Consider the following 115,343-nt stretch of genomic DNA (forward strand, 5'->3'; position numbering starts at 1 on the left):
ATGACCCAGAAATTCGACGTGGTAGTCATCGGTGCCGGCCCTGGTGGCTATGTAGCGGCCATCAAAGCAGCGCAGCTCGGTTTGAAGACTGCCTGCATCGAGAAGTACCAGGATAAAGAGGGCAAGGTTGCACTCGGTGGTACGTGCCTGAACGTCGGTTGCATCCCGTCCAAAGCGCTGCTGGACAGCTCCTGGAAATACTATGAGGCGAAGGATCACTTCGCAATTCACGGTATTGAAGCCAAGGGCGTGACCATCGATGTGCCTGCGATGATCGGTCGTAAGGCCAATATCGTGAAAAACCTCACTGGCGGCGTTGCCACGCTGTTCAAAGCCAATGGCGTGACCCTGCTCGAAGGTCACGGCAAGCTGCTGGCGAACAAGCAGGTTGAAGTCACTGGCTCCGACGGCAAGACGCAGATAGTCGAAGCCGAGAACGTGATTCTGGCCTCCGGTTCCAAACCTATCGACATTCCGCCAGCTCCGGTTGATCAGGATGTGATCGTTGATTCCACTGGCGCTTTGGAATTCCAGAGCGTACCGAAGAAGCTGGGCGTTATCGGCGCTGGCGTAATCGGTCTGGAACTGGGTTCGGTGTGGGCGCGTCTGGGTGCTGAAGTGACCGTGCTGGAAGCACTGGACAAGTTCCTCCCGGCTGCCGATGAGCAGATCGCCAAGGAAGCGCTGAAAACCTTCACCAAACAGGGCCTGAGCATCCGTCTGGGCGCTCGCGTTACTGGGTCGGAAGTGAAGAAGAAGCAGGTCACTGTCAACTTCACCGACGCCGAAGGCGAGCAGAAGATCGTATTCGACAAGCTGATTGTTGCAGTTGGTCGTCGTCCGGTGACCACCGACCTGTTGGCGGCCGACAGCGGCGTCGACATGGACGAGCGTGGTTTCATCTTCGTTGACGACCAGTGCGCCACCAGCGTACCGGGCGTTTACGCCATTGGTGACGTGGTGCGCGGCGCGATGCTGGCCCACAAAGCCTCGGAAGAGGGCATCATGGTTGCCGAGCGCATCGCCGGCCACAAAGCCCAGATGAACTACGACCTGATCCCGTCAGTTATCTACACCCACCCGGAAATCGCATGGGTTGGTAAAACCGAGCAGCAGCTGAAGACCGAAGGCGTTGCCGTTAACGTCGGCACCTTCCCGTTCGCTGCCAGCGGTCGCGCCATGGCGGCCAACGACACCGGCGGTATGGTCAAGGTGATCGCCGATGCCAACACCGACCGCGTTCTGGGCGTACACGTGATTGGCCCAAGCGCTGCCGAACTGGTTCAGCAGGGTGCAATTGGTATGGAATTCGGCACCAGCGCCGAGGATCTGGGGATGATGGTGTTCTCCCACCCGACGCTGTCCGAAGCGCTGCATGAAGCTGCTCTGGCAGTGAATGGCCACGCCATCCACATCGCCAACCGCAAGAAGCGTTAAGTCGTTGTTTGTTTGAGCGGATGCCTTCACCGGCGTTGTGTACCGGTGAAGGTGCAGCTCAACAGGAAGAACCACGGCCGACTGCCCGCGTACAACTCAGGTTCTGCGCGGAACGTTAGCCGGATTGCTCCAGAAGCAGTCACAGGTGGTGCGGCATCACAAGTGCAGCACCGTATGCGCAATACCTAAACGAAGACGGTAGACAAGCATGAATCTCCACGAGTATCAGGGTAAGCAGCTGTTCGCTGAATACGGCCTGCCCGTATCCAAGGGCTTCGCGGTAGACACCCCGGAAGAAGCCGCAGCAGCCTGCGAAAAAATCGGTGGCACCGAGTGGGTCGTCAAGGCTCAAGTCCACGCTGGTGGCCGCGGTAAAGCGGGCGGCGTGAAGCTGGTTAAGAACAAAGAAGACGCCAAAGCCTTCGCCGCCAACTGGCTGGGCAAGCGTCTGGTGACTTACCAGACAGATGCCAACGGTCAGCCAGTGACCAAGATCCTGGTCGAGTCCTGCACCGACATCGCCAAGGAACTCTACCTGGGCGCGGTCGTTGACCGTTCCAGCCGTCGCATCGTGTTCATGGCTTCCACCGAAGGTGGCGTGGACATCGAGAAAGTAGCCCACGATACACCTGAGAAGATCCTCAAGGCGACCATCGACCCGCTGGTAGGCGCTCAGCCGTTCCAGGGCCGCGAGCTGGCATTCCAGCTGGGCCTGGAAGGTGATCAGATCAAGCAGTTCACTCAGATCTTCGTTGGCCTGGCCAAGCTGTTCCAGGACTATGACCTGGCTCTGCTGGAAGTGAACCCGCTGGTGATCAAGGCTGACGGCAATCTGCATTGCCTCGACGCCAAGATCAACATCGACAGCAACGCCATGTACCGTCAGCCGAAGCTGCGCGCCATGCACGATCCGTCCCAGGACGATCCGCGTGAAGCCCACGCTGCCAAGTTCGAACTGAACTACGTAGCGCTGGAAGGCAACATCGGTTGCATGGTCAACGGTGCTGGCCTGGCCATGGGCACCATGGACATCGTCAACCTGCACGGCGGCAAGCCAGCCAACTTCCTCGACGTAGGTGGCGGCGCAACCAAAGAGCGCGTGACCGAAGCCTTTAAGATCATCCTGTCCGACAGCAACGTTGCTGCCGTACTGGTAAACATCTTCGGCGGTATTGTTCGTTGCGACATGATTGCCGAAGGCATCATCGGCGCAGTGAAAGAAGTCGGCGTGAAAATCCCGGTTGTCGTCCGTCTGGAAGGCAACAACGCTGAGCTGGGCGCTAAAGTCCTGGCAGAAAGCGGCCTGAACATCATCGCGGCAACCAGCCTGACCGACGCTGCTCAGCAAGTCGTCAAAGCTGCGGAGGGCAAGTAATGAGCGTCCTGATCAATAAAGACACCAAAGTTATCTGCCAGGGCTTCACCGGCTCGCAGGGTACTTTCCACTCCGAACAAGCCATCGCCTACGGCACCAAGATGGTTGGCGGCGTGACTCCGGGCAAAGGCGGCACCACTCACCTGAATCTGCCGGTGTTCAACACAGTGCGTGAAGCAGTTGAGCAGACTGGCGCCACCGCCAGCGTGATCTACGTTCCGGCTCCGTTCTGCAAGGACTCGATCCTTGAAGCGGCCATGGGCGGCATCAAGCTGATCGTCTGCATCACCGAAGGCATCGCGACCATCGACATGCTCGAAGCCAAGGTCAAGTGTGACGAGCTGGGCGTGGTCCTGATCGGCCCGAACTGCCCAGGCGTGATCACTCCGGGCGAGTGCAAAATCGGCATCATGCCGGGCCACATCCACTTGCCAGGTAAAGTAGGCATCGTGTCGCGTTCCGGCACCCTGACTTACGAAGCTGTTAAGCAGACCACTGACGCCGGTTTCGGTCAGTCCACCTGCGTTGGCATCGGTGGTGACCCGATCCCAGGCTCCAACTTCATCGACATCCTGAAGCTGTTCCAGGAAGACCCGAAGACCGAAGCGATCGTGATGATCGGTGAGATCGGCGGTTCGGCTGAAGAAGAAGCTGCTGCTTACATCAAGGCCAACGTGACCAAGCCAGTAGTGTCCTACATCGCTGGTGTGACCGCTCCGGCGGGCAAGCGTATGGGCCATGCCGGCGCAATCATCTCCGGCGGCAAGGGTACTGCAGACGAGAAGTTCGCAGCCCTGCAAGATGCTGGTGTGAAAACCGTGCGTTCCCTGGCTGACATTGGCAAGGCTCTGGCCGAGCTGACCGGTTGGGAAGTGAAAAAAGCCTAAGGCTTTTTGATCTGAGAAAAGGCCACCTTCGGGTGGCCTTTTTTATTGCGGCCAGGGATGAACTGTTGTCGATGCGACAGCTTTTTTCACCAGTCCGACAGCCTGACCTGTGCCAGTGCCGCTGGCGTGCCAATTTCGTTAGGCTTGCAACTATTAGCGCCTGCTCCGCCACAAGCGGCTAAGGGTGCTGCAGTGGCCCCGCTTAACCGGCTGGGTGACGTTTCCCCCGATCCATCGGGAAACCCTCGGAACTTTCGGTTTTCAACTTCCAACTTTCTGCCTGTGGTATTCCCTTCTATGACTCGTTTGAAAGGCTCGGATCTCCTGGCCCTCGGCTTTATGACGTTTGCGCTGTTCCTGGGCGCCGGCAACATCATCTTTCCGCCCAGCGCTGGTATGGCGGCGGGCGAGAACATCGGCCTGGCAGCGCTGGGCTTTCTGCTCACTGGCGTTGGTTTGCCGCTGTTGACCATTGTCGCCCTGGCGCGCGTCGGTGGCGGCATGGCACTGCTTACCGCGCCGTTAGGTAAGCGTGCAGGCGTAATGTTTGCGGTCGCGGTGTACCTGGCCATTGGCCCGTTATTCGCTACGCCGCGCACCGCTGTGGTGTCGTTCGAGATGGGCGTCGCCCCGTTCAGCGGCAACAGCAGTACTGCGCTATTGCTCTATACCTTGGCCTACTTTGCTGCGGTGCTGTTCCTGTCCCTCAATCCGGGGCAACTGGTGGATCGCATCGGCAAGTACATCACTCCGGTGCTGCTGGCGGCGCTGCTGGTATTGGGCGGCGCTGCGCTGCTGATCCCGGCGGGGGAGATCGGCCAGGTATCGCCTGATTACCAGAGCACGCCCTTTGTGCAGGGTTTCCTGCAGGGTTACCTGACCATGGATACCCTCGGTGCGCTGGTATTCGGCATCGTGATTGCCACCGCGATTCGCGACCATGGCGTGACCGACAGCAAGCTGATTACCCGCTACTCGGTGATTGCCGGCCTGATCGCTGCAGTGGGCCTGTCGCTGGTGTATCTGGCGCTGTTCTACCTCGGCGCGACCAGTCAGGGAATTGCCGGTGAAGCACAGAATGGTGTGCAGATTCTTACCGCTTATGTGCAGCACACCTTCGGTACCGCTGGCAGCTTGCTGTTGGCCGTGGTGATTACCCTGGCCTGCCTGACCACCGCTGTGGGTTTGCTGACGGCGTGTGGTGAGTTCTTCAGCGGCCTGTTGCCGGTTTCCTATCGTACGGTGGTGATCGCGTTTGGCGTGTTCAGCCTGCTGGTGGCCAACCAGGGCTTGACCCAGTTGATCAGCTTCTCGATTCCGGTACTGGTCGGCTTGTACCCGCTGGCCATTGTGCTGGTGGCGCTGAGCCTGCTGGATGACCTGTGGTGTTCGCCGGCGCGGGTGTTCCGCCCGGTGATGGCGGTCACCCTGGTGTTTGGCCTGGTTGACGGGATTGCCGCAGCTGGCGGCAAGGCGCTGATCCCGAACTTCTTCAGCCAACTGCCTTTGGCGGACCAGAGCCTCGGCTGGCTGTTGCCGGTGCTGCTGACCCTGGTCCTGGCTGTTGTGGTGGATCGCGCCCTAGGTGCGCCGAAGACCGCCGCAGCCTAAGTTCTGTTGGTTACAAAAGGCCGCTCACTGAGCGGCCTTTTTGTTGGCCAGCTGAAAGCCAGGCCTGTCTATAATCGGCGCAGGTTAACAAGGAGTTTGCATGCCAATCAGTGACTACTACCTACCGCACCTGCTTGCCGTTCTCTGGTTTGTCGTCTGCTGGGCCGGTTACACCCGTTATGCCCAGGCCAAGGGTCGCACCACGCCATGCCTGGCCAGCGTGCTGCACCTGTACCGCGAAGACTGGATGCGCCGCATGCTGCTACGCGATAACCGCATCGCCGATGCCAACGTGATCGGCAACCTGGAGCGTAACGCCTCGTTCTTCGCCTCCAGTACGCTGATCATCCTCGCCGGTATTCTGACCGTGCTCGGCGCCTCTGATCGCGCAGTATCGCTGCTGGCCGATCTGCCGTTTGTCCAGGCCGCCAGCCGCGAGCTGTCCGAAGTCAAACTGCTGTGCTTGGGGGTGGTGTTCGTCTACGCCTTCTTTACCTTCAGCTGGTGCATGCGCCAGTACAACTTCGCCGCCGTACTGGTGGGTTCTGCGCCGATGGTGGGGGAGCGACATGTCACTGAGCAGGAGCGCAAAGCCTTCGCCGAACGCACCGCGCGGGTGATCTCGATGGCCGCCAACCAGTTCAACCAGGGGTTGCGTGCCTATTACTTCGGTATGGCAACCCTGGCCTGGTTTATCAACCCATGGTTTTTCATGCTGGTCAGCGCAGGTGTGGTATTGGTGTTGTACCGCCGCGAGTTTCACTCCGATGTGCTGGAAGTGATGGTCTACACCCAGACCCCGGCATTCGAATCGCCCAAGGAGAAAAGCGAATGAGCATTCCATTCTGGTGCATTTTTATCAGCGCATTACTGATCTTTATTGCCAAGGCCCCGGTGGCCAAGGCCATGGCGAAGGAGGGTGACGGTCATTACGACAACCACCATCCGCGCGCCCAGCAAGCGCGTCTGACCGGTTTTGGCGCGCGTGCTTTGGCGGCGCACTTGAATAGCTTCGAGGCGTTTCCGCTGTTTGCCGTCGGCGTGCTGATGGCCCATGTGACCAATAACCACGGCGTTCTGGTGGATGTCTTGGCCGTGACCTTCGTTGTAGCGCGGGTGCTTTATCTGCTTTTCTACTGGGCCGACCTGCACTGGCAGCGCAGTCTGGTCTGGGTAGTTGGGCTGCTGTGCAGCCTGCTGCTCATGCTTACCCCGGCGCTTTGATTGCGCCATAAACAAACAGGCCCGCATTAAGCGGGCCTGTTTGTTTCAGCTGGAAGGCTTATTGGCCGTCAACAGTATCTTTGACTTCATCGCCAGCATCTTCGATAGCGTCAGCTGCATCATTGGCAGCGTCTTCGATTTTCTCGCCAGTGGTTGGCTCGGTGCCCATCACTTCATCAGCTTTCTGCTCGATGGCTTCGCCGGTTTCTTCAACGGCATCACCCATGGATTCAATGGCTTCAGCAGCGGACTCCTTGGCTGACTCTACTTTGTCTTCCGGGGTTTTCTCGCAAGCTGCCAGGCCGAGCATGGCGGCGAGAAGCAGGGCATAGGTGAATGGCTTTTGCACGGTTAGTACTCCTTGTAGTGTAGAAATCAATGCCGGGTCACCCGGGCATAGCCATTAAACAACGCAGTTTCGCCGAAGTTCCCTATTAATTTACTGACAGTTCTCGTCAGCAGGTCGGCTCCGTGGTGCCGGGCCTGGTGTCTGCGAGTATCATGCTCACCCTTTGTACAGTTGTCCTGAGTCTGAAGTCATGAGCGATTCTCCTATTGTTGCGCGGGCGCAGCGTTTTCTATCGGTCCTGCGTCATTGCCAGGTGCTCGGCATCAGTGTGCACAGCGCTGATGCACAGGGGCTGATCCTGCGTTTGCCTTATAGCCCACAGATCGTTGGTAACCCGGAAACCGGTGTGATCCACGGTGGTGCTATCACCACGCTGATGGACACCACCTGCGGTATTTCCACTGTGTGTGTGCTGCCAGAGTTCGAAATCTGCCCAACCCTCGACCTGCGCATTGATTACATGCGCCCGGCTGAGCCGAACAAGGATGTATTTGGTTTCGCTGAATGCTACCGGGTAACCGAGAACATCATCTTCACCCGCGGCTATGCCTATCAGGACAATCCCGATGAGCCGATTGCCCATGTGGTCGGCGCCTTCATGCGCATGGGTAAACCTGCTGATCTGCAACGCACTGCCAAGGGAGCTGGCCAATGAGCACGCTGAACCTCAACCAGCTGGTGCGCGAAGCCCACGAGCAGAATAACTACGATTCACTGATCAGTCTGATTCCCTACGCCAAATTGCTTGGCATCGAGTGTCTGCGCCTGGGTGATGACATGGTGTTTCGCCTGCCGGCCAACCAGGACAATATCGGTAATCCGACCTTGCCCGCATTGCATGGCGGGGTGATCGCCGGTTTTATGGAGCATTCGGCAATGCTTCATTTGCTGATGTTTATGGGTATTCCACATTTGCCGAAAATCATCGACTTCTCGATAGATTACCTTCGTGCCGGCCATTATCGTGACACCTTCGTGCAATGCCAGGTTTGGCGCCAGGGTCGCCGGGTCGCCAACGTGGCCATCACCGCCTGGCAAACCAACCAGACCGAGCCGATTGCTACGGCGCGGGCGCACTTTAAGGTCGATGAACCTTGAGGGATGCCGGCTAGGCGGATAACCCGTCGTTTAACCATCGCTAAGGATTACTGAATGGATGCGCTGCTGATTCTGGGTGGCTTGCTGCTGATACTCGCCGGGTTGGTCTGGCTGGTGATGCGCGCCTTTGCTACCGGCCTGCTGTGGGGCTGGGCCAGTTTCCTACCGCCGTTCACCTTGCTGTATGTGTTGCGCCATTGGCGTTCGGCGCGGCCAGCGCTGGCCTTGGCCAGTTTGGGGATTATTCCGCTGGTGGTCGGCCTGACCTTGCTGGCCAGCCATGATGCGCAACGTCTTGAAGCCATCTTCAGCCTCAAGTGGCTTGAGCCTGAAGTGCAAGCACCCGCCGAATTAGCGATTGTGCTAAGTGGCCAGTTGAATGGCCGCCCCTTTTCGCCGCAACAGGCTGAGCTGATTGATGGCGTGTTGAGTTTGCGTGAGGGGCAGGATTTCTTTGCCCAAAGCGAACTGGTAATTCGTCTACCCAGCGTCGCTTCGGGCCCAGTGCGGTTCGATGTGTTGCCGGCCGATGAAGGCATACTGCCGGAAGTGGAAATCAGCTGGTTATTGCCTGAGCAGGAGTTGCCCGAAGCGCGGCGTTTGAGCCGAGGCTACACCTTGCATCTGGACTTGCAGCCGGTGCCGCCGAACAAGCTGGCCGGTGATTTCCATCTGGTACTACCGCCGCAGTTCAAAACCACCCTGAGCGGCAAGCTTGAGCTGTTCCGCAATGGCCTGCGTTATCAGGGCGACAAAGTCGATCGCCAGTTCGACTCGGTGGATACCGTCAGCCATGTGATTCAGGACTACTTGGAGCGCCGCTTTGCCACTCGCCGGGTGGAATTGCTGCCAATCGGTAACCTGAACTTTCCACTGCAGAGGGTTGATCTGAACGTCCAGGCGCGGATCAACGGTGAGCTGCAGCAGTTGCCGATCCTGCTGCAGAAGCAGGACAAGCGCGGCTGGCAGGTTGCAGCCGATAGTTTTCCGCCGTTACCTAGCGCCGATGCACCGCCGGTTACCGAGGCCAAACCGGTTGCAGTGGCGGCAGTCGTTCCGGAGCGCGTCAGTCGGCCTCTGGATCGGCGTGTACGTTTCAGTCTTGATGGCTTGCTGCGCAACCCCAACCGCTATGAAAACCTCAGCATGCGAGCCACCACTGAGCGCGGTAACAGTGCCGAGGGTCGCTTTCAGGGTATCGATCAGGACGGTCGGATCACTTTGCGCCAGCGCATGAGCGGGCAGGGTGAAGTCAGTTTCAGCCTGCAGCCGGAAGAGATTACCCGTATCGAGTTGCTTGAGCCCTGAGAACCTATTTACGATCTGCTGCGCGTCGGCCCTGCGGCGTTAAAAACAGCCTCAGAAGCCGCTTGCGGCTAACGCGCTTTAGCGCGACCCGAAGGGCGAGTGAAGCGAGTAATGCTCATGTACATCAGTACACTCGTGTGCGAGCCCAGTCCGCTTGATTCGCTGCGCTCACCCTGTGGGCCAGCCTACGGCTGTTACTGCGCTATGCTACGTTTCTTGCCGCTTTGACCAGCCGGAGGCTGTTACTAACGTAGCGCCTTGCAGGTCTCTAGCTCGCTAGATCCTAAACAGGTTCTGCAGCAAACACTTGAAATCCCACAACATGCCCCCACCTGTATGACATCCGCCGCACTGCGGCTTCGTCAACAACGTGGAGTAAGAGAGCATGAGTGTGGAAACTCAAAAAGAAACCCTGGGCTTCCAGACCGAGGTGAAGCAACTGCTTCACCTGATGATCCATTCGCTGTATTCGAACAAGGAAATCTTCCTTCGTGAGCTGATTTCCAACGCATCGGATGCCACCGACAAGCTGCGTTTCGAAGCGCTGGCCAAGCCTGAGCTACTCGAAGGCGGCGCGGAGCTGAAAATTCGCGTCAGCTTCGACAAAGACGCCAAGACCGTCACCCTCGAAGACAATGGCATCGGCATGAGCCGTGAAGATGCGATCACCCACTTGGGTACCATCGCCAAGTCGGGCACCGCCGACTTTATGAAGAACCTCTCCGGCGACCAGAAGAAGGACTCGCACCTGATCGGTCAGTTCGGTGTGGGCTTCTACTCGGCCTTTATCGTTGCCGACAAGGTTGAAGTGTTCAGCCGCCGCGCCGGTAGCCCGGCCAGCGAAGGTGTGCATTGGTCGAGCAAAGGCGAGGGCGAGTTCGAAGTTGCCACCGTTGAGAAAGCCGAGCGCGGTACCCGTATCGTGCTGCACCTGAAAGCGGCTGAAGACGAGTTCGCCGATGGCTGGCGTCTGCGCAATATCATCAAGAAGTACTCCGACCATATCGCCTTGCCGATCGAGCTGCCGAAGGAATTCCACGGCGAAGAGAAGGACAAGCCTGCCGAAGTTGAGTGGGAAACCGTCAACCGCGCCAGTGCCCTGTGGACCCGTCCACGTACCGAGATCAAGGACGAGGAATACCAGGAGTTCTACAAGCACATCGGCCACGATTTCGAGAACCCGCTGAGCTGGAGCCACAACAAGGTCGAAGGCAAGCTGGAATACACCTCGCTGCTTTACACCCCGGCGCGTGCACCATTCGATCTGTATCAGCGTGAAGCACCGCGTGGTCTGAAACTCTACGTGCAGCGCGTATTCGTCATGGACCAGGCCGAGTCGTTCCTGCCGCTGTACCTGCGCTTTATCAAGGGTGTGGTTGACTCCAACGACCTGTCGCTGAATGTCTCCCGTGAGATCCTGCAGAAAGATCCGATCATCGACTCGATGAAATCGGCGCTGACCAAGCGCGTGCTGGACATGCTGGAAAAGCTGGCGAAGAACGAGCCTGAGCACTACAAGAGCTTCTGGAAGAACTTCGGCCAGGTTCTCAAGGAAGGCCCGGCGGAAGACTTCGCTAACAAGGAGAAGATCGCCGGTCTGCTGCGTTTTGCCTCCACCCGCACCGAAGATGGCGAGCAGAGCGTTGGCCTGGGCGAGTACATCGCGCGCATGGCCGAAGGTCAGGACAAGGTCTACTACCTGACTGGCGAATCCTACGCTCAGGTGAAGAACAGTCCGCACCTGGAAGTGTTCCGCAAGAAAGGCATCGAAGTGCTGCTGCTCACCGACCGTATCGATGAGTGGCTGATGAGCTACCTGACCGAGTTCGACGGCAAGCAGTTTGTTGACGTGGCGCGTGGTGATCTGGACCTTGGCAAGCTGGATTCGGAAGAAGACAAGAAGGCCCAGGAAGAAGTTGCCAAGGCCAAAGAAGGCCTGGTCGAGCGTCTGAAAACTGCGCTGGGCGAGCAGGTTGCCGAGGTGCGCGTATCGCATCGCCTGACCGACTCGCCAGCGATCTTGGCTATTGGCGAGCAGGACCTGGGCTTGCAGATGCGCCAGATTCTCGAAGCCAGTGGGCAGAAGGTGCCGGACTCCAAGCCGATCTTCGAATTCAACCCAAGCCACCCGCTGATCGAGAAGCTCGATGGTGAGGCCGATGAAGATCGCTTTGCCGACCTCAGCCACATCCTCTTCGACCAAGCGGCATTGGCAGCAGGCGACAACCTGAAAGATCCAGCCGCTTATGTGCAGCGGTTGAACAAGCTACTGGTTGAACTCTCCGCCTAATCCAAGCGGATATAAAAAAGCCCGCCATTGGCGGGCTTTTTTGTCGGTGCTTGATTGACAGGCCGGGCAGGCTCGTTTGTGATGCTGTCATTGCGCCAGTGGTGTGTGCGCATCCAATGCAGTCTGGGGTGATATGTCGTTTTTTGATCAGTTGTTTATCGTCAACGCCGACCCCAGTGTCCTGGTCCTCAGCAATCATGATCCGCTCTTAGTACTCATGTCGTTGTGCATTGCTGTGTTCACGTCGGGCATGGCTCTGCAACTGGCCGGCGTAGCCCGTGACAGTGATTCAGCCTGGTGGCGACAGGTCACGATCGCCACCGGTTCGCTGGCATTGGGAGCCGGTATTTGGGCAATGCATTTTATTGGCATGCTGGCATTCCAGCTGTGTGCCGAAGTACGTTTTGACCTGGGCGTAACCCTATTGTCGATGCTGCCAAGCCTGGGCGCATCCTGGGTTGCGCTGACCGTTCTGGCGCGGCGAAATCTGAGCGTGTTGCAGCTCTGCGTGGGCGGGTTATTAGTCGGGGCGGGCATCGGTGCGATGCATTACAGCGGCATGGCCGCGATGCAGATGGCGCCATTGCTGCGTTATGACCCCTGGATGTTTGCCCTGTCGATTCTGGTGGCGGTTGCCCTGGCGATTCTTGCCTTGTGGGTGCGTTTTGGTTTGGAGAATCGTCTGCCATCGCTCATAGCACTTTTGTTGAGTGCCTTGGTCATGGGGCTGGCCATCAGCGGCATGCATTACACCGGTATGGCGGCTGCCCGCTTTGTTGGAGTGGCAGAGTCGGCGCAGCCGTTTGCCATGGTCGATAGCCTGTACCTGGGCAGTGCGATTTCACTGATCACGGTCGCCCTGACCGTGTTCGTGGTAGCTGCCAATGCACTGCTGCGCTATCGCTACCTGAGCCAGCAACTGCGTGCCAACGAGCATCACCTGCGGTCGATCTTCGATACCGCGCTGGACTCCATTCTTACCATTGACCACACAGGCACGATCCGTTCGGTTAACCGCGCCGCCGCGCGTCTGTTTGGCTGGTCAGTGGATGAGCTGGTCGGCATGCCGATGGCCAGACTGCTTAACCCTGCCGAGGCCCGCATTTTTGAGCAGCACATACACACGTATGTGAAAACCGGTCAGGCCAGCCTTCCGAAAGCTGAGCAGCAGTTGCTGTGCGTTATTCGAAGCGGCCAGGAAAAACCGGTGCGCATCAGTATCGGGGTGACCCGTTCCGGCCAGCATCCCTTGTTCGTGGTGTTCGTCACGGACATCAGTGAGCGGATTGAAATGGAGCAGGCGTTGCGTGAGCGCGAGCAGCAGTATCGCTCGTTGATCAGCAACATTCCGGGTGTGTCATTTCGTTGCCTGCTCGATGCCGACTGGACCATGATTTTCATCAGCGATGCAGTGCAAGCTCTTACGGGCTGGAGCGCAGATGACTTCATCAGCAAGCGCAAGGCCATCGCTAGCCTGTACCACCCGGATGACCTGCAGCCGGTGGCCGATGAGGTCATGACCGCAATCGAGGAGCGGCGTAACTACACCGTTGAGTACCGTCTGTTTGATCGCAATGGTGAAGAGCACTGGATCTGGGAGAGTGGCAGCGCCGTGTTCGACGAACAGGGTATCCCGCGTTGGATTGACGGCGTACTGCTTGATCAAACTGAAACCAAGTTGCGTAACGCCGAGTACGAAGGCAAGGTCAACGCCATCAGCAAAGCCATGGCGCTGATTGAATTTGATCTGCAAGGCCATGTGCTGGCGATCAATGACAACGCCCTGGACCTGTTTGGCTACCAGCGTGAAGACGTGCTGGGCCAGCACCACAGCCTGTTCTGTGACCCTTTGTATGTCGACAGCGAGGATTACCGGCAATTCTGGGTCGACCTGGCCAAAGGTCTGTTCTCTGCCGGGGAGTACCGGCGCATTGGTAACGGCGGGCGTGAAGTCTGGATTCAGGCCACGTACAACCCCATTTTCAACACGGATGGCAAACCCTTCAAAGTGGTGAAACTGGCCACCGATTTGACGCCGCGCCGGCTCATGGAGCAGGAAACCCGCGCCGCGCGTGACCGTGCTGAAGCCGCGGCTGCGGCGCGCAGTAGCTTCCTGGCGAATATGAGCCATGAAATCCGCACGCCGATGAATGCCATTATTGGCTTCACTGAGCTGCTGATTGGCACGCCATTGGCCGACGATCAACGCCGTCATCTACAGACTGTGCAGCAGGCTTCGCGCTCGTTACTCAGCTTGCTCAATGACATCCTTGATACCGCTAAGTTGGACCGGGGCGCGATTGAACTGGAAGACCTGGATTTTTCCTTGCGCGAACTGTGCGAACAGGTGTGCGCCACGCAACGTCTGAGCGCAGAGAACAAAGGCCTTACCTTGCAGCTCGATTACCCGGCGCAGTTACTGGAGTTCTACCGGGGCGATGCCTTACGCCTGCAGCAGGTGCTGACCAACCTGCTGGGCAATGCGGTGAAGTTCACCAGTGAAGGCCGAGTGTGCCTGCACGTGCAGGGTGAACCCGGCGCGATCCGCTTGATCGTCGAAGACAGCGGCATCGGCATTGCGGCTGACCGCCTTGAGAAGATTTTCGAGCCGTTTGCCCAAGCCGATGCGTCGATGAGTCGGCGGTTCGGTGGTACAGGCTTGGGCACTACCATCTCGCGCCAGCTGGTCGAGCTGATGGGCGGCCGTTTGCGGGTGGAAAGCACACTGGGTGAGGGCAGTCGTTTTATTGTCGAGTTGCCTCTGCGTGCGGGGCAACGGCTGGCTCCGCAGGTGCGTCAGTCGCTGCCACAACTGGCGGCATTGCACATTCTCGCCGCTGACGATGTGCCGCAAAATCTGGAATTGCTGCAGCTCAACTTGCAGCGGCTAGGGCATCAGGTGACCTGTGTGGCGGATGGCCAGGCCGCTGTTGAAGCGTTTACCCACGGCACCTTTGACCTGATTCTGATGGATGTGCAAATGCCGCTGGTCGATGGCCTGGAAGCATCCCGCCGTATTCGCGCGCTGGAAGCAGCCGGGCAGCGCGTGCCCCTGCCGATCATTGCCTTGACCGCCAGCGTGCTGGATCAGGATCGTCAGGCGGCGCTGGATGCCGGGATGAATGGTTTTGCCTCCAAACCACTCGACCTGCCCGGCCTGTTGGCCGAAATGGCCAGGCTGCTGGGCACTGCTCAGCAGGGCGGCGAACCACAACAGCCTGTTATGGCAAGTGGCGGCATGTTCGACTGGCAGCGCGGCGCCAGCCTGTGGGGCGGGCCGGTACAAATGAGCCAGGCGATTCAGCGTTTCCTCAGTGAGCAGGATGCACTGGTTGAACACCTCACCTGCATGCTGGAAAAGAATGACTGGGATATGGGGCGCAGCCTGGCGCATCGTTTCCGAGGGGCAGCCGGCAATCTGGCGCTGACCCACCTGGCGGGGCTTGGCCAAGCGGTTGAGCAGGCGTTCAATCAGCGTGAAGGCCTGCATCTGCGCAGCTTGCTGCAGGAGCTATCCCGTGCCTTAGCGGCGGCGGCTGAGGCGCTGCCACAGGTGCCGAAGCCGCTTGAAAAGACCCAGACGGTTGGTCGTGAGCAATTGCGTGATGCACTGCTGCGTTTGCAGCAGGCGGTCAGTCGTGGCGGCCTGGATGATCAGGCGCTGAGCTGCCTAACTGAAGGGCTGCAAGGTGTGCAGCAGAAAAAGGCCCTGGACCATATCCGCCAGGCGCTGGATGATTTTGACTTTGAGCTGGCGCAGCAATCGCTGACCGAACTGCTGCATCAGCTGCACGATGAGGACAGCCAGACACCATGATCACGCCAGCCGATGCTCGTCCGCTGCTCCTGTTGGTCGACGATGAAGCCACGAACCTACAAGTGCTGCGGCACATCCTGCAGGACGATTACCGCCTGCTGTTTGCCAAAGATGGTGCCAAGGCCCTGGAAATGGCTGAGCGTGAACGGCCGAATCTGATCCTGTTGGATGTGATGATGCCGGGCATGACGGGCTATGAGGTGTGCCAGGCACTCAAAGCACAACCTGAGCTGGAGGCCATTCCGGTGATATTTGTCACCGCGCTGGCTGATGTTGAGGATGAAGCCCGCGGTTTTGCTGTAGGTGCCGTGGACTACATCACCAAGCCCGTCAGCCCGCCGATCGTGCGCGCTCGCGTGCGCACGCATTTGTCGCTGGTGCGTATGGATGAGCTGCGCCAGACCCGCTTGCAGATTGTTCAGCGCCTCGGCATGGCCGCGGAGTACAAAGACAATGAGACCGGCCTGCATGTCATCCGCATGAGCCATTTCTCTAAGGTCCTGGCCTTGGCAGCGGGCTTTAGCGAGGCGGCTGCCGAGGAGCTGCTCAATGCGGCGCCCATGCACGATATCGGCAAGATCGGCATTCCTGATGCGGTGCTGCGCAAACCCGGCAAGCTCGATGAGCAGGAGTGGGCGGTGATGCGCCAGCATGTCGAAATTGGCGCGCGGATTATTGGTGAGCATGCCTCGGGCCTGCTGCGCACCGCACAGCGCATTGCCCTGACCCACCACGAAAAATGGGACGGCAGCGGTTACCCCAATGGCCTCAGCGGCGAGGAGATTCCGCTGGAAGGGCGCATCGTGGCGATAGCCGATGTGTTCGACGCCTTGACCAGCGTGCGGCCCTACAAGGCGGCCTGGACGGTTGAGGCCGCGGTCGGATTACTGCATGAAGAGAGTGGCCGGCATTTCGACCCACAACTGGTCGAGCTGTTTATCCAGCAGCTGCCGGCGATTCTGGTTATCAAGGAGCGCTGGGCAGAGCAGGGCTGAGGCGGAAACAGACTGAAACCTTTGGGCATGCTCCCGGGGATTCCGGTGCTTGGTCATCCCGTGGCAGCGGTCTATGGTGAGCGCTGCGTTTAACTCGCCTGAGGAGCCTCGCCATGTCCACCAAGTCTCTGTTGCCCCTGCTGTGCGCCGGCATGATCGGTTTTGCTGAAGCTGCAGTGGTCGTCAAGCCCGTGCCCTATGAGATCGATGGCGAAGCCTTCGAAGGGTTGTTGATCTACGACGATACGGTCACCACGCCGCGTCCAGGCCTGCTGATGGTACCAAACTGGTTAGGCGTCACCGATGACTCGGCGAAGAAGGCCGCGCGTGCTGCCAGTAACAAATACGTGGTGTTTATGGCCGATATGTACGGTAAGGCGGTGCGTCCGACCAATGCCGACGAGGCCAAGGCTGCCGCGACGCGGGTACGCGGCGACCGACCACTGATGCGCAAACGGGCGCAAGCTGCGGTAGAGGTGCTCAAGGCACAAACCGCTCAGGTGGCGCTGGATGTCAGCAAACTGGGGGCGATCGGTTTCTGCTTCGGCGGCGGTACGGTGTTGGAGCTGGCGCGTTCCGGTGCTGATTTGAAAGGCTTTGTCTCGTTCCACGGCAACCTGGATACGCCCAACCCAAGTGATGCGCAGAACATCAAGGCACCGGTCCTGGTGCTGCATGGCGCAGATGACCCGGCAGTGCCTCAGGCGCAGGTCGATGGCTTTATTGCAGAAATGAAAGCGGCGAAAGCCGACTGGCAGCTAGTCAGCTACGGTGGTGCAGTACATTCCTTTACCAACCCGGTGGCCAATGTGCCGGGGCGCAATGAGTACCATCCGGTAGTGGCCGCGCGAGCGTTCAAGGCCATGGATGATCTTTTTGCGGAAACTTTCGCCGAGTAAGGCGTGAGCGGGAAGGCCGGGTGGCCTTCCCGCATGCGGATTACATGCCTGGCAGTACAGCGATATCAATGATATTGCCCAGCAGACCGGCGATGTCGCCCAGCGTGGTCGGCTTGCCCGTGGCCAGGTCGAGGGTGTGCAGCGTGGTGCCTGTCAGCAGGTATGCGGTGTTGCCGCCTTTGCCGTCGCTGGCGATGTCCAGCGCCGCATTCTGCAGGCCATCAACGATTTTACCCACGGCTTGCTGGATGCCATCGTTTGGCGGGTTTTGCAGCATCAGATTGCTGCTGGCCAGGTCCACGGTGTACAGCGCGGTGGCCTGAGTGCCGGCGTAGGCGTTGCTATACGCACCGGCGACTACTTTGGCGCTTTTACCGGCATAAGGGCCTTCGGCGGCGTAAGCCACCGAACCGTCTACTACCACTTCACCGGTTTCGACGTTGACGCGAAAGCTGGTGCCGTCGGCGGCGAGCATGCGCAGTTTGTCGGCGACCGGGTTGAAGTCGATGACCGCCTGGCCGCTGCCAGGCAGTTGCTTGTTCAGGCTGGCGACCTTGCTGGCTGCGCCAGTGGCCAGGTCAAGGGTGTGGAGCTGATGGTCATTGCTCAAGGCATAGAGCATCCCATTTGCCGGGCGCACATCAATGCCGCGCAACGGGCTTGGGCTGTTGGTTGCCATCGTGGCGGTGACTTTCTGGCTGTTGCTGTCGATCTTGAACAGCTGACCGTCGGCGCCCAGGGCCAGTAGGGTCGCTGCGCTGGCAGTGCCGGCGGCGAGGCTGAGGGTGGCAGTGGTAACGGCAGCGGTCAGCAGGGTATTGAAGCTGTTCATATGCGTTCTCTCATCTGTGGTTATCCAGCATCGATGCAAGGCCGGCTTAGGCCTGCCTTGCAGGTGCCTCGATGAAACACCTGATAGCTATACCCACGAGAACGCATCTGGATGTCGCGGCCTGAAAATAAATTCAGTTTTTTTGCTGATGGCTTCAGTTGATCGAAGCCATCACCGCGCGACCGATATACAGCACCTTGCCGGTTGGCCGATCTTTCGGTGAGCCGCCGGCCGGTTCCAGGGTCAGTTCGAACAGCTGGCCGGGTTGCACTGCGCCAATCTGTTCGGCAGACAGTTGCAGCGGCTTACCCGGTTCGACTAGGCCTAGGGAGCGTGGACCTATCGCTGGGTCGATCAACGTCCAGAACTGTACCGAGCGGTCGGCTGGGATCTGATCGTTCAGCAACGGCTGCAAACGCAGGCCGCCTGTGCCGTCCACATGTACTACCCAGCCGGGTTTGGCGGCTTCACCAGGGGCTTGCAGCACCACGGTGTAGCTGTTGCCAGGCACGTCTGTGCGCCACAGGTCAGGCATCAGCGCGACGATCAAGGCAAGCGCCAGTGCAGCACTGGTGAGGCGCCAGGTGGCCAGGCTCTGCCACCACGTCAGCCAGAGATTCGCCCGGCTGACGGTTGGGGTCAGGCTGAGGCTGTCCTGCAGGCGTTGCCACAATTGTGTAGACGGTGTTTGCGGCGGCAGCTGATCGCTCAGTTCGAGAAAGTGCTGTTGCCACTGCAGAGCCATTTGCGCGGCTTCGCTGTCGCGCTCGATCAACTCGCGCACTTCAGCGGCTTCGGCCTCATCAAGTAAGCCCAGGACATATTCGCCGATCAAGGCGCGGCGTTCGGCAGGTTGCTGCGGAATCATGCTTGCAAACACTCCTGCAGGGCGCGCAAACCTGCGCGAATACGGCCTTTGATGGTGCCCAGCGGGGTGGTCAGGCGGTTGGCGATTTGTTCATGGGTCAGGCCGCGGTAAAAGGCCAGCAGGATCGGGTGGCGGCGATTGCGTTCGATGCCTTGCAGGCAGCGACGCAGTTGTTGGTGTTCACCTTGCTGCTCTAATAACTCTGCCGCCTGTGGGGTGTCGTCGGCCGCGCGCTCGATAAAGTCGTCATCCATCTCCACCGTACGACCGCGGCTGCGCAGCTGATTCAGCGCGCGGTAGCGCAGGATGCTGTAGATCCAGGCGCGGCCGCTGCCCAGTGCCCGCTGAAAGCGCTGGGCGTTGCGCCAGACTTGCACAAAGGCATCGTGCACACAGTCTTCAGCCTGATCACGACGGCCGAGCAGGGTAATGGCCAACCCGAGCATCTGCGCAGCCTCCTGTTGGTAGAGCGCCTGGAATGCGCGTTTATCCTGCTGAGCACAGGCTTCCAGATGGCTTTCGTAATCAAACAGCGGCTGCGCCATGCACAGGGTTCCTGAATGTGTGAGCGTGCCAAGGGTTATACCCGAGCACCTGCGCTTTGGATGTCTCGGGAGTGCAACAAATTTTCTCCGTCAGCGGGGCAGCTCGATGCGATCGGTTTCCCCTGGCACGGTTGGCCAGTCCTGCGCTGCCCAGCGTTGGCGTGCCTGGTCGATCAGTACCGGATTGCTGGCAACGAAGTTCCAGTTAATCCGGCGGGGGCCAATCGGCTCGCCGCCAATCAGCACCAGGTGGCTCTCGCTGCAGGCGCTGAGGGTGTAAGTCTCGCCCTCAGGCAGTACCAACAGGCCACGCAGCGGCAGTTGTCGGTCGTCCAGTGTCGCCTCACCCTCAATCAGGTACAGCGCGCGTTCGGCATGCTCATTGGGTATCTGCACTGCGCTGCCGGCGGCCAGCTTGATCTCGGCATAGATAGTGGGCGACAGCACCGGTACTGGCGATTGCAGGCAGAAGCCTGCCCCGGCAATCAGGCAGATGTCCACGCCCATGCTGGTACTGCGCGGCAGGCTGTCTGCGGGGTGATGACTGTAGTGGGGTTCGCTTTGCTCATCGGCGGCGGGCATGGCCAGCCAGACCTGCAGGCCATGCATGTGCGAGCCGCTTTCCCACAGCGTCTGTGGGGTGCGCTCGACATGGGCGACGGCACGGCCTGCGGTCATCCAGCTGACCTCGCCGGGGCTGACCAGTTGATTCGAGCCGAGGCTGTCCTTGTGCTGCAATTGCCCCTTGAACAGGTAGGTGAGGGTGGACAGGCCGATATGCGGGTGCTGGTTGATATTCATACCGCTGCCAGCCGGGTAGGTGTTTTCCAGAATATGGTCGAAGAACACGAACGGCCCGACGCTGCGGCACTTGGCTGAGGGCAGGGGGCGCAGGATAGGTTGCCCACCGAGGTTTTCCGGGCGCGGCTGGATCAGCAGAAGGTCGCTCATTCCATGCCCTCGCTTAGCTGAGTGCTGACCTGAACCTCGCTGCTGGTCATCAGCTTGTGAATCGGGCATTTATCGGCGACGCGCAGCAGCTGCTGGCGTTGCGCGTCATCCAGAGCACCATGCAGGGTCAGCTCGACGTTCAGGTGGTAGATGCCTTGGCGTTCCTGGCTGTCGTCACGGTTGAGCTTCACGTCGAGCCCTTCCAGCTGTAACCCACGTTGCTTGGCATACAGCGCCAGGGTCAGTGCCTTACACGCGCCCAGCGCAGCATCGAACAGGTCATGGGGCTCAGGCGCTGAGCCTTCGCCGCCCAGTTCCACCGACACGTCGCTGTGCAGGGTGTGCGGGCCGATGCTGATGCGCTGCAACAGGCCTTTCTCGTTACTGATGCTGATCATGTGAACTCCAACGCCATGGGCTGAGTGAGTGATCAGCCTAGCCCATGGTGTCGGCCTCAGACCAGTGCAGACAGCCGCACATCGGCCCCTAGTACGCGCAGCAATTGCCCACGGGCATCGAGGATCGGTACCGAAACGGTGAAACAGAAGTCGTCGGTTGCCGATGAGCGATAGACCTGGGTGATATGACTGCACAGGCTATCGGCAGCGGCGCGAAACCACGGACGTTGCTGCCAATTGCGGCCTATGCAGCTGCTGCTTTCGCTGTGGTTCACATCGGCGGCAAAGATGTTTTCGGAGAGCTGCACGCCGCGGTTGTCGACCAGGTAGAACAACTCAAACCGCGCATCACGCTTGAGGGTTTCACCGAGCAGGCGTTCGGCGGTGGCCATATCCGCGCTCATGCCGGGTTGGCTAGCCAGCTGCTCGACACTGGCCTGCACGGCGTGGTGAATCTCCAGGCGAAAATCACCCAGCCCTGCCAGCAGGCGGTCGCCATCCTCGCGCACCGCCTGGCTGTGGTGCAGCACCTGGCTGGCCTTGCCGAGCAATTCGCCGGCGACTCGGGCGATGTTCTGCACGTCACCGTTGATTGAGCGCACGGCTTGGCCGATCTGCTCGGTGCCTGCGGCGATCTGGCCCACTCGGCTGTCCAGGCGATCCATGGCCTGGCGGGTGCTGTCCAGACCACCGCCCACGGCGAGCATGCCATCGCGGCCATCGGCCACGGCCTGGTGCATGTGGCTGCCTGCTTCGGTGAGTTGCTGCATGCCGCTGCGAAAACGCTCGATGATGTCACTGACCTGCGTGGTGGCGTCGGTGGTATGCCCGGCCAGGCGCCGCACTTCCTCGGCCACCACGGCAAAGCCACGGCCATGCTCGCCTGCGCGGGCAGCCTCAATGGCCGCATTCAGCGCGAGCAGGTTGGTCTGCTGGGAAATGCTGGCGATCACCCCGATCACTTTGCTGACCTCTTCGAGCTGGCTAGTCAGTTGTTGAATCACCAGCTCCAGTTGCTGTTCGCTCTTGCCGATCACCTCAACCTGTTGCAGCACCGCCTGGCCGCTCTGTTGGCAACCATGCAGGGTGGCGGTGACTTCAGCGGACAGCTGCGCGACTTCGGCGGCGCCGGGTACCAACTCGGCGTCGAGGGTGGTGGTGACCTGTTCACTGGCGCTGGCGATCAGTTCTGAGGACTGCGCCAACGTTTGCCCACTCTGCTGGTTGGCGGCGGCGATACGTGCCAGTTGTGGGGCATGCGAAGCAATGCCGACTGCTGCGCCCAGGCTGGTGCGGATGCGTTGGTGCAGGCCTGCGCTGAAGTCATTCAGGCGCGACATCCAGCGATAGTTATCGCTCAGGCGGGCGGTGAGGTCGTGCTGGTTGAGCAGCGCATCGAGCGCAATGTCGTCCGTGTTCTTGCGTGGGGTCGAGCGCAATAGCTGAAGCATGGCGAATTCCTTTTAGGGTCTGGCGGTTGTATTGCAAGCCAAGTGCCATCACTGACATGCCGCGTCATGCTGCTGACGCTGGAAAACAGTCGCTGTGGCCGCCCTGTTCTGGTGCTGCAGGTTGTGGTTTGGGCCTCTGTGGTGCTGTTTGCTCGCTACTCGCCGCTCTGCGCCTGAACTTGCGTCTGACGCCTGGGGTCTATGCTGCTCTGACTGTCTGGAGGATATGCCCTTGCCTGTATCGCGTTTGAGTGTTGCCCTGTTGCTCGGCCTGCTGAGTGCAATGGCCCAGGCCCGCGACTATCGCTACAGCGATGCCCATCTGCATTACGTGGATTTCTTTCAAGAAAGCGCGGGCATGACTGAGTTGTTCGAGCAGATGGCGGCCGGCAATATCGAGCATGTGATGCTCTCAGGCATTCCGGTGGCGAAGAAATGGCATGAGGATGAGCCCAAGCGCCCACGTTATTACGCGGGTGATGATGCCAATGCCTATTGGTACAGCGCCACCGATGTGTTGGTTGCACATGCCTACAAACAGGTGCCCGCTGAACAGCGCAAACGCCTGCACCCGTTTCTCTCGGGCTTTAATCCGAACGACAAGAATGCCGATGCACATATCCGCCGCATGCTCGAACTCGACCCAGGGCTGTGGCAGGGCATTGGTGAGGTTTTCACTCGACATGACGACCTCACCGCGCTGATCCATGGTGATGCGCCACGGGCCAACAACGAAGCCCTGGCGCGGGTCTTTCACCTGGCTGCCGAGTACGACCTGCCAGTGATGCTGCATTCCAATATCACTTCCAAGCGCGAACGCAATCCGCTGTACCTGCAGGAAATCGAGGACCCACTGCGCAACCATCCACATGTGCGGTTTATCTGGGCGCATGCCGGTACCAGCATGGAAATTCACCGGCATCAGGAAAAGCTGGAGTTCCTCCTGCCCACCCTGGAGCGGATGCTTAAACAGTACCCCAATCTTTATATCGATCTGTCCTGGACCATGCTTCGCCCCTACCTGCTTGATGCCGAGGGGCAACCAGATCCGGCCTGGGTAAAGTTGGTCAGCAGCTATCCCGCACGCTTTATGCTGGGCTCTGATGTGGTCGGGCGTTTCTCAAGTTTGCCGGACTACATGACAGGCTTTAAGCCGTTTCTCGATGCTTTACCGGAGAAGGTTGCCCATCAGGTGGCGCTCGACAATTTCCTCGCGGTATTGCCACGTAAGGTGCAAGCCGAGATGACTGAGTAGAGCTGTCATAGCCCTGTCACACGGGTGTCATAGGCTCGCGCCATCTAAATAAGGAGCGCGACATGCAATACACCCGTTTCAGTGGCTTGGCCGCACTTGTGTTGATCAGCAGCCTGGCGCACGCCGAAGTGCGTGTTGAAGGTCCGATCGAATACGGCGTTTTCGCCAGTGACTATCAGGACTTTCAGGAAGGTGAGCGGGTGTTGACCCGCAGTAACCAGCAGATTGAGCAAGGCGACGTGATCCCCGCCAAGCTCGGTACCAAGTTCGGCATGCGCTATACCTTGGTCGGCAAGGTGGCGGATGACGCTCCGCTAACTTTGCTCTACCTCACCCCTGGAGTGGTTACTCCGCAAGGCACGCGCCACGACAAATTTGTGGTCACGCAAAAGCTGGTTCCCGGTGCGCCGCAGGATGTCATGGCCTTTGAGTTCACTGAAAAGCATGAAGTGGTGCCAGGTGAGTGGCACTTTATGGTGTTTCAGGATGACCGAAAATTGCTGGAGCAGCGTTTTATCGTGCGTTGAAGTTAGCTGAAGTCGTAATGCTAAACCCGAGCCTTGGCTCGGGTTTTTTATGTGCGAGGGGTCAAGAATCTAGTGCTAGAGTCGATACGGAATCTGTAGATATTGGCTGAAGGTCTTAAGGTCCTTATAAGGATAATGGCCATATGCTATCGAGCAAGCTGCTTCAGAACCGTAAAGGACGGCCGTGATGACCCTAAGAAATATAAACATCGCTCCCCGAGCGTCACTTGGCTTTGGCTTAGTCGCACTTCTTGTGCTGCTGCTGGGCAGCTTCTCCCTGTTGCAAATGTCAGAGATGAACAAGCAGTCTGATGAGGTAAACGAAAACTGGCTGCCCAGCGTGCTGAGCCTGGGTGAGATGAGCCAAGACATTCTAAGGCTGCGAGCTCTGACACTGCGCCTGATGCTTAACAGCGATGAAAGTGCGACTCAGCAGAATCTCGTCCGTGTGGAGGAGTTTAAAAACCAGTTGCACACGGCTCAGAGCAACTATGAAAAATTAATCTCGAGCCCTGAAGAACGCACGATTTACGAGCGTTTCAAACAGGCTGAAAGCAGCTATCTGCAGGAGCAGTCGAAGATCGTGGCCGCTGTCCGTCAAAATGATCTTGATGCTGCACTGGCGGTTGCCAATGGCCAGCTGAATGGGCATGCGGACAGCATGGCCAAAGCCCTCGCTGATTTGTCCGAAATGAATCGAGTGGGAGCCTCCGCAGCGGCTGAAAAGGCTGATCAAGTATTTTCCAGCGCCCGTACATGGGTCATTGTGATGATGCTGGCCGCCCTTGGCCTGACGGTGATTCTGGCGTTGCTGCTGACCCGTAGCATCGTCGCGCCGCTAACCGAGGCGGTACGGGTGGCTGAAGTGGTGGCAGGCGGCAACCTGACTCAATCAATTGAAGTGCAGGGCAGTGATGAGCCAGCACGTTTGCTGAGTGCGCTGAAGACCATGCAGCAAAGCTTGCGTAACACTATCCAAAATATCTCGGACTCCTCTACGCAGCTGGCCTCAGCCTCGGAAGAGCTCAGTGCGGTCACTGAAGACTCCACCCGTGGTTTGCATCAGCAGAACAATGAAATCGAGCAGGCGGCTACCGCGGTCAATGAAATGACCAGTGCCGTGGAGGAGGTTGCGCGTAATGCCGTCAGCACCTCTGAAGCCTCCAGCGAGTCCAATCGTACGGCGCAACATGGCCGCGAGCAGGTGCGCCAGACTGTTGAGTCGATCAGTCATCTGGCGGACGACGTGACCCATACCGCTTCCGAAGTGGAGCAGCTGGCCGGGCAAGTGCGCGATATCAGCAAGGTACTGGATGTGATCCGTTCGATTGCCGAGCAAACCAACCTGCTGGCACTGAACGCTGCGATTGAAGCTGCGCGTGCAGGTGAAGCCGGACGCGGGTTTGCCGTGGTGGCCGATGAAGTAAGGGCCCTGGCGCACCGTACGCAGCAGTCGACCCGTGAAATCGAGCAAATGGTCAGCGGCATCCAGCAGGGCACCGATAAAGCGGTTAACGCCATGCAGAACAGCAACAGCCGTGCCCGTTCAACCCTGGATGTGGCCAAGGCGGCCGGCCAAGCGCTGGATGAGATTGCGGCCGCGATTTCGCAGATCAATGAGCGCAATCTAGTGATCGCCAGCGCTTCGGAAGAACAGGCTCAGGTGGCCCGCGAAGTGGATCGCAACCTGGTGAATATCCGAGATCTGTCGATGCAGTCTTCAGCCGGTGCCAACCAGACCAGTGCGGCCAGCCAGGAGTTGTCACGCCTGGCGGTGGACCTCAATGCACTGGTAGCGCGCTTTTCTATCTGAGTAAGCATGGCGCAAGCCACAATAAAAAAGGCCATCCCGAGGGATGGCCTTTTTTATGCTGCAAACACCGGGTGTGGCTTATTTGCCTGCCCAGCGTTTGAGTACCAGAGTGGCGTTGGTGCCACCGAAGCCGAAGCTGTTGCTCATCACGGTGTCGAGCTTGGCGTTCTCAACGGTGCTGCGCTGGATCGGTAGGTCGGCGATTTCCGGGTCGACTTCGTCGATGTTGACCGAACCGGCGATGAAGTTGCCTTCCATCATCAGCATGCAGTAGATCGCTTCCTGTACGCCGGCGGCGCCCAGGGAGTGACCCGACAGGCTCTTGGTCGAGCTGATGGCGGGCGCCTTGGCACCGAACACTTCCCGTACTGCGCGGCTTTCCGCAACGTCGCCGACCGGAGTCGAGGTGCCGTGGGTGTTCAGGTAATCGATTGGGCTATCGACGGTAGCCAGAGCCTGCTGCATGCAGCGCACTGCGCCTTCGCCGCTCGGGGCGACCATGTCGTAGCCGTCGCTGGTGGCGCCGTAACCGACGATTTCGGCGTAGATCTTGGCGCCGCGCTTGAGTGCGTGTTCCAGTTCTTCGACCACCACCATGCCGCCACCGCCGGCGATAACGAAACCGTCACGCTTGGCGTCGTAAGCACGCGAGGCTTTTTCTGGAGTTTCGTTGTACTGAGTGGAGAGGGCGCCCATGGCGTCGAACAGGAAGCTCTGGCTCCAATGTTCCTCTTCACCACCGCCGGCAAACACTACGTCCTGCTTGCCCAGCTGGATCTGCTCCATGGCATTACCGATGCAATGGGCGCTGGTGGCGCAGGCCGAGGAGATCGAGTAGTTAACGCCCTTGATCTTGAACGGCGTGGCCAGGCAGGCGGACACGGTGCTGCCCATTGTGCGCGGTACGCGATAGGGGCCAACACGCTTGACGCCTTTCTCGCGAAGGATGTCCATGGCCTCCATCTGGTTGAAGGTCGACGCGCCGCCGGAGCCTGCGATCAAGCCCACGCGTGGGTTGGAGATTTCTTCTGCGCTGAGGCCCGAGTCCTTGATCGCCTGCTCCATTGAGAGGTAAGCGAAAGCCGCTGCATCCCCCATGAAGCGATAGACCTTGCGGTCGATCAGCTCTTCCAGGTTGAGGTCAACCGAGCCAGATACCTGGCTGCGCAGGCCCATTTCGGCATAGGCAGGGTTGAAGCGGATGCCTGACTTGCCAGCACGCAGGTTGGCAGAGACGGTGGCTTTGTCATTGCCCAGGCAGGAAACGATGCCCAGGCCGGTAATCACGACGCGACGCATGCAGAGAGTCCTTTAAAAATTGTCGGTAGAAGTAAACAGACCAACGCGCAGGCCTTCGGCGCTGTAAATCTCGCGACCATCAACGCTGACGCTGCCATCGGCAATCGCCAGAACCAGGGAGCGTGCGATGGTGCGTTTGATATGGATGTTGTAAGTGACTTTCTTGGCGGTCGGCAGCACCTGACCGAAGAACTTCACTTCGCCCGAACCCAGGGCACGGCCACGGCCTGGATTGCCCTGCCAGCCAAGGTGAAAGCCCACGAGCTGCCACATGGCATCGAGGCCCAGGCAGCCTGGCATCACCGGGTCGCCTTCGAAATGGCAGGCGAAAAACCACAGATCAGGAGTGATATCGAGCTCGGCGACTATTTCGCCCTTGCCGTACTTGCCGCCGGTGTCGCTGATATGAGTGATGCGATCGATCATCAGCATGTTCGGCGCGGGCAGTTGCGCATTACCTGGGCCGAATAGTTCGCCGCGACCGCAAGCGAGCAGTTCTTCCCGGGTGAAGGCGTTTTGTTTGGTCATGCGAGCTCCTCAATATGTCCCATGCGCCAAGGCTGGGCGAATCGTCCTGGCTGGCGGCACAGTCTGCTGCGCCTGCCAACAGCCTAGTCATAGACTGTTGCGTTGTGGTGAAAGTCACAGCCTTGTGAGTACAGTTGTACTCCGCTCCTGTTGGCCTGTCATAGCGCCCATGCTCATTAGCCTGCAGCAGTTGAGCCTTCTTGACTACCCGTCGATGGTCGAGGGGGCAGCCAGCGCTGCAGGATTCGCTGCAAATCGGCCCGTTTGAAGGGTTTTGCCAGGTAGTCATTCATGCCCGATTGTAAGCAGGCCTCGCGGTCGCCCTGCAAGGCGTTGGCGGTCAGCGCGATGATAGGCAGTTCGCTACAGCCGGGCAGGCGACGGATCTGACGCGTGGCCTCGTATCCGTCCATGATTGGCAGACGGCAATCCATCAGAATCGCTGAATAACGCTGCTGGCTGACCTGATGCACGGCCTGTGCGCCATCTCCAACCAGGCTGACCCGATAGCCCAGGCTGCGCAGCATGGCTTCAATCACGGTCTGGTTGACCGGGTTATCTTCGACCAGCAGCACCGGTTGGCCGTTCCCCTGCTCAGCTGGCAGTGGCGTGTCGCTGATAGCGGGTGCGACGTGCTGGGAAAACGGCAGTGGCACTTCCAGGGTAAATACCGAGCCCTGACCTTCCTGACTGACTGCGCGCAGGGTGCCGCCCATGCGTTCGGCAAGGGTGCGGGCAATTGGCAAACCCAGCCCGGTGCCACCGTAACGTCTTGAAATAGAAGTGTCAGCCTGTTGGAAGGCATCGAACATATGTTCAAGTCGCTCAGGGGATATTCCGATGCCGCTGTCATGCACCGCACAGCTGAACCACAGCACCTGGTTATCCAGCGCCTGCCAGCTGCTGTGCACACGAATATTGCCGGTTTCGGTAAATTTCAATGCGTTGCCGATGAGATTGACCAGAATTTGCCGAATCCGCGTAGGGTCGCCTTGTACCTGTAAGTTCTCCAGGCCACTTTCGGTTTCCAGCAGTAATTGCAGACCACGCTGTTGGGCGCTGTGTTGGAACACCTGAATCGAACTTTGCAGCAGGTCGAGCAGGCAGAAGGGGATGCGTTCGAGTTCCAGTGCGCCGCGTTCGATGCGCGAGAAATCGAGGATGTCGTTGATGACTTTCAACAGGTGTTCAGTGGACTCGGTGGCCAGAGCAGCATATTCGGCCTGCTCCTGAGTCATTTCAGTGGTTTCCAGCAACTGCAGCATGCCCAGCACGCCATTCATCGGGGTGCGCAACTCGTGGCTCATCATCGCCAGGAAGTCGGATTTGGCGCGGTTGGCCAGCTCGGACTGCTCGCGTGCTTGAATCAGCAGGGCCATGGCACGTTGTTGTTCGTCACTGGCGCTGGCCAGGCCGTGGGCGAGGTTGTTGATATGCCGCGCCAGCGCCTGCAACTCACCTTCACCGACTTCGGGCAGGGTGGTCTGGTAGTTGCCAGCCTGAATCGCGCTAACGGCTTCACCCATGGCGCTCAGCGGCTGCGACAGGTGGCGAGCCAGGCGGCGGGCAAGAATAAAGGTCAGGGCCAGGGCGAACAGGGCGAGCAGGGTGGCCTTAAAGAGGATTTCCTGCTGGCGTGTATTGAAGGCGTCGTTAGACATGCCGACGACGACATAGCCCAGGTAGTCATCGGCCAATGCCTGTTGATCAGGGTTGTTCAGCGCTGCACGTTGTAGGTGTATGGGCGCCTGAAACACATCGACCTGGCTGCTTGCGTGGCCGCTGCCTGGGGCTTGCTCAACGTAAACGAGAATTTTACCGGTGTGATCGCGCACTTCCAGAAAGCGCACGTGCGGGGTTTTCAGCGTGGCTTGCAGCAGTGCCTCGAGCACCTCAAGGTTGCCGGAAATGACCCCATAAGTACTGGCCGGGGCTAACTGGCTGGCGATCAACTGACCGTAGTGGTTGACCTCCTGGCGCAGGTCCTGCAGACGTGCAAAGGTGAAGAACCCGGTGAGCAGCAGGGTCAGCAGCAGGGCAGGGCCGACACTGATCAATTGGGTGCGGGTATGGATATTCCAGCCACGACGCAGGATCATCGCGACACTCCGCTGCTGCAAAAAATGTTCGGGCGTTGGAGAACTGGCCGGTTTTGCGCGGTCTCAGAATGAAGCTGGGCTTGGGTGCTGTCGATCACGCCACAACCTTGTTTGCGTTTTAAAGGCTGCATGTTAACTGAGCTGCTTGGCTTTGCCAGTGCCAGGCAACCTGCTAAAAGCTGGTTGCATAGAGGCGCCGCCGTATAATGCGAGCGATTCGCCACTTTCAATGGTTTACCACGGATACGTTATGACTGATCAGCACCCCATCGCCGTGCTTGGCGGCGGTAGCTTCGGCACTGCGATTGCTAATTTGCTAGCCGAAAACGGCCAGCATGTCCTGCACTGGATGCGCGACCCCGAACAGGCCCAGGCGATTCGGCTGACCCGTGAAAACCCGCGTTACCTCAAAGGCATCAAAATTCATCTGGGCGTTGAGCCTGTCACCGACCTGGCGGCGACGTTGAACGCCTGTCAGTTGATCTTCGTCGCCTTGCCCTCCAGTGCATTGCGTCAGGCGCTGCAACCGGTGGCTGAGCTACTCAGCGGCAAGCAGCTGGTCAGCACCACAAAGGGCATCGAGGCGCAGAGCTTTCTGCTGATGAGCCAGATTCTCGAAGACATTGCCCCGCAGGCGCGTATCGGCGTGCTGTCGGGGCCAAACCTGGCGCGTGAGGTGGCCGAGCATGCGCTGACCGCGTCGGTCGTCGCCAGCGAGGACGAAGAACTCTGCCAGCACGTGCAAGCTGCGTTGCACGGGCGCACGTTCCGTGTGTATGCCAGTGCCGATCGTTTTGGCGTCGAGCTGGGTGGTGCGCTGAAGAACGTTTACGCGATCATCGCCGGCATGGCCGCTGCGATGGGCATGGGCGAAAACACCAAGAGCATGCTGATTACCCGCGCTCTGGCGGAAATGACCCGTTTTGCGGTCAAGCTGGGCGCCAACCCCATGACCTTCCTAGGGCTTGCCGGTGTGGGCGATCTGATCGTCACCTGCTCCTCGGCTAAAAGCCGCAATTACCAGGTCGGCTTTGCCCTTGGTGAGGGCTTAAGCCTGGAAGATGCAGTGGCGCGCCTGGGCGAAGTGGCGGAAGGGGTGAACACCATCAAGGTGCTGAAGTCCAAGGCGGAACAGTTACAGGTCTACATGCCCCTGGTGGCGGGCCTGCATGCCATTCTGTTCGAGGGGCGCACGCTGAATCAGGTAATCGGGGCGCTGATGAATGCAGAGCCCAAGACCGACGTTGATTTTATCCCTACCACCGGTTTTTGAGATTCACCTTCTAGACCCTGCAAGGAGATGAGCATGAGTGATGGCAATCAGGAACTGCAGCGCGAATCGATTCTGCTGCGTATCCTCTGGATGGTGATTTTCACCATCGTTTGGCAACTGGCGGAAATCCTCTTGGGCGCTGTGGTGTTGCTGCAACTGGGTTATCGCCTGTTTTACGGTGCGCCGAATGCCGGCCTGCTGGGCTTTGGGGACAGCCTGAGCCAGTACCTGGCGCAGATCGGTCGCTTTGGCACCTTCAACACTGATGAAAAGCCTTGGCCGTTTGCTGACTGGCCAACCCCGCAAGCACCACAAGGTGAGACCCCGCACAGCATTCCTCCGGCGGCCCACCCGGTGCGCGACGAAGAGCCGAAGCTTTGAGTCGTCGGCTTATTGGGGCAAGCCTGTGAAGCTCTGGCTACTGCGCCACGGTGAAGCCGAACCGACTGCGCGCACTGATGCCGAGCGCAACCTGACTCTCTATGGTCGGCAGCAGGTGCGTGAGGCAGCTGCGCAGTTGCTGGAGCGGCCGCTGCAGGCTGTACTGGTGAGCCCCTATGTGCGGGCTCAGCAGACGGCAGATCTAGTCTGCGAAGTCTTGGCCTTTAGCGGTATCCGGCAGACCGTGCCCTGGTTAACGCCGGAGAGTGATCTGCGTCAAGCGCTGCGGGAACTGGACGGTTGTGCGTTCGATGAGCTGTTGTTGGTCACCCATCAGCCGCTGGTTGGCGCTTTGGCGGGCCTGCTGATACATGGTCATCGTCAGCAACCGCTGCCGATGAACACCGCCAGTCTGGCGTTGCTGAAAAGTGATGAGCTGGCCGCTGGGTTGATGGAATTGTCTGCCCACAAGCATCCAAGTCGTTCCTGACGCTTCACTACACACCGAAACATTTCTCCTCTTGCGGGCCGCCTTTGTGCGTGGAATAGTCCAACCAAGCAATTGCTTGGTTGGCTCCACAAAAACAACAAAGGAGGAAGCTCTGTGGCTGATGCAATCCGTTTGCCGCTTGAGGTGTTTTATGAGCGCGAGGCTCGGCACCCGAATAAACGCTACATGGTGCAGCCGCTGCCGGGCGGTCAGCTGCAGGAACTGAGCTGGGCCGACGTCGGCGAGCAGGCACGCCGTGCGGCCAACTGGCTGCGTAGCCGCGAACTGCCTCAGGGTAGCCGCATTGCGATCATTTCCAAGAACTGTGCGCACTGGATCGTCACCGATCTGGCGATCTGGATGGCTGGGCATGTCTCGGTGCCGCTCTATCCCAATCTCACCACCGAGTCGGTAGGCCAGGTGCTGCGCCACTCAGAGGCGGCGCTGGTGTTCGTCGGTAAGCTGGATGATTGGCCAGCAATGGCTCCCGGTGTGCCGCAGGATGTGCCGACCATCGGCCTGCCATTGCGTCCGCAGGGCGAGTTCAGCTTTACCTGGGATGACCTGCAGGCCTGCACGCCGATTCAGGACAACCCCAAGGCGGCTGCCGATCAGCTCGCCACCATCATCTATACCTCCGGTACCACCGGTACGCCGAAAGGGGTGATGCATCACTTCAGCAATTTCGGCTTTGCCGCCAGCCACGCCACTGAGCTGTTTGGCGTTGGCGAGAATGACCGAGTACTTTCTTACTTGCCGCTGTGCCATGTGGCCGAGCGCATGTTTGTCGAGCTGGCATCCATTTACGCTGGGCAGACAATCTTCTTTGCCGAGAGCCTGGAAACCTTCCTTGAAGACCTCAAGCGCGCGCGGCCGACGGTGATGTTTGGTGTGCCGCGTATCTGGACCAAATTCCAGATGGGCGTCTACAGCAAGATGCCGGCCGAGAAGCTGGATTTCCTGCTCAAGCTGCCCATCATCGGCCGCATCATCGGCAAGAAAGTGCTGGTTGGTCTGGGCTTGGATGCCGTGCGCTACGCCCTGTCTGGCGCCGCGCCGGTACCCGAAGCGTTGCTCAACTGGTACAAGCGCCTGGGCTTGGATGTGCTGGAGGTGTACGGCATGACCGAGAACTGCGGTTACTCCCATGTATGCCGGCCGGGCAAGTTCAAACAAGGCTGGATCGGTCAGAACAGCCCTGGCGTCGAAGTGCGCATCGCCGAGGATGGCGAAGTGCAGGTGCGCAGCGGTGCGACCATGCAGGGCTACTACAAAGATCCTGAGAAAACCGCAGAAACCATCACGTCCGATGGCTTTCTGCGCACCGGTGACAAAGGCGAGCAGGACAGCGAAGGCAATCTTCGCCTTACCGGTCGGATCAAGGAAATCTTCAAGACCAGCAAAGGCAAGTACGTTGCCCCAGCGCCGATTGAGAATCTGCTCGGCGAGCACTCACGCATTGAACAGGTGTGCGTGGTGGGCGATGGCATGCCACAACCCATGGCACTTTGCGTGCTTTCCGATGTGGGGCGCAGTGAGGCTTCCAGCGGGCGTGGCGAGTTGGAAAGCAGCCTGAAAAAACTGCTGGAAGAGGTCAATCAGAGCCTCGACAAGCATGAGCGCCTTCAACGTCTGGTGTTGGTCAAGGAGGTCTGGGCGGTTGAGAACGGCTTCCTCACGCCAACTCTGAAGATCAAGCGCGCAGTGGTCGAAGGCACGTATGGCGGGCGCTTCAGTGAATGGACCGAACGCAGTGAAGCGGTGCTCTGGCACGAGTGATCAGGTGCGTGGCCGGCATGCATCATGCCGGCCACGTTCTGGCTGAATCGACCCTAAAGGACTGACTATGGCCCTCTGGCAGCAAACTCCGAACCTGGCTCAGCTCAATGGCTTTCTGAAGAACACCATTGGTGAGCAACTTGATATCCGTTTCGATGCCTTCGATGACGAGTCGTTGACCGCCAGCATGGTGGTCGATGCACGTACCCACCAACCCTACGGCCTGCTGCATGGCGGCGCCTCCGTGGTGCTGGCGGAAACCCTCGGTTCCACCGCCAGCCACCTGTGCATCGACAGCAGCAAGTTTAACTGCGTAGGCCTGGAAGTGAACGCCAACCACCTGCGTGGCGTGCGCAGCGGCCGGGTCACCGCGGTAGCTCGGCCGGTTCACCTAGGGCGTACCACCCATGTCTGGGACATCCGTTTGACGGGTGAGGATGGCAAGGCCAGCTGCATTTCCCGGCTGACCATGGCCATTGTACCGCTGGGGGAGAATGGCCCTGCGCTGCGTTAATCCGTAAAGCCCGCCACTGCCGCTCCGGCTGGCGGGCCTCCCATCAGCTTTGGCTATAGTGCCGTCATTCACTGGCCGTTTTGTCATTGCTGCATCTCAAACACTGCCGGACAATCATCGGCAACTTTCCAGATAAGCCCGCCGCCATGACCCAGTCCGTGTTCTTCGCCCATGCCAACGGCTTTCCCTCGGCCACCTACGGCAAGCTGTTTGCCGCATTGGCGCCTGACTATTCGGTGCAGCACCTGGAGCAACACGGGCATGACCCGCGTTTTCCGGTGAATGACAACTGGAGCAATCTGGTTGATGAGCTGATCCATCACCTTGAGGCTAACCAGCAGCCGGTCTGGGGTGTGGGGCATTCGCTGGGCGGCGTGCTGCATTATCACGCCGCGTTGCTACGCCCCGAGCTTTACCGTGGGGTGGTGATGCTTGATTCGCCAGTCCTGACCCTGGCGGACAAGATGGTGATTCGCGCGGCCAAACGCTTTGGCTTTATCGACCGCATCACCCCAGCCGGGCGCACCCTGGGCCGGCGTGAGGAGTTTGTCGACTTGGCCGAGGCGCGCGGTTATTTCGCCGGTAAAGGCCTGTTCCGCCGCTTTGATCCCGAATGCCTGGACGCCTATGTGCAACACGGCCTGCAAACTGCGGGCAATAGCCTGCGCCTGCGTTTTGATCCGGCTACGGAAATCAGCATCTACCGCAGCGTGCCGCACACCAGTCCGGGGCGGCCGCAGCAGTTGAAGGTACCGCTGGCCATGGTGCGTGGCCGGCACAGCCGCGTGGTCATGCCGCATCACGCCCATCTGGTGCGTCGCGTGCCGAAGGGCGAATACCTGACGCTACCTGGCGGCCATATGTTTCCCCTGGAACGCCCGCAGGACACCGCCGAGCTCTTGAAAAAGCTGTTCCAGCGCTGGGCCGGACAACCGGCAAGTGAGCAACGCGCATGAGCCTGGCATTCGAAGAAGTGCGCCTGCGTCTACCGCATATCGAACTGGCTGCCCATCTGTATGGCCCGGAAGACGGCGTGCCGGTGATCGCCCTGCATGGCTGGCTGGACAACGCTGCCAGCTTCGCCCGCCTGGCGCCGTTGTTGCCGGGGCTGCGTATCGTGGCCCTGGATTTCGCCGGCCACGGCCATTCTGATCACCGTCCACCAGGTGGTAGCTACGCCATCTGGGACTATGCCCACGATGTGCTGCAGGTTGCCGAACAGTTCGGCTGGCAGCGGTTTTCCCTGCTCGGGCACTCCATGGGCGCGATTGTGTCGGTGCTGTTGGCCGGGGCGATGCCGGAGCGAATTGCGCGATTGGCGCTGATTGATGGGCTGATTCCCTACACCGGTGAAGCTGACACGGCGCCGCAGAAACTCGGCGAAGCGCTCAAGGCGCAGTTGGCATTGGCCGGCAAGAGCAAGCCGGTGTACGCCGAGTTCGACCGGGCGGTGCAAGCGCGTATGCGTGGGGTAGGGGCGGTCAGCCGTGAAGCTGCAGAACTACTGGCTCAGCGTGGCCTGATGCCGGTGCCCGGTGGTTATACCTGGCGCACCGACAGCCGGCTGACCCTGCCATCACCGCTGCGCCTGACCCAGGCCCATGCACTGGCGTTTGTGCGCAGTCTGCAATGCCCGGCCAAACTGGTGATGGCGCAGCAGGGCATGCTGCTGGCGCAGCCGAGCATGACTCAACTGGTCGAGGACCTGCCTATCGAGGTGTCACAGTTGCCTGGCGGTCATCATCTGCATCTGGATGACGACGAGGGTGCAGGCTTGGTAGCAGACTGTTTCAAAGCATTCCTGGCTGCGCCTTGACTTGTTAAAGGCAACTGGGGAAAGGTGTGGGCGATAGCCACGGAGATTCGCATGATCGACCTGTATACCGCCGCCACCCCCAACGGCCATAAAGCGTCCATCGCACTGGAAGAGTTACAGCTGCCGTACACCGTGCAGGCTTTGAGTTTCGACAAGCAGGAACAGAAGGCCGCGGCCTTTCTCAAGATCAATCCCAATGGCCGTATTCCGGCGATTGTCGACCGCGCTAATGATGATTTCGCGGTGTTCGAGTCCGGCGCCATTCTGCTGTACCTCGCCGAGAAAACCGGTCAGCTGCTGCCCAGCGATGCCAAGGGGCGCTCGCGGGTGATTCAGTGGTTGATGTTCCAGATGGGCGGGGTCGGCCCCATGCAGGGCCAGGCCAATGTGTTCTTCCGCTATTTCCCGGAGAAGCTGCAAGGCCCGATCGACCGTTATCAGCACGAAACCCGCCGTCTTTATGAAGTGCTCGACACGCGCCTTGGCGAGTCACAATACCTGGCTGACGATTACAGCATCGCTGACATTGCCACCTACCCCTGGGTGCGTATCCACGACTGGGCCGGTGTATCCGTCGACGGTCTTGAGCATCTGCAGCGCTGGATGGCTGAAGTGGCTGCACGTCCTGCAGTGCAGCGCGGTTTGCTGGTGCCACAGCGCGAAGCTGATGGTGAAAAAGTTGTCAAAGCCGCCCAAGCGATGTTGATCAAATGAGCCGCGCTAATCGTTACAGCCTTGGTTTGAGCCTGCTGCTGGTCAGCGCCATGGCCTGCGCTGATGTCCCAGGCAGCCAGGATCTCGATGTCCTGCCACGCTTTGCAAACAGCAAGATTGTCACTTTCAAAAACCTCGCCGAGCAGGAGCGTATTTACCCGCAGGGTGCGATTCGCCGTATCAGTGGCACCTTGCGCTATGAGCGTGAGGTGACGGCGCAGGGTCCACTGACCGCCGTGACCTATGAGCTGCCACGTACCCACTCGGCCAATGAAGCCTTTGCTCACGCCCGTGAGGCCCTGCAGGCGCAGGATGCGCAGTTGCTCTACTGGTGTGTGGGCCGTGAATGTGGTTCCAGCAGCCTGTGGGCCAACGCGGTATTCGGCAATGCCACCCTGACCGGTTCCGATGATCAGCAGAGCTATGCCTTGCTGCGATTGGCCGCGCCACGCCAGGACAGCCTGCTGGCGCTGTACAGCATTACCCGTGGCAACAAGCGCGCCTATCTGCATAGTGAACTGCTGGCGGCCAACGCGCCGTTACCCGAGCTGTTGCCGACACCGGCCACCTTGCAGCGTCAGCTCAAGGGCAGCGGTGAACTGCGCATCAGCCAGCAGGTCGAACCCAGCACGGTCTGGGTTGAACTGCTGGCACGCACGCTCAAACTCGACAGCACACTGCGTATCAGCATCAGTGGCGCTCAGGCCGAGGCCTGGCGCGAAGCCCTGATCGAACAGCGCGTGCGCGCCAGTCGCCTGGAGTTGGGTGAGCCTGATGCCAGTGGTGTGCAACTCAACGTGCTGCGTTAAACGCCTATTTGCCGGTAACCTTGCCGTACTTCACTCTTTCGGCTCTGCCCCCTGTGGCAGAGCCTTTTTGCGTTTTGCCGGGAGCTATTTGAATGGCCAATAACGATCGCCTGCTGGTGCAGATCCTGCTGTTGGCCTTGCTGGGCGCCAGCCTGTGGGTGTTGGCACCGTTTTGGTCGGCACTGTTCTGGGCGGCGGTGCTGTCGTTTGCCAGCTGGCCGGTAATGCGTGTGCTGACCCGTTTGCTCGGTGGCCGCCAGGCCACGGCCGCCGGTGTGCTGACCCTGGTGTGGACCCTGTTGGTGGCCGTGCCGCTGATCATGCTTGGGCTGAATCTGGCTGATCACATCAAGGATTTGACCGGCCTGCTCAAGGATTTTCAGGTCGATGGCCTACCGCCGGCGCCGACCTGGTTGGTCGAGGTGCCGTTGATCGGGACCAATCTGTTGGGCTTCTGGCAAACCATCGATCAACAGGGCGCCGCACTGTTCGCCACGGTGCAGCCGTACCTGGGGCAGGTGGGCAACTGGTTGCTGGCACGCAGTGCGCGGATTGGCGGCGGCATGGTCGAACTGGCCCTGAGCCTGGTGCTGGTGTTCTTCTTCTACCGCGATGGCCCACGTCTGGCGGCCTTTGCCGAGAGCCTGCTGGAGCGCTTGATCGGTGATCGCGCCGAGCATTACCTGGAGCTGGTCGCCGGCACCGTGCAACGGGTGGTCAACGGGGTAATCGGAACCGCAGCAGCGCAAGCCATTCTGGCCTGGATCGGCTTTACCATCGCCGGGGTACCGGGCGCTTTGATACTGGGCATTATGACCTTCGGTTTCAGCCTGATCATGGTGCCACCGCTGATCTGGGGGCCCGCCGTGGCCTGGTTGTTCTGGCAGGGCGAAGTCGGCATGGGCATCTTCCTGCTGGTCTGGGGCTTCTTCGTGATTAGCGGCGTGGACAACATCCTCAAACCTTATTTGATCAGCCGTGGCGGCAACCTGCCGCTGATCGTGGTGTTGCTCGGGGTCTTCGGCGGCATCCTGGCATTTGGCTTTATGGGCCTGTTCCTCGGTCCAACCTTGTTGGCCGTGGCCTATAGCCTGCTGAGCGATTGGGTCGGCGCACCGCCTGGCCAGCCAGTAACGCAACAGCCCGAGAACCGCGACACAGCGCACAGCTGATAGCACTTGCGGCCAACCTGCCGAGTTGTTCGAGCGGGTTGGCATTTTCAGTGGGTTTCCTGCTACGCCCGCTTGGTCGCCGCCAAGCCGGGTGGTAGCCTTGCCGCGCTTTGCAGCGGCCATTTGCGGCTGCACCTCAAGCCATATGCCGCGCCCCTGGCGTTGCCTGCGGCAACAGGGAAGACCCTCAACCAAGCAACGGACATACCCCATGAAGAAAATTCTAGGCAGCGCCATCGGCGTTATTGTCGCCCTTGGCGCATTGAGCACGGCTGGCGCCTGGTACACCGGCCAGCAGCTGCCCGAAGTGCTGGGTACCTCGATCAAGAAGGCCAACGAGGACATGGCCAAAACCCTGCCAGCCGTCGGTTTCAGCGCCACGGTCGAGCTGCTTTCACTGCAGCAGCAGCTGTTCAGCAGTGATGCGCGTTACCGCATCAAACTGGTCGGCAGTCTGGATGGCGAGGCCCCGGCCAACTTCGAATGGACGGTGACGGATCATATCGAGCACGGCCCTTTCCCGCTGTCGCGGCTCAAGGCACTCAAGTTGCTGCCCGTAATGGCCACCAGCAATTACGCCTTGGAGCGCAGCCCCGAGCTGGAGAAGTGGTTCGCCGCCAGCCAGGACGGTGCGCCGCTGCAAGGTCAGGTCAGCCTCGGGTATGACAGCTCGATGCAAGGTGACATGCGCTTGCAGCCGCTGCAGATGGATCTGGATGAGCAGACACGCATCGATTTCAGTGGCCTGAACATCGACTTTGACACCACGGCCGATGCAGAGCAGATCGCCGCCAGCGGCGTGATGGACAGTTTCAAGGTCAGCGCCAAATTGGCCAGCGATGAAAGCATGCGCCTTGAGTTCAAGGGCATGAACCTCAGCAGCAACACCCGCAAGGGCGTCAGCGATTTCTACCTGGGGCAGAACGAGGTGCGTCTGCAGCAGATCGAGCTGCAGATTGGCGAGAACGCGCCCATCCTGTTCAAGGATTTCGTCCAGCGTGATGAAACCAGCGAAGCCAACCAGCAGCTCTCGGCGCGTTACAGCTATGACGTCGGCATGATCAGCTACCAAGGCACCGACATCGGCTCCTCGCAGATGCTCTGGACCGTGAAGAACCTCGACGCAGCTGCCCTGCAATCGATGGTTGAGCTGTACGGCACATTGCTCAAGGACGGTAAGGTCGACAGTGAAAGCGGTATGCCTGAGCTGACCGACGCACAGACTGCGCAGTTCAAGACTGACCTGGAAAAACTGCTGGCCGGTAAACCGGGTCTGGCCCTGGAAAAACTGGCATTCAAAACCGCCAACGGCGAGAGCAGCTTCAGCTTTGGCTTGGACCTGAACAAGCCGGTGTCCTTCGACCTGCCAGCGCCTGAACTGGCCAAGCAGCTGATCGCTCAGCTGGATGCCAAGTTGCGGGTGTCCAAGGCGATGATTACTGATGTGATTGGCGTGCAGGCCACCTTGGCTGGGGAAACCGACAACGAAGCAATTGCTCAGCAGGCTGCAATGGTCGGTGAAATGGCCAGCGGTATGGCGGTAGCCAGCGAGTTGGCCGTGCTGCAGGGCGAGGACATCAGCTCCAGCCTGCATTACGCCAATGACCAGGTGACCTTCAACGGCAAGCAGATGACTGTGGAGCAGTTCGTCGCGCTGGCCATGAGCAGTGGCGGTGGTTTGGCGGGCATGGCCCCTGAAGCCCCGGCCGAGGAAATGCTGCTGGAAGAAAGCGAGGCTGAAAGCCCCATTCAGTAACGCCTTCAGCGTTACGTTCTAGGCGTAGCGAGCGACATATACGGCCAGACGACCTGCAAAGCAGGGCGCCTGGCCGTTTTTGTTTGTCTGTGGCCTGCGATCTTTACGTTTTCTTTATGCCGGGCGGCATCGCTCGCACTCGTTCCTTTACGCCCTGGTTGCCGACAATTTGCCCCAAGCGGTAGCCACCGTAACAAGGAGCAAACACATGAGCATTCTCGACGGGGTGTCCCTAGGCCTGGCCTTGGGACTTTTCATCTATTTGTTGGTTGCGCTACTGCGCGCGGATCAGGCGTAGGGGCGCATATGCACAGTTACGATTTCACTTTGATCCTGGCGTTCTTCGTCCTGGTTCTGCTGCCGGCGCCCTTTGTCGGGCGTTACCTGTACCGCGTGATGGAGGGCGAGAAAACCTGGCTCAGCCCCGTGCTACAACCGGTCGAGCGGCTGTGCTACCGGATTGCCGGTGTCGATAGCAGCCGCGAGCAGGACTGGAAAACCTACAGCCTGGCGTTGCTGGCCTTCACCCTGATCAGCCTGCTGACGCTGTTCGCCATTCTGATGCTGCAAGGTAGTTTGCCGCTCAACCCGCAGCAATTGCCGGGGTTGGAGTGGACGCTGGCGTTCAACACCGCTGTGAGTTTCGTCACCAATACCAACTGGCAGGCGTACAGCGGCGAAGCGCAGATGAGCTATTTCAGCCAGATGGTTGGCCTGGGCGTGCAGAACTTCGTCAGCCCGGCGGTTGGCCTGGCCGTGCTGGTGGTGTTCTGCCGGGGTATCGCGCGGCCTTCGAGCAACAGTGTCGGCAACTTCTGGGTCGACCTGACCCGCGCCACGCTCTACGGCCTGCTGCCGTTCTGCCTGGTTCTGGCGCTGTTTCTGGTGTGGCAGGGCGTGCCGCAGACCTTCCTCGAATACGTCACCGCACACACCATCGGCGGCACCGATCAGGTTGTACCACTGGGTCCTGCAGCCAGCCAGATTGCCATCAAGCAGCTGGGCACCAACGGCGGCGGCTTCTTCGGCGTCAACTCGGCGCATCCGTTCGAGAACCCAACGGCCTGGAGCAACCTGTTCGAGGTGGCCTCGATCATCCTGATTCCTGCTGCGCTGCTGTTCACCTTTGGCCATTACGTCAAAGACCTGCGCCAGAGCCGCGCGCTGTTGGCTTGCATGCTGATTTTGTTCAGTGTCGGTCTGGGCGGCACGCTGTATGCCGAGCATCAGCCGAACCCTGCGCTGGCCGCATTGCCGATTGAGCAAAGCGGTTCGCTGGAAGGCAAGGAAAGCCGCTTCGGTACCACGGCCTCGGCGTTGTGGGCGGTGACCACCACGGCCGCGTCCAACGGCTCGGTCAACGCCATGCACGACAGTTTCAGCGCGCTGGGCGGGATGATCCCGATGTTCAACATGATGCTTGGCGAAGTGATCTTCGGCGGTGTCGGTGCTGGCCTCTACGGCATGCTGCTGTTTGTGCTGATCGCGGTATTTCTCGCCGGCCTGATGATCGGCCGCACCCCGGAATACCTCGGCAAAAAGCTTGAAGCCCGCGAAGTGCGCTTGCTGGTTGCCACCTTGCTGGTGATGCCGATTGGTGTGCTGGTATTCGGCGCGCTGGCGGCCAGCCTGCCGGGCCCGGCGGCCTCGGTCACCAACCCAGGCGCCCACGGCTTTAGCCAGATTCTTTATGCCTACACCTCGGGTACCGCCAACAACGGCTCGGCCTTTGGCGGCTTTGGCGCCAACACGCCGTACCACAACCTGATGATTGGTCTGGCCATGTTGCTCGGTCGTTTCGGCTACATCCTGCCGATTCTGGCGATTGCCGGCAGCCTGGCGGCGAAGAAGCGCGCGCCGGTGGGCAGCAACAGCTTCCCGACCCACGGCCCGCTGTTTGTCACCTTGCTGACCCTGACCATTCTGCTGGTCGGCGGCCTGACTTTCCTGCCGGCACTGGCCCTGGGCCCGATTGCCGAGCACATGACCATGTTCCAGGGCTTCTAAGGGAGAACCATGATGAACGCCCGTACCGAACCGGCGCTGAACAGCGCCCAGCAACAACCGAAAACCTCGCTCGCAGCGCTGTGGAAACCGGCGCTGCGCCAGGCCTTCGTCAAGCTTGATCCACGCCAGCTGCTGCGCTCACCGGTAATGCTGGTGGTCGAGCTGACGGCCGTGGTGACCACCGTGCTGTGTTTTATCCCTAACCCACAGGTTTCTACCGGTCTGGCCGTGCAGATCGCTCTGTGGTTGTGGTTTACCGTGCTGTTTGCCAACTTCGCCGAAGCGCTCGCTGAAGGCCGGGGCATGGCCCGCGCTGACAGCCTCAAGGCCGGCAGCCAGGGTCTGAATGCGCGGCGCAAGAATGGTCAGCAGTTCGAGACCGTGGCGGCCAGCAGCCTGCGCCGGGGCGATATCGTGCGGGTCGAGGCCGGCGAACTGATCCCTGGTGACGGCGAAGTCGTCGAAGGCATCGCCGCAGTCAACGAAGCGGCGATTACCGGCGAATCCGCGCCGGTGATTCGTGAGTCCGGCGGCGACCGTTCGGCCGTCACCGGCAACACCCGAGTGGTCTCCGACTGGTTGCTGGTGCAGATCACCGCCAACCCCGGCGAGTCTACCCTGGACCGGATGATCGCCCTGGTTGAAGGTGCCAAGCGGCAGAAGACGCCTAACGAAGTGGCGCTGGATATCCTGCTGATCGGCCTGACCCTGATCTTCCTGCTGGTGGTGGCCACGCTGCAGCCGTTCGCCCGTTTTGCCGACGGCGACCTGCCGCTGGTGTACCTAGTGGCGCTGCTGGTGACGCTGATTCCGACCACTATTGGTGGGCTGCTCTCGGCCATCGGCATCGCCGGCATGGATCGTCTGGTACGCCTCAACGTCATCGCCAAGTCCGGCCGCGCGGTGGAAGCGGCGGGGGACGTGCATGTGCTGCTGCTCGACAAGACCGGCACCATCACCTTCGGTAACCGCCGTTGCAGCGCGCTGTACAAAGCGCCGGGGGTACCGGGCAAGCAACTCAGCGACGCGGCGTTGCTGGCTTCGCTGGCGGACGACACCGCAGAAGGCAAGTCGATTGTCGAATACCTGCGTGCGCTGAATACCATGGTTGAGCCTGAGCGCAGTGCGATCAAATCGATTGCCTTCAGTGCCGAGACGCGCCTGTCCGGCGCCGACTACAACGGCCACAGCTACCGCAAGGGTGCAGTGGATGCGGTGCTGCTTTATCTGGGCATCCAGCGCAGCGACGTGCCGCCGGTATTGGCCCGTGAAATCGAAAAGATCGCCCAGAGCGGCGGCACTCCCTTGCTGGTAGCCGGTGATGGTCAGTTGCTCGGCGCCATTCATCTCAAGGACGTGGTCAAGCCGGGTATTCGCGAACGCTTTGCCGAGCTGCGTGCCATGGGCATCCGCACCGTGATGGTGACCGGCGACAACCCGCTGACCGCCGCCGCCATTGCCGCCGAAGCAGGCGTCGATGACGTGATTGCTGAAGCCACCCCGGAAAAGAAGCTGCAGCGCATCCGCAGTGAACAAGCCGAAGGCAAGATGGTCGCCATGTGCGGCGACGGTGCCAACGACGCACCGGCCCTGGCCCAGGCCGATGTGGGCCTGGCGATGAACGATGGCACTCAGGCAGCGCGTGAGGCGGCCAATCTGGTCGACTTGGACAGTGATCCGACCAAGCTGCTCGACGTGGTGCAGGTAGGCAAGGAGCTGCTGGTGACCCGCGGCGCGCTGACCACCTTCTCGGTGGCCAACGATGTGGCCAAGTACTTCGCCATCCTCCCGGCGCTGTTTACCGGCATCTACCCGCAGCTTGGCGCGCTCAACCTGATGCAGCTGCACAGCCCGCAGAGCGCGATCCTCTCGGCCATCGTGTTCAACGCGCTGATCATCGTAGCGCTGATTCCGCTGGCCCTGCGCGGGGTGCGTGTACAGGCCGCCGATGCTGCCAGCCTGCTGCGCCGCAACCTGTTGATCTACGGCCTGGGCGGCCTGGTGGCGCCCTTTGTCGGGATCAAGCTGATTGATCTGTTGTTGGTGGCCGTCGGCCTCGTTTAAGCAAGCGCGATCCGTAGCCCGGATGAACTCCGGGCTCGGATTGCATCCGGCTACACAGAATCTGGAGATTTATCATGCTCAAACAAATCCGCCCAGCCATTAGCGTGCTGGCCTTTATGACCCTGGTCACCGGTGTGGTTTATCCGCTGACCGTTACCGGTGTGGCGCAACTGGCGTTCCCGGCGCAGGCCAATGGCAGCCTGTTGCACAATCAACAAGGCGATGTGCTCGGTAGCGCGTTATTGGCGCAACCCTTCGAGGGCGCGCAGTGGTTTCAGCCGCGCCTTTCAGCCGGTGGTTATGCCACCGTGGCCAGTGGAGCGAGCAACCTCGCACCGAGCAACCCGGCGTTGGCCGAGCGTATCGCCGCAGATGCCCAGCGCTTGCAGGCAGAAGGTCAGGGCGCAGTACCCATGCAGCTGGTGACCACCTCGGCCAGTGGCCTCGATCCGCATCTGTCGCCGGCAGCGGCGCAGTTTCAGATCGCCCGAATCGCCGCAGCACGTGGCATCCCAGCGGCCAGCCTGGAACGACTGATCGAACAGCACGTGGAAAAGCCACTGGTAGGGCCGGCAGTGGTCAATGTGCTGGCGCTGAACCTGGCGCTGGCCGACAATTCGCCTCCCGCAAAAGCTGAGTAACTTGCATGAGTGATGCCGTACGCGCCGATGCCCTGCTCGATGAGATGCCGCGAGAGGGTCGTGGCCGGCTAAAGGTCTTTCTCGGTGCGGCACCTGGCGTAGGTAAGACCTACGCCATGTTACAGGCGGCGCAGGCGCAATTGCGCCAGGGCGTCGACCTGCGCGTTGGTGTGGTGGAAACCCATGGCCGCGCGGAAACCGAGGCCATGCTCACCGGCTTGCCGCAACAGCCGCAGCAGCGTCTGGAATACCGTGGCGTGGCGCTGAGCGAGATGGACCTCGACGGCATTCTGGCCAAGCCGCCAAAGCTGCTGCTGGTCGATGAGCTTGCGCATAGCAATGCCCCCGGCAGCCGCCACAGCAAACGTTGGCAGGATGTGCAGGAGCTGCTGGATGCCGGCATCGACGTGTACACCACGGTCAACGTACAGCACCTCGAAGCGCTGAATGATCAGGTACGTGATATCACCGGTGTGCAGGTGCGCGAAACCTTGCCGGACTGGGTGTTGCAGGAAGCCGACGAGATTCTGCTGATCGACCTGCCGCCGCGCGAGCTGCTGGAGCGCCTGCGTGAAGGCAAGGTGTATGTGCCGGAACAGGCGCGCGCCGCCATCGATGCATTTTTCAGCCAGACCAACCTCACCGCGTTGCGCGAACTGGCGATGCAGACGGCTGCTGCGCGGGTCGATGCCGACTTGAGTCGGCGTTACCGCCAGCAAGGTCAGCAAGCGCCTGCGCTACGTGGCCGCTTGCTGGTCGGCATCGACGGCGATGCCCAGGCTGAACGTCTGGTGCGGCATGCATGCCGGGTGGCCGAGCGCCGTCATCTGCCCTGGTCGGTGGTGTATGTGGACTCCGGCGGTGAGCGCGATGAAACCCGTTTGAGTTACCTGCAGGGCGCGCAGCAATTGGCCGAGCGTCTGGGCGGCGAGGTGGTCAGCCTGCGCGGCAGCGAGGTGGCGAAAACCCTGATCGAGCATGCCCGCGAACGCCGCGCCAGCCTGATTCTGGTGGGCCGCAGCCGGCAACGTCTGCGGCGTATCTGGCACCTTGGCCGGGGCCTGGCTGAGCGTTTGCTGCAACTGGGGCAGGGCCTGGAAATCAGCGTGCTGGATACCGAGGCAAGCCATACCCCGGCCCTGTCGCGGCGCCGCCAGCCTGTAGTCTGGCGTGACTACCTGCTGGCCTTGCTGGCGACGCTGCTGGCCTCTGCCGTGGCGCTGGGTTTATCCCGTGTACTGGAGTTGCCGAATATCTCGCTGATTCTGCTGGCGGCGGTATTGGTGGTGGCGGTGCGCAGCAGCCTGGGCCCGGCCATGGCATGCGCGGGGCTGTCGTTTCTGGCGTACAACTTTCTGTTTATTCCGCCGACCCTGACCCTGACCATCGACCGTCAGCAGGACGTGCTGACCCTGTTGTTCTTTCTGCTGATGGCCGGGCTGACCGGTAACCTGGCCAGCCGCCAGCGTCAGCAATTGCAGGCGCTGCGTGAGACGCAGCGAGAAACCAGCGCACTGCTGGAACTGTCGCGCAAGTTGACGGCGGCCACCGACCGGCAGGCTGTATTAGCGGCCGCCATGCAGCAGCTGGGTCTGTGGCAGGACGTCGAGGTCAGCTTGCTGTCGCGTAGCCCGGATGCGCTGTGGAAGGTCGAGGCGGGTGCGCAGCGCCTGCTCACTGATCTGGAGCGGGCGGCGGCGGACTGGTCATGGCAGCACGATCAGCCGGCCGGACTGGGCACCGGTACTTTGCCGGACGGGCGCTGGTGGTGGTTGCCATTGTCGGGCGAAGAGGGGCCGCTGTTGCTGCTCGGTATCAGCCCCAAGGACGGCAGGAGCTTACCTGCCGAGCGACGGCGTCTGCTTACGGCGTTGGGCCAGCCCTTGGCCCAGGCCCTGGAACGCGCACAGCTGGCGGAGGATCTGGAGGCCGCGCGCCTGCACGGGCAAACCGAGGAGCTGCGCAGCGCGCTGCTGGCCTCGGTCTCCCATGATCTGCGCACGCCGCTGACCGCTATGCGCGGCTCGATTGATAGCCTGCTGGCGCTGGGTGAGCAGATTCCCCTGGCGGATCGCCGCGAGCTGTTGGAAGGCACCCGCGATGAGGCCGAGCGTCTCGACCGCTATATTCAGAACCTGCTGGACATGACTCGCCTGGGCCTCGGTGGGTTGAAACTGGCGCGTGACTGGGTGGCGCCGGCGGATATCGTTGCCAGTGCGACCCAGCGCCTGCGCCCGGTATTGTCTGCCTTGCAGCTGGAGATACAGGTGCCGCAACAGCTGCCGCTGCTCTATGTGCATGCCGCGTTGATCGAACAGGCGCTGGTCAATGTGCTGGAGAATGCTGCGCGTTTTTCCCCGCCCCAGGGGCGTTTGCGTGTGGCCATCGAGGCGGATGCCGAGGAACTGCGCTTTATTGTCAGTGACCAGGGGCCGGGTATTCCTGAGCATGAGCGCACGAAGATTTTCGATATGTTTTATACCGCTGCCCGTGGTGATCGCGGTGGGCAGGGCACTGGTCTGGGCCTGGCGATCTGTCAGGGCATGCTCGGCGCCCATGGCGGTCGGGTGACTGTGGGCGAAGGGCTGGATGGCCTGGGCGCAAGCCTGACCCTGCACCTGCCGTTGCACACGCAGCCGCAGATGGAAGAAGAACAGTGATGGATAGCCGATGAGCCAAAACCCCGCGACCATTCTGGTTATCGATGACGAAGCGCAGATTCGCAAATTCCTGCGCATCAGCCTTACGGCCCAGGGCTACAAGGTGCTGGAAGGCGCTACGGGGCAGGAAGGCCTGGCCCAGGCCGCGCTGGGTAAACCGGACCTGGTGGTGCTCGACCTCGGCCTGCCGGATATGGACGGCCAACAGGTGCTGCGCGAGCTACGCGCCTGGTCGCAAGTACCGGTACTGGTGCTGTCGGTGCGCGCCAGTGAGGGTGAAAAGGTCCTGGCCCTTGATGGCGGCGCCAATGACTACGTGACCAAACCGTTCGGCATTCAGGAATTCCTCGCCCGCGTGCGCGTGTTGCTGCGCCTGGCCGGCGGTGTGGAGCAGGCCAGCGCGGCGGTCAGCAGCGGCCCGTTGCAGGTGGATTTTGCCTACCGCCGGGTCAGCCTCGATGGCGTCGAGGTCAGCCTGACCCGTAAGGAATACGCGGTGCTGGCGCAACTGGCGCGGCATATCGGCCGGGTGGTGACTCAGCAGCAACTGCTCAAAGACATCTGGGGCCCGACCCATGGCGAGGACAGCCACTACCTGCGCGTGGTGGTCGGCCACCTACGGCAGAAACTCGGCGACGACCCCACCGCGCCGCGTTTTATCGTCACCGAAGCGGGTGTTGGCTATCGCCTGCGTGAAGCCTAACGATCACCGCGCTCGTACTTATCCAGCGTATCGCTGGCGATCTGCCGGCCAAGCATGATCAGCTCCGGCGCCTTGTAGAACTCGAAGAAGCGGCATACCCGCTTGGGCACGTTGATCAGGATGTCCGGCGGGTAGCCGGCGATCTTGTACTGGGCCAAGGATGTCTGCATCACCTCAAAGCTCTGGTTGATCAGTTCCAGCAGTGAGGCCGGGCCGCTGAGGTCGGCCACCCGCGAGCCGCTGGCGGATTTCGGTGCGGCGGGTTTGTCCAGGTTGCCACGGGCATTCTGCTGCCAGGGGTTGATGGCTTCGGGCTGCAGCGGGTTGCTGTTGTCCTCCAGCAAAAGCAGCTCATCGTCTTCGCCGGGTTTGCGTTTGAACGAGGGCAGGCGTGAGCCGAGCGAGCTCATCAATAGATCAAAGCGGCCCTTGAGCGCCGGCGCGCGTTCGATGATCGGCAGTTCGTAGTACTGCTGGTTGGTCGAGTTGAGGTTGACCGCAATGATCAGATCGCAGTGGCTGGACACCACCGGTACGATGGGCAGCGGGTTGAGCAGGCCGCCATCGACCAGCATGCGCTTGCCCTGTACCACCGGGGTGAACAGGCTAGGAATAGCCGCTGAGGCGCGCATGGCCTGGTGCAGGCAGCCTTCCTGGAACCAGATTTCCTGCTGGTTGGTGAGGTCGGTAGCCACGGCGGTGAAGGGGATCGGCAGCTCTTCAATATTGATCTCGCCGACTATTTCGCGAATCTTGCCGAAGACCTTTTCACCGCGAATCGCCCCCAAACGGAAGCTCACATCGAGCAGGCGCAGCACGTCCAGATAATCCAGGCTCTGCGTCCATTCGCGGTACTCATTGAGTTTGCCGGCGGCGTAGATGCCGCCCACCACCGCGCCCATGGAGCAACCAGCGATACAGGCGATTTCATAGCCACGGGCTTCCAGCTCCTCGATCACGCCGATGTGCGCATAACCACGCGCACCACCGGAGCCCAGTACCAGCGCAATGCGCTTACTCATCCTGATGTTCCTCGTAACTATTAATGCCGCAAACATACGCGCCGTGCTGCGCGCCGCCAAGGCGCGATTTGCTAGTATCCACGGCATTCGGGCCTAAGTGCGACGGCAATTGGAGGCGTTGGCACTTTTGTCTGTTTTGCACGTCTTACTGGCTGTGTTGATGCATCGCAATGAGTCGGGCGATGTGTCTTTATACCGAGTGAAACGTATGTCTCTTTGCAGGAGTTACCAGATGAAACTGTTGATCGTGTTGCCCATGTTGCTGTTGGTGCTAAGCGGTTGTGCGGGAAAAACGGCCTATCGCACCAGCTGCGCCAATCAGCTGGACGCCGCCTGGCGCGAGTTGGATCTGGCCAAGGCCGAAGGGTTTGCCGGTACGGTGAGTTATTCCAAGGCGGTGTCGCTGCTGACTGCTGCGAAAACTCAGCAGCAGTTCGAGGGCTACAAGGGCTGTACGGCGAAGTCCGAGCGCGCCCGTTTCTATATCCGTGAGTCGCGAGCTGGCCGCTGATGCAACTGGATTTCAGCGCACTCGAACCGCTCGAACGCTACCGCTGGTTAGCCTCGACTATCACGCCTCGACCGATTGCCTGGGTCTCCAGTCAATCGGACGCAGGGGTCAGCAACCTGGCGCCGTTTAGCTTCTTTCAGGTGATCAGCGATGACCCGCCGACCCTGATGGTCAACGTTAATCATCGTGCGGATGGCGGACTGAAGGACACGCTGCTGAATGTGCAGGCCAGCGGCGAGCTGGTGATTCAGCTGGTGTCCTTCGCCCAGGCCGAGGCGATGAATGCCAGTGCGGCGGTGCTGCCCTATGGCATCAGCGAGTTCGAGCAGTGCGGTATCGCCAGCCTGCCCTCGCAGCGGGTGGCGTCGCCTCGGGTAGCTGGCGCGGCAGTCGCCTTTGAATGCCGGGTAGCGCAGATCCAGGCCTACCCTGCGGAAAAGCCCAATTGCCATCTGATCTTCGCCGAAGTGCTGTTGGCGCATATCGACGATGCGGTGCTCAATGAGCAGGGCCGTATCGACAGCCAGCAACTCGACCTGATTGGCCGTCTTGGCGGCAGTGGTTATACCCGCACCTTGCAGCGCTTTGAGTTGCAACGCCCCTAGGGGCGTTGCCGCCGCAACAGCCACTTCTCCGCTTCAACACAGACGCATACCCCCAGCGCTACCAGCAGGCACCAACCCCAGGCATATGCTGGCAGGGCGGCAGTGGCGAAGACCTGCTGCATCGCCGGCCAGTAGGTGAGCAGCAGTTGCAGGCTGAGCAACAAGCCGACCATGCTCCAGATCATCGGGTTATCGCGTAGGCCGAAGTTCGCCGACCCTTCTAGGCGACGGCTGCTGAACAGGTAGCCGATTTCGCCGGCAACCACTGCGTTGACCGCCAGGGTGCGGCTGCTTTCAAGGCTCCAGCCAAGAGTCTGGGTGTAGAGGAATAGGCCCAGGCTGGCCAGCGTCATCAATACCCCGATAAATCCCACGCGCCAGAGCAGGTGCCCGCTTAGCAGGTTGATCTTCGGGTCACGAGGCGGGCGGCTCATCAGGTTGGCTTCTGCTGGCTCGAACGCCAGAGCCAGCGCCAGGGTCACTGCGGTGATCATATTGATCCAGAGAATCTGCAGCGGAGTGATCGGCAAAGTCAGGCCCAGGGCGATGGCCGCCAGCAGGATCATCGCCTCGCCGCCATTGGTGGGCAGTATAAACAGGATGGTCTTCTTCAGGTTGTCATAGACCGTGCGGCCTTCCTCGACCGCATGGGCGATGGTGGCGAAGTTGTCGTCGGCCAATACCATTTGCGCGGCTTCCTTGGCCGCCTCAGTGCCCTTGATGCCCATGGCGATGCCGATGTCCGCACGTTTCAGGGCCGGCGCGTCGTTGACGCCGTCGCCGGTCATGGCCACCCGCGCGCCGCAGGCTTGCAGGCGTTCAACCAGGCGCAGTTTGTGCGCCGGGCTGGTGCGGGCGAACACGCTGGTGGCGGGTAGCAACTGATCGAGTTGGCTGTCGCTGAGGCTGTCGAGATCGGCCCCAGTCAGCGGTTTGCCATCCCCCAGGCCAAGGCGCTGGGCAATGGCGCTGGCGGTGCCGGCATGGTCGCCGGTGATCATCTTTACCGCGATACCTGCGCTGTGGCAGTCGGCGATGGCGGCAATGGCTTCCTCGCGCGGTGGATCAAGCATACCGACCAGACCGAGCAGCACGTAATCGCCGTCCAGGTCCTGATAGTCGAGACTCTGCTGCGGTTCGCCGAGCGGCCGAATGGCCAGGCCGAGCATGCGCAGCCCCTGGCGGGCGCCGCTGTCTAGGGCCTGGTGCCAGTGGCGTGGGTCCAGCGGTTCGGGATGGCCGTCGCGCCATTGGCGGTTGCAGGCTTCGAGCAGGCGTTCCGGGGCGCCGATCATATAGATCAGGCCATGGTGGGCATGATCATGGTGCAGGCTGGCGGTGCAGCGTTGCTCGGAACTGAAGGGGATGGCATCGACCTGCGGCAGATTACGCGCTTCATGCTGCAGCTCCAGACCGACCTTGCCAGCCAGGGTCAGCAGCGCGGCTTCGGTGGGGTCGCCGGTGATGCACCAGCCGTTCTCGCCGCTGCGCAGGCTGGCGTTATTGGCCAGCAGGCCGGCACGGGCCAGCTCGCGCAGGTCGTCAGCGGCGTCCAGTTGGCACAGCTGGCCGTCATCGCAGTGAATGCTGCCCTGCGGGGCATAGCCGACGCCCTCGACGCGGTAATGATGTGCGGCGGTAAACACCTGCTGCACGGTCATCTCGTTGCGCGTCAGGGTGCCGGTTTTGTCCGAGCAGATCACGGTGACCGCACCGAGGCTTTCCACCGCTGGCAGATGGCGAATGATCGCCCTGCGCTTGGCCATGCGTTGCACGCCGAGGGCGAGGATGATCGTCAGCACCGCCGGCAGGCCTTCCGGAATGGCCGCCACCGCCAGGCTGACTGCGGCCAGCAGCATGTCCTCTGCGCTGTACCCCCGCAGCAGCACGCCAAAGGCAAAGGTCAGCAGCGCCAGGGCAAGAATGCCCAGGGTCAGGTGGCGAGCAAACTTAGCCTTATCGACCAGCAGCGGCGTTTGCAGGCTAACCACGTTTTCCAGCATGTGGCTGATCTTGCCCAGCTCGGTCTGCTTGGCCGTGGCCACCACCACGCCCGCAGCGCTGCCGGCATTCACCAGTGTGCCGGAATAGGCCATGCTGCGGCGGTCGGCCAGGCTGGCCGAGGCGGCTACGGCGTCGTGATGTTTATCCACGGGTAGGGATTCACCGGTCAGCGCGGCCTCGTCAATGCGCAGATCACGGGTCTCCAGCAGGCGCAGGTCAGCAGGCACGCGGTCGCCGGCCTCCAGCAGTACCCAGTCGCCGGGCACCAGTTGTTCGGCGGCAATGCTGTGCACCTGGCCGTTACGGCGTACACGGCTTTCCAGGCTGAGCATCTGCTGAATCGCCAGCATGGCGTGCTGGGCTTTGCCTTCCTGGACAAAACCGACCAGGGCGTTGATCAGCACCACGGCAAAGATCACCGCACTGTCGAGCCATTCGCCCAGCAAGAGGGTAAGCAGGCAAGCGCCGAGCAGGACGTAGATCAGCAGGTTGTGAAACTGCAGCGCAAAGCGCTTAAACGGCCCGTTGGCCTGTGGCTGTGTCAGCAGGTTGGGACCATGCTCGCTGAGGCGTTGGGCGGCGTCGGAACTGTCCAGACCTTGGGCACTGCTGTTGAGGTTCTGCAGGCTTTGTTGCCCTGGCTGGGCGTGCCAGTCATGACCTGATGGCGCTTGCATTCAATGTGCTCCAGCGCTGTTCGGGTCTTTAGCCTAAACACCACAAACGAGGTGGGTGTTAGCTTGGATCAATTGAATGGCTCACAAGTTCGTCAGTAAAGATTTCCAGCCGCTATGCCGTGGCAACCTGGCGCAGTAGCATCGTCAATCGGTCTTAAAGGAGTGATACATGCGCGCCAAACTGGAAACTGTGCTGCAGACGGTCAATCACGTGCTTCTGGGCAAGGAACCGCAGGTGCGTCTGGCGCTGACCTGCCTGTTGGCCCAGGGCCATCTGCTGATCGAGGACTTGCCCGGCATGGGCAAAACCACCCTCAGCCATGCCCTGGCCAAGGTACTGGGCTTGAGTTTTCAGCGCATCCAGTTCACCTCCGACCTGCTGCCAGGTGACATCCTCGGCACCTCAGTTTTCGACAAGGACACCGGGCAATTTATTTTTCATCCGGGGCCGATTTTCGCCGAGCTGGTGCTGGCCGATGAGATCAACCGCGCCACGCCGAAAAGCCAGAGTGCGCTGCTTGAAGCCATGGAGGAGGGCCAGGTGACCATCGAAGGTGCGACTCGGCCGCTGCCCGAACCGTTCTTTGTAATTGCCACGCAGAACCCTGTCAGTCAGGGTGGCACTTTCGCCTTGCCTGAGTCGCAGTTGGATCGCTTTTTGATGCGTCTATCGCTTGGCTACCCAGGCAAGGCGGCGGAAAAGGCCCTGCTGCTGGGCGACTCACGGCGTTCGCTGTTGCCGACGCTGCCGGCACTGCTGGATCACGCTGAACTGGCGCTGGTGCAGGCCGAAGTGCCGAAAGTTCTCGCCAGTGATGCATTGATCGACTACGTGTTGCGCCTGGTCGATGCCACCCGTACTCAGCCGCAATTCGCCTGGGGTCTGTCGCCTCGGGCCAGCCTGGCGCTGCTTGCGGCTGCGAAAGCCTGGGCCTTCCTCGCCGGGCGAGATTACGTGATTCCAGAAGATGTGCAGGCCGTGCTGCCGTCAGTGGTCGGCCATCGCCTGCGTGAGCGCGCGGACCCGGCCGGGCATGGTGCCGGCAGCTTGGTGCAGTGGTTGCTGCGAGAGGTGCCGGCGCTTTGATCGCCCAGCTCCGATCGCGCTGGAACCGCTGGCTGGCTCGGCGCATTCCGGCAGCCAGCAGCGTACGCCTGAACCAGCGGCGGATCTTTATCATCCCCAGCCGGGTTGGCGCGGCTTTTATGCTGGCGCTGCTGTTGATGTTGCTGGCGGCGATCAACTATCAGAACAGCTTGGCCTATGGCCTGACCTTCCTGCTGGCCTCGGTGTTTGTCGTCGCCATTCTGCACACCTACCGCAACCTGGCCGGGCTGATCCTCAAGGCTGGCAGTGCGCCGGCAGTATTTGTTGGCGAGCCTGCCGGTTTTCGCGTGCGCCTGGAAAGCAGTCAGCGGCCTCATCAGGCCGTCAGCCTGGGCTGGCCACCGGCCGAATTGCAGACGCTGGATGTGCCAGCCGAAGGCGTAAGTGAAAGCCAGCTAAACCTGCCCGCGTTGCAGCGCGGTTGGCTACGGCCCGGTCGACTGCGGGTCGAGAGCCGTTTCCCACTGGGGATTCTGGTGGCCTGGAGCTGGGTCGATCTGGATCAGCGCGTACTGGTTTATCCGCGTCCCTTGTCCGGTGATCTGCCGCTGTCCGCCGGCGCCAGTGAGGATCAGGACGAGGAGGGCAGTCGGCCCCACGGTCAGGGCGTGGATGATTATCAGGGGCTGAAGACTTATCAGTCGGGGGACTCCAAGCGTCGCTTGCACTGGAAGGCTTATTCCCGTGGCCAGGGTTTGCTGGTCAAAGATTTTGCCTCAATCACCGGGCGTGACCTGTACCTGGATTTCGATGCATTGGCCGGTGATGTTGAAACCCGTCTGTCGCTGCTTTGCCATTGGGTGCTGCAGCTGTCCGAGCGTCAGCAACCCTTTGCCCTGAGCCTGCCTGGCCAGGTGCTGGGTGCCGACAGCGGCGAACTGCACCGTGATGCCTGCCTGCGCGCCCTGGCGCTGTTCGGGCGTGCGCCATGAGTCGGGTTACGACGATTCCTCGGATCAGCCTGACCTGGCTGCTGGTGGCACAGGTGCTGGTGATCCTTCCGCATCTGACACATTTACCGTTGTGGATTATTGGTCTGTGGCTGGGCAGTGCCGCCTGGCGTATTCAGATTTTCCGCATGCGTGCGCGTTACCCGAATGCCTGGGCCAAGGGCGGTTTGATGCTGGCCGCAGCGCTCGGGGTGTTTCTTTCCCGCGGCAGCCTGATCGGTCTGGATGCCGGGGTGGTGCTGCTGATCGCGGCGTTCGTGCTCAAGCTGCTGGAGATGCGCACGCGGCGTGATGCATTGGTGCTGATCTTTCTCGGCTTCTTTGTTGTGGTCACCGCCTACCTGTTCGATGACAGCATGCTGATGGCGTTCTACAGCTTGTTGCCGGTTACCGCCTTGCTCGCTGCGCTGATTGGTTTGCAGCAGAGCAGCCTGGCCACCCAGCCCTGGCCGACCGCGCGCCTGGCCGGCGGTCTGCTGCTGCAGGCGCTGCCGGTGATGTTGCTGCTGTTTGTGTTCTTCCCGCGCATGGGCCCTCTGTGGTCATTGCCGGTGCCGAATGACAAGGCCACTACCGGGCTTTCGGACAGCATGGCCCCGGCGGATATCGCCGATCTAAGTCGCTCCGCGGCGCTGGCGTTTCGCGCCAGTTTCAACGGTGAAACCCCGCCGCGCAGTGAGTTGTACTGGCGTGCACTAACCCTGGATCGTTTTGATGGCCGGCGCTGGTCGCAATCCGATTACGCCGAGTTTGGCCCCGCTGCGCAGTGGCAGAAGCAGGGGGATGCGCTGAGTTACAGCATCGTCATGCAGCCGAGTACACAGCGCTGGCTGTTTACCCTGGATGTGGCGGAAACCACATTGGAGCAGACTCGGCAGATGAGCGATTTCCGTCTGCAGCGTCGGCAGCCGGTGGATCGCTCGCTGATCTATCAGGCCACCTCCTGGCCGCAGGCGCTACGCGAGCCTAAGCCGTCTCAGGAAGCCCTGCGCCGCGCCTTGCAGTTACCGGATCAAGGCGAGCCACGCAGCCGCGCTTGGGCTGAGCAGCTTAAGCGCGAGCATCCGCAGCCCGAATTGTTGGTGCAGGCACTGCTTAGCCATTTCAACCGCGAGCCCTTTGCTTACACCCTGACTCCGCCAACGTTAGGGGTGAATAATATTGATGATTTCCTGTTTGAAACCCGCAGCGGCTTCTGTGCGCATTACGCCGGAGCTATGACCTACGTGCTACGCGCTGCGGGCATCCCGGCGCGGGTGGTGGCGGGTTATCAGGGGGGGGAATACAACCCGGCGGGTAACTATGTGCAGGTGCGCCAGTTTGATGCCCATGCCTGGGTTGAGTACTGGCAGGAGGGACGGGGTTGGGTCAGTGTCGATCCGACCTTCCAGGTGGCGCCCGAGCGGATCGACATGGGCCTGGAAGAGGCCCTGGCAGATGAGCAGAGTTTTCTCGAAGACTCGCCTTTCTCGCCGTTGCGCTATCGCAACCTCAGTTGGCTGAATGAGTTGCGGTTGGCCTGGGACAATATCAATTACGGCTGGCAACGCTGGGTGTTGGGCTACCAGAGTCAGCAGCAGCTGGAGTTTCTTCAGCGTTGGCTGGGGCGGGTGGATGCCCAGTCGCTGGTGATCGGCCTGGTCGGTGGTGGGGCGCTGCTGCTTGGTTTGCTATCAATTTGGCTGTTCAAGCCCTGGCAGCGTGAACGTGATGTTCAGCAGCGGCTATTCCGTCGTTTTGAGGGTTTGTTGGCGCGCCATGGCGTGCCGCGTAAACCCGGCGAAGGACCGCGCGACTATGCCGTGCGGGCATCCCAGCTGATGCCAGCCCAGGCGCAAGCGATTGGCGATTTTGCGGCGGCCTTCGAGGCGCAGCGTTATGCCGGGCAAGAACTCTCTACCCTGCAGTTGCGCCTGCACCTGAAGGCCCTCAGGCGCGCGCTGCCTTGGCGGCTTACTCGCCTGGAGCCTTAGTACCGCGACCATTGGCCACTTGTGGCTAATCAATAAGCGCATAGTCTGGGTAGTGATTTCACAGGAGTGAGGCAATGCAAGGCTTGATTGATGAGGTGCCACGACACGTACTGCGGGTTCAGATGCGCTTATTTGCCTGTCGTGAACGGCTGCGGGTGACCACCGATGGGGAGGCCCTGCACGATCTGCGTATTGCCTTGCGCCAGTTGCGCAGCTTGCTGCGGCCGTTATCTTCGGTCGCGGCTTGTGAGGCGTTGCAGCAGCGGGCGGCAGAACTGGGCCGCTTGACCGGTCCGCTGCGCGACCTTGAAGTGCTACAGGGCTATCTGCAACAGCAAGGGCTCGATAGCGCCGCGAAATCTCGGCTACCACTGTTACAGCAGGGCTACCTACAGCTGTTGGACTGTGCACCGTTGGCCCATCTGCTCACTGCTTTGGATGACTGGCCGTGGCAATGGCGTCAGGCGGCTAGCAACGGACAACTGCGTGGTTTGGAAAAGTTGATCAAGCAACGCTTGCGCAAGGATCGCAAGCGCCTGAAACAGGCACTGCTTGACCCTGCACATGACCGTCATCGCCTGCGCTTGCTGGTCAAGCGTCTGCGTTATGCCGCCGAGGCCTATCCGCAGGTGGCCGGTTTTTCCGGTCGTCTGCGCCTGCAGCTTAAACAGGCGCAGTCCGCGCTGGGTGATTGGCATGACCACTGGCAATGGTTGCAGCGCGCCGAAGCCGAAGCAGATTTGCAACCGTGCGTAGCGGTTTGGCGGGCGGCGATGCTCGACGCCGAGCAGCAAGCTGATCTGGCCTTGCAGGCATTGGCCACAGGTTTTGCGCGCGCTGACGACTGAGTTGGCTGAAAAGTCGTTAAACCTTCGGCGTGTTTGGCCGAAATGCCGTGTCATTCGTTGGCGTCTTTGCCCTAAGATCACCCGCATCTTCAGTGTTCGAGGTGCTTATGGGCTTTTCCGAATTACTCCAGGCGGTGCGTGACAACCCTCAAGCGGTGCGGATTCCTGCTGCATGGGGACAAGGCCGTGCCAGTTTCGGCGGTTTGGTGGCGGCGCTGGCCTATGAGGCCATGCGTGCTCAGGTGCCAAGCGGGCGCCCGCCGCGCTCTCTGGCGATTACCTTTGTTGGCCCTGCGGCGCCTGATGTACCCGTGTGCTTTGAGGTGGAAGTGCTGCGTGAAGGCAAGGCCGTCAGCCAAGTATTGGGGCGGGCAATCCAAGATGGGCAAGTGGTGACCATCGTCCAGGGGAGCTTCGGTGCTGGGCGCGACTCGCGTATTGCCGTGTCGGCAGAGCCGGCACCGGAGGCCAAGGCCGTGGAAGCCTGCCAGGAAATGCCTTATATCCCCACTGTAACCCCTGAGTTCACCCGTTTTTTGGCCATGCGCTGGGCGTTTGGTGGTTTGCCTTTCACCAATAATCCGTCGCGGGACATGGGCGGCTGGGTGCGTCTACGTGACCAGGAGGCGGTCGAGGTGGTTACTGAGGCCCACCTGCTGGCCTTGGTGGATGCGTGGCCGCCTGCGGTTTTGCCGCACCTGAGTGCGCCAGCGCCTGGTAGTACGTTGACCTGGACGATTGAGTTTGTGCAGCCAATGACGGCGCTGACGACGCAGGACTGGTGTCTGTACCGGGCGCATATCGAGCATGCCCGCGATGGCTACGGCCATGTGGCCGCAGCAATGTGGAGCGCCAAAGGGGAGTTGCTGGCCATCAGCCGGCAGACGGTGGCGGTGTTCGGTTAAGCGCTGATTACGGCCGTTGCAGTGACGTACTGCAACGGCTGAATTGCCCGCTCTTCACAGCTTGAGCTGACGGATGGCGGTGTTTAACGAGCCGGCCAAATTGGCCAGGTTGGCACTGGTCAGCGCCGATTCCCCCGTTTGGCTGACGGTTTGTTCGGTCACGTCGCGGATGCGGATCACCGCGCGGTTCATTTCTTCAGCCACCTGGCTCTGCTGTTCCGCCGCCACGGCAATCTGCGTATTGCTTTCACGCATATGCGCCACCGACTCGGTAATGGCCACCAGCGCCTGGCCGGCCTCACCGGCCTGTTTGACGCATTCGTCGGCTTTGATCGAACTGTCCTGCATAAAGTCCACGGCATCACGGGTGCCGCTTTGCAGGGTATTGATCATTTGGGTGATCACATCGGTGGAGTCCTGCACCCGTCTAGCCAGGTTGCGTACTTCATCTGCTACCACGGCAAAGCCGCGCCCCATTTCACCGGCACGGGCCGCTTCAATGGCAGCGTTCAAGGCGAGCAGGTTGGTCTGTTCGGCAATGCCATGGATTTCACTGACCACGCCACCGATCTTCTGGCTGTCGGCGGCCAGCTTTTCGATCATCTGCGCGGTTTGCTGCACGCCGCTGGACAGCCCGGAAATCGAAAGGCTCACGCGGTTGACTGCCTGCTGGCCACTGTGCGCCAGGTGTTCGGCATTCTTGGACTGGTCACGGGTATCGGCGGTGTGTTCGGCAATGTGATGCACGGTGGCGGACATCTGATTGATCGCCGTGGCCGCTTGCTCCGTTTCGCTTTGCTGTTCGAGCATGCCCTGGCGTACATCGCGCATATTACCGGCCAAGCGTTCGGCACCTTCATCCAGCTGCGCTGCTGACTGGGCAACGATGCCAACAACACGCTGGTAGCCCGCCTGCATGGCATTAAAGGCACTGGCCATTTTGCCCACTTCATCTTTGCAGTCGAGTGGCACACGGGCGCTGAGGTCACCGCTTTTTTCCACCTGCAGCATCACATCCTTGAGGGTGTTGAGGTGGCTGAGCAGAAAGCGAATCAGCAACTGCGAAGCCGCCAGCAACAGCAGCATCAACAGCGCGACGACCAGGGCATAGCTCGGTGCACGGTCGAAAAACACGTCGGGCAGGCTTGGTGCCGAGGCGGTGATGGCCAGGCGCTGACCGTCTTCACGGACGATGACTTCGGCACCAATCAGACCCTCACTGCCATTCAAATCGACCCAGCCGCGGGCGTTGGCCAGGGCGCTGCCCTGATTGTCCGGCAGGCGTGGAGTCTGGCCAGCCGCAACGCTCAGCAGGTTGCTCGCGCTTGGCAGGGCCTGATCCTGAGGCCATTGGCTTAATAGTCGGGCCTGCTGCTGTGCCGCCTGCTTGGCGGCGGTGTGGTGCACCTGCTGCTCCAGCTGCAGCGCATAGAGCACCAACAGCAGCGTGGTAAAGAAGGCCACGGCATTTACGGCCCAGAATTTGTACTTCAGGGAAAGGTCGCTGATCCAATGGCCCATGCAGGTGTCTCTATGTGAGGTGAAGGCTTGGCAAAGTGCCAGTAGTGTCGGTCAACGACACTGCGGCGCTATTGATCCTTATCAACAAGCTAGCACTCACTGCGCTACTTAGGGGTCAGTCGGTCGTACCCTTTGGGGTGGGCAGGTTGAAGAAGGCCCGGGCTGTAGCGCTGGTATGGGCCGCCAAAACCTGTTCGGTTTCACCGCGATGCAACGCCACTTCACGCAACACCTCAACCAGAAAGGCCGGCTCGTTGCGACCGTTCTTCGGCTTCGGTCGTAGGCTGCGTGGCAGCAGGAACGGCGCATCACTTTCCAGCATCAGGCGGCCGCGGGGGATTTCCTTGACCAGCGGATGCAGGTTACTGCCGCGGCGCTCGTCGCAGATCCAACCGGTGATGCCGATGTGCAGATCCATATCCAGATAGTTGAACAGCGCGCGCTTCTCCCCGGTAAAACAATGCACCACGGCCGCCGGCAGCTGGTCGCGGAAGTGCCGCAGGATAGCCAGCAGGCGCTCGTCGGCATCGCGTTCATGCAGGAAGACCGGCAGTTGCAGTTCTACCGCCAGGGCTAACTGCTGCTCCAACACCTGCTCCTGTTGTGGCCGTGGTGAAAAATCGCGATTGAAGTCCAGTCCGCATTCGCCCACTGCTCGCACTCTGGGATCTTCCAGTAAAGCCTTGAGCTGCGCATGGCTGTTGCTGTTCCAGCTGCTAGCGTCGTGGGGGTGAATACCGGCAGTGCTGAACAAATGTTCGGCGCTGTCATCCAACTGTCGGCACAGCTCTAGGGCGTGTTGGCTTTCCGTCAGACTGGTGCCGGTTAACAGCATTTGCTGGACGCCCGCCGCATAGGCGCGAGCGAGGAGTGCTTCGCGTTGTTCAGCAAAGCTTGGGTGAGTCAGATTGACGCCGATGTCGATGAGTTGCATGGTGCTACCTGCTGAATTGATTGGGCAGCATAGCAGAGCTTTTTTAATAGATTAAAAGCTAATAAATACAGCAACTTAAAGCTTATACGTGATGTTGTATGTGATTGTCGGCTGGCGTCTGAGTGCGGGCTGTGCGAACCTCCGCGCCCCGCGCGAGGGGTCAGTTGCCTTGTCTGCAGCCTGTTTAACCGGGTGGCGGTGCTGATCTGTCGGCCGATTCTGCCCTGGAGCCTTGATGTCGCGAGTGCTGCTCATCTGCTGCCTATTGCTGCTGTCTTGCACGGCGGTAGCGCGCGTGGCTGGCCCTCTGGAAGTCGAGCAGCCTAAGGCGGTCCGCGACCTGGCGAGTATTCGCAGCAGCGGCGAGTTGCGCGTGCTGGTCAACCAGAGCCGCAACAGCTCGGGTGAAGTCAAAGGCCAGAGCATTGGTGTTGAATATCAACGCATGCGCGCCTTCGAGCAGTACCTCAATCGCAACTCGCGGGATGGCCGCACACTCAAGCTGAGGATCATTCCGCGCGCCAAGGACCAATTGCTGGCCGCCCTGCAGCGGGGTGAAGGCGATCTGGTCGCGCCTGGCGAACTATTGAATATGCCGCGCGGCAGTAACCTCAGCGCCAGTGCGGCGATCCGCAGCAACGTGCCAGTGATCATCGTTGCCAAACAGGGTAACCGGCGTTATCAGAACCTCGAACAGTTGTCCGGACGCAGTTTGGCATTGCCTGCAGGCAGTGTGGCGGGTGAGGCGGTACGGGCGCTCAATCAGCGGCTGATCGACAGCAAACGCTCACCGATTATCGTTGAGTGGGTTGACCCGAGCCTGGCGGTCGAGGACGTGTTGGAAATGGTCCAGGCTGGAATCTTCAGTGTCACCGCAGTCGAACAGCCGATTGCTGAACGTTGGGCTAAGGTGATGCCCAAGTTGCGCCTGGACCGCCACCTGCCATTGGCTAGCGACGGTGACATGCGCTGGTATGTGCGCCGCGACACCCCCATGCTTGGCGCCAGTATCGACCGCTTCCTCAAGGGTTACCGTGACCCTGCGGATTTAGATGCCGCGTTCCAGCGCGTCTATCGGCGGCTGTACAAAGTGCATTATCCGTTGGGTCGTACCGAGCGTCAGCGCCTGGAAAAAGTCCGTCCGGTGCTACAACGCTATGCGACCCAGCATGATTTCGATTGGTTGGCGCTGGCTGCCGTGGCCTTTAAGGAATCGACCCTTAACCCTGCCGCCCGAGGTGCGGGCGGTGCTACTGGGCTGATGCAAATCACCCCGGCGGCGGCACGCAGTGTTGGCGTGAGCAATATCGGCGTGCTGGATAACAACGTGCAGGCCAGCGCCAAGTACCTGGCGATGATTCGTCGTAACTACTTCAACAGCCCACAGCTCAACGAACGTGAGCGCATGGCCTTTATCCTGGCTGGCTACAACCTGGGCCCGCAACGGGTGCAGAGCTTGCGGGCTGAAGCGCGTCGGCGGGGCCTAAATCCTAACCAGTGGTTCTTCCAGGTCGAACGGGTGGCGATGGAGCAGATGGGCATGGGCGTGGTCAGCTATGTGAATAGCGTGAATAAGTACTACCTTGCTTATGACCGTGAGCGCTATCTGCTTGAACCCTAGCGCGCAGGTTGAGAATGTCGATTTATTAATTTATTCGATATTTTAAAGCGATTTTATGCGCTTTAAATATTGGTTAATTGGTTTAATCTTTGTTCCATCAACCCCTCACTACAAGGACTGCTGCACATGAACGCTCTGATTAAATCTGTTGTTGCAACTCAAGCTGGCTATGGCCTTACCGTGCTCCGCATCATCGCCGGCATTACCTTTGCCGCCCACGGAGCGCAGAAGCTGTTTGGCTGGTTTGGCGGTTACGGCCTGGAAGGCGTAGGCCAGTGGATGGAAAGCATCGGTCTGGCGCCAGGCTACTTGTTGGCACTGATGGCCGGTAGCGCCGAGTTCTTTGGTGGCATTGCCTTGATTATCGGTCTGCTGGCGCGCCCAGCTGCAGCGATACTGGCAGTGACCATGGTGGTGGCGATTGCCACTGTGCACCTGGCCAATGGTTTCTTCATGAGCAACAACGGTTATGAGTTTGCCCTGGCACTCTTGGTGATCAGCGTAGCAATTCTGATTGAAGGCGCTGGCAAACTGTCCCTAGACAAGCGCATCGCTGGTTAATCGACACGGCAGCAGCCAGTAAAAAGCCCACTTCGGTGGGCTTTTTGCGTTTCAGTGTTGGGGTTTGTTCTGCGTCGCCAGCTGTTCGGCAGCTTCCAGGCGCAGTTGTTCACGCTCATCGAAGTTCTCTGCGGCCAGCTGGGCAATGGCGGCGCGTTTGTCGCTGGCGCTCATGCCTGGGTTGTTTTCGATGGCGGCTTTTTCAGTGCTGTACTGGGCAATGCGTTTTTTCCAGGTTTGCCGCTGTTGATCGAGCACTTCGAGGCGCTGGGTGGCTTCGGCGCCGACCAGTTGCTGACGCAGCTGGCGGATCTGTTCCGGTTTGGCGCCGGCCGCCTGCAGTCGCGCGGTTTGCTGGCGCAGCTCGTTCTGCAGTTGCGGCAGCACGGTGTCCTGCATCTCGGCAGGCAGACTGTTGCGCAGTTGGTCAACAGCGGCGGCTTTGCCGGCATCGTCCAACTGGCTGTTCTGCAGAATCGCCAGGCGTTGCAAGGTGAATTGGTTGTAGGCCTCTTCGCGGGCGAAGAATGCCTGTTGCGTTTCACTGTCGAAAATCCGTGCGCGCAGTGCCTGCACAGCGGCCTCGCGCTGGCGCAGGGCATCCAGATTGGCCATCTGCGGCAGGTCGCGTTCGAGCAGTACCAACTCGCGCTTATAGTCGAGGTACTGGTTGAGCAGAACCAGGGCCTGCTCACGGGCATTGGCCGGCAGTTCTGCGGCGATATAGGCACGCAGCCGCTCGACGCTGGTACGCAGCGGTTCTTCACCGGCTGCGGCAAGGAAATAATCGAAGATGCGCCGAATGTCTTCGCTGATCAGCAGGTTGCCGTTAGCGTCCAGACGAAAGACGCCATCCACTGTGGTGCCGCCGAATGAAGCGGGCAGGTTTTTTAGTGGCGCTACTTGGGTCTGCATGCCGATCTGGCTTGGTGAAGCCGATGGCGTATCACTGCGTTGAATCGGCTGTGGCGCATCGCCACTTAGCTGCGCGGGAATATCCACGGGTTGAAGGTACAGCGCGAGAGCCAGGCAGGCGGCGAACATAAGCGGGGAGAGCAGCAGAAATTTTTTCACGGGCACTCTTCAGGCGGACAGGCGAGTTCGGCGAAACGGACAACAGCACCAGAGGCTGCACGGCAGCCCCTGGTGAAGCCGTTACAGGCCGTCGTTTTTCAGGCGGTTGGCATGTTGGCGGTAGACCGTGACCGGGTCCGTTTCAAACAGGCTGGTCAGGCCGAGTGTCTGGTTGACCTCATCGAGGTGGTTCATCCGGTAGTTATCGCGGATTACCTTGCCCATGCGCGAGCTGCAGCGGCCAACCAGGCCGTCGTTGGCTTCTCCATTGAAGGTTAGCGCGGTGGCGCCCAGCAGCAGGTCGCTCGGGTCGATGATATTGGTCACCGGGCTGGTACCACTCCAGGAGTAGTAGCGCACGCCATTGACGCTGTAAGCACCTTCACCGCAGGCGGTGGTTGGAATCCCCTGTGGGAACTTGGCGTTGAAACGCGCCGCACCCTGGCTGTTGAGAGACTCCAGCGATCCCAGGGCGTTCTGCGGGGTGGTGCTCGAACTGCCAGAGAGGAAGTTGATCAGTGTGCCGAGGCCATTGACGATACCCGATAGCAGGGTTTCTCCAGCTGAACCCGGCGGTACCTGGCGGATAAAGTCGGCGGTGGCCGAGCCTTTATGCGGTGCACCGACGCTTGTAGCTGAGGCAATCAGGTTTGGTTTGACGGCAGCAACGTAGCGGATGGTCGGTCCGCCATGGCTATGGCCAATCAGATTGACCTTGGGCTTGCCGCTGATGGCGACAATCTCTTCCACCTGATCCAGCAGTTCTTCGCCGCGTGCTTCCGAGGTGTTCAGTTGGCTGACTTCGGTGATGTACACGCTGGCACCGTCGCGCCGCAGCGCGGCAGGAATGCCGTACCAGTAGTCGACGCCCAGGATACTGTCGAAGCCGAGCATGCCGTGGGCCAGCACAACCGGGTACTTGGTCTGGGTGTAGCCGGAGGAGCCGAACCAGAAAGCATGGGTGTTGCCAGAGGCCAGCAAGCCGGCGCCCAGGCAGAGGGCGAGCAGGGTTTTATTGTTGTTCATTGGTGCTCTCGCTAGGGTTTATCGGGCAGTTCAAGGCAATCCATGCAGCCAAAACGCCCATCCCGTGGCGCGTACATCAGCCCAAGGGTAGTGGCAGAAACCATGCCAGTAGTCGCAAACAGCCGTATAGCCCTCTGCCACGGGCGATACATCGAAGTTGTGCGCAATCCGGTGCAGGCGCGGTGCCGCGTGTTTGTTACGGGGTGAAACGGTGCTGGTCTGGATTCAGGCCCCAGATGGCGGATCAGCGGCCTGCGAGCCAGCGGCAAAAAGCCAGGTTGGCCGGCCGAATAGGGGTGCCACCAGTCAAAGGTTGGGGTGGTTGGGGAGGGCCGCAGGATCGCGGCTTGACAGCTTTGCGCGGGCTTCTCTAGGATGCCAACCCATGCGCCGATTTAAACAGCTACTTGCGGGGCGCCAGGTTACCTGCTGATTGCAGCGCCCTAAGAAGCACTCTTCGGAGGTTTCGAAATTCCGCTAAAGCGCTGGTTCGGTGTCGCCTCTCACCGCTGCCCAGCGGACCCAATGAGGCGGAGACATATCGATGCACTGTCCCCAACCGCTTATTCGCCTGGCCCCGATCACCTCTGGGCTTACCCTGCAAAATCCGAAAATCCTCCTTGGCGGTAGCCACCAGCCGACCTTGCTGCGCTATCTCGATGGTTGGCCCAAGCGTTGGCCGGGACCGCGGACCTTTCTGATCAACTTTGTTCATGACGGCGAATCCCTGGCGCGCTTTGCCAGCAATCATTTCGATATGGCGGTGATCCAGGCGCCAACGGCCGCGCAGCTGGATGAAACCGTGCGGCAGTTGACGCGCGTAGCCAAGCAGGGGCTGATTACCCGGCGCTGAGTGAATCCCACAATAGCTTTGGCCAAAGCCACCGCCGATCCGCTAGGCTCAAACGATATTGTCAGGGAGTGGGCTATGTTCGAATCCGCCGAGATCGGCCGCAGCATTGATAAAGAAACCTTTGAGGCCGAGGCCCCCGCGCTGCGCGAAGCGCTGCTGGAAGCGCAGTATGAGCTGCAGCAGCAAGGGCGTTTTGCCGTGCTTATTCTGATTAACGGCATCGAAGGTGCGGGTAAAGGCGAGACGGTCAAGCTGCTCAATGAGTGGATGGATGCGCGACTGATTCAGGTCAGTACCTTCGATCAACAGACTGATGAAGAGCTGGCGCGCCCGCCGGCCTGGCGTTACTGGCGGCAACTGCCGCCCAAGGGACGTATCGGCATTTTCTTCGGCAACTGGTACAGCCAGATGCTGCAGGGCCGGGTGCATGGGCGGATCAAGAATGCTGTGCTCGATCAGGCCATCGATACCACCCTTGGGCTGGAGCGCATGCTCTGCGATGAGGGCACGCTGATCTTCAAGTTCTGGTTCCACCTGTCCAAACAGCAGATGAAGGCGCGGCTCAAGGCGCTGCAGGACGATCCGCTGCACAGCTGGCGTATCAGTCCATTGGACTGGCAACAGTCAAAAACCTACGACAAATTTGTACGCGTTGGCGAGCGTGTGCTGCGCCGCACCAGTCGCGATTATGCGCCCTGGTATGTGGTTGAAGGGGCTGACGAGTATTACCGCAGCCTGACGGTCGGACGCATTCTGCTCGATGGCTTGCAAGCCGCGTTGAAGGCCAAGGCGCGCCCGGTGCCTCATCCTCATGCCGCGCCGCTGACATCCAGCCTGGATGAACGTGGGCTGATCGACAGCCTGGACATGACCCAGGCGCTGGACAAGGACAGCTACAACGAGCAACTGGTGGTTGAACAGGCAAGCTTGTCCAGCCTGATGCGCGACAAACGCATGCGCCGCCATTCGCTGATCGCGGTGTTCGAAGGTAATGATGCAGCCGGCAAGGGCGGCGCGATTCGTCGGGTGATCGGCGCGCTCGATCCCCGCCAGTACCGCATCGTTCCAGTTGCCGCGCCGACCGAAGAAGAGCGCGCGCAGCCTTATCTGTGGCGCTTCTGGCGGCACATTCCACCGCGCGGTAAGTTCACCGTATTTGATCGCTCCTGGTATGGCCGGGTGCTGGTGGAGCGGGTCGAGGGCTTCTGCAGCACCGGCGACTGGCTACGCGCCTATGGCGAGATCAATGATTTCGAGGAGCAGCTCAGCGAAGCCGGCGTGGTGTTGGTGAAGTTCTGGTTGTCGATTGATCAGCAGACCCAGTTGGAGCGCTTCAAAGCCCGCGAACAGATCCCCTTTAAACGCTTTAAGATCACCGAAGAAGACTGGCGCAACCGTGAGAAATGGCCGCTGTACCGCGATGCGGTAGGCGATATGGTAGACCGCACCAGCACGGAAATCGCCCCGTGGACGTTGGTGGAAGCCAATGACAAGCGCTTTGCCCGGATCAAGGTGCTGCGCACCATCAATGAGGCACTTGAGGCCGCATTCGCAAAAGACTGAGGCACATGGGCAAGAGGATGGTCGCGCATACGGCTGATGAATGATCATCGCTGAGCGAGATTGTCCGGCTTTATTCTTGTTGGCAACTCAACCCAATAACAATGAGGTGCGACATGCGTGAAGTGGTGATCGTTGACAGCGTACGGACTGGTTTGGCCAAGTCCTTCCGTGGCAAGTTCAATCTGACCCGTCCAGACGACATGGCGGCTCATTGCGTCAATGCATTGCTGGCGCGCACCGGTATCGACCCAGCGCTGGTAGATGACTGCATCGTTGGCGCCGGCTCCAATGAAGGCGCTCAGGGCATGAACATTGGCCGTAACGTGGCCGTGCTGTCCGGCCTGGGCACCAACGTGGCGGGCATGACCCTCAATCGTTTCTGCTCTTCGGGCCTACAGGCCATTGCGATTGCAGCCAACCAGGTGGCGTCGGGCTGCAGCGATGTAATCGTGGCGGGTGGCGTTGAGTCGATCACCATGACCCTGAAAAGCATGAACACGCAGAACCTGTTCAACCCGCTGCTGCAAAAAGACGTGCCGGGCATCTATTACCCGATGGGCCAGACCGCCGAGATCGTCGCCCGTCGTTACAACGTCAGCCGCGAAGCCCAGGACGCTTATGCTCTGCAGAGCCAGCAGCGCACTGCGCGGGCGCAGGCCGAAGGCCTGTTCGACGATGAAATCGTGCCGATGCACGTCAAGTATCAAGTTGAAGATAAAGCCACCGGCGAGAAGAGCATCGTCGACGGTGTCGTCGCTCACGACGACTGCAACCGCGCCGACACCACTCTGGAAAGTCTGGCCGCGCTTAAACCGGTGTTTGCCGATGACGGTTCGGTCACCGCTGGCAACGCTTCACAGCTCTCCGATGGCGCTTCGATGACCCTGGTGATGAGCCTGGAAAAAGCTATCGAGTTGGGTCTCAAGCCACTGGCGTTCTTCCGTGGCTTTGTTGCCGCCGGTTGCGAGCCCGACGAGATGGGCATTGGCCCGGTGTTCTCGGTGCCCAAACTGCTCAAGGCCAAGGGCCTGAGTATTGCCGACATCGACCTGTGGGAGCTTAACGAGGCGTTTGCTTCGCAGTGTCTGTATGCCCGCGACCGTCTGGAAATCGACAACGCCAAGTACAACGTCAACGGCGGCTCGATTTCCATCGGCCACCCGTTCGGCATGACCGGTTCGCGTCAGGTCGGCCATTTGGTGCGTGAGCTGCAGCGGCGTAACCTGCGTTACGGCATCGTCACCATGTGTGTGGGCGGCGGCATGGGCGCGACCGGGTTGTTTGAAGCCGTGCGCTGATCGTCCTGCTCTCAATAAAAAACCGCGACATGTCGCGGTTTTTTATTGGCTGGTTTTTGTGTTCAGAATGCGCGACTTTCGATGATCTCGTTGGCCTGTTTCATCCGGCGGATATAGAAAGCGATCTCCCGTTCTGCATCCGTTCGGTTGAAGTACGGGCCTTCCAGCGTACCCTCGCGGGTGGAAAAGAAGTATTGCCCGTTGACCGCGCTGACGCGTTCACTGCGGTAGTGGGTCCCGGGGTTATGGTCGATATGACGTTGGCCGAACATAGATGAGCCTCCCGCAAAATGAGCTGCTGAGGTGAGTCTAAACGGCGTTTGGATGGCTGCAGATTTTGACGACAAATGGTCGGTTTTGCCGAAATTCGGCTTGATTTCACTGGTTTTCATATTTTTTGACGCCAGAGCGCTGGCTTGATGCGGTGCAGCCATCAGTACAGTTTCCGTGAATTGAGGTGCTTGTCTGTGACTGTGCCTGTTTGCAGGGACGACCTAGAATGCGGCGTCACCGCTCCAACCCGAATCGGGCAGGGGGTATGGTGCTGGTTGCGAGGCGTTTATGCACATTTCTTCCGGTCGTTGGCTCTACGGTCTGTTTCTCGCGCTGTTGACCGCCGTGCTGTGGGGCGTGCTGCCGATCAAGCTCAAGGAAGTGCTGCAGGTGATGGACCCGGTCACGGTGACCTGGTATCGCCTGCTGGTTTCCGGCTCTATCCTATTGGCCTATCTGGCTGCCAGTCAGCGCTTACCCGCGTTTCGCCCGCTGGGCAAGAAAGGTGGCGGGCTTCTGCTGCTGGCGATTGCCGGGCTGACCGGTAACTATGTGCTGTATTTGACGGGGCTTAACCTGCTCAGCCCTGGTACGACTCAGCTGGTGATTCAGGTAGCCCCGATTCTGTTGCTTGTCAGCAGTATTTTTATCTTTCGCGAGCGATTCAGCGTTGGCCAAGGGCTTGGCTTGTTGTTACTGCTGGTCGGTTTTGCTTTGTTCTTCAACCAGCGTCTGGATGAGCTACTGACCTCGCTGACGGCCTACACCACCGGTGTATTGATCGTATTGCTGGCGGCGTTTGTTTGGACGTTCTACGGCTTGGCGCAAAAGCAACTGTTGACGGTGTGGAATTCGCTGCAGGTGATGATGGTGATCTACCTGGCCTGCGCTGTATTGCTGACGCCCTGGGCACACCCGCTGCAAGTACTCGAGCTCAACCCGTTACAGGGGTGGCTGCTGTTCGCTTGCTGCCTGAACACCTTGGTGGCTTACGGCGCGTTTGCCGAAGCATTGGCGCATTGGGAGGCTTCGCGGGTCAGCGCAGCATTGGCGATTACGCCGTTGGTGACGTTTGCGTCGGTGGCCTTGGCTGCCAGTTGGTGGCCTGACCATGTGCAGCCCGAACAGATCAACTGGTTGGCCTATGGCGGCGCCGTGCTGGTGGTGCTGGGCTCGGCGCTGACGGCGCTGGGGCCGTCATTGTTGGCGGGTTGGCGCACCCGCAAGGCGCGTTTGGCTGCGCTCTGACCTAAGTAACGTTCAGGCCCGGCTGCCGAGCGTTTCTGCCCGGCGTAACCAACTCTGACGTTGCTCTTCGCTGGAAGGGCGCACCGGCGCGAATTCGGCCAGGCGGCGAGTTTTGATGCCGCTGAAACCGAGGATGGTGCGAGTCATCTGCCGATGCCCGGGGGCCCCATAAATCCAGCGGAAGTACCAGGGCGGGGTATCCATGGTCACCAGCAGGTCAGCCGTGCGCCCCGTCAGCAGCTTGTCCCAGAGTTGCGAGCGGTTGCGGTACTTGAAGGCGAAACCGGGTAGAAAGGTGCGGTCAAAAAAGCCTTTGAGCAGCGCGGGAATGCCGCCCCACCAGACCGGATAGACGAAGACCAGATGCTCGGCCCAGTGGATCTGCCGCTGCGCTTCCAGCAGGTCCGGTTCCAAGGTCTGGCTTTGCTCGTAGCCATCGCGCAGCACCGGGTCGTAGTTCATTTCGCCAAGCTTCAGCTGGCGCACCACGTGGCCCTTGCTGCGTGCGCCCTGGGCATAGGCTTCACCGAGGGCATGGCAGAAGCTGTTGCCCTTAGGTGTGCCGAGAATCATCAGGATGCGTTTGCCATCACCTTCCAGTGGCGTTGCGCCGCTCTTTGCCGCTTCACTCATGTTGACCTGCCTCCAGCATGTTTTCAGGACGCACCCAGGCGTCGAATTGTTCATTGCTCAGGTAGCCCAACTGCAGTGCTGCTTCGCGCAAGGTGGTGCCGTCCTGGTAGGCCTGTTTGGCGATTTGTGCGGCTTTGTCATAGCCGATATGCGGGTTCAGCGCCGTGACAAGCATCAGACCGCGCTCCAGGTGCTCGGCCATTTTCGCTGCGTCCGGTTGCAGGCCAGCGACGCAGTGTTGTTGGAAGTTATGGCAGCCATCCGCCAGCAAGCGGATCGATTGCAGCAGATTGTGAATGATCACCGGCTTGAATACGTTGAGTTGCAGATGGCCCTGGCTTGCGGCAAAGGTAATCGTGCTGTCGTTACCCAGTACCTGGCACGCCAGCATTGACAGCGCCTCGCATTGTGTCGGGTTGACCTTGCCCGGCATGATCGAGCTACCCGGCTCATTGGCCGGCAAACGTACCTCGGCCAAGCCGGCACGCGGGCCGGAGCCAAGCAACCGTAAGTCGTTGGCAAGCTTCATAAGGGCCACCGCCAGGGTTTTCAAGGCACCGGACAGCGCCACCAAAGGTTCATGGCCGGCGAGGGCGGCAAACTTATTCGGCGCACTGACCAGTGGCAGGCCACTCAATGCGGCCAGTTCGGCGGCCATGGCATCGGCAAAGCCCTGTGGTGAATTCAGACCGGTGCCGACGGCCGTGCCGCCTTGGGCCAGTTCGCAGACGGCTGGCAGCGCAGCCTGAATGGCGCGTTCGGCATAACCCAGTTGCGCGACAAATGCCGATAGCTCCTGGCCGAAGGTCATTGGGGTGGCGTCCATCATGTGTGTGCGCCCAGTCTTGACCAGCCGAGCATGCCGTTCAGCCTGTTCCTGCAAGCCATCACGCAGTTCGTGTAAGGCGGGTAGCAGTTGCTGCTGCACCGCTTGCACGGCGGCGATATGCATGGCTGTAGGGAAGCTGTCGTTGGAGCTTTGCGCGCGGTTGACGTGGTCGTTGGGGTGCACCGGTGTTTTGCCACCACGGCCGTTGCCGGCCAGTTCATTGGCGCGCCCAGCGATCACTTCATTAACGTTCATATTGCTCTGCGTACCGCTGCCGGTCTGCCAGACCACCAGGGGAAATTGCTCATCATGCTGGCCGGCTAAGACTTCATTGGTGGCCTGCTCAATCAGCCGGGCCAGATCTGCGGGCAATTCACCGATACGCTGATTAACCCGCGCCGCAGCTTTCTTGATCAGCGCCAGGGCATGCACCACCGGCAAGGGCATGCGCTCCTGGCCGATGGCGAAGTTGATCAGCGAGCGCTGAGTCTGTGCGCCCCAGTAGGCTTCATCCGGTACGTCGATGGGGCCGAGGCTGTCGGTTTCAGTGCGGCTCATGGCGATTCTCCTGAGGGTTGAGCGTGCAGCAAGCAACTTGCCCGGGCGAATGGATGCCCGCCCGGGTGTCTTTCAGCTTAGGTTGCGATGCAGCAGGAGAGGTTCAACCGCAATGGCTGATTACCAGCGAGCGCGGGTTTCACCCAGCCAGCCAAGGGCGTTGTTGACTGGCACTCGTTCACCTTCCGGACCGCGTAAAACCCCCTCGAAATGTCCGAACCACTGCTGCGTATCTGCATAAAACGGCCCGAGACGGCGGTAGGCCTGGTGACGCTGGCGTGGGGTGAAGGTCAGCTGTACGGCATTATCCGGACTGCGCAGTTGCCAGGGCGCCAGGGGGTTGTGCGGCGCCTGAGTGATGGCAATGGGGATATCCAGATGCTGCAACTCGCCACCAAACCACAGGGTGTTTTCCGACAGGCCACTATGATCCGTCCAGCCAGAGCCGAAGTTGCCAGCGATGCCACCCGGCGCGGCAAAAGCGGCGCGGGTCCAGTGACTATTGAGCGGCCAGACGCCACGGCCGAAATCCAGCGAGGCAAAGCTTTGCCCGTTTACACAGCTGTAATGCTGTTTGCCCAGTTGTACGCTGCCACTGCAGGGCAGGCCTAGCTGACGACTGGTGGCGTGAAAGCTATGCGGGCCAAGCGGGGCGACTAGGTTGACCGAATCCAGGTGGCTAGGGCGCTGAATGTCCAGGGCGACTTGCAGTGGTTGCCCGCCAATATCCGGTGCATTGATGGTGATACGGGTGCGCCCGATGTGTTCAGCCACGCGCAGTTGTAGGCGTGGGTGGTTGAATTCGTGGCTTGCCTGCGGTTGGTCTGGCAGGTCACAGCCACGGCCGAACAGGCGGTACTGGCTGTAGGCGACGGCTTGGCCGCTTTGCAGATCAAGGAAGTAGGCGGCGGCGTAACCCAGGTAGTCAAGGTCGGCCTGGGTAAAGGAGAGCATCCACTGCGGGGTGGTGATGCACCAATGATTCCAGCGTTTGCGCCGACCGAAGTGCCCGGGTATGGCGCAATCGATTATGGGCCTTGGCGACCAGCCGATGGCCTGCGGGTTGAGCAGGCCGTGGCTGTCGCATAGTGCGATGGCGGCAAAAGGCTCTGGGTGAGTGAAACTGTTCATCGACACGTCCATGTGTGTGCTGGCGCCTACCTTGTGGGCTCAAAGGCGCGCTGAAGCAGAAGATGGCTTATCTCGTCGAGCATGCACAGGCGCGTACCTGCTCGGCAAGTGCTGGCATTTTGGCCTTTAACCAGTCAGTGCGCCAGTGCACAGTTGTAGCGTGAATCAATCGATGCTCTGACTGGCTTGAGTGTGACCCGCGGTTGGGCACAAAATGCCGGCAATTGAGTCCAACAGCACTCATGCCCTTTCTCAGGAGTAGTACATGTCACGTTTACCTGCCTTTTGCGCTGCCCTAATACTGACGTGCGGTAGTGCTCAGGTGCTCGCCGATGCCAAAAGCCACGCCGCTGACGCTGAGCGCTTCCTGCTGCTGGCTCGCGCTGACAAGCTGGCTGTTCCGGTGTATGCCCAGGTGCAGCAGATGTTTGCCCAGCGTTTTGCCGAAAGTAATGCGCCGCAGAGCGAGAAGGCTGTGCTGGAAACCTACCAGGCTCAGGCCAATGCGGCTTTGGAACAGGCCGTGGGTTGGGACAAGCTCAAGCCGGATATGGTCAAGCTCTACACCAGCAACTTCAACGAGCAGGAAATGAAGGACCTGATCCGTTTCTACGAGTCGCCGCTGGGCAAGAAAGTCCTCGAGAAGATGCCAACGCTGACCGCACAGTCGGCGCAGCTGACCCAGGGCAAGCTGGAAGCCGCCGTGCCTAAGGTCAATCAGCTGTTGGCAGAAATGACTACCAAGCTGACTCCAAAGAAGCCCTGAGTGACAGTCCCTATGCCGAAGATCGATTTGTTGCAGGCCGCTCTGGCAAGCCTGCAGCCCCAGCAGCTCGATGTGCTGGATGAAAGCCATATGCACAGCCGGGGGCTGGAAACCCATTACAAGGCGGTGATCGTCAGCGAGCAGTTTGCTGGCCTGAATGCGGTTAAACGCCATCAGAAAGTCTACGCCGCCGTAGGTGAACTGATGGGGCAGATCCATGCCCTGGCGCTGCATACCTACACACCCGATGAGTGGACACAGCAGGGCGTGGCTCCGGCTTCGCCGACCTGCAAGGGCGGCCACTGAGAACCTGCTTACGATCTCGCGAGCTAGAGCCCCGTAAGGCAAAAGCAGGCGAGTACGCGCAGTGTACGAGTTGTACATGAGCATCCGAGCCTGCTTTTAACGCAGCAGGGCCGACGCGCAGCAGATCGTAAACAGGTTCTGAGGCAATTCGCCTCTACACGTCGCTTCTCAAGGGCAGTAAACTGCGCACCCCGCCGGCCTAGCGCCGGCGGTTTTGTTTGTGATCAGCCTTCCATGGCGGCCACCCCTGCGGGGCCGTCGCGGAGCGACGTCAAAAATTGCTCCCGGCAATTTTTTGTGATCCTCCAGCCTGGCAAAGCCGCTGCTGGTCACGTTTGTATCCCGGTCCGCCCTTTACGTGGGCGACTACTGAAGGATTTGCTTATGACTGACAAGATCGTTGTCGCCGCGCTGTATAAGTTCGTTTCCCTGCCTGACTTCCATGACCTGCGTGAGCCGCTGCTGCAATGCATGCTGGATAACGCGGTAAAGGGCACCTTGCTGCTGGCTGAAGAGGGCATCAATGGCACCGTCTCCGGTTCGCGTGCCGGTATCGATGGCCTGATGGCCTGGTTTGACCTGGACCCGCGCCTGGCTGATATCGACCACAAGGAATCCTACTGCGACGAGCAGCCGTTTTACCGCACCAAGGTCAAACTGAAGAAGGAAATCGTTACCCTGGGCGTGCCCGGCGTCGACCCGAACCAGAAGGTCGGCACCTACGTTGAGCCCAAGGACTGGAACGCGCTGATTAGCGATCCCGAAGTGCTGCTGATCGATACGCGCAACGATTACGAAGTGTCGATTGGCACCTTTGAAGGCGCGGTCGATCCAAAAACCAAGTCGTTCCGTGAGTTTCCCGATTACATCAAAGCGCACTTCGACCCGGCAAAACACAAGAAGGTCGCGATGTTCTGTACCGGCGGCATCCGCTGCGAGAAGGCTTCCAGCTATATGCTCGGTGAGGGTTTTGAGGAGGTGTTCCACCTCAAGGGCGGCATCCTCAAGTACCTCGAAGAAGTACCGCAGGAAGAGACCAAGTGGCAGGGCGACTGCTTCGTTTTCGATAACCGGGTTACTGTGCGTCACGACCTGAGCGAAGGCGATTACGACCAATGCCACGCCTGCCGCACCCCGGTATCGGTTGAAGATCGTCAGTCCGAGTTCTACACCCCTGGCGTCAGCTGTCCGCATTGCTGGGATTCGCTGCCGGAGAAAACCCGCGCCGGCGCCCGCGAGCGTCAACGGCAGATTGAATTGGCTAAAGAGCGCAATCAGCCGCACCCTTTGGGCTACAACCCCCGAAAAAATCGCGAGGCTTAAGCATGCACGCACGCCTGCTCTATGTGATGGACCCGATGTGTTCATGGTGCTGGGGTTTTGCCCCAGTGCTGGAGTCCCTCGCTGAGCAAGCGGCTGCGGCCGGTGTTGGGCTGGAGTTAGTGATGGGCGGGTTGCGCCGTGATGGTGTGGCCATTGATGCCGCCGCCCGTGTGCGATACCTGGGCTATTGGCAGGCGGTCAATGCCAGCACCGGGCAGCTGTTCAACTTCAATGCCGGTTTGCCTGAGGGGTTGGTCTACGACACCGAACCGGCCTGCCGCGCTCTGGTGACAGCACGCAACCTGGCGCCCGAGCTGGTCTGGCCGCTGGCTCGACTGATTCAGCGGGCGTTCTACACCGAAGGGGTGGATGTCACCCGCGCCAGTGTGTTGGTGGAGTTGGCCGAGCGCGCCGGGATTCCGCGCATCGTGTTTGCCGAAGCCTTCGACAGCGCTGCACAGCGCGCCGCCACCGCCGCTGACTTCAGCTGGACTCAGGATCTGGGCATTGCTGGCTTTCCCACGCTGCTCGCTGAACGCAACGGCCAGCTGGCGTTGCTGACCAACGGCTATCAACCCCTGGATGTGCTGCAGCCTTTGCTCGCGCGTTGGCTGGAGCGGGTTACCCATGCCTGATCGTTTGAGTTGGGCGGAAATTCGTCGGCTGGCCCTGCAGCACAAGAAGGCGCTGATCTGGGCCAACCTGGTTGCCGTGCTGGCTACTCTGTGTAGCGTGCCGATCCCGCTGTTGCTGCCGCTGTTGGTCGACGAAGTGCTGCTCAATGACGGTGACGCCGCGCTCAAGGTGATGGACAACTTCCTGCCGGCGCACTGGGAAACCGCTGCCGGCTATATCGGCCTGATGCTGGTGCTGACCCTGTTTCTGCGCGGCGGTGCGCTGATCTTCAACGTATTGCAGGCGCGGTTGTTTGCCCGCTTATCGAAAGACATCGTCTACCGCATCCGCATTCGCCTGATCGAACGGCTCAAGCGGATTTCCCTTGGCGAATATGAAAGCCTCGGCGGCGGCACTGTGACCACGCACCTGGTTACCGACCTCGATACCCTGGATAAGTTTGTCGGCGAAACCCTCAGCCGTTTTCTGGTGGCCATGCTCACCCTGGCAGGCACCTCGGCGATCCTGATCTGGATGCACTGGCAGCTGGCGCTGCTGATCCTGTTGTTCAATCCGCTGGTGATCTACGCCACGGTGCAACTGGGTAAGCGGGTCAAACACCTGAAGAAGCTGGAGAACGACAGCACCTCGCGCTTTACCCAGGCGCTGACCGAAACCCTCGAAGCGATTCAGGAAATCCGTGCCGGCAACCGCCAGGGCTTCTTCCTCGGTCGCCTCGGTGGTCGTGCCAAGGAAGTGCGCGACTACGCTGTGGCCTCGCAATGGAAGACCGACGCCTCGAATCGCGCCAGCGGCCTGTTGTTCCAGTTCGGTATCGACGTGTTCCGCGCGGCGGCGATGCTCACCGTGCTGTTCTCTGATCTGTCGATCGGCCAGATGCTCGCGGTGTTCAGTTACCTGTGGTTTATGATCGGCCCGGTCGAGCAGCTGCTTAGCCTGCAATATGCCTTCTACGCCGCCGGTGGCGCGCTGACGCGGATCAACGAGCTGCTGGCGCGTAAGGACGAGCCGCAATACCCCGGGCGCGTCGATCCGTTCAAAGGCCGCGACACCGTGGGCATCGAAGTCAGTGGGCTGACCTTTGCCTATAACGACGAACCGGTGCTTAACCAGCTTAATTTGAGCATCGCCCCAGGCGAGAAGGTCGCTATTGTCGGCGCCAGCGGCGGCGGCAAGAGCACCCTGGTGCAGCTGCTGCTCGGGCTGTATACGCCGCAGGCTGGGACTATTCGGTTTGGCGGCAGCAGCCAGGAAGAGATTGGCCTGGAAGGCGTACGTGAGCATGTGGCGGTGGTGTTGCAGCATCCGGCTCTGTTCAACGACACGGTGCGCGCCAACCTGTGTATGGGCCGGGAACGTGGCGATGACGCTTGCTGGCGTGCGTTGGAAATTGCTCAGCTGGCCGACACCATTCACGGCTTGCCGCAAGGTCTGGACAGCATCGTCGGCCGCTCCGGTGTGCGCCTGTCTGGCGGTCAGCGTCAGCGTCTGGCCATTGCCCGTATGGTGCTGGCCGAGCCGAAAGTGGTGATTTTGGATGAGGCCACCTCGGCACTGGACGCCGCTACCGAATACGCCTTGCACCAGGCGCTCAACCAGTTTCTGCATGGCCGCACCACGCTGATCATCGCTCACCGCCTGAGTGCGGTTAAGCAGGCCGATCGGGTGCTGGTGTTCGACGGCGGCAGCATCGCCGAAGACGGCGGCCACCAGGAGTTGATTGCCGAAGGCGGGCTCTACGCCAAGCTCTACGGCCATCTGCAGCACTAAAAAAGCATTAAACGCACCGTTATTTCGCGGGCATGGCCTGCTCCTACCCGCGTAGGAGCGGGCCATGCCCGCGATTTGTTGTGAGTTTCAATCAGGCCTGAGTCCCTGCGACCTCGCACCTGGCAGCTAAATCGACCGCTTTGTAAATCTATCGTTACGCATGGTGAGTGCTTTCGGTCAGCATTCCCGCTGTTTCTCTAGCTGTATTAAAAACTTGCCGAAAGCCATGGCCAAGCCTGGGGCAGGGCGCTCTGGGCCGGCTTGTTAGCGGGCCTGTGCTCGGTTGTTATGAGGTCAATCCCGCTGACGCAGCGGCTGATCAAAACAACAACGAGGAGGCGCAATGAACGCCGTGAACAAGATCGAACAGCACAACCCTATCGGTACCGACGGCTTCGAGTTCGTTGAATACACCGCGCCGACCCCGGAAGGCATCCAGCAGCTGCGTGAGCTGTTCACTGCCATGGGCTTTACCGAAACCGCCAAGCACCGCTCCAAAGAGGTCTGGCTGTTCCAGCAGAACGACATCAACTTCGTGCTTAACGGCAGCCCCATCGGGCACGTGCGCGAGTTCGGTCTTAAACACGGCCCGAGTGCCTGCGCCATGGCCTTCCGCGTGCAGAACGCCGCCCAGGCAGCGGCTTATGTGGAATCCCAGGGCGCCAAACTGGTCGGTAGTCACGCCAACTTCGGCGAGCTGAACATCCCCTGCGTCGAGGGTATCGGCGGCTCCCTGCTGTATCTGGTGGACCGCTTCGGCGACAAGAGCATCTACGACGTCGATTTCGAGTACATCGAAGGCCGCACGCCGAACGACAATTCGGTTGGCCTGAAAGAGCTGGATCACCTGACCCACAACGTCAAGCGTGGGCAGATGGACGTGTGGTCAGGCTTCTACGAGCGCATCGCCAACTTCCGCGAGATCCGTTACTTCGATATCGAAGGCAAGCTCACCGGCCTGCTGTCACGCGCCATGACCGCGCCGTGCGGCAAGATCCGCATCCCGATCAACGAGTCGGCCGACGACAAGTCGCAGATTGAGGAATTTATCCGCGAATACCAAGGCGAGGGTATCCAGCATATCGCCCTGAGCAGCGAGGACATTTACGCCACCGTGCGCCAGCTGCGCGCCAATGGCGTGGATTTTATGGTCACCCCCGGTACTTACTACGACAAGGTCGACACCCGCGTGGCCGGGCATGGCGAGCCGACGGATGTACTACGCGAACTGAGCATCCTGATCGACGGCGCGCCGGGTGATGACGGCATCCTGCTGCAGATTTTCACCAATACAGTGATTGGCCCGATCTTCTTCGAGATCATCCAGCGCAAGGGCAACCAGGGCTTTGGCGAGGGCAACTTCAAGGCGCTGTTCGAGTCCATCGAGGAAGACCAGATCAAGCGCGGCGTGATTTCCGCGGACTGATAGCGGGTTCGGTCCCGCGACCGGGGCCGGGTTTATCCACGATGGAGTTCTGTTATGAGCCGTAACTGGATCAGCTTTCCCCTGCGTGAAGGCGAGTGCTCGCGTCAGGCGCACTGCGACTTTCCCGAAGGCACCTTTGAACGCGAGATGGGCCGCGAGGGCTTTTTCGGCCCTACGGCGCACCTGCACCACAAGCATCCGCCGACCGGTTGGATCGACTGGCAGGGACCGCTGCGCCCGCATGCGTTCAACTTCAACGATATTTCCAGCGAGCGCGACTGCCCGCTGGCCGCGCCGCTGACCCTGCATAACAGCGATGTGAAGCTGCGCGTGTGGAAAACCCACGGCGCTATGCGCCATCTGGTGCGTAACGCCGATGGCGATGACCTGTTGTTTATTCATGAGGGAGCCGGGCACTTCTATTGCGACTTCGGCCACCTGACCTACCGCGACGGCGACTACCTGCTGATTCCGCGCGGCACCGCCTGGCGTATCGAGGCCAGCGAGCCGACCTTTATGCTGCTGATCGAAAGCACCGACGGCGCCTATCAGCTGCCGGACAAGGGCCTGCTCGGCCCGCAGGCGATCTTCGATCCGGCGGTGCTCGATCATCCGCGCATCGATGAGGCCTTCAAGGCCCAGCAGGACGAGAACAGCTGGCAGATCAGGATCAAACGGCGCGGTCAGATCAGCACCGTGACCTATCCCTACAACCCGCTTGATGTGGTCGGCTGGCATGGCGACAACACCGTGGTGCGTCTTAACTGGCGCGATATTCGCCCGCTGATGAGCCACCGTTATCACTTGCCGCCGTCGGCGCATACCACCTTCGTGGCCAACGGTTTTGTGATCTGCACCTTTACTCCGCGCCCGGTGGAAAGCGACCCCGGCGCGCTGAAGGTGCCGTTCTATCACAACAACGACGACTACGACGAAGTGCTGTTCTACCACCGGGGCAACTTTTTCAGCCGCGACAATATCGAGCAGGGCATGGTCACCCTGCACCCGTGCGGCTTCCCCCACGGCCCGCATCCCAAGGCGCTGAAAAAGGCGCAGACCGATCCGGCGACCTTTATCGATGAAGTGGCGGTGATGATCGATACCCGCCGCGCCCTGGAGGTCGGCGAAGCCGCTGCAGGTGTGGATGTTCCCGAATATGTGAATTCCTGGCGTGCGCCGGGCAAGGAATCCTGATGAAACTCGCATCACTGAAGCAAGGCCGCGACGGTGTACTCGTCGTGGTATCCCGCGATCTAAGTCGCGCCACCGAAGTCCCGGCGATTGCCGTTACCCTGCAAGCCGCGCTAGATAACTGGGCAGCGGTAAAGCCCAAGCTGGAGGCTGTGTATCAGCGTTTGAACGATGGCCTGGAAGAGGGCGCATTTGCCTTCGATCAGGCGGCCTGCCACAGCCCCTTGCCGCGTGCCTATCACTGGGCTGACGGCAGCGCTTACGTCAATCATGTGGAGTTAGTGCGCAAGGCGCGTGGCGCCGAGATTCCGGAAAGCTTCTGGCATGACCCGCTGATGTACCAGGGCGGTGCCGACTGCTTTATCCCGCCGCACAGCCCGATTCAGATGGCCGACGAGGCCTGGGGCATCGACCTGGAAGCCGAGATCGCAGTGATCACCGATGACGTGCCTATGGGCGCGACCGCTGCCGAGGCCGCCGGGCATATCCAGCTGCTGATGCTGGTCAACGATGTGTCGCTGCGTAACCTGATCCCCGGCGAACTGGCCAAGGGCTTCGGTTTCTACCAGAGCAAACCGTCTTCTAGTTTCTCGCCGGTGGCGATTACCCCGGACGAGCTGGGCGACACCTGGCGCGACGGCAAGGTGCATCGCCCGCTGGTCTCGCATATCAATGGCGCGCTGTTCGGTCAGCCGGATGCCGGCGTTGACATGACCTTCAACTTCCCGACCCTGGTCGCTCACGCCGCCAAGACCCGGCCGTTGTGCTGCGGCACCATCATCGGTTCCGGCACCGTGTCGAACTACGACCGCAGTGCGGGTTCCAGCTGCCTGGCAGAGAAACGCATGCTGGAAATCATCGAGAGCGGCGAGGCGAAAACCCCGTTCCTCAAGTTCGGTGATCGGGTGCGCATCGAGATGTTCGACGCCGCCGGCCATAGCCTTTTTGGCGCGATCGATCAGGCGGTGGAGCGCTATGAACACTGAGTTGACGCTCTACGGCTACTGGCGTTCCAGCGCAGCCTACCGGGTGCGTATCGCGCTTAATCTCAAGGGCCTGGCCTACCAGCAAGTGCCGGTGCACCTGGTTAAGGACGGCGGTCAGCAGCATTCGGCCGAGTATCAGGCGCTAAATCCGCAGGAGCTGCTGCCCTTGCTGGTGGACAAAGGCAACGGCGGGGTGCGTATCGCCCAGTCGCTGGCGATTCTCGAATACCTCGACGAGGTGTTTCCGACGCCGGCGCTGCTGTCCTGCGATCCGGTGCAGCGCGCTCAGGTGCGCGCTCTGGCTCTGCATATCGCCTGCGACCTGCATCCGCTGAACAACCTGCGGGTGCTGCAGTACCTGACCGAAGATCTTGGGGTGGGCGAGCCGGCCAAAGACGTTTGGTATCGCCATTGGCTGCACAAGGGCCTGGCTGCGGTCGAGGCTGGGCTGGCGGTATTCAATGATCGCCTGTCACTCGGCGAACGACCCGGATATCTGGAAGCCTGTCTGGTTCCACAGCTGTATAATGCGCACCGTTTTAACTGTGATCTTGATGCGTACCCGCGCATCCTCGCCATGGCGGCGCGTTGTGAATCTCTGGATGCCTTTAAACAGGCGGCGCCGGAGGTGCAACCCGACGTTCAGTGATCCCAGCCGGCTTCGCCGCCGCTAGGGTCAGGCGAATCCGGCTCCATAAAAGCCTTGCCACTCCGCCGCGCCACAAGCGCTGCGGGTTCTATTTCGTCACAGATAAAAACAAACAGGTGACGCATGACCCGTGAAAAACCGAAGAACCTCTGGCTCTCGCGCTGGGGCTTTATTCTTGCTGCAACCGGCTCCGCTGTGGGCCTGGGCAATATCTGGAAATTCCCCTACATCACCGGCGAATACGGCGGTGGTGCGTTTGTACTGATGTACCTGGCCTGCATTCTGGCCATCGGTATTCCGGTGATGATGACCGAGATCGCCATTGGCCGACGCGGCCGTGGCAGCCCCATCGATGCGATTGGTCGGGTGGTCAAGGAAAACGGCGGCAACCCACTGTGGAAGGCCGTCGGCGGCATGGCCATGCTGGCCGGCTTTATGATCCTGTGTTTCTACGTGGTGGTGGCCGGTTGGGCCTTTGCCTATACGTGGAAGATGCTCGACGGCTCCCTGGCGGCCACCAGTGTCGAACAGTTGAGTGGGGTATTCGAAGCGCATAACGCCAATCCCTGGCAACTCGGCGGCTGGAGCGTGCTGGTGGCGCTGCTGACCCTGTGGATTGTCGGCAAAGGCGTGCAGGCTGGTGTCGAGAAAGCTTTCCGCTGGATGATGCCTGGTCTGGCTGTAATGCTGATCGTACTGGTCGGCTATGCCTTCACCAGTGGCAGCTTCAAGGCCGGCTTCGATTTCCTGTTCACCTTCGATGCCTCGAAAATTACCGGCGAAGCGTTGCTGGCGGCTCTGGGCCATGCCTTTTTTACCCTGAGCTTGGCTTCTGGGGCGATTCTCACCTACGGCTCCTATATTCCTGACGGCCAGTCGATTACCCGTACCACCTTTATGGTGGTGGTCTGCGACACCTGCGTGGCGCTGCTGGCGGGGCTGGCGATCTTCCCGATCATCTTCGCCAACGGCATGAGCCCGAGCGCGGGGCCTGGCCTGATCTTTATGAGCTTGCCGCTGGCCTTCCAGCAGATGCCGTTCGGCACTGTCTTCGGTGTGTTGTTCTTCGCCATGGTGTCGGTGGCGGCGCTGACCTCGGCCATCTCGATGATCGAGGCACTGGTTGCCTATCTCAACGAGAAACACGGCGTCAGCCGGGTCAAGGCCGCTGCCGCGTCCGGTGCGGTGCTGCTGGTGATCAGTCTGCTGGCGATGCTCTCGTTCAACCTGCTGGCCGGTTGGACGCCGCTGGGCAAGAACTTCTTCGACTGGCTGGATTACCTGACTTCGCGCTGGATGATGCCGCTGGGCGGGATCTTCATGGTGCTGCTGGCCGGTTACGCCCTGCGCGATGAAATCATGCGTGATGAGCTGAACCTGCCGCCGCTGGGCTATGCACTTTGGCTGTTTATGGTGCGCTACGTCAGCCCGGTGCTGATCATGGTGGTGTTCCTCCACGCTCTGGGCTGGTTGATGTTTGACCCGATTGCCCAGTGGTACTGGATTGCTGGCGCCATTGGCTTGCTCGCGGTGCTCGGTGAAGTGCTGCGACCACGAGTCGTACCGGCGCTTGCCGGGCGTTAATCACGCCAAGCTGAGCCGCAATAGAGAAGGGCGCACGGGCAAAAGCCGTGCGCCTTTTTTCTTATTTACAGATTGGTCCGCCATAACCTTGGCGTGGGCTTTTTGGCGATAAATCGCCACTCTCGGTAAGGCATCAGCGGAAACATGCCGATAAGCCGGGTTATCCGCAGCTTTCGACCTTTGGCTTTATCTCGCTGAACAACGGTCAACGGCTCTGGCTCGGGCCTTGGCGCTGATACCTAAGCCCGGATCAGGCCTCTGGCGCAAGGGTTGCAATAAAGCGGGGCTAAACTGCCATCAGTTGTTCATGAGCTTGCCTAGGCCGCCATCACGCCGCCTTGCTGCGCTCGATAATAAAAACGGAGTTGTTGCTATGTCCTCTTCTGCCGCGCGTCTGTTCGCCGATCTGTCTGTCGGAAAAAAGCTTATGTGTGGCTTCGGCTTGGTGCTGTTGCTCACAGTTGCCGTTACCGGCAGTGGCTTTCTGGCAGTGCAAGCCGTGTTGGATGGGCATGCCAGTACCAGTGGTTTGTCGGCAATCGATGCGCAGGTGTTGCAGGCGCGCCGCGCCGAGCGTGATTTTGCTCTGCGGCAGAACAGCGAGGCCGCCGCGCAGGTGCGTGAGCAGTTGGATCGGGTCGGCGCCACGCTCGCTCAGCAGCTGGCGACCGCTTCCGACGCCGATCAGGCGCGTCTGCAAAGCATGCAGCAGGCCATCGACGACTATCGCCGGCAGTTCGACAGCTTTGTCGAGCAGCAGAACAATGCCCGCGCGGCGCGCACGCAGATGCGTGAAGCGGCCGGCGAGGCGCGTGATCAGTTCGATGTGATCGAACTGGATATGTATGACGCGGTACGTGAGCTGCGCCTGGAAGGTGACAAGCTGCGCGGCAGCGACCCGCTGACCCTGGCGGAAACCGCCTCGGGCCTGAGCAAACGCATGCTCGACCTGCGCGGCCATGAGAGCCAGTACATCATCGATGGCTCGGCCGAAGCCCTGGAAGAGTGGACCTATATCAATGACGACCTGCAAACCGTCGCACGCAGCTTGATGGTTTGGCTGGATGACGATCAGAAAGGCGCCATCGAAACGGCTTTGAAGGCGTTGACCCTGTATCAGCAGGCATTCACTAATTACCAACAGGTACGCGGGCAGAGCCAGCAGAGCGAAGTTGCCATGGTTGAACGTGCCCAGGCCGTGCTGGCATTGGTGGATGAAGCCAAGGTTCAGCAAGAGCAGGCCATGGCCGCTGATAGCCGCCAAGCCATGCTGTTGCTCGGCGCGATGGGCATTGCTGCGGTGATTATCGGCATGCTGGCGGCGCTGATTATCTCCCGCTTGATTGTTGCGCCCTTGCAGCAGACCGTGGTGTTTGCCCAGCGCATCGCAGCCGGCGACTTGACCCACGACCTGCCGCAGGATCGCCGTGACGAGCCGGGCCAACTGATGGCCGCCATGCAAGTGATGAGCGTGAGCCTGCGCACCCTGGTTGGGCGCATTGGCGGTGGCGTCAGCCAGATTGCTGCTGCCGCCGAGCAGCTGTCGGCGATTACCGCGCAAACCAGCGTTGGTGTGCAGAACCAGAAGATGGAAACCGAACAGACCGCCACCGCTATGCATGAAATGGCTGCAACCGTGCAGGAAGTGGCGCAGAACGCCGAGCAGGCTTCTTTGGCCGCCCGCGCCGCCGATCAGGAAGCGCAACAGGGCAACCAGGTGGTGCAGCAAGCTGTCAGCCAGATCAGCAGCTTGGCCAGCGAAGTTGAAGAATCTGCCGAAGCGATTGCCGCGCTGAATCAGGAAAGCGCTCGAATTGGCGGTGTGCTGGAGGTGATTCGCAACGTAGCTGAGCAGGCATTGAACGCGGCGATCGAAGCCGCACGGGCTGGCGAGCAGGGGCGTGGCTTTGCTGTGGTAGCCGATGAGGTCCGCGCCCTGGCCAAGCGCGCGCAGGACTCTACCGAAGAAATTGAAGGGCTGATCGCCAGCTTGCAGCGCCTGGCCAAGGGCGCCGTGGACAAGATGGACAGCAGCCGCAATCTGACGCTGCGCACTGTCACTCTGGCCGGCGAGGCTGGCGCTGCACTGGGCCGCATCACTCAGGCGGTGAGCACCATTGAGCAGATGAATCAGCAGATCGCTGCGGCCGCCGAAGAACAGAGCGCGGTGGCGGAAACTATCAGTGAAAGCGTGACGCGGGTGCGTGATATCGGCGAGCAAAGCGCCAGCGCCAGCCAACAGACTGCAGCATCCAGTGCCGAGTTGGCGCGCTTGGGCGTTGAGTTACAGGGGCTCGTGGCGCAGTTCCGCAGCTGATTGATGTGCGAAACTCACCGAGCGATTGGGCTCGGTGGGCTGACCAAGGGTATTGAGTAACCGGCTCAGTGCGTGGCTCAGGTCTGAAATTGCAGCACGGCGTTCTGCATGCTGCGCGCTACGCGGTCTAGGCTTTGCGCCGCATTGGCCAACTCATTGACGGTACGGCTGTTTTGTTGCGACATCTGCGCGATATGTTCGACTTGCTGTGCCACTTCACTGCTGGCACGGCTCTGCTCGTTGATGGTTTGCGATATTTCTTCCACCACTTCAGCTGCACGGTGCGCGCCGCCACGGATTTCGTTGATCGACTCACCGGCTTGACGAGCCAGCGCCACGCCATCACTGACCCGAGTGACCCCCGTCTGCATGCTGTTCACTGCCTGTTCGGTGCTGCTGCGGATGCGTTCGATCATCCCGGTGATTTCCTGGGTCGATTGCGCGGTACGTGCGGCGAGGTTGCGTACTTCATCGGCTACCACGGCAAAGCCGCGACCTGCTTCACCCGCGCGAGCAGCCTCAATGGCCGCGTTAAGTGCGAGCAGGTTGGTCTGTTCGGCAATGCTTTTGATCACCTGAATGATCGAGTGAATTTCCTCGGACGATTCGCCCAGCGCGGTGATGGTGGCGCTGGATTCATTGACGGCTTCGGCGATCCGGCTCATGCCATCGACCACGCCCATGATGACCTGGCCGCCGTTACTGGCCAGGTGTTCCGAGTGCGAAGAAATTTCCTGAGCATTGCGAGCATGGCCGGCAATTTGTTCGATGTTTTGCATCATCTGTTCCATCGCGCCAGCCATGCTGCTGGCGCTTTGTGATTCTTCTGTGGTGCTGTGCACGATGCTCTGCGAGGCACCGTTGAGGTTGCGCGCTGTTTGCTGCAACTGCTCACCTTCCTGGCGAATGTCATCAATCATTTGCCGAAGGTTGGTTTGCATATCCGCCAGTGCTTGCTGCAGCTGCCCGGCTTCATCGTTACTGTCGATGGTGATGGTGCTACGCAGGTTGCCTTGAGCAATATTGCGCGCCACCCCGATGATTTTCTCCAGTGGGCGCAAAACGGCTTTCATTAACTGGGTGGTGAGCAGGCACAGCAGACAGCAGACCAGCAGAATGCCGCCAATCAGCAACCAGGCCGCCTGTTGCACGGCGGCCTCGCCGTCGCTACGGGTTTTTGCCGAATGCGTTTCGATCAGGCCGCTGAGGGCTTCGTTCTTTTCTTCCAGGTCGCCAAAGCTGGCATCGAAGGCAGCCATCTGTTGCCGTGCGGCCTGTGGGTCAGTCAGAGCCAGATTGACGATGCCCTCGGCCTGCTGAATGTAGCTGGCCAGGGCCGGCTGCGATTGGCTGATGGCCTGGCGAATATCCGCACTAAGCGGCAGTTTGGCGTTGTCATTCAGGGTACGGGTAAACCATTCGCTGTGCTCGCGCAGGTCATCGCGTACTTGGGTGACCGCCGCGCTGTCGGCGGGGTCGATATAGAAGGCTGCGAGTACATCGGCGCGCAGGGCGTCATGCATCATGTCGCCTTCCAAGTGGTTGCGCAGGGCGCTGACGCTCAGCTGATTCTCGTTGAGGGCACTGGCCAGGCGGGTTTGCCCCCAGAAACCGATGCTACCCAGCAGGGTGGCTGCGAGTACGCTGATAGCACCACAGGCGATCATTTTCTGCCGGATATTCATGGTTAGACTCCAACGGATAGAGGTTGGAGTTCAGCCTAGACCATGCGCAGCATCTCTGTAGGGCCGGCCTATGCAGGCCGGCAGGCTCGGTTATGGCAAGTCGCTGCTGGCCAGCGGCACTTTACGTAACTCATCAGCCCAGACCAGCAGCGGTACTTGCACCTCAGGCTGCCAGATGCGCGCCCACAGCAGCTGCAGGCGCGATACATCGCCGCGTTCTACCGGCAGGCGCTGGATGTTGTCATGTACGCGCCATTGGCCGTTTTCCAGGGTGGCGAAGTCGAAGCGGAAGGGGTGGAAGCCGGTCATGCCCAGGCGGATATCGGTCACGACCAAGTGATTGCCGAGCTGGTCATAGCGCAGCACACCATTGGTAAACCATGCCAGCCGGGCATGCGCTGGTGAATCTGCCAGTGCCGCTGCCAGGTGCGTCCCCCGGGGGATGCGCTCGAGCGTCGGTGGCGTATCGTCAAACCAGCTGACCAGCGCCTCGTGGTAGTCGTCGCCATCTAGAACGATCACCCGCCACAGCAGGCTGTTAAACGGCGTGGTGGTGCTGAAGATTTGCTGAGCTTCGATGCCCTGACGCGCCAGTTCGGCTTCCACGCGTTGCTCGGCCATGTACTTACCCGCGACGGTAAAACCCAGGTACAGCGAAGACACCAGCAAGGCCAGTGCGGGCGCCTTGGTGGCCGTCTTCTGCCCAGTGGTGTCGCGTAAGCCATAAAGCAGCCCGAGCGCCACGGCGATGCACAGTGGCACGGTGTAGAGCGGATCGATAATAAAGATGCTCGACCATGCAGTTGGTACAGGGGTTAGCGGCCAGAGCAACTGGGTGCCGTAACTGGTAAAGCTGTCGAGCAATGGGTGGGTAAGCAGAAGGCCTTGAGTCAGAAAGCGCTGGGCATGAGCTTCATCGACGATACTGGCCGCCTCTGGGCCCGTGAAATTGCGCACAATCAGTCGTCGAATGGGCTGTTGATACTGGCTGTAAGCCGTAATCAATTGCTCGATTTGCTCGCTAGGCTGCAGTTGGGGCGCAAACAGCAGTGCTTCATCCTGTTTCAGCTGGTTCAGTAAGCTTCTTGCCAGCGCGGCGGCATCAAAGCGCTCGCGAATCGCTCGGTTTTCTTCACCATTGAGGAAAACTTCCAAACGGTTCCAGAGCAAGTCGTAATCAAGCTGCAGCTGTTCCGCCAGCAGCTTATCTGCCTGGAATAGCCGTAGGCTGGCATGAAACTTTAGAAATTCATGCTCAAGCTGGGCTAACGACCATGCGGATAGCTGAATACGGCTGGAGGTCAATTCTGCACTGCGCTGGCTGCTGATGAGTGATGCCGCGATACCAATGGCAAAGCCCAGTGTCACCAACAACAAAAAAACATAGCGCAGACGCCGCATCTGAATTACTCACTGATCTGCAGGGATTTGAGCTGCCAGACCATGGCGTGGTGGTGTTCTTCTTTGCGTAACTGGGGATAGTCGTTCAGTGGGTACATGATCCAGATGGGCCCTTTTTCGCGTACACGCATCAATTGCTGATTGCGGCGGGTTGCCAAAATGACCGGGTACTGTAGCGAGGCATCACTGCTGAACTCAGTGCTGTAATCATTCAGTGCCGTTGCACTTATCTTGTTGCCTTTGGCACCCAGGGCTGTGAGCAATTCACTCAGTCTGACACCTGAATAGCTGTCGGTGGTTTCAGTCCAGGGGGTCATGGTGCTGACAACGCTCTGCGGCAGAGCATCCAGGCGTTGCAGGTCAAAATAGGCAGTGCCACTGGGGCAGCAGTCCAGTTCGCCGCTGATAGTCAGTATGAGCGGCCCTGACGGTTGCTCATGCCAGGAAGTCTCCGCCCAAGGCGCTGAACTGATAGTCAGTAAAACAAGTGTTGAAAACAGGCGGCGAGCGGAGAAGGTCATAAGGTGACTCCGTAGAAGAGGCAGGCACTACTGATACTGTCGCGCTGTAGGATTGTAGAACATAGCGGATGATATCACTGTGCCATTACTCTGCCGAAATCAATAGTGCAAATCGCCCCGCGCATTGGAATCTATGGCCTCTGCGCCAGAGCTCTCCTTGGCTACAGTCATAACTTAAAGAAGCTGACTTTGTCCGTTAGGCGATTGGCCAGGGTGGCCAGTTCACGGCTGGAAGCTGCCACTTGTTCGGAGCCGGAGGAGGTTTCCAGGGTGGCGCTGTGGATGCGGTTGATGTTCTGGTTGACCTCTTCAGCCACCGCACTTTGCTCTTCCGAGGCGCTGGCTATCTGCGCGTTCATTTCGTTGATGGCGGTGACTTCGCGGCGAATCTTGTTCAGCGCAGTCTCGGCCTGACCAGTCTGTTCGACGGTCTGTTGGGCCAGTTGACGGCTGTTGCGCATCACTTCGGCGGCTTTGCCAGCACCTTCCTGCAGCTTGCCGATCATGCCGCGAATTTCCCGGGTGGAATCCTGGGTACGGGTAGCGAGGGAGCGTACTTCGTCGGCCACCACGGCAAAGCCACGGCCATGTTCGCCCGCTCGTGCGGCCTCAATGGCGGCGTTAAGGGCGAGCAGGTTGGTTTGCTCGGCAATGGAGGTAATCACCTCGATGATTTTCTCGATGCTCTCGCTGTCCGTGGACACCTGCTGCACGCTTTCGGCAGCGCTTTCCAGGGTGCGCGCCAGGTTCTGGATGGCGCTGGCGGTAGCGCCGACCACTTGATTGCCGGTGGCGACTTCGCTGTCTGCGTTGCGGGTGGCGGAGGCTGCACTGGCTGCGTAGTTGGCCACTTCATTGACGGTGGCGGCCATCTGGTTGATGGCGGTGGCCATCTGCTCAGCCTCGCTGGATTGCAGGCGGATCTGCTTATTGTTGCTGTCGGATGTGGTCAGCAGTTGGTCTGAGGCCAGAGTCAGTTCGCTGGCGGCTCCGCGTACCTGGGTAATGGTATCAGCCAGGTGTTTGACCATGTCCTGCAGGGCGCCCATAACGCTGTCCGGATAGTGGGTCTGGATGCGTTGATTGAGTTCGCCATTGGCCAGACGCTGAATAATCTCGGCGACTTTGTAGGGTTCGGCGCCCAGCGTGGATTTCAACTTGTTGATGATGATCAGTGACACGCCAATGCTCAGCAGTACGGCCGCCGCGGTAACCAGCAGAATCAGCAGGCGAAAGCCGCCGGCGGCCTCACGCACCGCACCAATATCCTGGCCGATTTCTTGTTCCTGATGGTCGATATAAGCATTGATGCGTTTGAGCCATTCGCGATAAGCCGGAGAGGCTTGCTCCATCAGCAGAGTTCTAGCTGCGTCCGTATCGCCTTGACTGCGCAGGCTGACCAATTGCTCGGTCAAGGCCAGGGTGCTGCGCTCAATAATTTGAATATCGCTCAGAAGACGCTGTTCGGTAGCTGTTGGCGCTTGTTCGCGCAGCAAGCTGTCCATGGATCGCGCCGACTCTTGATAAAAGTCTTTAAGGCGTTGAATTTCGCTCAGTTGACGGTTCAGCGCCAAATCGTTATCCACCAACACGGCATCGCGGATGGCGATGGCGCGATCATGCACGCTGCCACGAAAGTTGATGGCATAACGCTGCTTGAGCGAGGCCCCTTCACTGACTGCGGTCAGGGTTTCGTCGATAAAGCCAACGCGTATTACACCGATGAGGGTAATCAGGATCATCAATGACAGGATCAAGCCAAATCCAAGGCTCAGGCGTTGCGCAATACTCAATTGTGATTGCATGAAATCGACTCCTCTTGCCCCTCGGGGCGGCGACTGCTTACTGCGTTAAGGGGAGGCTCAGCAGGTGGTGAGTACTCTCTTATGCAAATCCTATACAGATTAATTGCTTTGTACAATTTTGTTTTGGGTTTTAGCCATAGTGATCGATGGCCGGTAACGGCGCTGCACCGGAGTCCTTGAAATGGCCGTAATACCCGCAAATATGCGGTTTATTGCGGTTCAGGAAGGGCGAATTGATCTGCCAAGCTGAGCAGACAGATCATCTGTCGGGTTATACGAAAGTTGTACAGGCTGAGCGTGAGGCTGTAATAGCCTTATGCCGATTGATCATGAGCAGGCCGCTGTATATGGCCTTTGTAGCCTTGATCAGAACGAGGCGAGTATGCGCCCCAGCACAGCCATCGCCTGTTCGCTCTGGGCATCCCAGGGGTGGCCATAGTTCAGGCGAGCGCAGTTGCCGAAGCGCCGGGTGGCCGAGAAGATCGGCCCTGGCGCCAGACTGATGCCCTGGGCCAGGGCCAGTTGGAACAGGCGCAGTGCATCAACCTGCTCAGGGAACTCGAACCAGAGGAAATAGCCCCCGCTGGGGCGAGAGACTTTGGTCGTGGCGGGGAAATGGCGTGCGGCGGAGGCGAGCATTGACGCCTGTTGCGCTTCCAGAGCATGGCGCAGTTTGCGCAGGTGGCGATCGTAGCCGCCGTGCTGCAGGTAATCGGCCAGGGCGGCCTGGGCTGGTACGGAGGGGGAGATGGTGGTCATCAGCTTGAGCCGGCTGATCTGCTCGGCATAACGTCCGCCGGCCACCCAGCCAACCCGATAACCCGGGGCCAGGCATTTGGAGAACGAGCCGCAGTGCATCACCAAGCCGTCGCGGTCGAAGCTCTTGACGGGTTTAGGCGGTTGGTTGCCGAAGTACAGTTCGGCGTACACGTCATCTTCTATAAGCGGTACTTGATGGTGATGGAGCACCTCATAAAGGGCGCGCTTTTTGACATCGCTCATGCTCGCGCCCAGCGGGTTCTGCAGGCTGCTCATAAACCAGCAGGCTTTGATTGGCAGGCTGGCCAGACGTTCGCTGAGCACGTCCAGGTCGATGCCTTCACGTGGGTTGACCGGGATTTCCACGGCCTTGAGCTTCAAGCGCTCCAGCACCTGCAGCGTGGCGTAAAAGGCGGGCGCCTCGATGGCCACCAGATCACCGGGTTGGGTGACGGTTTGCAGGCACAGATTGAGTGCTTCCATGGCGCCACTGGTGATCACCAGTTCTTCCAATGGCAGCATCACGCCGCTGACCATATAACGCAGGGCAATTTGCCGGCGCAGGCTGGGGTTGCCCTCGGTCATATCGGCAATCACCGCCTGTGGCTGCATGTCGCGCACGCTCTGGGCCATTGAACGGGCCAGGCGTGGCAGGGGAAATAGCTGTGGGCTGGGGAACGCTGAACCGAATGGCACAGTGCCGGGGTCTTTTAGCGACGCGAGGACTGAGAACACCAACTCGCTGACATCCACCTCGGTGGTCTGGGTCAGCTGCTGACTGGTTTCCGGCTCGGCGAGGGAATGCCGCGCCAGCTCGCGCACGAAGTAACCGGAGCGGGCGCGCGCCTGGATCAGGCCACGGTCTTCCAGCAGGTAATAGGCCTGGAACACCGTGGATGGGCTGACCCCATAGGTGCGGCTGGCGTGGCGCACCGAGGGCACTTTTTCACCAGGCGCGAGCATGCCGCTGCGGATCAGTTCGGCAATCTGGTCGGCAAATATCTCGTAGCGTTTCATCGTGTCCGTAGGCGCGCGTTGCAGATTCGCGCACTCTACGGGGAGTTGCCTGACCATGCGACTGTCAGCGCCCACTGGGTGAGAGAAAGATGCTCTGCGTCTGTGCCTGCTCACGGGCATTGGCCAGGTTCTTGATCACGAACTGCACGGGTAGGGTGCTGGATATAGCTTGCTGGTTTTCCCGGATCACGGTCACCGGTACGTCGAGGATTTCCCCAGGGTTGAGCTGCAGTTGCGCAGGTGCCTGCAGGCGCAGATCAGGGCTGTTGGCCAGTGTCAGCGCGTAGCGCTGTGGTTGCTGGGTCTTGTTGATCACCTTGAGCAGGTAGGTGTTCTCGATCTGCCCCAATTGGTTCTCACGGAACATGCTGCGGTCTTTGGCTGCATCAATGGACAGCATCGAGCGGTCATGCAATGCCCAGATGAAGGCCCCGATCATCAATACCAACGCGATGCAGTAGCCAATCAGCCGTGGCCGAAGCCAGTGGGTTTTGCCACCCTGCAGTTCGCGTTCGGAGTGGTAGCCAACCAGGCCCCGGGCATAGCCCATTTTGTCCATGATGGAATCGCAGGCATCGATACATGCTCCGCAGCTGATGCAGTCGATCTGCAGGCCATCACGGATGTCGATACCGGTGGGGCACACTTGCACGCACATATAACAGTCGATGCAATCACCCAGTCCTTCAGCTTTGTGATCGCTTTCCTTCTTACGTGGGCCACGGCCTTCACCACGCGTGGCGTCGTAGGCCACCAGCAGGGTGTCGTCGTCAAACATGGCACTTTGAAAGCGTGAGTAAGGGCACATGTGCACGCAGACTTTCTCACGCAGCCATCCGGCGTTCAGGTATGTGGCCGTCATAAAAAACAGTACCCAGACCAGCGTGCCGCTCTCCAGTTGAAAACTCAGCAGGTCGCGGGTGAGGTCACGGATTGGCGTGAAGTAGCCAATAAAGGTCAGGGCCGTGAGCAGGCTAACCGCCAGCCAGATGGCGTGCTTGGCACTGCGCCGCGCCAACTTGTTCAGCGACCAGGGGGCCGCATCCAGCTTGATCCTTTGGTGGCGTTCACCCTCGGTGATCTTCTCCGCCCACATAAACACCCAGGTCCACACACTTTGCGGGCAGGTGTAGCCACACCATACGCGCCCAGCCACTACCGTGATGGCGAACAAACCGAAGGCGGCGATGATCAGTAACGCCGAGAGCAATATGAAGTCTTGCGGCCAGAAGGTTGCGCCGAAAATGTAGTAGCGGTGCTCGGCCAGGTTCCACAGCACCGCCTGCCTGCCTCCCCAGTCCAGCCAGGCGGTGCCGAAGAAAATCAGAAACAGCAATCCTGCTCCGTACAAGCGCAGGTTACGAAAACGGCCGCTGAAACTGCGGGTATGAATCGGTCCACCCGCTTGTGACGGCGTCAGGCGGATAGGTTGGCGCGGATCAATGGTTTCGATGATCTGCGCGGGTATACGTTCGCTCATTGCGGGCCTCGTCGGGCTTTATCAGGCGAGGGGCATGATGCGATCACGTCTGTTTGAGTAACAGACTCAGGTTTTCAAATAAAAAGCGGATCAGATGCGTGGTGGCACCGCCGGCACTGGCAGTTCTGCGCGGTGTGAGTGATGACCGCAGCGCATTCACAGGGCAATGGCTGATGCTCTAAGTGCCACAACCATGGGGCAACTCAGTGTCGGCAGCACGAGTCAGGTCGCGCGTGAGTAGCAGGTAGGCATATTCAACAGCCGCCACTGCACTGGGTACTTATGTGATGTGGCTGCTGGTGATTGTATTGCGCCCACTACGCTTGGAGCTGTACATGGCGCGGTCGGCGTTTTGCAGCAGCGTTTGCGCATCGCTGCCGTCGTGCGGGTACAGGCTGATGCCGAGGCTGGCCCTTACTTGAAGGTCTTTACCATCAATTAACAGACGGTTTTGCAGCAGTGACAGGAGTTTCTGAGCTATTCCCAGCAAGGTCGCGCGGCTTTCCACCTCGTCAAACAGAATAACGAACTCGTCACCGCCCAGGCGGGCCACGGTATCTCCGCTGCGGGTTACTGAGACCAGCAGGTGTGCCACGTTACTCAACACCTCGTCACCGGCAGCGTGGCCATGGGTGTCGTTGATCTCCTTGAAGTGATCAAGGTCGACATAGAGCAAGCCCAATAATTTCCCGCTGCGCTCTGCATTGCTGATTGCATGTTCTAAACGATCGAAAAACAGGCGGCGATTGGGTAGCCCGGTCAATGGGTCGATATGCGCCATGCGCTGCAGCTCTTGCTGGTTGGTGTTGAGCTGGATGATCTGGGCAAGGATTTTCTCCTGCATGGCACGGATATCCCGGGCCAGCTTGCCGAGCTCGTCCCCCCGCTCGGTTGGCAGGGGCTGCAGGCTGAGGTCTTGGCTGAAGTGGGCTATTGCCAGGCCGATTTGGTTCAACGGGCGAATCATTTGTCGTGCAAGCCACAGGGACAGTATCAGGGTGATAAGGCCGAGCGCGGCGATGATCTGAATCAGGCGCTGATCGAGTGCTTGGGATGCTTGCAGAATGTGTTTTTCGGGGACCGCTAGACCGAGGAGTAGATGATTACTTTCGGCTTCGATGCTGATGGTCGTGAATGCCGCCAGTCGTGAGGGCTGTTCGCGTTTAGCGGGCAGAATGCCAAGCATGCTGCTGCTTTTACCGCTCAGCAGCGTAAGAATTTCCGGCAGCTGCGCTTGCAGCATGGCAATAGAGCCTTGATCTTGGGATTGCTCGCGCTCTGGATTGAGGAGCAATTCGCCCTGGCTGTTGGCTAAAAAAAACTGGTAGTAGTCCGGTAGCTCACGCTTTAGCCGGCTGAACAGCGTTTTAACGTCGATGCTCAGCACGATCACCCCCACTGCACGGGGTTCGTTTGTCCAAATGGGGCTGGCGATGTGCAACGTTAAGGCTTTGTCGGGATCCAGGCGCGAAGGGGCTATCTCAGAGAAGAACTGTTGGCCGGGCGACAGTTTCAGCGTTTTGAATACATAGGGAATGTGGCCCTTTTCTTGTAATGCCGTGCTGGCAACGATGCCCTGACGATCAACATTGATGCGTTCTAAGCCATAGTTTTTGGCTTCGATCAGGCGAATCCGTTGGTACTCAGGGTGAGCATCCAGCATCGAGGTGAACAGCCTGGCTAACTCCTCTATCTCCTTGCTGTTATTCGGCATGTCTTGCAGCACTTCAACCGGTTGCGATTGGTCGCTCAGAACCTTTAGGTCTCTGGCGAAATTTTCTAGGCTGATCTGCAGATTGCGTCCCAGCACTTGGTTGGCCAGCAGCAGGTCGCGTTTGGCAGCAGCAATTAATATTTGCTTGCTGCTGCTGAGCGAGTAGTAACTGGCAATACCGCCCAGCAGCAAGCCGAACATGCAAAGCAGTACGGTGAGTTTATTGCCCAGGCGTAATTTCAAGGCAGCACCACATTTCCCGGACGATCACCGGCGAGTATGGATTTCCAGAGCTTGGCGCGCAGCTCGGCGTTTGCCACCGGCTCTAGCCAAATCAGGCGCAGAGGAGCACTTGAGGCTTGCAGGGTACGCAGTGTGTTTTCCAGGCCATGGCGCTCGGTCAGAGCACCGCTGACTTGCGGTTCCAGGGTGTAGTTGATCCATTGTTCAGCCAGGTCACGGTTGGGTGTGGTGCGGGTAATGGCCCAGCAATCGAGCCAGGCAAGAGCACCTTCCTGGGGGATCACGTAACCCACATCAGCGCCCGCATCTTGGAGTAACTTGAGTTGCTGGCGACCGTAGTTGGCGTACATCAAGGCAATGGAGTTTTGCATGAACAGGCTGACGGACTCTTCTGGCAGGCTGTAGAAACTCAACACGTTGCGCCGCAGCGCAATCAGCTTGTCAACGGTGGCGGGCATGTCTTCGCTGGGGATGGCGAAGGGCGGTTTAGCCAAGGTTTGCCGGGCCAGGGAGAAGTTATGACTGCTGCCGTCATAGGCCAGCACTTGGCCCTGCCAGCGTGGGTCCCACAGGCTGTTGATGGAGGTCGGTGGGCGGCTCATCATTTTGCGATTATAGATCAACCCCATCTCGCCATAGGCATACGGAACGCCATACGCCTGCCTATCGTGCATCAAGCCTGGGATGTCATTGAGTTGGCGGAACTGTTGAAGCTGGCGGCTACGCTGGGTCAAATTCGACAAGCGCAGTGGTTGCAGTAGCTGCTGCTGCACGAAATAGTTGATTTCTGAGGTGTTGGCCGCAATCACATCGTAATGTTGGCCGCCGTCCTTACTAAATTTCAGGCGCAACTCATCATCGTTGCCGACAAGGGTGACTTCCACGTCGGCGTCATAGCGTTCGGCAAAGGCTTCGACTAAGTCCGCATCGGCATAGCCGGGCCAGGCCAGCACGCGTAGCAGCGGCTTGGCTTGTAATGATGAGCAAAACAGGGTTAACAGGACCAAGGTCAGGAGCGAGCGGAGTGGCATAGCAATGGCCTCTGTTTTTCCACAGTCTAGGTCACTCATGGCCTAGTGCAGTAGCGCCTTTTGCTTGTTTAACGGGAATGGTTTTCCCGAGCCATATCAATCGTCTGGCTGTGTGCAGCTAATGCGTGTACTTCGTATTTCCTTCTCATGCGTTTGCAAAGCTTTGTGCCAATGGCGCGTGCTTGCGATAGGCGTCATGTGTAGCCGTTAACGGCGATGCTGGGCGCGCAAATAAATGATGGTCGAGAGCCCTGTAAACCGTTCGCTAAACCATCTGATGCGTATTTTCGTGGGGGATGTGCCGCTGTTTAGATGTGGGGCCCAGGTTTTGTGTGGCCATCGACAACCTATTGAGCCCGTGACATGCCACCAAGGCGATTGAACCGCTTCCTTGCTTCGCCGCCGCGCGCATTGCGTTGAGCGCCATTATGTCGACAGGCAGTGCTGCGAGTTATCCTGTGCGCCCTGGTTTCTGAACTTGCACGCCATGCTGATCATTTCCAACAGCGTTCACTTGCCCGACGATGAGGTCGAGCTGACCGCCATTCGTGCCCAGGGCGCCGGTGGGCAGAACGTCAATAAGGTGTCCAGCGCGATCCATCTGCGTTTCGATATCCAGGCATCCAGCTTGCCACCGTTCTATAAGGAGCGGCTGCTGGCGTTGCGCGACGGGCGCATCACCGCCGAAGGTGTGGTGGTTATCAAAGCCCAGCAGTACCGCACCCAAGAGCAGAACCGCGCCGACGCGCTGGAGCGCCTGGCCGAGCTGATTCGCAGCGCCGCTAAGACTGAGAAAGCCCGCCGTCCGACCAAACCGACCCTGGGTTCGAAAAAACGCCGCCTGGAAGGCAAGAGCATCCGCGGTACGATCAAGGCCGGGCGTGGCAAGGTCGACTTCTAATAATCTGCTTACAGTTGGCTGCGTGGTAAGGCAGCCGTTTCCAGCTTATTTTCGTGAGTAAAGGCAGTGTTTTCAGGAATGAATATTTGACTAATATGCATGAATGAAAACGACCCTTGATGAACTGCTGGCCTTTGTTAGCGTGGTAGACGGTGGCTCGATCAGTGCCGCTGCCGAACAACTGACGCAGACGGCTTCCGGTGTCAGCCGTGCGCTGAGTCGGCTGGAACTGACCGAGGAGGGCCAGGCCTTCTTGGTGCAGGCGCGCAAAATACTTGATGCCGTGGAAAGCGCCGAAGAGCAGATGATGGTGCGGCGGCAGAAGCCAGCAGGGCGCTTGCGGGTGAATGCCGCCGCGCCTTTCATGCTGCATGCAGTTGTACCGCTGGTGGCGGGTTTTCGGGCGCTGTACCCGGAGATTCAGCTGGAGCTGCACAGCAGCGACCAGATTATCGATCTGCTGGAGCAGCGCACCGACGTGGCAATACGTATCGGTCCATTACGCGACTCCACCTTGCATGCGCGGCCACTTGGCAGTAATCGCCTGCGTATTCTTGCCAGCCCGGCTTACCTCAAGGCACAGGGCACGCCGAAACGTGTTGAAGATCTGAGCGGGCATAGCCTGCTCGGCTTTACCCAGCCCGACAGGCTTAACCAGTGGCCGCTGCGCCATGCGCTGGGCGATGCCTACAGCATTACTCCGAGTCTGAGCGCGTCCAGCGGCGAGACGTTACGTCAGCTGGCCTTGAGCGGTGCTGGAATCGTCTGCCTGGCAGACTTTATGACCGGCGCTGACCGGGCCAACGGTGCCTTGGTGCAGTTGATGGCTCGCGATACCGTCGAGGTGCGTCAACCGATTCATGCGGTGTATTACCGCAACACCGCCCTGACTTCGCGCATCACCTGCTTTCTCGATTACCTGAGCAGTCAGCTGGCTGAGCGTTCGCTGCCTCACCCGCGTCAGCAGTGAGTAGGGGTTAACTTCAGTACTTTTTGCACGCCTGTCGATTGGCCATTTCGCCGTTTGACCAGCGTACAGAACCTAGCCTTGGGTTTGCGGTCTGCCATTACATACCCGGAAAAAGCCCCAGTGGCAGGCTATCAATCAAGTACGCGAGTTCTAAGGAGAGTGCAGATGAAGATCCATACCTACTTGACCTTCGATGGCCAGTGCGAAGCGGCCTTTAACTATTACGCTGAATGCCTGGGCGGCAGTCTGGAGCTGATGCGCATGGGCGAAAGCCCGGAAGCAGGCAATGTGCCGGAGCAGTTTCATGACCGTGTGATGCACGTGTGCCTGACGGTGGGCGATCAGCTGCTGATGGCGTCTGACACCTTCCCTGGTATGCCGTACGAGGGCATCAAGGGCGCTTCGGTTTCCCTACAGGTGGAAAACGTACCGGAGGCTGAACGCCTGTATAAAGCGCTCTCGGCGGGCGGTTCGGTGCAGATGGAGTTGCAGGCGACCTTCTGGGCTACGCGCTTTGCCATGTTCACCGACCGCTTTGGCGTCGGCTGGATGATCAATTGCGATATTGATGCGCAGATGGGCTAGGTAGGCTTGGCTCGGCGCAGCGGATCTATGCAGCTGCGCCGTTGCCGCCTAGCCGACCAGCCCGAGGGCACGATCCAGTTGCTCCTGCGGGTCGCTGACGGCGGCGAGGAACTCATCACCCCAACGGCGGATATCGTTGTAGTTGACGATATCGAACAGCTCACGCAGACGTGCCTGGGCTTCGGCCTTGGGCATGTTTAGCGCCACGTAACAGGTTTGCGTCATATCCATGGGGTCGTGCGGGTTGGTCAGCAGAGCGCCTTTGAGCTCGGCGGCGGCGCCGGCAAATTCCGAGAGCACCAGCACGCCACGCCCATCCAGCAGGCCTTGAGCGGCGACAAATTCCTTGGCCACCAGGTTGAGGCCGTCGCGCAGTGGGGTAATCCACATCACGTCAGCCATGGCGTACCAGGCGCTGACTTCCTCGAAAGGCAGGCTGCGGAAGAAGAACTGCAGCGGCGTCCAGCCGATGCGGGCGAAGCGGCCGTTGATACGGCCCACGGCCTGTTCGATCTGCCCTTGCAGCTCGTCATAGATGGTCATTTCCTTGGCCGCCGGCACGCACACGGTCACCAGGGTGACCTTGCCCAGTAGCTCGGGGTTTTCTTCCAGCAGGCGCTCATAGGCGTTGAGCTTTTCCAGAATGCCTTTGGTGTAGTCGAGGCGCTCCACCGAGAGAATCAGTTTGATCCCGGCAAGTTCGCTACGCAGACGTTCCATCATTTCCCTGATCTTCGGTGCGGCCAGGGCGCTGCGCACTCGCTCGATATCCAGGCCCACCGGATGGGCACCGAGTTTGACCACGCGGTTGCCGGTGTCCACGGCAGTGGTCATGCGCTCCAGGCCCACGGCGCAGCCATAGGTGATAAAGCGTGGTGCGCAGTTCTGCCGGCTGACGGTTTGCAGCGGCATCACGCCGCGCGCGGCATCGACGAAGTTTTCCACTTGGCGCGGGATATGGAAGCCGATGTAGTCGCATTGCAGCAGGCTGCCGATGATCTGCCGGCGCCAGGGCAGTACGTTGAACACATCCGCTGAGGGGAAGTAGGTGTGGTGGAAGAAGGCGATGCGCAGGTCCGGGCGCAGCTCACGTAGGTAACCGGGGACCATCCACAGGTTGTAATCGTGCAGCCAGACGGTGGCGCCTTCGGCTGCTTCCAGGGCGGTGCGCTCGGCAAAAGCGCGGTTGACCTTGAGGAACACCTGCCAATCGTCTTCACGGAACTGCGCACGCTCCCAGAAGGTGTGCAGGGTCGGCCAGAAGGCTTCCTTGGAGAAGCGCTTGTAGAAAATGTCGACCTCTCCCTTGCTCAGCGCCACCCGCGCGGCGGTCAACTTTGGGTAACGCTCGGCATCCACCGTGGTGTGGCTGTCGAAGGTTTCCCCGCTGTTTTCGTCATGCTCGGCCCAGGCCACCCAGGAGCCAGCGCGACCATCGCCGAAGAAGCTCAGCAGGGTAGGAATAATGCCGTTGGGTGACGTCGGACGGCGGCGCTGCAGCTTGCCATCGGCGCCACGGAATTCTTCATAGGGCAGGCGGTGGTAGACCATCACCAGATCGGCCTTGCCGGGTTCGGCAACTTGCTTGCCTTCGGCGGCGATGCCCTGTTTGCCGAGAAAGCCAAAGTGCACAAAGGCTTCAAGAATGCCGCCGCAACCGGCGCGCTCAGCGTGGAATACCCGCGAATACTGCCGCGTGGCCTGCAACAAGCCCGGCTCGGATGCGCCGACGCAGACGCCCTTGAACTGGCCGCTGAGCATGCTCAGATCATTCAGGGTGTCGCCAGCCGTTAGCACCTGGTCGTTGTCCAGTTCCAACCAGTCGATCAGCGCCTGCAGGCTGCTGCCCTTGTTGACGCCCTTGGGTAGAAAATCCAGGTATCGCTCGGCCGAGTAGAGCAAGTCGCAGCCCAGACTTTCTGCAACTTCAAGCAGTTCCGGGTTGGCTGCTTGCTCCGGGCCGCAGAAGTAGGAGCAGCGGCGCACCTGCGGTACGTCCTGGCGCTCCAGAGCAAAGCGTTCGATGGCGCTGGCAACCTGGCTGTCGCCGGGCCAGAGGGCGTCCACCGCGCTTTGCAGCGGCTGGATTGGCTGCAAGGTGTCGCCGTGCACGAGGCTGGCGCCAACGTCGGAGATGATGAAATCCGGTTGCGGCAGGGTCGGGTCTGCCAGCAGTGGCAGCACCGATTCCAGGCTGCGGCCGGTGACGTAGGCCAGGCGGATTTCCGGGTGGGCGGCGATGGTTTGGTAAAGGCTTAAGCGATCCTTGGGATCGCCGCCGAGAAAGGTTCCATCGAGATCGGTGGCAAGTAACATGCGCTGTCTTCCTGTCCAGTTAAGTGGGTGCAGTGACGCGCCGACAAAAGCCGACGAGCTATGGACGATTGCGCCACGGGGTGTTCGTCTCTTGGTTTACCCAGGCGTCTGCGGCGCCGGGTTGGGCGGGGCCTCATGTGAGTCAGTTGGGTCTGGGTCGTCTGTGGGCGGTGCATCGGGCATCAGCTCAAGCACCGTGTGGCTGGTGCGCAGCATGGGCATAAAGTGCCCGGCCGGTGCGCTGACCAGGTCGCTGACATGACGCAGGCGGTACAGCGTGTAAGACGCCAGCAGGCCGAGCGTGGCGGCGAAATACAGCGGCAGCGCCTGGGCGCCGAGGTGCTGCATCAGCAGGCCGGCGAGCAGCGGGCCGCACACCGAACCGATGCCGTTGACCATCAGTAGGCTGCTGGAGCCGGCGAGGATTTCATCGCTGTGCAATTGGTCGATCAGCTGCGCCACGGCAATCGGGTAGATAGCAAAGGCCAAGCCGCCCCAGATAAACATCAGCCCGAGCAGCAGGCGACCGGCCGGTAACAGGCTCATCAGTACGGCAACTACTACGGCCAGCGCGACCACCCAGAACAGCACCAGGCGGCGGTCGTGTTTATCCGAGTAGATGCCAATCGGCCATTGCAGCAAGGCGCCGCCAAGGATCGTGCAGCTCATCAGCAAACCCACGCCGGTGGCATCGAAGCCGTTCAGGCTGGCGTACACCGGCGCCATGCCCCAGAAGGCGCCGAGGGCCAGGCCGGATAAGCCAGCGGCGGCCAGCGCCAATGGGGCGATACCGGCGATCTGCCGCAGGTTGGTGTGCAGGGTGTCCGGCACGCTGGGTTGGATCTGCCGAGTCAGGGTGATGGGCATCAAGGCCGCGCTGATCAGCATGGCGGCAAGCGCGAACAGCACGAAGTCGCTGGGCGAAGCCAGGTTGAGCAGCTGCTGCGCGGCGGCCAGCGCGCCGAGGTTGACCGCCATATACACGGCAAACACCTGGCCGCGTTTGTCGTTGGGCACCTGGGCGTTAAGCCAGCTCTCGATCACCATATACAGACTGACCAGCGCCAGGCCGTAGAGCACGCGCAGGCCCAGCCAGACCCAGGGATCGACGATCAGTACATGCAACAAGGCAGTGATGGCAGCGAGTGCGGCGCAAAAGGCAAACGCACGGATATGCCCAACGCGGCGGACCAGCGGAATCGCTAGCCAGGTGCCAAGGAGAAAACCGACAAAGTACCCGGACATAATCAGGCCGAGCATCGAGGTGGAGTAGCCTTCGGCGACGCCACGCAGGGTCAGTAGGGTGTTGAGCAGACCATTGCCGAGGAGGAGTAAAGCAACCCCACCTAGCAACGAGCTGATAGGGGCAATCAGGGACCACATGGCGACCTACCCTAGGGAACTATGCCGCTGAGTGCAAGCATGAAGGGTGCCAGTGCTTAGCCAGGTAACGAATTAACCTGTTGTTTTTAAACAGTTAATTTTATAGATAAACGGTCTTTTGATTTTTCCAGGCATTGCCTGTGCGTACGCCAAGGGCGCTAAAACGCCATGCTGCACCAATACAGATCGCAGCCAGCGCCTAACTTTTCGTCGCGCTTACAGGGCTTCCCGCGAACCGGTAGAAGGTTGCTGGGTGTTGTTTTCCGCACTCTTGCTGCCCGGTATGCCAAGCAGAGCAATCGGCTCCAGGGCTGAACTGTTCTGGTTGATGCGTTCGAGCAGCTGGTTGATGGCTTGGCGATCGCGGCTGTTGCTCAGGTGCTGATCGGCGGTTTCCTGCACGCTGCGCACATGCCGCAGCAGATCGGTTTTCTGCGCAGCACGCAGCGGCTGGTAGAGCAGGTTCTTGAAGGCCTGCAGCAAACCGATCAGCACACTCACATCGGCGCAGCCATAGTGGCGAATGGGGCCGAATACCCGTTGCAGCAACTCATCCAGCGAGAGCTCGTAATGCAGCAGGCGTGGCGGGCCATCGTCTGCCAGGGTGACATCCAGGTCCGGCAACGCCAGGCGCTTGCTGAACAACACGCTGAGCAGGTCGATGGCGGTAATCGCCGTGCCGGGGTCGTTGATGCCGGGGCTGAGCGCCTTGACGGCGATTTCCGACATCTGCGTGCAGCCAAACAGGTAGTGGGTGTGGGCATATTCCTCAAGAAAGAAATCGAAGCAGTCGAGCAGCGCATCGGTGATTGCCGAATCGACCTCACGGTCGAGTTTGAACAGCGGCCGGCCACTCATCACGAAGAACCCGCGGTGGATCATCACGGTCATGCGCAGGTCGTGCTCACACAAGATGGTGTTGATCGTGTTGACGTTGAGCTCTTTGAAATAACCGCTGCGTTGCGCGCAGACCTCCTGCCAGTTTTGCTCCTCTGGCCAGCTGGGCAGGTTGTCGATAGCGGCCAGCTTGGCTTCGCGCGCGGCGAGTTTCGCCAGAGTGGTGTGGTACAGATTGTTGAGGATGTACTCCACCTGAATCGAGCGGGAAATCGAGTGGATAAAGTGCACAAACAGGCCAAGGCAGGCGATGCCCATCGCCAAAGCCATCAGCACACCGAGGCTGGGTACCTGGGTTGAGTTGTCCAGTTCAATCGTGGTGATCAGCAGCAGCGAGAAAAGGATGGTGCCGAGGTAGAAACCGAGGGTCTTCTGATGGCTTTTATCGCTGATCAGGCCAGGCACTACGCGCGGTGACAGCGCGGCGGCGGCATTGTTGAGCACCACCATGACCATGGAGAAGCTGAACACCATTAGCGACAGGATGCCGCCGACCAGCGTGCCGAGAATCAAGCGGGCATTGTCGGCATTGCGCACCAGGCCGACATCAATCTCGCCTTTGAGCGACATCATCCAGGGCTGGTATTCGATGCTCATGCTGAGCAGGCACAAAACGAAGAAGCCCAATGCGATCAGCGTTGGATAGAGGGCCAGACTGTGCAAGATGCGCTGGTACAGGCGGAAGGCGAAATTCAACAAGCGGGGCACGGGCGTCTCGGTGCGATGGGCGTGCGGCGACTATAGCAAGCTTGTCGGCACATGCTGCTACCCGAGCCCCGGTGCTGTGGCGGGGCTCGGGTGCGTTTCAGTCGCAGCAGACGCGTGAAATTGCGCTGGCCAGTTGATCCAGGCGCTCGGCGTCGAGCCCGGCCATATTGGCCCGGCCTGAGCCGACCATATACACGCTGAACTCATCACGCAGGCGTTGCACCTGGGTTGGGCTCAGGCCCGTGTAGGAGAACATCCCGCGCTGCGCCGCGATATGCGCAAAGCGCTCATTCAGGCCATACGGTTGCAGGGCTTCAACCAGACCGGCGCGCAGGCTGGCAACACGTTGGCGCATGGCGTCCAGTTCACTGACCCAGAGGCTGTGCAGTTCAGTGTCAGCCAGGATGCTGGCAACCACCGCCGCGCCGTGGGCCGGCGGCGTAGACCACAGGTTGCGGGCGATAAACGCCAGCTGGCTGCGTACATCCTGCAGCTTGGTTGCAGTCTCGGCGCAGACGATCAGTGCGCCGGTGCGTTCGCGGTACAGGCCGAAATTCTTCGAGCAGGAGCTGGTGATCAGCAGCTCAGGCAATTCAGCGGCAAACAGGCGCACGGCAAAGGCGTCCTGTTCCAGGCCATCGCCAAAACCCTGGTAGGCGAAGTCGATCAGCGGCAGCAGCTCGCGGGCTTTTACCACCTCCAGCACGCGCTTCCAGTCACGCGGGGTGAGGTCGAAGCCGGTGGGGTTGTGGCAGCAGGCGTGCAGCAGCACCACATCGCCTTTAGGCACATGGGTGAGGGCGGCGATCATCGCCTCGACATTCAATGCATTGTCTGCACCGACATAGGGGTAGTGGCCAACGCGCAGGCCTGCGGTGGCAAAGATGCTCTCGTGGATCGGCCAGGTCGGGTCACTCAGCCAGATGCCACGGCCCGGTAGGCAGTGGGCGATAAAGTCCGCGCACAGGCGCAGCGCCCCGGTGCCGCCTGGGGTCTGGGTGGTGCCAGCGCGTTCGGCCAGCAGTGGACTGTCGGCGCCCAATACCAGCTGGCTAAGCTGGCTGCCAAACAGTGGGTCGCCATGGCCGCCGATATAGCTTTTGCTGGTTTCGCTTTCCAACAGCCGCTGTTCGGCGAGTTTTACCGCGCGGGGAATCGGCGTCAGGCCCTGGGCGTCCTTGTACACGCCTACGCCGAGATCGAGCTTGGCCGGGTTACGGTCAGCGCGGTAAGCGTCCATCAGGCCGAGAATCGGGTCGCCCGGCACTCGCACAATGCTGTGGAAGTGGTTCACTTGCGGCCCTCGGCGCTGGCGGCCAGAACATCGGTGCGCGCGGCCATGATGAAGTCGTTACGGTGCAGGCCGCGCATTTCATGGCTCCACCAGGTCACAGTGACTTTGCCCCATTCGGTGAGCAAGGCCGGGTGGTGACCAACTTCCTCGGCGATGGCGCCGACCGCGTTGGTAAAGGCCAGGGCATGGCGGAAATTCTTGAACAGGTAGACCCGTTCCAGTTCCATATGATCGTCACGCACTTCGATATTCCAGTCCGGAATCTCGCGGATCAGTTCGGCCAACTCTTCATCACTGACTTTTGGCGCATCGGCGCGGCAGGCTTCGCATTGGGCTTGGGCAAGGGACATGGGGATTCTCCGAGGGTCAAAAGTGAGCCGTAGGATGGGTGTGGGGCCATCCTACAAAGGTTATGCCGCTTTCGGCGGAAACTTCGGTGCATGTAAGCCCAGGCGCATGGCTTGCTGCACCATGGCCATGATGTCTTCATGGGCCAGTTCGAACAGACGCTTAAGTTCGGGCAGCACGAAATACAGCGGCTGCAGGATGTCGATACGGTAAGGCGTGCGCATTGCCTCGATTGGGTCGAAGGCCAGGTGCTGCGGCGCATCGGACAGGCAGTAGAGGGTTTCTTTCGGCGAGGAGAGAATGCCGCCACCGTAGATGCGCTGCCCCTGGCTGGTATCGAGCAAACCGAACTCGATGGTCAGCCAGTACAGCCGCGCCAGGTACACGCGCTCTTCCTTGCTGGCGGCCAGGCCGAGCTTGCCGTAGGTGTGGGTGAATTCGGCGAACCAGGGGTTGGTCAGCAGCGGGCAGTGGCCAAAAATCTCGTGGAAGATGTCCGGCTCCTGCAGGTAGTCCAGCTCTTCAGGTGTGCGGATAAACGTCGCCACTGGGAATTGCTTGCTGGCCAGCAGCTCGAAGAAGGTCTGAAACGGAATCAGCGCCGGCACCCGTGCCACGCGCCAGCCGGTGCTGGCTTGCAGCACTTGGTTGATCTCGCCGAGCTGCGGAATACGCTCATGGGGTAGGCCGAGCTGCTCTATCCCGTCCAGGTATTCCTGGCAGGCACGCCCTTCAATCACCTTGAGCTGACGGGTGATCAGAGTGCTCCACACCTGATGCTCGGCCTCCGGGTAATGGATAAAGCCGCTGTCATCCGGTTCACGCGCCAGGTATTGCGTGCTCTTCATCACTGCCTCCTGCTGGGGCTTTGTTGTTGTATTGGACTCAGGAATACGCCAGCTCGTGCGGTTATGCAGCCCTGGGTTGGGTCTGATAAGGGAGAAAAGGGCAGTTATTGCGTAAAGAATTGGTTACGTGAGCGGCGGTGCGGCGAACTATCGTCTTGCTGCTGCGCTAATCTGTCACATATTCTTGACGGATAATCCGCCGGCAACGTCGATTGTTCGTCGTTTACGGTCATAACAAGACCCATAAGAGCCCTGCCATGCGTATCAAAGTCCACTGCCAGAACCGAATTGGCATCCTGCGCGACATCCTCAACCTGCTGGTCGAATACGGCATCAACGTCGCCCGCGGCGAAGTTGGTGGCGAGCAGGGCAACGCCATCTACTTGCACTGCCCGAACCTGATCAACCTGCAGTTCCAATCGCTGCGACCTAAGTTCGAGGCGATTTCCGGGGTGTTCGGCGTTAAGCGTGTGGGTCTGATGCCCAGCGAGCGTCGTCATCTGGAGTTGAATGCCTTGCTCGGTGCGCTGGATTTTCCGGTGTTGTCGATTGATATGGGCGGCTCCATCGTCGCGGCCAACCGCAGCGCCGCACAGTTGCTCGGGGTGCGGGTGGATGAAGTGCCGGGTATTCCGTTGTCGCGCTACGCTGAGGATTTCGACCTGCCGGAGTTGGTACGCGCCAATAAGTCGCGGATCAATGGCCTGCGGGTGAAAGTGAAGGGCGATGTGTTTCTCGCCGATATCGCGCCGCTGCAAACCGAGCATGAAGAGAGCGATGCCATGGCCGGCGCGGTGTTGACCCTGCACCGCGCGGATCGAGTGGGCGAGCGCATCTACAACGTGCGCAAGCAGGAACTGCGTGGCTTCGATTCGATCTTTCAGAGCTCCAAGGTAATGGCCGCTGTAGTGCGCGAAGCGCGGCGTATGGCGCCCCTGGATGCGCCGTTGCTGATCGAGGGCGAAACCGGTACCGGCAAGGAGCTGCTGGCCCGCGCCTGCCACCTGGCCAGCCCGCGTGGGCAGTCGCCGTTTATGGCGCTGAACTGCGCCGGTCTGCCGGAATCCATGGCCGAAACCGAGCTGTTCGGCTACGGCCCCGGAGCCTTCGAAGGTGCGCGGCCAGAAGGCAAGCTTGGCCTGTTGGAGCTGACCGCTGGCGGCACGCTGTTTCTCGATGGCGTCGGCGAAATGAGCCCACGCCTGCAGGCCAAGCTGCTGCGCTTTCTGCAGGACGGCTGCTTCCGCCGCGTTGGCAGTGATGAAGAGGTCTACCTGGATGTGCGGGTGATTTGCGCCACCCAGGTCGATCTGTCCGAGTTATGCGCGAAAGCTGAGTTTCGCAAAGATCTTTACCATCGCCTCAACGTACTAAGCCTGCATATCCCGCCGCTGCGCGAATGCCTGGATGGCCTGCCGCCGCTGGTTGAGCACTTTCTTGACCAGGCCAGCCGGCAGATCGGTTGCCCGCTGCCCAAACTCGCACCGCAAGTGCTGGACAAACTCAGCCATTACCACTGGCCGGGCAACGTGCGCCAACTGGAGAACGTGCTGTTTCAAGCCGTTTCACTGTGTGACGGCGGGGTGGTCAAGGGCGAGCATATCCGCCTGCCGGACTACGGCGCGCCGCAGCCGCTGGGCGAGTTTTCGGTGGAAGGCGGCCTGGACGAGATTCTCGGGCGCTTCGAGAAAGCCGTGCTGGAGCGCCTGTTCCACGACCACCCGAGTAGCCGTCAGTTAGGTAAGCGTCTTGGCGTGTCACACACCACGATTGCCAACAAGCTGCGTCAGCATGGGTTGGGGAAGGAGTAGGGAGCCTTTAGCCGTAAGGGCTATTCGCAGTTACGAACCTTCTACTGGGTCAGCCCATCGCCGAAACTTTAGCGCTAGAGTGTGCTGATCAGCCTATGACCTGATGGACCCGCCGCAAGGATTGCCATGCCCAACATAAACCGCAGTGATGCCCAGCAACGTGCCGATGACATTGGCGTTTTCAACCGTGAATTGGCGCGCCTTGAGGCAGAGCAGGTGTTGAGTCTTAGTGACAGCCAGCGTGCCAATTTGCACGGCTATCAGCAGCAATTGCTTAACAGCTACCTGGCGGCTTTTGATATCGATCATGACATCCAGGCTCGCCAGCTCTCGTTGGGCATGCGCATTGCCTCGTTTCTCGGCGCGCTGGCGTTGGCGGCCAGTGTGTTTTTCCTGTTCTACCAGTTCTGGGGGCTGTTCGGCACTCAGAGCCAGGTGGCGATTCTGCTGACCGCGAGCATCGCTTCGTTTGGTCTGACACTGTGGGTGCAACGCCTCGATAGCTCGGGCTATTTCAGCAAGCTGGCGGCGTTGGTGGCGTTTACCTGCTTTGTGCTGAACATCGTCATGCTTGGGCAGATCTTCAATATCACTCCCTCGAACAACGCTTTGCTGCCTTGGGCGCTCTACGCGTTGCTGCTGGCTTATGCCTGTGGTGCGCGCCTGCTGCTGGCGGCAGGGCTCAGCTGTTTGCTGGCCTTTGTCGCGGCGCGGATTGGCAGTTGGGACGGCATCTACTGGCTGGGTTTTGCCCAGCGGCCGGAGAATTTCATCCTGCCTGCGCTGCTGATCTTCGCGGTGCCGCTGCTGATTGATCAGCGCCGTTTTGATGGCTTTGCCGCTATCTATCGGGTATTTGGCCTGCTTGGGGTATTTGTCCCGGTACTGGTGCTGGCGCATTGGGGGGCGGGCAGTTACTTCGACTATCCGCCCGAGTACATCGAGAATGCCTACCATATCGGCGGCTTTATCCTCGCGGCGTTGGTGATCTGGCTAGGCGTGCGCCGTGGCTGGGCGGATGTGGTGAACACCGGGCTGAGTTTCTTCGTGATTTTTCTCTACACCAAGCTGTTCGACTGGTGGTGGGAGAGCATGCCCAAGTACCTGTTCTTCCTGGTGCTGGGTTTGAGTGCGGTGCTGATTCTGTTAGTGCTGCGGCGCTTGCGTAGCCGCCACGGTTTGCTGGGAGGTGGGGAATGAGCGGCGTGCGTGCGCGTTATCTGATTGCCGGGCTGCTGCTGATCGGGCTGGTTAACGCCATTGTCCTGGCGGGCGTGGCCTGGAATCGCCAGGAGCCTGAGGACAGCCGCCTACAACTGTCCGAGCGCGAGCTGGGCGCGACCTACGCCTATTGGCGCAAGGACAACAGCAGCTTGGCGATGCGTCTTGATTACCGCTGGCCGAGCCAGGCGGATGATGACCACTACTACCCGTCGATCAGCGCCGAAAAGATGGCCGAGCTAGGCTTCCATGTACCCACTGAGCTTAACGAGCAGACCGTGCGGCGTTACCGTCGTCAGCTGGACCGCGATGCGTTGCTGGTGTTGGAACTCGATGGTCCGGCTTATCAGCGTGAAGTGGCGCTGCAGGTTGTCGCCCATGCCGAAGCCTTGCGCCTGCAGAAGTCTGTGCCGGACAGCAAGGAGTTGAGCGAGGCGGCTCAGCATGCTGCTAATGCGCTGAACTATGAGCAGCACCGCGCCACTCGCTTGCTGGTAGTCGATGTCGGGATGGATCAGCAGGCATTGCGCGAGCGTTACCCTGATCGTGCGCGCTACGCCATTGTGCGCAGCATCATCGAAGTGCAAGCCAGCAGCGTAGCGACTGACTGGGATGGAGAGGGCGATGATCCGCGCCCGGATAACCAGCGCTGGACCTGGCAGCTCGGCGGTTCGGCCGAAACCCCTGGGATGCAGAGCCTCAATCTGCCGCATCGCTGGCATGCAACGTTCGACAGCCTGCCGCAGCAAGCTGAGCAGCAAGGCGTCGACTACTCGGGTTATCAGAAGCTGTTTAGTGCCGAAGTCGCCTTCGGTCGTCGGCTGGAGCCCTGGTTTGTTGCGTTGAGTGCCAGGCAGGCGAGTACGCACCAGCCTACGACCAAGGTGCAATAGTGCAGCGCAGCGTGCTGGGCGAAAGTAGTTGCGTTCCAATCCTGCGTGGTTTGGATGCAAGCGTTTCTCCATTCCTCTCCCTGGAATGATTTGGGTAGGCGGTCAGATGACCGCCTTTTTTTATGTTCAGCACATCCATGTGCTTCTCCCCTACGGGGCTTACGCGTCAAAACGCTCCTGGCGTTTTTTATCGCGCCCCTTTCTGGTCACTACCAGTGGTAATCGCAGTGCGACGTTAAAAATTGCTCGCGGCAATTTTTCGCCCTAAAAAAACGTCTGCAACCATGGTCGTAGAGCGTTAAGACCATGGTCGAATGGATCAAAGGTGGGGTCGTGGTTACAAAATGGCCCATAGAACAACAACTACCCACCGAGGTGTTTCTGATGAGTGCTGCGTCCTTGTATCCCGTGCGCCCTGAGGTGGCGGCCCAGTCGCTGACTGATGAGGCCACCTATAAAGCCATGTACCAGCAGTCGGTGATCAACCCCGACGGTTTCTGGCGTGAACAGGCTCAGCGCCTGGACTGGATCAAGCCGTTCACCAAGGTCAAGCAGACCTCCTTCGACGATCACCACGTCGATATCAAGTGGTTTGCCGATGGCACCCTCAACGTGTCCTACAACTGCCTGGACCGTCACCTGGAAGAACGTAGCGATCAGGTGGCGATCATCTGGGAAGGCGATGATCCGTCCGAGCACGAGGAAATCACCTACCGTCAGCTGCACGAACAGGTGTGCAAGTTCGCCAACGCCCTGCGTGGCCAGGACGTGCACCGCGGTGACGTAGTGACTATTTATATGCCGATGATTCCGCAGGCGGTGGTGGCGATGCTGGCCTGTACCCGTATCGGCGCGATCCACTCGGTGGTGTTCGGCGGTTTCTCCCCGGAAGCACTGGCCGGCCGCATCATCGACTGCCAATCCAAGGTGGTGATCACCGCCGATGAAGGCCTGCGCGGCGGCAAGAAAACCCCGCTTAAAGCCAACGTCGACGACGCGCTGACCAACCCGGAAACCAGCAGTGTGCAGAAGGTCATCGTGTGCAAGCGCACCGGTAGCCCGATCAAGTGGAACCAGCACCGTGACATCTGGTACGAAGACCTGATGGCCGTGGCGTCCAGCCATTGCGCGCCTAAGGAAATGGGCGCCGAGGAAGCGCTGTTTATCCTCTACACCTCCGGCTCCACTGGTAAGCCGAAAGGCGTGCAGCACACCACGGGCGGCTACCTGGTATATGCCGCGCTGACCCATGAGCGGGTGTTCGACTACAAACCGGGCGACATCTACTGGTGCACCGCCGACGTGGGTTGGGTCACCGGCCACAGCTATATCGTCTACGGCCCGCTGGCCAATGGCGCGACCACGCTGCTGTTCGAAGGCATCCCGAATTATCCGGACATTACCCGGGTGTCGAAGATCATCGACAAGCATAAGGTCAATATCCTCTACACCGCACCGACAGCGATCCGCGCGATGATGGCTCAGGGCGATGCGGCGGTTGCCGGTGCCGATGGTTCCAGTCTGCGCCTGCTCGGCTCGGTTGGTGAGCCGATCAACCCGGAAGCCTGGAACTGGTATTACAAGACTGTCGGCAAAGAGCGTTGCCCTATTGTCGATACCTGGTGGCAGACCGAAACCGGCGGCATCCTGATCAGCCCGCTGCCGGGTGCTACTGCACTCAAGCCCGGTTCGGCGACCCGTCCGTTCTTCGGCGTGCAGCCGGCGCTGGTGGATAACCTCGGCAACCTGATCGAGGGCGCTGCCGAAGGTAATCTGGTGATCATTGATTCCTGGCCGGGCCAGGCGCGTACGCTGTATGGCGACCACGACCGCTTCGTCGACACCTACTTCAAAACCTTCAAGGGCATGTACTTCACTGGTGACGGTGCGCGCCGTGACGAAGACGGTTACTACTGGATTACCGGTCGCGTCGACGACGTGTTGAACGTGTCCGGCCACCGTATGGGCACCGCCGAAATCGAAAGCGCCATGGTGGCTCACCCGAAAGTCGCTGAGGCCGCCGTGGTTGGCGTGCCGCATGACATCAAAGGGCAGGGCATCTATGTCTACGTCACCTTGAATGGTGGCGAGCAGCCGTCCGAACAATTGCGCCAGGAGTTGAAAAACTGGGTGCGCAAGGAAATCGGCCCGATTGCCTCACCGGACGTGATTCAGTGGGCCCCAGGCCTGCCGAAAA

97 protein-coding genes and 1 pseudogene (1 of these 98 only partly in view) are annotated in these 115,343 nt (G+C 60.1%); 64 read left to right on the forward strand and 34 right to left on the reverse strand.

The window, feature by feature from the left end:
• The 6 genes from lpdA to HBN63_RS06365 all read left to right on the forward strand — a co-directional run bounded on the left by lpdA (nt 1) and on the right by HBN63_RS06365 (nt 6,534).
• Nucleotides 1-1,437, forward strand: a complete 1,437-nt coding sequence (gene lpdA / locus HBN63_RS06340; protein ID WP_167144756.1) for a dihydrolipoyl dehydrogenase — start codon at nt 1-3, stop codon at nt 1,435-1,437.
• Between the two features lie 208 nt (nt 1,438-1,645).
• The gene (sucC, locus tag HBN63_RS06345) at nt 1,646-2,812 is read left to right on the forward strand and encodes an ADP-forming succinate--CoA ligase subunit beta (protein WP_090253289.1); all 1,167 of its coding nucleotides are present in this window, start codon (nt 1,646-1,648) and stop codon (nt 2,810-2,812) included.
• Nucleotides 2,812-3,699, forward strand: a complete 888-nt coding sequence (sucD, locus tag HBN63_RS06350; protein ID WP_090242057.1) for a succinate--CoA ligase subunit alpha — start codon at nt 2,812-2,814, stop codon at nt 3,697-3,699. The genes sucC and sucD overlap by 1 nt, the downstream gene beginning before the upstream one ends.
• A 297-nt stretch (nt 3,700-3,996) precedes the next feature.
• Entirely contained in the window at nt 3,997-5,310 is a 1,314-nt protein-coding gene (gene brnQ, locus HBN63_RS06355) for a branched-chain amino acid transport system II carrier protein (protein WP_170048808.1), read from the forward strand.
• A 100-nt stretch (nt 5,311-5,410) separates the two neighbouring features.
• Nucleotides 5,411-6,145, forward strand: a complete 735-nt coding sequence (locus tag HBN63_RS06360; protein WP_090253295.1) for a DUF599 family protein — start codon at nt 5,411-5,413, stop codon at nt 6,143-6,145.
• Complete coding sequence (locus HBN63_RS06365) at nt 6,142-6,534, forward strand: MAPEG family protein (protein ID WP_160087238.1); 393 nt, start codon at nt 6,142-6,144, stop codon at nt 6,532-6,534. The genes HBN63_RS06360 and HBN63_RS06365 overlap by 4 nt, the downstream gene beginning before the upstream one ends.
• A gap of 58 nt (nt 6,535-6,592) precedes the next feature.
• On the opposite strand, the gene HBN63_RS06370 is transcribed toward HBN63_RS06365, so the two are convergent.
• Nucleotides 6,593-6,883, reverse strand: coding sequence for a hypothetical protein (locus tag HBN63_RS06370; RefSeq protein ID WP_090253300.1), 291 nt, complete (start codon nt 6,881-6,883; stop codon nt 6,593-6,595).
• A gap of 190 nt (nt 6,884-7,073) precedes the next feature.
• On the opposite strand from HBN63_RS06370, the gene HBN63_RS06375 reads away from it, so the two are divergent.
• The 7 genes from HBN63_RS06375 (at nt 7,074) to HBN63_RS06405 (ending at nt 17,290) form a co-directional block, all read left to right on the forward strand.
• Entirely contained in the window at nt 7,074-7,538 is a 465-nt protein-coding gene (locus tag HBN63_RS06375; RefSeq protein ID WP_090253302.1) for a PaaI family thioesterase, read from the forward strand.
• A complete protein-coding gene (locus tag HBN63_RS06380; RefSeq protein ID WP_090253305.1) occupies nt 7,535-7,981 on the forward strand; it encodes a PaaI family thioesterase in 447 nt (148 codons plus the stop codon). Before HBN63_RS06375 ends, HBN63_RS06380 begins: the two co-directional genes overlap by 4 nt.
• Nucleotides 7,982-8,035: 54 nt before the next feature.
• The gene (locus tag HBN63_RS06385; RefSeq protein ID WP_160087236.1) at nt 8,036-9,289 is read left to right on the forward strand and encodes an MFS transporter; all 1,254 of its coding nucleotides are present in this window, start codon (nt 8,036-8,038) and stop codon (nt 9,287-9,289) included.
• 385 nt (nt 9,290-9,674) lie between these two features.
• Complete coding sequence (htpG, locus tag HBN63_RS06390) at nt 9,675-11,579, forward strand: molecular chaperone HtpG (RefSeq protein ID WP_160087234.1); 1,905 nt, start codon at nt 9,675-9,677, stop codon at nt 11,577-11,579.
• A 133-nt stretch (nt 11,580-11,712) separates the two neighbouring features.
• On the forward strand, nt 11,713-15,396 hold the full coding sequence (locus HBN63_RS06395) for a PAS domain S-box protein (RefSeq protein WP_170048809.1): 3,684 nt from the start codon (nt 11,713-11,715) through the stop codon (nt 15,394-15,396).
• Nucleotides 15,393-16,391: an HD domain-containing phosphohydrolase gene (locus HBN63_RS06400; protein ID WP_170048810.1), complete on the forward strand. Its 999-nt coding sequence runs from the start codon at nt 15,393-15,395 to the stop codon at nt 16,389-16,391. Before HBN63_RS06395 ends, HBN63_RS06400 begins: the two co-directional genes overlap by 4 nt.
• A gap of 113 nt (nt 16,392-16,504) precedes the next feature.
• Entirely contained in the window at nt 16,505-17,290 is a 786-nt protein-coding gene (locus tag HBN63_RS06405) for a dienelactone hydrolase family protein (RefSeq protein ID WP_090253320.1), read from the forward strand.
• Nucleotides 17,291-17,330: 40 nt separating this feature from the next.
• On the opposite strand, the gene HBN63_RS06410 is transcribed toward HBN63_RS06405, so the two are convergent.
• The 6 genes from HBN63_RS06410 to HBN63_RS06435 form a co-directional block, all read right to left on the reverse strand.
• Nucleotides 17,331-18,122 (reverse strand): DUF4394 domain-containing protein, encoded by a 792-nt coding sequence (locus tag HBN63_RS06410; protein WP_170048811.1) that lies wholly within the window; start codon nt 18,120-18,122, stop codon nt 17,331-17,333.
• 154 nt (nt 18,123-18,276) lie between these two features.
• Nucleotides 18,277-18,990 (reverse strand): anti-sigma factor, encoded by a 714-nt coding sequence (locus HBN63_RS06415; RefSeq protein ID WP_170048812.1) that lies wholly within the window; start codon nt 18,988-18,990, stop codon nt 18,277-18,279.
• Nucleotides 18,987-19,535 carry a sigma-70 family RNA polymerase sigma factor gene (locus HBN63_RS06420; RefSeq protein ID WP_170048813.1) on the reverse strand — a complete coding sequence of 183 codons (549 nt, stop codon included), beginning with the start codon at nt 19,533-19,535 and terminating at the stop codon, nt 18,987-18,989. Before HBN63_RS06420 ends, HBN63_RS06415 begins: the two co-directional genes overlap by 4 nt.
• Before the next feature lie 90 nt (nt 19,536-19,625).
• Complete coding sequence (locus tag HBN63_RS06425) at nt 19,626-20,486, reverse strand: pirin family protein (RefSeq protein ID WP_170048814.1); 861 nt, start codon at nt 20,484-20,486, stop codon at nt 19,626-19,628.
• Nucleotides 20,483-20,884 carry an OsmC family protein gene (locus HBN63_RS06430; RefSeq protein WP_170048815.1) on the reverse strand — a complete coding sequence of 134 codons (402 nt, stop codon included), beginning with the start codon at nt 20,882-20,884 and terminating at the stop codon, nt 20,483-20,485. Before HBN63_RS06430 ends, HBN63_RS06425 begins: the two co-directional genes overlap by 4 nt.
• 56 nt (nt 20,885-20,940) lie before the next feature.
• Nucleotides 20,941-22,335: a methyl-accepting chemotaxis protein gene (locus tag HBN63_RS06435; protein ID WP_170048816.1), complete on the reverse strand. Its 1,395-nt coding sequence runs from the start codon at nt 22,333-22,335 to the stop codon at nt 20,941-20,943.
• Nucleotides 22,336-22,561: 226 nt separating this feature from the next.
• Here HBN63_RS06435 and HBN63_RS06440 point away from each other — a divergent pair, with 226 nt between their 5' ends.
• The 3 genes from HBN63_RS06440 to HBN63_RS06450 all read left to right on the forward strand — a co-directional run bounded on the left by HBN63_RS06440 (nt 22,562) and on the right by HBN63_RS06450 (nt 25,930).
• On the forward strand, nt 22,562-23,590 hold the full coding sequence (locus HBN63_RS06440; protein ID WP_090253339.1) for an amidohydrolase family protein: 1,029 nt from the start codon (nt 22,562-22,564) through the stop codon (nt 23,588-23,590).
• A 62-nt stretch (nt 23,591-23,652) separates the two neighbouring features.
• The gene (locus HBN63_RS06445; protein ID WP_167144743.1) at nt 23,653-24,117 is read left to right on the forward strand and encodes a DUF3859 domain-containing protein; all 465 of its coding nucleotides are present in this window, start codon (nt 23,653-23,655) and stop codon (nt 24,115-24,117) included.
• A 187-nt stretch (nt 24,118-24,304) separates the two neighbouring features.
• Nucleotides 24,305-25,930 carry a methyl-accepting chemotaxis protein gene (locus HBN63_RS06450; protein WP_170048817.1) on the forward strand — a complete coding sequence of 542 codons (1,626 nt, stop codon included), beginning with the start codon at nt 24,305-24,307 and terminating at the stop codon, nt 25,928-25,930.
• A gap of 78 nt (nt 25,931-26,008) precedes the next feature.
• Here HBN63_RS06450 and fabB read toward each other — a convergent pair whose 3' ends face one another.
• The 3 genes and pseudogenes from fabB to HBN63_RS06465 all read right to left on the reverse strand — a co-directional run bounded on the left by fabB (nt 26,009) and on the right by HBN63_RS06465 (nt 29,856).
• Entirely contained in the window at nt 26,009-27,229 is a 1,221-nt protein-coding gene (gene fabB / locus HBN63_RS06455) for a beta-ketoacyl-ACP synthase I (protein ID WP_160087208.1), read from the reverse strand.
• A pseudogene (gene fabA, locus HBN63_RS06460) lies at nt 27,177-27,757 on the reverse strand (3-hydroxyacyl-[acyl-carrier-protein] dehydratase FabA). The gene fabB and the pseudogene fabA overlap by 53 nt, the downstream one beginning before the upstream one ends.
• A gap of 176 nt (nt 27,758-27,933) precedes the next feature.
• A complete protein-coding gene (locus HBN63_RS06465) occupies nt 27,934-29,856 on the reverse strand; it encodes a response regulator (RefSeq protein ID WP_170048818.1) in 1,923 nt (640 codons plus the stop codon).
• A 250-nt stretch (nt 29,857-30,106) separates the two neighbouring features.
• Between HBN63_RS06465 and HBN63_RS06470 the strand changes: the two genes are divergently transcribed.
• The 17 genes from HBN63_RS06470 to HBN63_RS06550 all read left to right on the forward strand — a co-directional run bounded on the left by HBN63_RS06470 (nt 30,107) and on the right by HBN63_RS06550 (nt 48,635).
• Entirely contained in the window at nt 30,107-31,129 is a 1,023-nt protein-coding gene (locus tag HBN63_RS06470; protein ID WP_170048819.1) for an NAD(P)H-dependent glycerol-3-phosphate dehydrogenase, read from the forward strand.
• Nucleotides 31,130-31,162: 33 nt separating this feature from the next.
• Nucleotides 31,163-31,510 carry a DUF4389 domain-containing protein gene (locus HBN63_RS06475; protein ID WP_090253357.1) on the forward strand — a complete coding sequence of 116 codons (348 nt, stop codon included), beginning with the start codon at nt 31,163-31,165 and terminating at the stop codon, nt 31,508-31,510.
• Nucleotides 31,511-31,535: 25 nt separating this feature from the next.
• Nucleotides 31,536-32,000, forward strand: a complete 465-nt coding sequence (sixA, locus tag HBN63_RS06480; RefSeq protein ID WP_170048820.1) for a phosphohistidine phosphatase SixA — start codon at nt 31,536-31,538, stop codon at nt 31,998-32,000.
• A gap of 114 nt (nt 32,001-32,114) precedes the next feature.
• Nucleotides 32,115-33,779 carry an AMP-binding protein gene (locus HBN63_RS06485; RefSeq protein WP_170048821.1) on the forward strand — a complete coding sequence of 555 codons (1,665 nt, stop codon included), beginning with the start codon at nt 32,115-32,117 and terminating at the stop codon, nt 33,777-33,779.
• Between the two features lie 67 nt (nt 33,780-33,846).
• On the forward strand, nt 33,847-34,293 hold the full coding sequence (locus HBN63_RS06490; RefSeq protein ID WP_170048822.1) for a hotdog fold thioesterase: 447 nt from the start codon (nt 33,847-33,849) through the stop codon (nt 34,291-34,293).
• Between the two features lie 146 nt (nt 34,294-34,439).
• Nucleotides 34,440-35,249, forward strand: a complete 810-nt coding sequence (locus tag HBN63_RS06495; protein WP_170048823.1) for an alpha/beta hydrolase — start codon at nt 34,440-34,442, stop codon at nt 35,247-35,249.
• On the forward strand, nt 35,246-36,109 hold the full coding sequence (locus tag HBN63_RS06500; RefSeq protein ID WP_170048824.1) for an alpha/beta fold hydrolase: 864 nt from the start codon (nt 35,246-35,248) through the stop codon (nt 36,107-36,109). Before HBN63_RS06495 ends, HBN63_RS06500 begins: the two co-directional genes overlap by 4 nt.
• 51 nt (nt 36,110-36,160) lie before the next feature.
• On the forward strand, nt 36,161-36,823 hold the full coding sequence (locus HBN63_RS06505) for a glutathione S-transferase N-terminal domain-containing protein (RefSeq protein ID WP_170048825.1): 663 nt from the start codon (nt 36,161-36,163) through the stop codon (nt 36,821-36,823).
• Nucleotides 36,824-36,873: 50 nt separating this feature from the next.
• Entirely contained in the window at nt 36,874-37,632 is a 759-nt protein-coding gene (locus HBN63_RS06510; protein WP_262498897.1) for a DUF4892 domain-containing protein, read from the forward strand.
• A gap of 92 nt (nt 37,633-37,724) precedes the next feature.
• Entirely contained in the window at nt 37,725-38,804 is a 1,080-nt protein-coding gene (locus tag HBN63_RS06515; protein WP_170048827.1) for an AI-2E family transporter, read from the forward strand.
• A 211-nt stretch (nt 38,805-39,015) separates the two neighbouring features.
• The gene (locus HBN63_RS06520) at nt 39,016-40,560 is read left to right on the forward strand and encodes a YdgA family protein (RefSeq protein ID WP_170048828.1); all 1,545 of its coding nucleotides are present in this window, start codon (nt 39,016-39,018) and stop codon (nt 40,558-40,560) included.
• A 208-nt stretch (nt 40,561-40,768) separates the two neighbouring features.
• On the forward strand, nt 40,769-40,858 hold the full coding sequence (gene kdpF / locus HBN63_RS06525) for a K(+)-transporting ATPase subunit F (protein WP_090253391.1): 90 nt from the start codon (nt 40,769-40,771) through the stop codon (nt 40,856-40,858).
• Between the two features lie 8 nt (nt 40,859-40,866).
• On the forward strand, nt 40,867-42,567 hold the full coding sequence (kdpA, locus tag HBN63_RS06530) for a potassium-transporting ATPase subunit KdpA (RefSeq protein ID WP_170048829.1): 1,701 nt from the start codon (nt 40,867-40,869) through the stop codon (nt 42,565-42,567).
• A gap of 12 nt (nt 42,568-42,579) precedes the next feature.
• Nucleotides 42,580-44,631: a potassium-transporting ATPase subunit KdpB gene (gene kdpB / locus HBN63_RS06535; RefSeq protein WP_170048830.1), complete on the forward strand. Its 2,052-nt coding sequence runs from the start codon at nt 42,580-42,582 to the stop codon at nt 44,629-44,631.
• A 74-nt stretch (nt 44,632-44,705) separates the two neighbouring features.
• Nucleotides 44,706-45,272, forward strand: a complete 567-nt coding sequence (gene kdpC / locus HBN63_RS06540) for a potassium-transporting ATPase subunit KdpC (protein ID WP_090253400.1) — start codon at nt 44,706-44,708, stop codon at nt 45,270-45,272.
• Between the two features lie 5 nt (nt 45,273-45,277).
• The gene (locus tag HBN63_RS06545; RefSeq protein ID WP_170048831.1) at nt 45,278-47,932 is read left to right on the forward strand and encodes a sensor histidine kinase KdpD; all 2,655 of its coding nucleotides are present in this window, start codon (nt 45,278-45,280) and stop codon (nt 47,930-47,932) included.
• 10 nt (nt 47,933-47,942) lie between these two features.
• The gene (locus tag HBN63_RS06550; protein ID WP_167144728.1) at nt 47,943-48,635 is read left to right on the forward strand and encodes a response regulator; all 693 of its coding nucleotides are present in this window, start codon (nt 47,943-47,945) and stop codon (nt 48,633-48,635) included.
• Here HBN63_RS06550 and HBN63_RS06555 read toward each other — a convergent pair.
• A complete protein-coding gene (locus tag HBN63_RS06555; RefSeq protein ID WP_170048832.1) occupies nt 48,632-49,657 on the reverse strand; it encodes a patatin-like phospholipase family protein in 1,026 nt (341 codons plus the stop codon). The two genes, HBN63_RS06550 and HBN63_RS06555, sit on opposite strands and share 4 nt — an antisense overlap.
• A 232-nt stretch (nt 49,658-49,889) precedes the next feature.
• Here HBN63_RS06555 and HBN63_RS06560 point away from each other — a divergent pair, with 232 nt between their 5' ends.
• Both HBN63_RS06560 and HBN63_RS06565 read left to right on the forward strand, forming a co-directional pair.
• Nucleotides 49,890-50,168, forward strand: coding sequence for a hypothetical protein (locus HBN63_RS06560; RefSeq protein ID WP_090253413.1), 279 nt, complete (start codon nt 49,890-49,892; stop codon nt 50,166-50,168).
• Entirely contained in the window at nt 50,168-50,773 is a 606-nt protein-coding gene (locus tag HBN63_RS06565; protein ID WP_170048833.1) for a flavin reductase family protein, read from the forward strand. The genes HBN63_RS06560 and HBN63_RS06565 overlap by 1 nt, the downstream gene beginning before the upstream one ends.
• On the opposite strand, the gene HBN63_RS06570 is transcribed toward HBN63_RS06565, so the two are convergent.
• Nucleotides 50,770-53,454, reverse strand: a complete 2,685-nt coding sequence (locus tag HBN63_RS06570; protein ID WP_170048834.1) for a cation-transporting P-type ATPase — start codon at nt 53,452-53,454, stop codon at nt 50,770-50,772. The two genes, HBN63_RS06565 and HBN63_RS06570, sit on opposite strands and share 4 nt — an antisense overlap.
• 169 nt (nt 53,455-53,623) lie before the next feature.
• Here HBN63_RS06570 and HBN63_RS06575 point away from each other — a divergent pair, with 169 nt between their 5' ends.
• From HBN63_RS06575 to HBN63_RS06595, 5 genes are all read left to right on the forward strand, one after another.
• Entirely contained in the window at nt 53,624-54,541 is a 918-nt protein-coding gene (locus HBN63_RS06575; protein WP_170048835.1) for an AAA family ATPase, read from the forward strand.
• A complete protein-coding gene (locus HBN63_RS06580; protein ID WP_170048836.1) occupies nt 54,538-55,494 on the forward strand; it encodes a DUF58 domain-containing protein in 957 nt (318 codons plus the stop codon). Before HBN63_RS06575 ends, HBN63_RS06580 begins: the two co-directional genes overlap by 4 nt.
• Nucleotides 55,491-57,485, forward strand: a complete 1,995-nt coding sequence (locus HBN63_RS06585; protein ID WP_170048837.1) for a DUF3488 and transglutaminase-like domain-containing protein — start codon at nt 55,491-55,493, stop codon at nt 57,483-57,485. Before HBN63_RS06580 ends, HBN63_RS06585 begins: the two co-directional genes overlap by 4 nt.
• A 74-nt stretch (nt 57,486-57,559) precedes the next feature.
• Nucleotides 57,560-58,333: a CHAD domain-containing protein gene (locus HBN63_RS06590; RefSeq protein WP_160087162.1), complete on the forward strand. Its 774-nt coding sequence runs from the start codon at nt 57,560-57,562 to the stop codon at nt 58,331-58,333.
• Nucleotides 58,334-58,440: 107 nt separating this feature from the next.
• Nucleotides 58,441-59,238: a thioesterase family protein gene (locus HBN63_RS06595; RefSeq protein ID WP_090253431.1), complete on the forward strand. Its 798-nt coding sequence runs from the start codon at nt 58,441-58,443 to the stop codon at nt 59,236-59,238.
• A gap of 54 nt (nt 59,239-59,292) precedes the next feature.
• On the opposite strand, the gene HBN63_RS06600 is transcribed toward HBN63_RS06595, so the two are convergent.
• The gene (locus HBN63_RS06600; RefSeq protein WP_170048838.1) at nt 59,293-60,759 is read right to left on the reverse strand and encodes a methyl-accepting chemotaxis protein; all 1,467 of its coding nucleotides are present in this window, start codon (nt 60,757-60,759) and stop codon (nt 59,293-59,295) included.
• Between the two features lie 115 nt (nt 60,760-60,874).
• On the reverse strand, nt 60,875-61,693 hold the full coding sequence (locus HBN63_RS06605) for a TatD family hydrolase (protein WP_170048839.1): 819 nt from the start codon (nt 61,691-61,693) through the stop codon (nt 60,875-60,877).
• A 235-nt stretch (nt 61,694-61,928) separates the two neighbouring features.
• Between HBN63_RS06605 and HBN63_RS06610 the strand changes: the two genes are divergently transcribed.
• Together HBN63_RS06610 and HBN63_RS06615 are read left to right on the forward strand one after the other, a co-directional pair.
• Nucleotides 61,929-63,314, forward strand: a complete 1,386-nt coding sequence (locus HBN63_RS06610; RefSeq protein WP_170048840.1) for a transglycosylase SLT domain-containing protein — start codon at nt 61,929-61,931, stop codon at nt 63,312-63,314.
• Nucleotides 63,315-63,440: 126 nt separating this feature from the next.
• Entirely contained in the window at nt 63,441-63,875 is a 435-nt protein-coding gene (locus HBN63_RS06615) for a DoxX family protein (protein WP_170048841.1), read from the forward strand.
• Nucleotides 63,876-63,926: 51 nt separating this feature from the next.
• Here HBN63_RS06615 and HBN63_RS06620 read toward each other — a convergent pair whose 3' ends face one another.
• Both HBN63_RS06620 and HBN63_RS06625 read right to left on the reverse strand, forming a co-directional pair.
• Complete coding sequence (locus HBN63_RS06620) at nt 63,927-64,949, reverse strand: lipase secretion chaperone (protein WP_170048842.1); 1,023 nt, start codon at nt 64,947-64,949, stop codon at nt 63,927-63,929.
• Nucleotides 64,950-65,030: 81 nt separating this feature from the next.
• On the reverse strand, nt 65,031-65,975 hold the full coding sequence (locus tag HBN63_RS06625) for a triacylglycerol lipase (protein WP_090253448.1): 945 nt from the start codon (nt 65,973-65,975) through the stop codon (nt 65,031-65,033).
• A 544-nt stretch (nt 65,976-66,519) separates the two neighbouring features.
• On the opposite strand from HBN63_RS06625, the gene HBN63_RS06630 reads away from it, so the two are divergent.
• From HBN63_RS06630 to HBN63_RS06640, 3 genes are all read left to right on the forward strand, one after another.
• Entirely contained in the window at nt 66,520-66,828 is a 309-nt protein-coding gene (locus HBN63_RS06630; protein ID WP_170048843.1) for a class I SAM-dependent methyltransferase, read from the forward strand.
• 75 nt (nt 66,829-66,903) lie between these two features.
• Nucleotides 66,904-68,391, forward strand: coding sequence for a polyphosphate:AMP phosphotransferase (gene pap / locus HBN63_RS06635; protein WP_170048844.1), 1,488 nt, complete (start codon nt 66,904-66,906; stop codon nt 68,389-68,391).
• Nucleotides 68,392-68,504: 113 nt separating this feature from the next.
• The gene (locus HBN63_RS06640) at nt 68,505-69,689 is read left to right on the forward strand and encodes a thiolase family protein (RefSeq protein WP_170048845.1); all 1,185 of its coding nucleotides are present in this window, start codon (nt 68,505-68,507) and stop codon (nt 69,687-69,689) included.
• 62 nt (nt 69,690-69,751) lie between these two features.
• Here the strand turns inward: HBN63_RS06640 and HBN63_RS06645 are convergent, their stop codons facing one another.
• Nucleotides 69,752-69,961, reverse strand: coding sequence for a DUF6316 family protein (locus HBN63_RS06645; RefSeq protein WP_090253457.1), 210 nt, complete (start codon nt 69,959-69,961; stop codon nt 69,752-69,754).
• Between the two features lie 289 nt (nt 69,962-70,250).
• On the opposite strand from HBN63_RS06645, the gene HBN63_RS06650 reads away from it, so the two are divergent.
• Nucleotides 70,251-71,210, forward strand: coding sequence for a DMT family transporter (locus HBN63_RS06650; protein ID WP_170048846.1), 960 nt, complete (start codon nt 70,251-70,253; stop codon nt 71,208-71,210).
• A gap of 12 nt (nt 71,211-71,222) precedes the next feature.
• Here HBN63_RS06650 and HBN63_RS06655 read toward each other — a convergent pair whose 3' ends face one another.
• The 3 genes from HBN63_RS06655 to HBN63_RS06665 form a co-directional block, all read right to left on the reverse strand.
• Nucleotides 71,223-71,843, reverse strand: a complete 621-nt coding sequence (locus tag HBN63_RS06655) for an NAD(P)H-dependent oxidoreductase (RefSeq protein ID WP_170048847.1) — start codon at nt 71,841-71,843, stop codon at nt 71,223-71,225.
• Nucleotides 71,836-73,230, reverse strand: coding sequence for a class II fumarate hydratase (locus HBN63_RS06660; protein ID WP_170048848.1), 1,395 nt, complete (start codon nt 73,228-73,230; stop codon nt 71,836-71,838). Before HBN63_RS06660 ends, HBN63_RS06655 begins: the two co-directional genes overlap by 8 nt.
• Nucleotides 73,231-73,350: 120 nt before the next feature.
• The gene (locus tag HBN63_RS06665) at nt 73,351-74,361 is read right to left on the reverse strand and encodes a DUF2804 domain-containing protein (RefSeq protein WP_170048849.1); all 1,011 of its coding nucleotides are present in this window, start codon (nt 74,359-74,361) and stop codon (nt 73,351-73,353) included.
• A gap of 265 nt (nt 74,362-74,626) precedes the next feature.
• On the opposite strand from HBN63_RS06665, the gene HBN63_RS06670 reads away from it, so the two are divergent.
• From HBN63_RS06670 to HBN63_RS06720, 11 genes are all read left to right on the forward strand, one after another.
• Nucleotides 74,627-75,127: a DUF2059 domain-containing protein gene (locus HBN63_RS06670; RefSeq protein WP_090253470.1), complete on the forward strand. Its 501-nt coding sequence runs from the start codon at nt 74,627-74,629 to the stop codon at nt 75,125-75,127.
• A 12-nt stretch (nt 75,128-75,139) separates the two neighbouring features.
• The gene (locus tag HBN63_RS06675) at nt 75,140-75,433 is read left to right on the forward strand and encodes a BolA family protein (protein WP_090253472.1); all 294 of its coding nucleotides are present in this window, start codon (nt 75,140-75,142) and stop codon (nt 75,431-75,433) included.
• A gap of 384 nt (nt 75,434-75,817) precedes the next feature.
• Entirely contained in the window at nt 75,818-76,756 is a 939-nt protein-coding gene (locus HBN63_RS06680) for a rhodanese-related sulfurtransferase (protein ID WP_170048850.1), read from the forward strand.
• 2 nt (nt 76,757-76,758) lie between these two features.
• The gene (locus HBN63_RS06685) at nt 76,759-77,391 is read left to right on the forward strand and encodes a DsbA family protein (RefSeq protein ID WP_170048851.1); all 633 of its coding nucleotides are present in this window, start codon (nt 76,759-76,761) and stop codon (nt 77,389-77,391) included.
• On the forward strand, nt 77,384-79,162 hold the full coding sequence (locus HBN63_RS06690) for an ABC transporter ATP-binding protein (RefSeq protein WP_170048852.1): 1,779 nt from the start codon (nt 77,384-77,386) through the stop codon (nt 79,160-79,162). Before HBN63_RS06685 ends, HBN63_RS06690 begins: the two co-directional genes overlap by 8 nt.
• Before the next feature lie 343 nt (nt 79,163-79,505).
• Nucleotides 79,506-80,588, forward strand: coding sequence for a 4-hydroxyphenylpyruvate dioxygenase (gene hppD / locus HBN63_RS06695; RefSeq protein ID WP_170048853.1), 1,083 nt, complete (start codon nt 79,506-79,508; stop codon nt 80,586-80,588).
• A 54-nt stretch (nt 80,589-80,642) separates the two neighbouring features.
• Nucleotides 80,643-81,782 (forward strand): homogentisate 1,2-dioxygenase, encoded by a 1,140-nt coding sequence (locus HBN63_RS06700; protein WP_170048854.1) that lies wholly within the window; start codon nt 80,643-80,645, stop codon nt 81,780-81,782.
• Entirely contained in the window at nt 81,782-82,765 is a 984-nt protein-coding gene (locus tag HBN63_RS06705) for a fumarylacetoacetate hydrolase family protein (protein ID WP_170048855.1), read from the forward strand. Before HBN63_RS06700 ends, HBN63_RS06705 begins: the two co-directional genes overlap by 1 nt.
• Nucleotides 82,755-83,414: a maleylacetoacetate isomerase gene (maiA, locus tag HBN63_RS06710; protein WP_170048856.1), complete on the forward strand. Its 660-nt coding sequence runs from the start codon at nt 82,755-82,757 to the stop codon at nt 83,412-83,414. The genes HBN63_RS06705 and maiA overlap by 11 nt, the downstream gene beginning before the upstream one ends.
• A gap of 123 nt (nt 83,415-83,537) precedes the next feature.
• A complete protein-coding gene (locus HBN63_RS06715) occupies nt 83,538-84,998 on the forward strand; it encodes a sodium-dependent transporter (RefSeq protein WP_170048857.1) in 1,461 nt (486 codons plus the stop codon).
• A 373-nt stretch (nt 84,999-85,371) separates the two neighbouring features.
• On the forward strand, nt 85,372-87,315 hold the full coding sequence (locus tag HBN63_RS06720; protein WP_170048858.1) for a methyl-accepting chemotaxis protein: 1,944 nt from the start codon (nt 85,372-85,374) through the stop codon (nt 87,313-87,315).
• A gap of 77 nt (nt 87,316-87,392) precedes the next feature.
• On the opposite strand, the gene HBN63_RS06725 is transcribed toward HBN63_RS06720, so the two are convergent.
• From HBN63_RS06725 to HBN63_RS06760, 8 genes are all read right to left on the reverse strand, one after another.
• The gene (locus HBN63_RS06725) at nt 87,393-89,000 is read right to left on the reverse strand and encodes a methyl-accepting chemotaxis protein (protein ID WP_170048859.1); all 1,608 of its coding nucleotides are present in this window, start codon (nt 88,998-89,000) and stop codon (nt 87,393-87,395) included.
• Between the two features lie 90 nt (nt 89,001-89,090).
• The gene (locus HBN63_RS06730) at nt 89,091-90,401 is read right to left on the reverse strand and encodes a metal-dependent hydrolase (RefSeq protein WP_170048860.1); all 1,311 of its coding nucleotides are present in this window, start codon (nt 90,399-90,401) and stop codon (nt 89,091-89,093) included.
• 5 nt (nt 90,402-90,406) lie between these two features.
• Nucleotides 90,407-90,922, reverse strand: coding sequence for a hypothetical protein (locus HBN63_RS06735; protein ID WP_170048861.1), 516 nt, complete (start codon nt 90,920-90,922; stop codon nt 90,407-90,409).
• Between the two features lie 167 nt (nt 90,923-91,089).
• Entirely contained in the window at nt 91,090-92,727 is a 1,638-nt protein-coding gene (locus HBN63_RS06740; RefSeq protein WP_170048862.1) for a methyl-accepting chemotaxis protein, read from the reverse strand.
• A gap of 366 nt (nt 92,728-93,093) precedes the next feature.
• Nucleotides 93,094-94,503, reverse strand: a complete 1,410-nt coding sequence (gene mapR, locus HBN63_RS06745; protein WP_170048863.1) for a GntR family transcriptional regulator MpaR — start codon at nt 94,501-94,503, stop codon at nt 93,094-93,096.
• Nucleotides 94,504-94,567: 64 nt separating this feature from the next.
• The gene (gene ccoG / locus HBN63_RS06750) at nt 94,568-95,983 is read right to left on the reverse strand and encodes a cytochrome c oxidase accessory protein CcoG (RefSeq protein WP_170048864.1); all 1,416 of its coding nucleotides are present in this window, start codon (nt 95,981-95,983) and stop codon (nt 94,568-94,570) included.
• A 280-nt stretch (nt 95,984-96,263) separates the two neighbouring features.
• Nucleotides 96,264-97,940: a diguanylate cyclase gene (locus HBN63_RS06755; protein WP_170048865.1), complete on the reverse strand. Its 1,677-nt coding sequence runs from the start codon at nt 97,938-97,940 to the stop codon at nt 96,264-96,266.
• Nucleotides 97,937-98,971: an extracellular solute-binding protein gene (locus HBN63_RS06760; RefSeq protein ID WP_170048866.1), complete on the reverse strand. Its 1,035-nt coding sequence runs from the start codon at nt 98,969-98,971 to the stop codon at nt 97,937-97,939. Before HBN63_RS06760 ends, HBN63_RS06755 begins: the two co-directional genes overlap by 4 nt.
• A 487-nt stretch (nt 98,972-99,458) precedes the next feature.
• Here HBN63_RS06760 and arfB point away from each other — a divergent pair, with 487 nt between their 5' ends.
• From arfB to HBN63_RS06775, 3 genes are all read left to right on the forward strand, one after another.
• A complete protein-coding gene (gene arfB, locus HBN63_RS06765; protein WP_167144697.1) occupies nt 99,459-99,872 on the forward strand; it encodes an alternative ribosome rescue aminoacyl-tRNA hydrolase ArfB in 414 nt (137 codons plus the stop codon).
• 103 nt (nt 99,873-99,975) lie between these two features.
• Nucleotides 99,976-100,842, forward strand: a complete 867-nt coding sequence (locus tag HBN63_RS06770; RefSeq protein ID WP_170048867.1) for a LysR substrate-binding domain-containing protein — start codon at nt 99,976-99,978, stop codon at nt 100,840-100,842.
• A 165-nt stretch (nt 100,843-101,007) separates the two neighbouring features.
• On the forward strand, nt 101,008-101,427 hold the full coding sequence (locus tag HBN63_RS06775; RefSeq protein WP_167144695.1) for a VOC family protein: 420 nt from the start codon (nt 101,008-101,010) through the stop codon (nt 101,425-101,427).
• Between the two features lie 48 nt (nt 101,428-101,475).
• On the opposite strand, the gene ggpS is transcribed toward HBN63_RS06775, so the two are convergent.
• The 6 genes from ggpS to phhA form a co-directional block, all read right to left on the reverse strand.
• Nucleotides 101,476-103,743, reverse strand: coding sequence for a glucosylglycerol-phosphate synthase (gene ggpS / locus HBN63_RS06780; RefSeq protein ID WP_170048868.1), 2,268 nt, complete (start codon nt 103,741-103,743; stop codon nt 101,476-101,478).
• A 96-nt stretch (nt 103,744-103,839) separates the two neighbouring features.
• Entirely contained in the window at nt 103,840-105,126 is a 1,287-nt protein-coding gene (locus tag HBN63_RS06785; RefSeq protein ID WP_170048869.1) for an MFS transporter, read from the reverse strand.
• A 216-nt stretch (nt 105,127-105,342) separates the two neighbouring features.
• Complete coding sequence (locus HBN63_RS06790) at nt 105,343-106,731, reverse strand: DUF2254 domain-containing protein (protein WP_170048870.1); 1,389 nt, start codon at nt 106,729-106,731, stop codon at nt 105,343-105,345.
• Nucleotides 106,732-106,828: 97 nt separating this feature from the next.
• Nucleotides 106,829-108,025, reverse strand: coding sequence for an amino acid aminotransferase (locus HBN63_RS06795; protein WP_170048871.1), 1,197 nt, complete (start codon nt 108,023-108,025; stop codon nt 106,829-106,831).
• Nucleotides 108,022-108,375 carry a 4a-hydroxytetrahydrobiopterin dehydratase gene (locus HBN63_RS06800; RefSeq protein ID WP_170048872.1) on the reverse strand — a complete coding sequence of 118 codons (354 nt, stop codon included), beginning with the start codon at nt 108,373-108,375 and terminating at the stop codon, nt 108,022-108,024. Before HBN63_RS06800 ends, HBN63_RS06795 begins: the two co-directional genes overlap by 4 nt.
• A 60-nt stretch (nt 108,376-108,435) precedes the next feature.
• On the reverse strand, nt 108,436-109,221 hold the full coding sequence (phhA, locus tag HBN63_RS06805; protein ID WP_170048873.1) for a phenylalanine 4-monooxygenase: 786 nt from the start codon (nt 109,219-109,221) through the stop codon (nt 108,436-108,438).
• A gap of 257 nt (nt 109,222-109,478) precedes the next feature.
• Between phhA and HBN63_RS06810 the strand changes: the two genes are divergently transcribed.
• From HBN63_RS06810 to acs, 4 genes are all read left to right on the forward strand, one after another.
• Nucleotides 109,479-111,032, forward strand: coding sequence for a sigma-54-dependent transcriptional regulator (locus HBN63_RS06810; RefSeq protein ID WP_090253525.1), 1,554 nt, complete (start codon nt 109,479-109,481; stop codon nt 111,030-111,032).
• Nucleotides 111,033-111,158: 126 nt separating this feature from the next.
• Entirely contained in the window at nt 111,159-112,232 is a 1,074-nt protein-coding gene (locus HBN63_RS06815) for a DUF2157 domain-containing protein (protein ID WP_170048874.1), read from the forward strand.
• A complete protein-coding gene (locus tag HBN63_RS06820) occupies nt 112,229-113,146 on the forward strand; it encodes a DUF4824 family protein (protein ID WP_170048875.1) in 918 nt (305 codons plus the stop codon). Before HBN63_RS06815 ends, HBN63_RS06820 begins: the two co-directional genes overlap by 4 nt.
• Before the next feature lie 384 nt (nt 113,147-113,530).
• Nucleotides 113,531-115,343 carry the 5' portion of an acetate--CoA ligase gene (gene acs / locus HBN63_RS06825; protein ID WP_170048876.1) on the forward strand. The gene runs 143 nt beyond the window's last position, so 1,813 of the gene's 1,956 nt are visible here — the first part of the coding sequence; its start codon is at nt 113,531-113,533; its stop codon lies off the right edge, out of view.

The sequence above is a fragment of the Pseudomonas sp. WS 5011 genome, from assembly GCF_012985775.1.
Lineage (GTDB): Bacteria > Pseudomonadota > Gammaproteobacteria > Pseudomonadales > Pseudomonadaceae > Aquipseudomonas > Aquipseudomonas peli.

Bases quoted from the DNA above. Each gene is read 5' to 3' on its own strand.
- lpdA (WP_167144756.1), top strand. From the start codon at position 1: ATGACCCAGAAATTCGACGTGGTAGTCATCGGTGCCGGCCCTGGTGGC.
- sucC (WP_090253289.1), top strand. From the start codon at position 1,646: ATGAATCTCCACGAGTATCAGGGTAAGCAGCTGTTCGCTGAATACGGC.
- sucD (WP_090242057.1), top strand. From the start codon at position 2,812: ATGAGCGTCCTGATCAATAAAGACACCAAAGTTATCTGCCAGGGCTTC.
- brnQ (WP_170048808.1), top strand. From the start codon at position 3,997: ATGACTCGTTTGAAAGGCTCGGATCTCCTGGCCCTCGGCTTTATGACG.
- HBN63_RS06360 (WP_090253295.1), top strand. From the start codon at position 5,411: ATGCCAATCAGTGACTACTACCTACCGCACCTGCTTGCCGTTCTCTGG.
- HBN63_RS06365 (WP_160087238.1), top strand. From the start codon at position 6,142: ATGAGCATTCCATTCTGGTGCATTTTTATCAGCGCATTACTGATCTTT.
- HBN63_RS06375 (WP_090253302.1), top strand. From the start codon at position 7,074: ATGAGCGATTCTCCTATTGTTGCGCGGGCGCAGCGTTTTCTATCGGTC.
- HBN63_RS06380 (WP_090253305.1), top strand. From the start codon at position 7,535: ATGAGCACGCTGAACCTCAACCAGCTGGTGCGCGAAGCCCACGAGCAG.
- HBN63_RS06385 (WP_160087236.1), top strand. From the start codon at position 8,036: ATGGATGCGCTGCTGATTCTGGGTGGCTTGCTGCTGATACTCGCCGGG.
- htpG (WP_160087234.1), top strand. From the start codon at position 9,675: ATGAGTGTGGAAACTCAAAAAGAAACCCTGGGCTTCCAGACCGAGGTG.
- HBN63_RS06395 (WP_170048809.1), top strand. From the start codon at position 11,713: ATGTCGTTTTTTGATCAGTTGTTTATCGTCAACGCCGACCCCAGTGTC.
- HBN63_RS06400 (WP_170048810.1), top strand. From the start codon at position 15,393: ATGATCACGCCAGCCGATGCTCGTCCGCTGCTCCTGTTGGTCGACGAT.
- HBN63_RS06405 (WP_090253320.1), top strand. From the start codon at position 16,505: ATGTCCACCAAGTCTCTGTTGCCCCTGCTGTGCGCCGGCATGATCGGT.
- HBN63_RS06410 (WP_170048811.1), bottom strand. From the start codon at position 18,122: ATGAACAGCTTCAATACCCTGCTGACCGCTGCCGTTACCACTGCCACC.
- HBN63_RS06415 (WP_170048812.1), bottom strand. From the start codon at position 18,990: ATGATTCCGCAGCAACCTGCCGAACGCCGCGCCTTGATCGGCGAATAT.
- HBN63_RS06420 (WP_170048813.1), bottom strand. From the start codon at position 19,535: ATGGCGCAGCCGCTGTTTGATTACGAAAGCCATCTGGAAGCCTGTGCT.
- HBN63_RS06425 (WP_170048814.1), bottom strand. From the start codon at position 20,486: ATGAGCGACCTTCTGCTGATCCAGCCGCGCCCGGAAAACCTCGGTGGG.
- HBN63_RS06430 (WP_170048815.1), bottom strand. From the start codon at position 20,884: ATGATCAGCATCAGTAACGAGAAAGGCCTGTTGCAGCGCATCAGCATC.
- HBN63_RS06435 (WP_170048816.1), bottom strand. From the start codon at position 22,335: ATGCTTCAGCTATTGCGCTCGACCCCACGCAAGAACACGGACGACATT.
- HBN63_RS06440 (WP_090253339.1), top strand. From the start codon at position 22,562: ATGCCCTTGCCTGTATCGCGTTTGAGTGTTGCCCTGTTGCTCGGCCTG.
- HBN63_RS06445 (WP_167144743.1), top strand. From the start codon at position 23,653: ATGCAATACACCCGTTTCAGTGGCTTGGCCGCACTTGTGTTGATCAGC.
- HBN63_RS06450 (WP_170048817.1), top strand. From the start codon at position 24,305: ATGACCCTAAGAAATATAAACATCGCTCCCCGAGCGTCACTTGGCTTT.
- fabB (WP_160087208.1), bottom strand. From the start codon at position 27,229: ATGCGTCGCGTCGTGATTACCGGCCTGGGCATCGTTTCCTGCCTGGGC.
- HBN63_RS06465 (WP_170048818.1), bottom strand. From the start codon at position 29,856: ATGATCCTGCGTCGTGGCTGGAATATCCATACCCGCACCCAATTGATC.
- HBN63_RS06470 (WP_170048819.1), top strand. From the start codon at position 30,107: ATGACTGATCAGCACCCCATCGCCGTGCTTGGCGGCGGTAGCTTCGGC.
- HBN63_RS06475 (WP_090253357.1), top strand. From the start codon at position 31,163: ATGAGTGATGGCAATCAGGAACTGCAGCGCGAATCGATTCTGCTGCGT.
- HBN63_RS06490 (WP_170048822.1), top strand. From the start codon at position 33,847: ATGGCCCTCTGGCAGCAAACTCCGAACCTGGCTCAGCTCAATGGCTTT.
- HBN63_RS06495 (WP_170048823.1), top strand. From the start codon at position 34,440: ATGACCCAGTCCGTGTTCTTCGCCCATGCCAACGGCTTTCCCTCGGCC.
- HBN63_RS06500 (WP_170048824.1), top strand. From the start codon at position 35,246: ATGAGCCTGGCATTCGAAGAAGTGCGCCTGCGTCTACCGCATATCGAA.
- HBN63_RS06505 (WP_170048825.1), top strand. From the start codon at position 36,161: ATGATCGACCTGTATACCGCCGCCACCCCCAACGGCCATAAAGCGTCC.
- HBN63_RS06510 (WP_262498897.1), top strand. From the start codon at position 36,874: ATGGCCTGCGCTGATGTCCCAGGCAGCCAGGATCTCGATGTCCTGCCA.
- HBN63_RS06515 (WP_170048827.1), top strand. From the start codon at position 37,725: ATGGCCAATAACGATCGCCTGCTGGTGCAGATCCTGCTGTTGGCCTTG.
- HBN63_RS06520 (WP_170048828.1), top strand. From the start codon at position 39,016: ATGAAGAAAATTCTAGGCAGCGCCATCGGCGTTATTGTCGCCCTTGGC.
- kdpF (WP_090253391.1), top strand. From the start codon at position 40,769: ATGAGCATTCTCGACGGGGTGTCCCTAGGCCTGGCCTTGGGACTTTTC.
- kdpA (WP_170048829.1), top strand. From the start codon at position 40,867: ATGCACAGTTACGATTTCACTTTGATCCTGGCGTTCTTCGTCCTGGTT.
- kdpB (WP_170048830.1), top strand. From the start codon at position 42,580: ATGAACGCCCGTACCGAACCGGCGCTGAACAGCGCCCAGCAACAACCG.
- kdpC (WP_090253400.1), top strand. From the start codon at position 44,706: ATGCTCAAACAAATCCGCCCAGCCATTAGCGTGCTGGCCTTTATGACC.
- HBN63_RS06545 (WP_170048831.1), top strand. From the start codon at position 45,278: ATGAGTGATGCCGTACGCGCCGATGCCCTGCTCGATGAGATGCCGCGA.
- HBN63_RS06550 (WP_167144728.1), top strand. From the start codon at position 47,943: ATGAGCCAAAACCCCGCGACCATTCTGGTTATCGATGACGAAGCGCAG.
- HBN63_RS06555 (WP_170048832.1), bottom strand. From the start codon at position 49,657: ATGAGTAAGCGCATTGCGCTGGTACTGGGCTCCGGTGGTGCGCGTGGT.
- HBN63_RS06560 (WP_090253413.1), top strand. From the start codon at position 49,890: ATGAAACTGTTGATCGTGTTGCCCATGTTGCTGTTGGTGCTAAGCGGT.
- HBN63_RS06565 (WP_170048833.1), top strand. From the start codon at position 50,168: ATGCAACTGGATTTCAGCGCACTCGAACCGCTCGAACGCTACCGCTGG.
- HBN63_RS06570 (WP_170048834.1), bottom strand. From the start codon at position 53,454: ATGCAAGCGCCATCAGGTCATGACTGGCACGCCCAGCCAGGGCAACAA.
- HBN63_RS06575 (WP_170048835.1), top strand. From the start codon at position 53,624: ATGCGCGCCAAACTGGAAACTGTGCTGCAGACGGTCAATCACGTGCTT.
- HBN63_RS06585 (WP_170048837.1), top strand. From the start codon at position 55,491: ATGAGTCGGGTTACGACGATTCCTCGGATCAGCCTGACCTGGCTGCTG.
- HBN63_RS06590 (WP_160087162.1), top strand. From the start codon at position 57,560: ATGCAAGGCTTGATTGATGAGGTGCCACGACACGTACTGCGGGTTCAG.
- HBN63_RS06595 (WP_090253431.1), top strand. From the start codon at position 58,441: ATGGGCTTTTCCGAATTACTCCAGGCGGTGCGTGACAACCCTCAAGCG.
- HBN63_RS06600 (WP_170048838.1), bottom strand. From the start codon at position 60,759: ATGGGCCATTGGATCAGCGACCTTTCCCTGAAGTACAAATTCTGGGCC.
- HBN63_RS06605 (WP_170048839.1), bottom strand. From the start codon at position 61,693: ATGCAACTCATCGACATCGGCGTCAATCTGACTCACCCAAGCTTTGCT.
- HBN63_RS06610 (WP_170048840.1), top strand. From the start codon at position 61,929: ATGTCGCGAGTGCTGCTCATCTGCTGCCTATTGCTGCTGTCTTGCACG.
- HBN63_RS06615 (WP_170048841.1), top strand. From the start codon at position 63,441: ATGAACGCTCTGATTAAATCTGTTGTTGCAACTCAAGCTGGCTATGGC.
- HBN63_RS06625 (WP_090253448.1), bottom strand. From the start codon at position 65,975: ATGAACAACAATAAAACCCTGCTCGCCCTCTGCCTGGGCGCCGGCTTG.
- HBN63_RS06630 (WP_170048843.1), top strand. From the start codon at position 66,520: ATGCACTGTCCCCAACCGCTTATTCGCCTGGCCCCGATCACCTCTGGG.
- pap (WP_170048844.1), top strand. From the start codon at position 66,904: ATGTTCGAATCCGCCGAGATCGGCCGCAGCATTGATAAAGAAACCTTT.
- HBN63_RS06640 (WP_170048845.1), top strand. From the start codon at position 68,505: ATGCGTGAAGTGGTGATCGTTGACAGCGTACGGACTGGTTTGGCCAAG.
- HBN63_RS06645 (WP_090253457.1), bottom strand. From the start codon at position 69,961: ATGTTCGGCCAACGTCATATCGACCATAACCCCGGGACCCACTACCGC.
- HBN63_RS06650 (WP_170048846.1), top strand. From the start codon at position 70,251: ATGCACATTTCTTCCGGTCGTTGGCTCTACGGTCTGTTTCTCGCGCTG.
- HBN63_RS06655 (WP_170048847.1), bottom strand. From the start codon at position 71,843: ATGAGTGAAGCGGCAAAGAGCGGCGCAACGCCACTGGAAGGTGATGGC.
- HBN63_RS06660 (WP_170048848.1), bottom strand. From the start codon at position 73,230: ATGAGCCGCACTGAAACCGACAGCCTCGGCCCCATCGACGTACCGGAT.
- HBN63_RS06665 (WP_170048849.1), bottom strand. From the start codon at position 74,361: ATGAACAGTTTCACTCACCCAGAGCCTTTTGCCGCCATCGCACTATGC.
- HBN63_RS06670 (WP_090253470.1), top strand. From the start codon at position 74,627: ATGTCACGTTTACCTGCCTTTTGCGCTGCCCTAATACTGACGTGCGGT.
- HBN63_RS06675 (WP_090253472.1), top strand. From the start codon at position 75,140: ATGCCGAAGATCGATTTGTTGCAGGCCGCTCTGGCAAGCCTGCAGCCC.
- HBN63_RS06680 (WP_170048850.1), top strand. From the start codon at position 75,818: ATGACTGACAAGATCGTTGTCGCCGCGCTGTATAAGTTCGTTTCCCTG.
- HBN63_RS06685 (WP_170048851.1), top strand. From the start codon at position 76,759: ATGCACGCACGCCTGCTCTATGTGATGGACCCGATGTGTTCATGGTGC.
- HBN63_RS06690 (WP_170048852.1), top strand. From the start codon at position 77,384: ATGCCTGATCGTTTGAGTTGGGCGGAAATTCGTCGGCTGGCCCTGCAG.
- hppD (WP_170048853.1), top strand. From the start codon at position 79,506: ATGAACGCCGTGAACAAGATCGAACAGCACAACCCTATCGGTACCGAC.
- HBN63_RS06700 (WP_170048854.1), top strand. From the start codon at position 80,643: ATGAGCCGTAACTGGATCAGCTTTCCCCTGCGTGAAGGCGAGTGCTCG.
- HBN63_RS06705 (WP_170048855.1), top strand. From the start codon at position 81,782: ATGAAACTCGCATCACTGAAGCAAGGCCGCGACGGTGTACTCGTCGTG.
- maiA (WP_170048856.1), top strand. From the start codon at position 82,755: ATGAACACTGAGTTGACGCTCTACGGCTACTGGCGTTCCAGCGCAGCC.
- HBN63_RS06715 (WP_170048857.1), top strand. From the start codon at position 83,538: ATGACCCGTGAAAAACCGAAGAACCTCTGGCTCTCGCGCTGGGGCTTT.
- HBN63_RS06720 (WP_170048858.1), top strand. From the start codon at position 85,372: ATGTCCTCTTCTGCCGCGCGTCTGTTCGCCGATCTGTCTGTCGGAAAA.
- HBN63_RS06725 (WP_170048859.1), bottom strand. From the start codon at position 89,000: ATGAATATCCGGCAGAAAATGATCGCCTGTGGTGCTATCAGCGTACTC.
- HBN63_RS06730 (WP_170048860.1), bottom strand. From the start codon at position 90,401: ATGCGGCGTCTGCGCTATGTTTTTTTGTTGTTGGTGACACTGGGCTTT.
- HBN63_RS06735 (WP_170048861.1), bottom strand. From the start codon at position 90,922: ATGACCTTCTCCGCTCGCCGCCTGTTTTCAACACTTGTTTTACTGACT.
- HBN63_RS06740 (WP_170048862.1), bottom strand. From the start codon at position 92,727: ATGCAATCACAATTGAGTATTGCGCAACGCCTGAGCCTTGGATTTGGC.
- mapR (WP_170048863.1), bottom strand. From the start codon at position 94,503: ATGAAACGCTACGAGATATTTGCCGACCAGATTGCCGAACTGATCCGC.
- ccoG (WP_170048864.1), bottom strand. From the start codon at position 95,983: ATGAGCGAACGTATACCCGCGCAGATCATCGAAACCATTGATCCGCGC.
- HBN63_RS06760 (WP_170048866.1), bottom strand. From the start codon at position 98,971: ATGCCACTCCGCTCGCTCCTGACCTTGGTCCTGTTAACCCTGTTTTGC.
- arfB (WP_167144697.1), top strand. From the start codon at position 99,459: ATGCTGATCATTTCCAACAGCGTTCACTTGCCCGACGATGAGGTCGAG.
- HBN63_RS06770 (WP_170048867.1), top strand. From the start codon at position 99,976: ATGAAAACGACCCTTGATGAACTGCTGGCCTTTGTTAGCGTGGTAGAC.
- HBN63_RS06775 (WP_167144695.1), top strand. From the start codon at position 101,008: ATGAAGATCCATACCTACTTGACCTTCGATGGCCAGTGCGAAGCGGCC.
- ggpS (WP_170048868.1), bottom strand. From the start codon at position 103,743: ATGTTACTTGCCACCGATCTCGATGGAACCTTTCTCGGCGGCGATCCC.
- HBN63_RS06785 (WP_170048869.1), bottom strand. From the start codon at position 105,126: ATGTGGTCCCTGATTGCCCCTATCAGCTCGTTGCTAGGTGGGGTTGCT.
- HBN63_RS06800 (WP_170048872.1), bottom strand. From the start codon at position 108,375: ATGTCCCTTGCCCAAGCCCAATGCGAAGCCTGCCGCGCCGATGCGCCA.
- phhA (WP_170048873.1), bottom strand. From the start codon at position 109,221: ATGAAGAGCACGCAATACCTGGCGCGTGAACCGGATGACAGCGGCTTT.
- HBN63_RS06810 (WP_090253525.1), top strand. From the start codon at position 109,479: ATGCGTATCAAAGTCCACTGCCAGAACCGAATTGGCATCCTGCGCGAC.
- HBN63_RS06815 (WP_170048874.1), top strand. From the start codon at position 111,159: ATGCCCAACATAAACCGCAGTGATGCCCAGCAACGTGCCGATGACATT.
- HBN63_RS06820 (WP_170048875.1), top strand. From the start codon at position 112,229: ATGAGCGGCGTGCGTGCGCGTTATCTGATTGCCGGGCTGCTGCTGATC.